Annotated in this window: 112 protein-coding genes and 1 tRNA gene (2 of these 113 running past the window's edge); 50 read left to right on the top strand and 63 right to left on the bottom strand. The window is 56.8% G+C overall.

Translation table 11 applies throughout. The features are described 5' to 3' along the window. Nucleotides 1–1,854: the 5' portion of a methylmalonyl-CoA mutase family protein gene (locus AC0J4F_RS07195; protein ID WP_473025835.1), read on the bottom strand. Its footprint begins 144 nt before the window's first position; only the first 1,854 of its 1,998 coding nucleotides appear in the window; it begins with the start codon at nt 1,852–1,854; its stop codon lies beyond the left edge, outside the window. 285 nt (nt 1,855–2,139) lie between these two features. Between AC0J4F_RS07195 and ccrA the strand changes: the two genes are divergently transcribed. After that, a complete protein-coding gene (ccrA, locus tag AC0J4F_RS07190) occupies nt 2,140–3,435 on the top strand; it encodes a crotonyl-CoA carboxylase/reductase (RefSeq protein ID WP_133952301.1) in 1,296 nt (431 codons plus the stop codon). Between the two features lie 223 nt (nt 3,436–3,658). Next, entirely contained in the window at nt 3,659–4,198 is a 540-nt protein-coding gene (locus AC0J4F_RS07185; RefSeq protein WP_473025834.1) for a CAP domain-containing protein, read from the top strand. A gap of 6 nt (nt 4,199–4,204) precedes the next feature. Here the strand turns inward: AC0J4F_RS07185 and AC0J4F_RS07180 are convergent, their stop codons facing one another. Both AC0J4F_RS07180 and AC0J4F_RS07175 read right to left on the bottom strand, forming a co-directional pair. Further along, entirely contained in the window at nt 4,205–4,735 is a 531-nt protein-coding gene (locus tag AC0J4F_RS07180; RefSeq protein ID WP_473025833.1) for an SH3 domain-containing protein, read from the bottom strand. 299 nt (nt 4,736–5,034) lie between these two features. Then, nucleotides 5,035–5,436, bottom strand: coding sequence for an SH3 domain-containing protein (locus tag AC0J4F_RS07175; protein WP_473025832.1), 402 nt, complete (start codon nt 5,434–5,436; stop codon nt 5,035–5,037). A 233-nt stretch (nt 5,437–5,669) separates the two neighbouring features. On the opposite strand from AC0J4F_RS07175, the gene AC0J4F_RS07170 reads away from it, so the two are divergent. After that, entirely contained in the window at nt 5,670–6,110 is a 441-nt protein-coding gene (locus tag AC0J4F_RS07170; protein ID WP_286190148.1) for a hypothetical protein, read from the top strand. Nucleotides 6,111–6,130: 20 nt separating this feature from the next. Here the strand turns inward: AC0J4F_RS07170 and AC0J4F_RS07165 are convergent, their stop codons facing one another. After that, on the bottom strand, nt 6,131–6,853 hold the full coding sequence (locus tag AC0J4F_RS07165) for a glycoside hydrolase family 25 protein (protein ID WP_473025831.1): 723 nt from the start codon (nt 6,851–6,853) through the stop codon (nt 6,131–6,133). A gap of 194 nt (nt 6,854–7,047) precedes the next feature. Between AC0J4F_RS07165 and AC0J4F_RS07160 the strand changes: the two genes are divergently transcribed. Continuing rightward, on the top strand, nt 7,048–8,217 hold the full coding sequence (locus AC0J4F_RS07160) for a cation:proton antiporter domain-containing protein (RefSeq protein WP_133952309.1): 1,170 nt from the start codon (nt 7,048–7,050) through the stop codon (nt 8,215–8,217). A 93-nt stretch (nt 8,218–8,310) separates the two neighbouring features. After that, nucleotides 8,311–9,120 carry an exodeoxyribonuclease III gene (xth, locus tag AC0J4F_RS07155; RefSeq protein WP_473025830.1) on the top strand — a complete coding sequence of 270 codons (810 nt, stop codon included), beginning with the start codon at nt 8,311–8,313 and terminating at the stop codon, nt 9,118–9,120. Here the strand turns inward: xth and AC0J4F_RS07150 are convergent. Next, nucleotides 9,117–10,052, bottom strand: coding sequence for an aminotransferase class IV (locus tag AC0J4F_RS07150; RefSeq protein WP_473025829.1), 936 nt, complete (start codon nt 10,050–10,052; stop codon nt 9,117–9,119). The two genes, xth and AC0J4F_RS07150, sit on opposite strands and share 4 nt — an antisense overlap. Nucleotides 10,053–10,093: 41 nt before the next feature. Continuing rightward, nucleotides 10,094–11,068 carry an NADPH:quinone oxidoreductase family protein gene (locus AC0J4F_RS07145; RefSeq protein ID WP_473025828.1) on the bottom strand — a complete coding sequence of 325 codons (975 nt, stop codon included), beginning with the start codon at nt 11,066–11,068 and terminating at the stop codon, nt 10,094–10,096. 192 nt (nt 11,069–11,260) lie between these two features. Here AC0J4F_RS07145 and AC0J4F_RS07140 point away from each other — a divergent pair, with 192 nt between their 5' ends. Continuing rightward, entirely contained in the window at nt 11,261–11,806 is a 546-nt protein-coding gene (locus tag AC0J4F_RS07140) for an RNA methyltransferase (protein ID WP_040452598.1), read from the top strand. On the opposite strand, the gene AC0J4F_RS07135 is transcribed toward AC0J4F_RS07140, so the two are convergent. Continuing rightward, nucleotides 11,807–12,373 (bottom strand): sigma-70 family RNA polymerase sigma factor, encoded by a 567-nt coding sequence (locus AC0J4F_RS07135; protein ID WP_040451072.1) that lies wholly within the window; start codon nt 12,371–12,373, stop codon nt 11,807–11,809. It lies immediately after the preceding gene. Nucleotides 12,374–12,653: 280 nt separating this feature from the next. On the opposite strand from AC0J4F_RS07135, the gene AC0J4F_RS07130 reads away from it, so the two are divergent. Together AC0J4F_RS07130 and rlmN are read left to right on the top strand one after the other, a co-directional pair. Further along, the gene (locus AC0J4F_RS07130) at nt 12,654–13,160 is read left to right on the top strand and encodes an invasion associated locus B family protein (RefSeq protein WP_133952321.1); all 507 of its coding nucleotides are present in this window, start codon (nt 12,654–12,656) and stop codon (nt 13,158–13,160) included. A gap of 183 nt (nt 13,161–13,343) precedes the next feature. Further along, complete coding sequence (gene rlmN / locus AC0J4F_RS07125) at nt 13,344–14,582, top strand: dual-specificity RNA methyltransferase RlmN (RefSeq protein ID WP_133952323.1); 1,239 nt, start codon at nt 13,344–13,346, stop codon at nt 14,580–14,582. Here rlmN and AC0J4F_RS07120 read toward each other — a convergent pair. After that, a complete protein-coding gene (locus AC0J4F_RS07120) occupies nt 14,576–15,739 on the bottom strand; it encodes an amidohydrolase (protein WP_473025826.1) in 1,164 nt (387 codons plus the stop codon). The genes rlmN and AC0J4F_RS07120 overlap by 7 nt on opposite strands. 531 nt (nt 15,740–16,270) lie before the next feature. On the opposite strand from AC0J4F_RS07120, the gene AC0J4F_RS07115 reads away from it, so the two are divergent. Further along, nucleotides 16,271–16,894 carry a substrate-binding periplasmic protein gene (locus AC0J4F_RS07115; RefSeq protein WP_473025825.1) on the top strand — a complete coding sequence of 208 codons (624 nt, stop codon included), beginning with the start codon at nt 16,271–16,273 and terminating at the stop codon, nt 16,892–16,894. Between the two features lie 153 nt (nt 16,895–17,047). Continuing rightward, on the top strand, nt 17,048–17,554 hold the full coding sequence (locus tag AC0J4F_RS07110; RefSeq protein WP_473025824.1) for a hypothetical protein: 507 nt from the start codon (nt 17,048–17,050) through the stop codon (nt 17,552–17,554). Nucleotides 17,555–17,626: 72 nt separating this feature from the next. On the opposite strand, the gene AC0J4F_RS07105 is transcribed toward AC0J4F_RS07110, so the two are convergent. Further along, a complete protein-coding gene (locus AC0J4F_RS07105; protein WP_473025823.1) occupies nt 17,627–19,816 on the bottom strand; it encodes a xanthine dehydrogenase family protein molybdopterin-binding subunit in 2,190 nt (729 codons plus the stop codon). Nucleotides 19,817–19,819: 3 nt separating this feature from the next. Then, a complete protein-coding gene (locus AC0J4F_RS07100; protein ID WP_040451073.1) occupies nt 19,820–20,281 on the bottom strand; it encodes a (2Fe-2S)-binding protein in 462 nt (153 codons plus the stop codon). Between the two features lie 151 nt (nt 20,282–20,432). On the opposite strand from AC0J4F_RS07100, the gene AC0J4F_RS07095 reads away from it, so the two are divergent. Then, nucleotides 20,433–21,053 carry a TetR/AcrR family transcriptional regulator gene (locus AC0J4F_RS07095; protein WP_133952335.1) on the top strand — a complete coding sequence of 207 codons (621 nt, stop codon included), beginning with the start codon at nt 20,433–20,435 and terminating at the stop codon, nt 21,051–21,053. Nucleotides 21,054–21,074: 21 nt separating this feature from the next. On the opposite strand, the gene AC0J4F_RS07090 is transcribed toward AC0J4F_RS07095, so the two are convergent. Genes AC0J4F_RS07090 through AC0J4F_RS07080 form a run of 3 tightly spaced genes read right to left on the bottom strand, consistent with a single transcriptional unit; the run spans nt 21,075 to nt 24,202 of the window. Next, on the bottom strand, nt 21,075–22,634 hold the full coding sequence (locus AC0J4F_RS07090) for an efflux transporter outer membrane subunit (protein WP_473025822.1): 1,560 nt from the start codon (nt 22,632–22,634) through the stop codon (nt 21,075–21,077). A gap of 9 nt (nt 22,635–22,643) precedes the next feature. Further along, the gene (locus tag AC0J4F_RS07085; RefSeq protein WP_473025821.1) at nt 22,644–23,795 is read right to left on the bottom strand and encodes an HlyD family secretion protein; all 1,152 of its coding nucleotides are present in this window, start codon (nt 23,793–23,795) and stop codon (nt 22,644–22,646) included. Further along, on the bottom strand, nt 23,792–24,202 hold the full coding sequence (locus AC0J4F_RS07080; RefSeq protein WP_473025820.1) for a DUF3302 domain-containing protein: 411 nt from the start codon (nt 24,200–24,202) through the stop codon (nt 23,792–23,794). The genes AC0J4F_RS07085 and AC0J4F_RS07080 overlap by 4 nt, the downstream gene beginning before the upstream one ends. A 240-nt stretch (nt 24,203–24,442) precedes the next feature. On the opposite strand from AC0J4F_RS07080, the gene AC0J4F_RS07075 reads away from it, so the two are divergent. Further along, nucleotides 24,443–25,663 carry an argininosuccinate synthase gene (locus AC0J4F_RS07075; RefSeq protein ID WP_209176187.1) on the top strand — a complete coding sequence of 407 codons (1,221 nt, stop codon included), beginning with the start codon at nt 24,443–24,445 and terminating at the stop codon, nt 25,661–25,663. A 3-nt stretch (nt 25,664–25,666) separates the two neighbouring features. Continuing rightward, on the top strand, nt 25,667–26,353 hold the full coding sequence (locus tag AC0J4F_RS07070; protein ID WP_473025819.1) for a hypothetical protein: 687 nt from the start codon (nt 25,667–25,669) through the stop codon (nt 26,351–26,353). A 193-nt stretch (nt 26,354–26,546) separates the two neighbouring features. Here the strand turns inward: AC0J4F_RS07070 and AC0J4F_RS07065 are convergent, their stop codons facing one another. The 5 genes from AC0J4F_RS07065 to AC0J4F_RS07045 all read right to left on the bottom strand — a co-directional run bounded on the left by AC0J4F_RS07065 (nt 26,547) and on the right by AC0J4F_RS07045 (nt 31,410). Continuing rightward, nucleotides 26,547–27,962 (bottom strand): sulfatase-like hydrolase/transferase, encoded by a 1,416-nt coding sequence (locus AC0J4F_RS07065; protein ID WP_473025817.1) that lies wholly within the window; start codon nt 27,960–27,962, stop codon nt 26,547–26,549. Nucleotides 27,963–28,277: 315 nt separating this feature from the next. Further along, complete coding sequence (gene folK / locus AC0J4F_RS07060; RefSeq protein ID WP_133952349.1) at nt 28,278–28,808, bottom strand: 2-amino-4-hydroxy-6-hydroxymethyldihydropteridine diphosphokinase; 531 nt, start codon at nt 28,806–28,808, stop codon at nt 28,278–28,280. Continuing rightward, nucleotides 28,809–29,627 (bottom strand): dihydropteroate synthase, encoded by an 819-nt coding sequence (gene folP, locus AC0J4F_RS07055; protein ID WP_473025816.1) that lies wholly within the window; start codon nt 29,625–29,627, stop codon nt 28,809–28,811. Nucleotides 29,628–29,737: 110 nt separating this feature from the next. Then, nucleotides 29,738–30,952 (bottom strand): multidrug effflux MFS transporter, encoded by a 1,215-nt coding sequence (locus AC0J4F_RS07050; RefSeq protein ID WP_473025815.1) that lies wholly within the window; start codon nt 30,950–30,952, stop codon nt 29,738–29,740. Beyond that, nucleotides 30,949–31,410: a MarR family winged helix-turn-helix transcriptional regulator gene (locus tag AC0J4F_RS07045; RefSeq protein ID WP_133952355.1), complete on the bottom strand. Its 462-nt coding sequence runs from the start codon at nt 31,408–31,410 to the stop codon at nt 30,949–30,951. Before AC0J4F_RS07045 ends, AC0J4F_RS07050 begins: the two co-directional genes overlap by 4 nt. A gap of 218 nt (nt 31,411–31,628) precedes the next feature. Between AC0J4F_RS07045 and typA the strand changes: the two genes are divergently transcribed. Continuing rightward, on the top strand, nt 31,629–33,452 hold the full coding sequence (gene typA / locus AC0J4F_RS07040; protein ID WP_473025813.1) for a translational GTPase TypA: 1,824 nt from the start codon (nt 31,629–31,631) through the stop codon (nt 33,450–33,452). A gap of 371 nt (nt 33,453–33,823) precedes the next feature. Here the strand turns inward: typA and AC0J4F_RS07035 are convergent, their stop codons facing one another. The 3 genes from AC0J4F_RS07035 to AC0J4F_RS07025 form a co-directional block, all read right to left on the bottom strand. Next, the gene (locus AC0J4F_RS07035; protein WP_473025812.1) at nt 33,824–34,117 is read right to left on the bottom strand and encodes a GIY-YIG nuclease family protein; all 294 of its coding nucleotides are present in this window, start codon (nt 34,115–34,117) and stop codon (nt 33,824–33,826) included. Between the two features lie 675 nt (nt 34,118–34,792). Beyond that, a complete protein-coding gene (locus tag AC0J4F_RS07030) occupies nt 34,793–35,218 on the bottom strand; it encodes a DUF4345 domain-containing protein (RefSeq protein WP_422020724.1) in 426 nt (141 codons plus the stop codon). 24 nt (nt 35,219–35,242) lie between these two features. Further along, on the bottom strand, nt 35,243–36,070 hold the full coding sequence (locus AC0J4F_RS07025; protein WP_473025811.1) for an NAD(P)H-binding protein: 828 nt from the start codon (nt 36,068–36,070) through the stop codon (nt 35,243–35,245). 140 nt (nt 36,071–36,210) lie between these two features. Here AC0J4F_RS07025 and AC0J4F_RS07020 point away from each other — a divergent pair, with 140 nt between their 5' ends. The 3 genes from AC0J4F_RS07020 (at nt 36,211) to AC0J4F_RS07010 (ending at nt 39,028) form a co-directional block, all read left to right on the top strand. Next, nucleotides 36,211–37,200, top strand: a complete 990-nt coding sequence (locus tag AC0J4F_RS07020; protein WP_473025810.1) for an AraC family transcriptional regulator — start codon at nt 36,211–36,213, stop codon at nt 37,198–37,200. Nucleotides 37,201–37,304: 104 nt separating this feature from the next. After that, nucleotides 37,305–38,357, top strand: coding sequence for a MaoC family dehydratase (locus tag AC0J4F_RS07015; protein ID WP_133952365.1), 1,053 nt, complete (start codon nt 37,305–37,307; stop codon nt 38,355–38,357). A 65-nt stretch (nt 38,358–38,422) separates the two neighbouring features. Continuing rightward, on the top strand, nt 38,423–39,028 hold the full coding sequence (locus AC0J4F_RS07010; RefSeq protein WP_473025809.1) for an HD domain-containing protein: 606 nt from the start codon (nt 38,423–38,425) through the stop codon (nt 39,026–39,028). A 9-nt stretch (nt 39,029–39,037) separates the two neighbouring features. Here AC0J4F_RS07010 and AC0J4F_RS07005 read toward each other — a convergent pair whose 3' ends face one another. From AC0J4F_RS07005 to AC0J4F_RS06995, 3 genes are all read right to left on the bottom strand, one after another. Further along, nucleotides 39,038–40,270, bottom strand: coding sequence for a L,D-transpeptidase family protein (locus AC0J4F_RS07005; protein WP_473025808.1), 1,233 nt, complete (start codon nt 40,268–40,270; stop codon nt 39,038–39,040). A gap of 274 nt (nt 40,271–40,544) precedes the next feature. Beyond that, entirely contained in the window at nt 40,545–41,504 is a 960-nt protein-coding gene (locus AC0J4F_RS07000; protein WP_133952638.1) for an acetyl-CoA carboxylase carboxyltransferase subunit alpha, read from the bottom strand. A gap of 235 nt (nt 41,505–41,739) precedes the next feature. Continuing rightward, a complete protein-coding gene (locus AC0J4F_RS06995) occupies nt 41,740–42,648 on the bottom strand; it encodes a DUF3108 domain-containing protein (protein ID WP_209002571.1) in 909 nt (302 codons plus the stop codon). A gap of 263 nt (nt 42,649–42,911) precedes the next feature. Between AC0J4F_RS06995 and rpmB the strand changes: the two genes are divergently transcribed. Together rpmB and AC0J4F_RS06985 are read left to right on the top strand one after the other, a co-directional pair. Next, on the top strand, nt 42,912–43,208 hold the full coding sequence (rpmB, locus tag AC0J4F_RS06990) for a 50S ribosomal protein L28 (protein WP_055671930.1): 297 nt from the start codon (nt 42,912–42,914) through the stop codon (nt 43,206–43,208). A gap of 17 nt (nt 43,209–43,225) precedes the next feature. Next, nucleotides 43,226–43,912, top strand: a complete 687-nt coding sequence (locus tag AC0J4F_RS06985; RefSeq protein ID WP_133952369.1) for a queuosine precursor transporter — start codon at nt 43,226–43,228, stop codon at nt 43,910–43,912. A gap of 48 nt (nt 43,913–43,960) precedes the next feature. On the opposite strand, the gene AC0J4F_RS06980 is transcribed toward AC0J4F_RS06985, so the two are convergent. The 4 genes from AC0J4F_RS06980 to AC0J4F_RS06965 all read right to left on the bottom strand — a co-directional run bounded on the left by AC0J4F_RS06980 (nt 43,961) and on the right by AC0J4F_RS06965 (nt 48,587). Then, complete coding sequence (locus tag AC0J4F_RS06980) at nt 43,961–44,995, bottom strand: esterase-like activity of phytase family protein (protein WP_133952371.1); 1,035 nt, start codon at nt 44,993–44,995, stop codon at nt 43,961–43,963. A gap of 15 nt (nt 44,996–45,010) precedes the next feature. Continuing rightward, nucleotides 45,011–46,927, bottom strand: a complete 1,917-nt coding sequence (cobT, locus tag AC0J4F_RS06975) for a cobaltochelatase subunit CobT (protein ID WP_473025806.1) — start codon at nt 46,925–46,927, stop codon at nt 45,011–45,013. Nucleotides 46,928–46,934: 7 nt separating this feature from the next. After that, complete coding sequence (gene cobS / locus AC0J4F_RS06970) at nt 46,935–47,921, bottom strand: cobaltochelatase subunit CobS (RefSeq protein WP_473025805.1); 987 nt, start codon at nt 47,919–47,921, stop codon at nt 46,935–46,937. A gap of 66 nt (nt 47,922–47,987) precedes the next feature. Continuing rightward, on the bottom strand, nt 47,988–48,587 hold the full coding sequence (locus AC0J4F_RS06965) for a DnaJ domain-containing protein (RefSeq protein WP_133952375.1): 600 nt from the start codon (nt 48,585–48,587) through the stop codon (nt 47,988–47,990). Nucleotides 48,588–48,767: 180 nt separating this feature from the next. Here AC0J4F_RS06965 and AC0J4F_RS06960 point away from each other — a divergent pair, with 180 nt between their 5' ends. Beyond that, entirely contained in the window at nt 48,768–49,031 is a 264-nt protein-coding gene (locus AC0J4F_RS06960; RefSeq protein ID WP_473025804.1) for a BolA family protein, read from the top strand. 21 nt (nt 49,032–49,052) lie between these two features. Here AC0J4F_RS06960 and AC0J4F_RS06955 read toward each other — a convergent pair whose 3' ends face one another. From AC0J4F_RS06955 to AC0J4F_RS06945, 3 genes are read right to left on the bottom strand one after another with little or no spacing between them, the layout of a single operon-like run. Next, on the bottom strand, nt 49,053–50,345 hold the full coding sequence (locus AC0J4F_RS06955; RefSeq protein ID WP_133952379.1) for an HlyC/CorC family transporter: 1,293 nt from the start codon (nt 50,343–50,345) through the stop codon (nt 49,053–49,055). After that, nucleotides 50,342–51,490, bottom strand: coding sequence for a 3-dehydroquinate synthase (gene aroB / locus AC0J4F_RS06950; protein ID WP_473025803.1), 1,149 nt, complete (start codon nt 51,488–51,490; stop codon nt 50,342–50,344). The genes AC0J4F_RS06955 and aroB overlap by 4 nt, the downstream gene beginning before the upstream one ends. A 43-nt stretch (nt 51,491–51,533) precedes the next feature. Continuing rightward, nucleotides 51,534–52,151: a shikimate kinase gene (locus tag AC0J4F_RS06945; RefSeq protein ID WP_473025802.1), complete on the bottom strand. Its 618-nt coding sequence runs from the start codon at nt 52,149–52,151 to the stop codon at nt 51,534–51,536. A gap of 143 nt (nt 52,152–52,294) precedes the next feature. On the opposite strand from AC0J4F_RS06945, the gene AC0J4F_RS06940 reads away from it, so the two are divergent. From AC0J4F_RS06940 to AC0J4F_RS06930, 3 genes are all read left to right on the top strand, one after another. Next, nucleotides 52,295–52,438 carry a hypothetical protein gene (locus tag AC0J4F_RS06940; protein WP_008192774.1) on the top strand — a complete coding sequence of 48 codons (144 nt, stop codon included), beginning with the start codon at nt 52,295–52,297 and terminating at the stop codon, nt 52,436–52,438. Next, nucleotides 52,438–53,361, top strand: a complete 924-nt coding sequence (xerD, locus tag AC0J4F_RS06935) for a site-specific tyrosine recombinase XerD (RefSeq protein WP_473025801.1) — start codon at nt 52,438–52,440, stop codon at nt 53,359–53,361. Before AC0J4F_RS06940 ends, xerD begins: the two co-directional genes overlap by 1 nt. Nucleotides 53,362–53,440: 79 nt before the next feature. Continuing rightward, nucleotides 53,441–55,072 carry an AMP-binding protein gene (locus tag AC0J4F_RS06930; RefSeq protein WP_473025800.1) on the top strand — a complete coding sequence of 544 codons (1,632 nt, stop codon included), beginning with the start codon at nt 53,441–53,443 and terminating at the stop codon, nt 55,070–55,072. 22 nt (nt 55,073–55,094) lie between these two features. On the opposite strand, the gene AC0J4F_RS06925 is transcribed toward AC0J4F_RS06930, so the two are convergent. The 9 genes from AC0J4F_RS06925 to ccmA all read right to left on the bottom strand — a co-directional run bounded on the left by AC0J4F_RS06925 (nt 55,095) and on the right by ccmA (nt 61,792). Then, nucleotides 55,095–55,763 carry an HAD family hydrolase gene (locus tag AC0J4F_RS06925; protein ID WP_133952390.1) on the bottom strand — a complete coding sequence of 223 codons (669 nt, stop codon included), beginning with the start codon at nt 55,761–55,763 and terminating at the stop codon, nt 55,095–55,097. Nucleotides 55,764–55,778: 15 nt separating this feature from the next. Beyond that, a complete protein-coding gene (locus AC0J4F_RS06920; protein WP_133952392.1) occupies nt 55,779–56,606 on the bottom strand; it encodes an ABC transporter permease subunit in 828 nt (275 codons plus the stop codon). Nucleotides 56,607–56,672: 66 nt separating this feature from the next. Then, the gene (locus AC0J4F_RS06915; RefSeq protein ID WP_133952394.1) at nt 56,673–57,566 is read right to left on the bottom strand and encodes a cation diffusion facilitator family transporter; all 894 of its coding nucleotides are present in this window, start codon (nt 57,564–57,566) and stop codon (nt 56,673–56,675) included. A gap of 344 nt (nt 57,567–57,910) precedes the next feature. Next, a complete protein-coding gene (locus tag AC0J4F_RS06910; protein WP_209002572.1) occupies nt 57,911–58,597 on the bottom strand; it encodes a DUF1223 domain-containing protein in 687 nt (228 codons plus the stop codon). 230 nt (nt 58,598–58,827) lie between these two features. Beyond that, nucleotides 58,828–59,433, bottom strand: coding sequence for a DsbE family thiol:disulfide interchange protein (locus tag AC0J4F_RS06905; protein ID WP_133952396.1), 606 nt, complete (start codon nt 59,431–59,433; stop codon nt 58,828–58,830). After that, nucleotides 59,430–59,612 carry a heme exporter protein CcmD gene (gene ccmD / locus AC0J4F_RS06900; RefSeq protein WP_133952398.1) on the bottom strand — a complete coding sequence of 61 codons (183 nt, stop codon included), beginning with the start codon at nt 59,610–59,612 and terminating at the stop codon, nt 59,430–59,432. Before ccmD ends, AC0J4F_RS06905 begins: the two co-directional genes overlap by 4 nt. Nucleotides 59,613–59,616: 4 nt before the next feature. After that, entirely contained in the window at nt 59,617–60,381 is a 765-nt protein-coding gene (locus AC0J4F_RS06895; RefSeq protein WP_133952400.1) for a heme ABC transporter permease, read from the bottom strand. Nucleotides 60,382–60,461: 80 nt separating this feature from the next. After that, nucleotides 60,462–61,133 (bottom strand): heme exporter protein CcmB, encoded by a 672-nt coding sequence (ccmB, locus tag AC0J4F_RS06890; RefSeq protein ID WP_081450514.1) that lies wholly within the window; start codon nt 61,131–61,133, stop codon nt 60,462–60,464. Further along, complete coding sequence (gene ccmA / locus AC0J4F_RS06885; protein WP_133952402.1) at nt 61,130–61,792, bottom strand: heme ABC exporter ATP-binding protein CcmA; 663 nt, start codon at nt 61,790–61,792, stop codon at nt 61,130–61,132. Before ccmA ends, ccmB begins: the two co-directional genes overlap by 4 nt. Before the next feature lie 198 nt (nt 61,793–61,990). Here ccmA and AC0J4F_RS06880 point away from each other — a divergent pair, with 198 nt between their 5' ends. Then, nucleotides 61,991–63,409 (top strand): lipopolysaccharide biosynthesis protein, encoded by a 1,419-nt coding sequence (locus AC0J4F_RS06880; RefSeq protein ID WP_133952404.1) that lies wholly within the window; start codon nt 61,991–61,993, stop codon nt 63,407–63,409. Beyond that, nucleotides 63,406–64,533 carry a GNAT family N-acetyltransferase gene (locus AC0J4F_RS06875; protein WP_473025799.1) on the top strand — a complete coding sequence of 376 codons (1,128 nt, stop codon included), beginning with the start codon at nt 63,406–63,408 and terminating at the stop codon, nt 64,531–64,533. The genes AC0J4F_RS06880 and AC0J4F_RS06875 overlap by 4 nt, the downstream gene beginning before the upstream one ends. 237 nt (nt 64,534–64,770) lie before the next feature. Here AC0J4F_RS06875 and AC0J4F_RS06870 read toward each other — a convergent pair whose 3' ends face one another. The 3 genes from AC0J4F_RS06870 to AC0J4F_RS06860 all read right to left on the bottom strand — a co-directional run bounded on the left by AC0J4F_RS06870 (nt 64,771) and on the right by AC0J4F_RS06860 (nt 67,417). Next, nucleotides 64,771–66,099 carry an ammonium transporter gene (locus AC0J4F_RS06870; RefSeq protein WP_133952408.1) on the bottom strand — a complete coding sequence of 443 codons (1,329 nt, stop codon included), beginning with the start codon at nt 66,097–66,099 and terminating at the stop codon, nt 64,771–64,773. Between the two features lie 23 nt (nt 66,100–66,122). Next, entirely contained in the window at nt 66,123–66,461 is a 339-nt protein-coding gene (locus AC0J4F_RS06865; protein ID WP_040452614.1) for a P-II family nitrogen regulator, read from the bottom strand. A 404-nt stretch (nt 66,462–66,865) separates the two neighbouring features. After that, entirely contained in the window at nt 66,866–67,417 is a 552-nt protein-coding gene (locus AC0J4F_RS06860; RefSeq protein ID WP_473025798.1) for a DUF924 family protein, read from the bottom strand. A gap of 61 nt (nt 67,418–67,478) precedes the next feature. Here AC0J4F_RS06860 and AC0J4F_RS06855 point away from each other — a divergent pair, with 61 nt between their 5' ends. Continuing rightward, nucleotides 67,479–67,742, top strand: a complete 264-nt coding sequence (locus AC0J4F_RS06855) for a sulfurtransferase TusA family protein (protein WP_133952411.1) — start codon at nt 67,479–67,481, stop codon at nt 67,740–67,742. A gap of 91 nt (nt 67,743–67,833) precedes the next feature. Here the strand turns inward: AC0J4F_RS06855 and AC0J4F_RS06850 are convergent, their stop codons facing one another. Both AC0J4F_RS06850 and AC0J4F_RS06845 read right to left on the bottom strand, forming a co-directional pair. Beyond that, entirely contained in the window at nt 67,834–68,127 is a 294-nt protein-coding gene (locus AC0J4F_RS06850; protein WP_473025797.1) for a 4a-hydroxytetrahydrobiopterin dehydratase, read from the bottom strand. Next, entirely contained in the window at nt 68,120–69,394 is a 1,275-nt protein-coding gene (locus AC0J4F_RS06845) for an adenylate/guanylate cyclase domain-containing protein (protein WP_473025796.1), read from the bottom strand. Before AC0J4F_RS06845 ends, AC0J4F_RS06850 begins: the two co-directional genes overlap by 8 nt. A gap of 147 nt (nt 69,395–69,541) precedes the next feature. On the opposite strand from AC0J4F_RS06845, the gene AC0J4F_RS06840 reads away from it, so the two are divergent. Together AC0J4F_RS06840 and AC0J4F_RS06835 are read left to right on the top strand one after the other, a co-directional pair. Further along, entirely contained in the window at nt 69,542–69,997 is a 456-nt protein-coding gene (locus AC0J4F_RS06840) for a low molecular weight protein-tyrosine-phosphatase (protein WP_473025795.1), read from the top strand. An 80-nt stretch (nt 69,998–70,077) separates the two neighbouring features. Continuing rightward, nucleotides 70,078–70,338: a hypothetical protein gene (locus AC0J4F_RS06835; RefSeq protein ID WP_133952419.1), complete on the top strand. Its 261-nt coding sequence runs from the start codon at nt 70,078–70,080 to the stop codon at nt 70,336–70,338. A 13-nt stretch (nt 70,339–70,351) separates the two neighbouring features. On the opposite strand, the gene AC0J4F_RS06830 is transcribed toward AC0J4F_RS06835, so the two are convergent. Then, on the bottom strand, nt 70,352–71,209 hold the full coding sequence (locus AC0J4F_RS06830) for a phosphatase PAP2 family protein (protein ID WP_133952421.1): 858 nt from the start codon (nt 71,207–71,209) through the stop codon (nt 70,352–70,354). Between the two features lie 86 nt (nt 71,210–71,295). Between AC0J4F_RS06830 and AC0J4F_RS06825 the strand changes: the two genes are divergently transcribed. After that, nucleotides 71,296–71,955 carry a 2-hydroxychromene-2-carboxylate isomerase gene (locus tag AC0J4F_RS06825; RefSeq protein ID WP_133952423.1) on the top strand — a complete coding sequence of 220 codons (660 nt, stop codon included), beginning with the start codon at nt 71,296–71,298 and terminating at the stop codon, nt 71,953–71,955. 31 nt (nt 71,956–71,986) lie between these two features. On the opposite strand, the gene AC0J4F_RS06820 is transcribed toward AC0J4F_RS06825, so the two are convergent. Next, nucleotides 71,987–73,300 (bottom strand): ATP-binding protein, encoded by a 1,314-nt coding sequence (locus tag AC0J4F_RS06820; protein WP_209002573.1) that lies wholly within the window; start codon nt 73,298–73,300, stop codon nt 71,987–71,989. Here AC0J4F_RS06820 and AC0J4F_RS06815 point away from each other — a divergent pair. Then, nucleotides 73,299–74,264: an AEC family transporter gene (locus tag AC0J4F_RS06815; RefSeq protein WP_133952425.1), complete on the top strand. Its 966-nt coding sequence runs from the start codon at nt 73,299–73,301 to the stop codon at nt 74,262–74,264. The two genes, AC0J4F_RS06820 and AC0J4F_RS06815, sit on opposite strands and share 2 nt — an antisense overlap. A 16-nt stretch (nt 74,265–74,280) precedes the next feature. On the opposite strand, the gene gluQRS is transcribed toward AC0J4F_RS06815, so the two are convergent. Beyond that, nucleotides 74,281–75,165 (bottom strand): tRNA glutamyl-Q(34) synthetase GluQRS, encoded by an 885-nt coding sequence (gluQRS, locus tag AC0J4F_RS06810; RefSeq protein WP_133952642.1) that lies wholly within the window; start codon nt 75,163–75,165, stop codon nt 74,281–74,283. A gap of 103 nt (nt 75,166–75,268) precedes the next feature. Here gluQRS and AC0J4F_RS06805 point away from each other — a divergent pair, with 103 nt between their 5' ends. Both AC0J4F_RS06805 and AC0J4F_RS06800 read left to right on the top strand, forming a co-directional pair. Then, nucleotides 75,269–75,910, top strand: coding sequence for a DNA glycosylase family protein (locus AC0J4F_RS06805; RefSeq protein ID WP_133952427.1), 642 nt, complete (start codon nt 75,269–75,271; stop codon nt 75,908–75,910). Between the two features lie 192 nt (nt 75,911–76,102). After that, nucleotides 76,103–76,528, top strand: a complete 426-nt coding sequence (locus AC0J4F_RS06800) for a hypothetical protein (protein ID WP_473025794.1) — start codon at nt 76,103–76,105, stop codon at nt 76,526–76,528. Nucleotides 76,529–76,570: 42 nt separating this feature from the next. On the opposite strand, the gene AC0J4F_RS06795 is transcribed toward AC0J4F_RS06800, so the two are convergent. Beyond that, complete coding sequence (locus AC0J4F_RS06795) at nt 76,571–77,410, bottom strand: alpha/beta hydrolase (protein WP_473025793.1); 840 nt, start codon at nt 77,408–77,410, stop codon at nt 76,571–76,573. A gap of 26 nt (nt 77,411–77,436) precedes the next feature. On the opposite strand from AC0J4F_RS06795, the gene AC0J4F_RS06790 reads away from it, so the two are divergent. Then, entirely contained in the window at nt 77,437–78,609 is a 1,173-nt protein-coding gene (locus tag AC0J4F_RS06790) for a glycosyltransferase family 4 protein (RefSeq protein WP_209002574.1), read from the top strand. A gap of 9 nt (nt 78,610–78,618) precedes the next feature. On the opposite strand, the gene AC0J4F_RS06785 is transcribed toward AC0J4F_RS06790, so the two are convergent. The 4 genes from AC0J4F_RS06785 to AC0J4F_RS06770 all read right to left on the bottom strand — a co-directional run bounded on the left by AC0J4F_RS06785 (nt 78,619) and on the right by AC0J4F_RS06770 (nt 83,386). Continuing rightward, nucleotides 78,619–80,583: a methyl-accepting chemotaxis protein gene (locus AC0J4F_RS06785; RefSeq protein WP_133952433.1), complete on the bottom strand. Its 1,965-nt coding sequence runs from the start codon at nt 80,581–80,583 to the stop codon at nt 78,619–78,621. A 364-nt stretch (nt 80,584–80,947) separates the two neighbouring features. Continuing rightward, the gene (gene thpR / locus AC0J4F_RS06780) at nt 80,948–81,484 is read right to left on the bottom strand and encodes an RNA 2',3'-cyclic phosphodiesterase (protein WP_133952435.1); all 537 of its coding nucleotides are present in this window, start codon (nt 81,482–81,484) and stop codon (nt 80,948–80,950) included. Nucleotides 81,485–81,669: 185 nt separating this feature from the next. Further along, nucleotides 81,670–82,722 (bottom strand): aldo/keto reductase, encoded by a 1,053-nt coding sequence (locus AC0J4F_RS06775; protein ID WP_473025791.1) that lies wholly within the window; start codon nt 82,720–82,722, stop codon nt 81,670–81,672. Nucleotides 82,723–82,780: 58 nt separating this feature from the next. Beyond that, a complete protein-coding gene (locus tag AC0J4F_RS06770; protein WP_209002623.1) occupies nt 82,781–83,386 on the bottom strand; it encodes an arylesterase in 606 nt (201 codons plus the stop codon). Between the two features lie 147 nt (nt 83,387–83,533). Between AC0J4F_RS06770 and AC0J4F_RS06765 the strand changes: the two genes are divergently transcribed. The 4 genes from AC0J4F_RS06765 to AC0J4F_RS06750 all read left to right on the top strand — a co-directional run bounded on the left by AC0J4F_RS06765 (nt 83,534) and on the right by AC0J4F_RS06750 (nt 88,681). Next, nucleotides 83,534–84,250, top strand: coding sequence for an ABC transporter ATP-binding protein (locus tag AC0J4F_RS06765; RefSeq protein WP_473025790.1), 717 nt, complete (start codon nt 83,534–83,536; stop codon nt 84,248–84,250). Beyond that, nucleotides 84,247–86,829 carry an ABC transporter permease gene (locus tag AC0J4F_RS06760; protein ID WP_473025789.1) on the top strand — a complete coding sequence of 861 codons (2,583 nt, stop codon included), beginning with the start codon at nt 84,247–84,249 and terminating at the stop codon, nt 86,827–86,829. Before AC0J4F_RS06765 ends, AC0J4F_RS06760 begins: the two co-directional genes overlap by 4 nt. A gap of 99 nt (nt 86,830–86,928) precedes the next feature. After that, nucleotides 86,929–87,747: a hypothetical protein gene (locus AC0J4F_RS06755; protein WP_473025788.1), complete on the top strand. Its 819-nt coding sequence runs from the start codon at nt 86,929–86,931 to the stop codon at nt 87,745–87,747. Between the two features lie 169 nt (nt 87,748–87,916). After that, nucleotides 87,917–88,681: a Bax inhibitor-1/YccA family protein gene (locus tag AC0J4F_RS06750; RefSeq protein ID WP_473025787.1), complete on the top strand. Its 765-nt coding sequence runs from the start codon at nt 87,917–87,919 to the stop codon at nt 88,679–88,681. 172 nt (nt 88,682–88,853) lie between these two features. On the opposite strand, the gene AC0J4F_RS06745 is transcribed toward AC0J4F_RS06750, so the two are convergent. Beyond that, entirely contained in the window at nt 88,854–89,243 is a 390-nt protein-coding gene (locus AC0J4F_RS06745) for a DUF2794 domain-containing protein (RefSeq protein ID WP_133952445.1), read from the bottom strand. Between the two features lie 517 nt (nt 89,244–89,760). On the opposite strand from AC0J4F_RS06745, the gene AC0J4F_RS06740 reads away from it, so the two are divergent. Next, on the top strand, nt 89,761–90,279 hold the full coding sequence (locus tag AC0J4F_RS06740; RefSeq protein ID WP_133952447.1) for a GNAT family N-acetyltransferase: 519 nt from the start codon (nt 89,761–89,763) through the stop codon (nt 90,277–90,279). Nucleotides 90,280–90,431: 152 nt separating this feature from the next. Next, the gene (gene ppa, locus AC0J4F_RS06735) at nt 90,432–90,971 is read left to right on the top strand and encodes an inorganic diphosphatase (protein WP_133952449.1); all 540 of its coding nucleotides are present in this window, start codon (nt 90,432–90,434) and stop codon (nt 90,969–90,971) included. 37 nt (nt 90,972–91,008) lie between these two features. Here the strand turns inward: ppa and AC0J4F_RS06730 are convergent, their stop codons facing one another. The 5 genes from AC0J4F_RS06730 to AC0J4F_RS06710 form a co-directional block, all read right to left on the bottom strand. Next, entirely contained in the window at nt 91,009–91,443 is a 435-nt protein-coding gene (locus tag AC0J4F_RS06730; protein ID WP_133952452.1) for a metallopeptidase family protein, read from the bottom strand. A 71-nt stretch (nt 91,444–91,514) separates the two neighbouring features. Continuing rightward, nucleotides 91,515–91,772: a hypothetical protein gene (locus AC0J4F_RS06725; protein ID WP_133952454.1), complete on the bottom strand. Its 258-nt coding sequence runs from the start codon at nt 91,770–91,772 to the stop codon at nt 91,515–91,517. Then, a complete protein-coding gene (locus AC0J4F_RS06720) occupies nt 91,769–92,293 on the bottom strand; it encodes a disulfide bond formation protein B (RefSeq protein ID WP_473025786.1) in 525 nt (174 codons plus the stop codon). Before AC0J4F_RS06720 ends, AC0J4F_RS06725 begins: the two co-directional genes overlap by 4 nt. 14 nt (nt 92,294–92,307) lie before the next feature. Next, entirely contained in the window at nt 92,308–92,886 is a 579-nt protein-coding gene (locus tag AC0J4F_RS06715) for a YqaA family protein (RefSeq protein WP_133952459.1), read from the bottom strand. Nucleotides 92,887–93,037: 151 nt separating this feature from the next. After that, nucleotides 93,038–94,558: a M10 family metallopeptidase C-terminal domain-containing protein gene (locus tag AC0J4F_RS06710; RefSeq protein WP_473025785.1), complete on the bottom strand. Its 1,521-nt coding sequence runs from the start codon at nt 94,556–94,558 to the stop codon at nt 93,038–93,040. 817 nt (nt 94,559–95,375) lie between these two features. Between AC0J4F_RS06710 and AC0J4F_RS06705 the strand changes: the two genes are divergently transcribed. Next, nucleotides 95,376–100,010 (top strand): hypothetical protein, encoded by a 4,635-nt coding sequence (locus AC0J4F_RS06705; RefSeq protein ID WP_473025784.1) that lies wholly within the window; start codon nt 95,376–95,378, stop codon nt 100,008–100,010. Nucleotides 100,011–100,268: 258 nt separating this feature from the next. Here AC0J4F_RS06705 and AC0J4F_RS06700 read toward each other — a convergent pair. Beyond that, nucleotides 100,269–100,353, bottom strand: a tRNA-Leu gene (locus AC0J4F_RS06700). Nucleotides 100,354–100,745: 392 nt separating this feature from the next. Between AC0J4F_RS06700 and AC0J4F_RS06695 the strand changes: the two genes are divergently transcribed. Together AC0J4F_RS06695 and AC0J4F_RS06690 are read left to right on the top strand one after the other, a co-directional pair. Next, complete coding sequence (locus AC0J4F_RS06695; RefSeq protein WP_133952464.1) at nt 100,746–102,311, top strand: CYTH and CHAD domain-containing protein; 1,566 nt, start codon at nt 100,746–100,748, stop codon at nt 102,309–102,311. A 125-nt stretch (nt 102,312–102,436) separates the two neighbouring features. Continuing rightward, a complete protein-coding gene (locus AC0J4F_RS06690) occupies nt 102,437–102,964 on the top strand; it encodes a cytochrome b (protein ID WP_473025783.1) in 528 nt (175 codons plus the stop codon). On the opposite strand, the gene AC0J4F_RS06685 is transcribed toward AC0J4F_RS06690, so the two are convergent. Next, complete coding sequence (locus AC0J4F_RS06685; RefSeq protein WP_473025782.1) at nt 102,957–103,592, bottom strand: ferric reductase-like transmembrane domain-containing protein; 636 nt, start codon at nt 103,590–103,592, stop codon at nt 102,957–102,959. The two genes, AC0J4F_RS06690 and AC0J4F_RS06685, sit on opposite strands and share 8 nt — an antisense overlap. A gap of 16 nt (nt 103,593–103,608) precedes the next feature. Continuing rightward, a complete protein-coding gene (locus AC0J4F_RS06680; protein WP_473025781.1) occupies nt 103,609–104,094 on the bottom strand; it encodes a peptidase associated/transthyretin-like domain-containing protein in 486 nt (161 codons plus the stop codon). Between the two features lie 242 nt (nt 104,095–104,336). Here AC0J4F_RS06680 and AC0J4F_RS06675 point away from each other — a divergent pair, with 242 nt between their 5' ends. Then, nucleotides 104,337–104,867: a YdcF family protein gene (locus AC0J4F_RS06675; RefSeq protein ID WP_473025780.1), complete on the top strand. Its 531-nt coding sequence runs from the start codon at nt 104,337–104,339 to the stop codon at nt 104,865–104,867. Between the two features lie 18 nt (nt 104,868–104,885). Here the strand turns inward: AC0J4F_RS06675 and phnF are convergent, their stop codons facing one another. After that, nucleotides 104,886–105,623, bottom strand: coding sequence for a phosphonate metabolism transcriptional regulator PhnF (phnF, locus tag AC0J4F_RS06670; protein WP_473025779.1), 738 nt, complete (start codon nt 105,621–105,623; stop codon nt 104,886–104,888). A 135-nt stretch (nt 105,624–105,758) separates the two neighbouring features. Here phnF and phnG point away from each other — a divergent pair, with 135 nt between their 5' ends. The 7 genes in view from phnG to phnL are tightly spaced (at most 4 nt apart) and all read left to right on the top strand, a layout consistent with a single transcriptional unit that may run on beyond the window. Next, nucleotides 105,759–106,232, top strand: a complete 474-nt coding sequence (gene phnG, locus AC0J4F_RS06665; RefSeq protein ID WP_473025778.1) for a phosphonate C-P lyase system protein PhnG — start codon at nt 105,759–105,761, stop codon at nt 106,230–106,232. Continuing rightward, the gene (gene phnH, locus AC0J4F_RS06660; RefSeq protein ID WP_473025777.1) at nt 106,232–106,843 is read left to right on the top strand and encodes a phosphonate C-P lyase system protein PhnH; all 612 of its coding nucleotides are present in this window, start codon (nt 106,232–106,234) and stop codon (nt 106,841–106,843) included. The genes phnG and phnH overlap by 1 nt, the downstream gene beginning before the upstream one ends. Before the next feature lie 4 nt (nt 106,844–106,847). Then, nucleotides 106,848–107,969 (top strand): carbon-phosphorus lyase complex subunit, encoded by a 1,122-nt coding sequence (locus AC0J4F_RS06655; protein WP_473025776.1) that lies wholly within the window; start codon nt 106,848–106,850, stop codon nt 107,967–107,969. Next, a complete protein-coding gene (fosX, locus tag AC0J4F_RS06650) occupies nt 107,966–108,394 on the top strand; it encodes a FosX/FosE/FosI family fosfomycin resistance hydrolase (protein WP_473025775.1) in 429 nt (142 codons plus the stop codon). Before AC0J4F_RS06655 ends, fosX begins: the two co-directional genes overlap by 4 nt. Next, the gene (locus AC0J4F_RS06645) at nt 108,391–109,326 is read left to right on the top strand and encodes an alpha-D-ribose 1-methylphosphonate 5-phosphate C-P-lyase PhnJ (protein ID WP_133952477.1); all 936 of its coding nucleotides are present in this window, start codon (nt 108,391–108,393) and stop codon (nt 109,324–109,326) included. Before fosX ends, AC0J4F_RS06645 begins: the two co-directional genes overlap by 4 nt. Further along, complete coding sequence (gene phnK / locus AC0J4F_RS06640) at nt 109,323–110,111, top strand: phosphonate C-P lyase system protein PhnK (protein WP_133952478.1); 789 nt, start codon at nt 109,323–109,325, stop codon at nt 110,109–110,111. Before AC0J4F_RS06645 ends, phnK begins: the two co-directional genes overlap by 4 nt. Nucleotides 110,112–110,113: 2 nt before the next feature. Further along, a protein-coding gene (gene phnL / locus AC0J4F_RS06635) for a phosphonate C-P lyase system protein PhnL (protein WP_473025774.1) crosses the window boundary here: on the top strand, nt 110,114–110,262 show its start. 565 nt of this gene lie beyond the right edge of the window; 149 of the gene's 714 nt are visible here — the first part of the coding sequence; it begins with the start codon at nt 110,114–110,116; its stop codon lies beyond the right edge, outside the window.

Below are 110,262 nucleotides of genomic sequence, written 5' to 3'. Positions count from 1 at the left end.
GACGACAACAGGAATGTCATCTGCGCCCGAACTTCTCAAAAGATCCATCACATCGCGCACCAGCGCCAAATGGGATCCGGAGAGAATGGACAGGCCAATGACGTGAACGTCTTCTTCGACCGCAGCATTGACGATCTGGGCCGGGGTCAGGCGAATGCCCTCGTAAACGACCTCCATGCCGCAATCTCGCGCCCGCACGGCAATCTGTTCCGCGCCGTTGGAATGTCCGTCCAGCCCAGGCTTTCCAACAAGGAACTTGAGACGCCGGCCGAGTTTTTCTGACGCAGCTTCCACATCCGCGCGCACTGCGGCCAGATCACCGGCATCGTCGCTGACGGATTGACCAACACCCGTTGGAGCCCGGTACTCACCGAAGACCTCCCGCAAGGTGCGGCCCCATTCCCCGGTCGTCACACCAGCTTTAGCCGCAGCAATAGATGGCTCCATGATGTTCCGGCCTTCCTGGGCTGCCGCACGCAGTTCGGAAATGGCCGCATCAACAGCCGCCTGATCCCGTGCCTCACGCCAAGCCTTGACCTTCTCAATGGCCTCGCCCTCGACATGCTCGGGCACTGTGAGAATGCCGCCGTCTTCGCCAGCGGCCAGCGGGGACGGCTCGGTCTCGGTCCATTTGTTGACACCGACCACAACCTGATCACCGCTTTCGATCCCGGCAAGGCGCGCCGAATTGGCTTCCACCAGCTTGCGTTTCATGTAGCTGGACTCAACAGCCGCAACCGCCCCACCCATCGCATCAATGCGCGCGAGCTCCTCACGAGCTTCGTCTTTCAGCTCTTCAACCTTGCGGGTGATTTCCGCAGACCCGTCGAAGATGTCCGCATACTCCAGGAGGTCGGTCTCGTAGGCGAGGATCTGCTGCATTCTGAGCGACCATTGCTGATCGAACGGACGCGGCAGGCCCAGCGCCTCGTTCCAAGCTGGCAGCTGAACCGCACGTGCCCTTGCGTTTTTGGACAGAACGACGGCCAGCATTTCAACAAGAATGCGGTAGACGTTGTTTTCCGGCTGCGGCTCGGTCAGGCCGAGCGAGTTGACCTGAACGCCATACCGGAAACGGCGGTAGCGCTCGTCTTCAACACCGTAGCGCTCGCGGCAAATCTCGTCCCAAAGCTCTGTAAAGGCGCGCATCTTGCACATCTCAGTGACAAAGCGCATGCCTGCATTCACGAAGAACGAGATCCGGCCAACCGCCTTCGGGAAATCTTCCTCCGGGATCGCTCCACTTGCCTTCATGCTGTCGAGAATGGCCACCGCGGTCGCAAGTGCAAAGGACAATTCCTGGACCGGCGTCGCGCCTGCTTCCTGCAAATGGTAGGAGCAGACGTTCATCGGGTTCCACTTCGGCATGTTGGAATAAGTCCACGAAATGACATCCGTCGTCAGACTGAGCGAGGGCGCCGGCGGGAACACATAAGTGCCGCGGGAAAGGTATTCCTTGATGATGTCGTTCTGTGTGGTGCCGGAGAGCAGTTTGCGGTCCGCGCCCTGCTCATCAGCCGCAGCGATATAAAGTGACAACAGCCACGGCGCGGTCGCGTTGATCGTCATGGACGTATTCATGCGCTCCAGCGGGATCTCGTGAAAGAGTGTCCGCATATCGCTGAGATGGGCCACCGGCACACCGACCTTGCCAACTTCACCGCGCGCCAGAAGATCATCCGGATCATAACCGGTTTGTGTGGGCAAATCGAAAGCCACGGACAGTCCCGTCTGCCCCTTGGCCAAATTGCCCCGGTACAACTTGTTGGATTCGGCGGCTGTGGAATGCCCCGCATAGGTGCGAAAGATCCAAGGACGGTCCCGCTCTACCTTGCCATAGCCTGCTGCGCTCATGCCGCTTCTCCTCCTAAGGCCTTATTTTGCCAGTCTTCTTTTCCCTGTAGCACCCGATTTACCGGTCTATCTCCCAAGACCAACAGTGTGCCGGAGTTTGCGCGCACGCGAAACCCTTCTCTTGCAATGCAAAATACGACTGGCCAAAAAACGCAAGTTAAGCAATAGTCGTATAGATACGTATCTATTTTTGAACAATAGTTGCGCAAATTGGGGTTTTGCCCCGATAGAGCCTTTTGCACATGCGAAAGAAAATCGCGCCAAAGACAGCCCTGGGAGGGGAGAGTGACAGCAACAGCGCAAGCCAATGACAACCAAACGCGGGGAGACGCTCCGTTGAAAGATCTCTACGAAATCGGTGAAATCCCGCCGCTCGGTCACGTTCCTAAAAACATGTATGCATGGGCGATCCGCCGGGAACGTCACGGCGCTCCGGAAGACGCGATGAAGCTTGAGGTCGTGCCGACCTGGGAACTGGACAGCCATGAGGTTCTGGTTCTCGTGATGGCCGCCGGTGTCAACTACAACGGCATTTGGGCCGGCCTTGGCGAGCCGATCAGCCCATTCGACGGCCACGGCGCGCCGTTCCACATCGCCGGTTCAGATGCATCCGGGATCGTTTGGGCCGTTGGTGACAAGGTCAAGCGCTGGAAAGTCGGCGATGAGGTCGTCATCCACTGTAATCAGGACGACGGCGACGACGAAGATTGCAACGGTGGCGACCCGATGTACTCCAATTCCCAGCGCATTTGGGGCTACGAGACCCCGGATGGGTCCTTCTCCCAGTTCACACGGGTTCAGGCGCAGCAGCTGATGCCGCGTCCGAAGCACCAGACTTGGGAAGAAAGCGCCTGTTACACGCTGACCCTTGCAACGGCTTACCGGATGCTCTTCGGTCACCACCCGCACGAGCTGAAGCCGGGCCAGAACGTTCTGGTTTGGGGCGCATCCGGCGGTCTTGGATCCTATGCGATCCAGCTGATCACGGCAGCGGGCGCCAACGCCATCGGTGTTATTTCAGACGAAGACAAGCGTGACTTCGTCATGGATCTGGGCGCAAAGGGTGTCCTGAACCGCAAGGACTTCAATTGTTGGGGCCAGCTGCCGAAGGTCGGTTCCCCGGAATATGCCGACTGGTTCAAGGAAGTGCGCAAGTTCGGCAAGGCGATTTGGGACATCACCGGAAAAGGCAACAACGTCGATATCGTGTTTGAGCACCCGGGCGAAGCGACGTTCCCTGTCTCGACGTTCGTCTGTAAAAAAGGCGGCATGGTTGTGATCTGCGCCGGCACATCGGGCTTTAACTGCACCTTTGACGTCCGCTACATGTGGATGCACCAAAAGCGCCTGCAAGGCTCGCACTTTGCGCATCTGAAGCAGGCGTCGGCCGCCAACAAGCTCATGATTGAACGCCGGATCGATCCGTACATGTCTGAAGTGTTCCCGTGGGATCAGATCCCGCAAGCGCACACCAAGATGTGGAAGAACGAACACGCACCAGGCAACATGTCCGTTCTTGTTTGTGCGCCGACGACGGGTCTGCGGACCTTGGAAGACGTGATTGAAGCGGGAAAACGCTAGATCAACCATTCTCCCCGAAGGCTTAGAGCCTAATGCAGCCTGCCAGCCCGATGTTCGGGCTGGCTTTTTTGTTGGCCGGCACCGTTAGACTTTCGCCATCTGTGGGCAGCCCTCTCAGCATTCCTGACATGGCTTGTGGACCCAGTCCCAATTCTGCTGCTATTCGCCGACACAGTTCCTGCATCGAATCACGATGCACTCCAGACACAGGCGCTTATTGAACATGCGTGCGACAGCCCGGCGATCCCTCTCCAGACTTTTGTTGATGCCCATCGGGCTTGCGGCCTTGGGGCTGTCCGCCTGCATGGGCGATCGCCTGCAGACGCCGCCGTTTTATCAGGATCTGGCAAAAACGGATGGTCAGGTTGATCCGGCAACGGCCGCCCAGATGATCTCGCAATACCGGATCAACAACGGTTTGCCGGCCGTCACGCCCGACCCACGACTGACCTCCATTGCGCAGACCCAAGCCAACGCCATGGCATCCGCCGGAACGGTTCAGGCATCACTCGCGTCCAATCTGCAATTGGAAACCCGCATGGCCGCAATCGGGGAGCCAAAAACCGCGGCATCTGAAAATGTGAGTGCAGGATACCGCACTTTTGCCGAAGCCTTTTCCGGATGGCGGGAATCTCCGAAACACAACGAGGTGCTTCTCGCAAACTCCGCCACCCGCCTTGGCATCGCGACAGCCTACTCCGCCAATGCGAAGCACAAGGTCTTCTGGTCGCTTGTCCTGGCAGCTCCGGCGCCAACTCAATAAACCCAATCAGGAACGCCTTGGACCCCGCGGTGGCTGCATAGGTTGGTGCGGCCGGGGCGGTCTGACCTGGGCCTGCGGCGTGCGATCCGGAAGTATTGGTGCGACAGCACGCGGCGGTCTCGGCTGATAATAAGGACCACGCGGGCCGCGGGGCGGCGGGGCATAAACGCGCGGGCGCACCGGCCGATTATAGATGGTCACGTTTCGGTTTATGATCGGCACGCCGATATAAACGCCCGCACTTGGAATAGGCTGGCGGTAGTAGCTGCCACGCGTTCCGTAGACCAGATAGTTTCCGGAAACCCATCCGGACATGTTCCCGTAGCTCGCATCACACCAGCCATATCCAGCAGTACATCCCGAAATCTGGACTGCCGCGCCTTGCGGCAGGGTTGTTATGACAGGATAGCTGGTGCCGGGCCCAGCCCGCATATTCAGCCCACTTGTGGTGTAGGCGACTGATGCATTCGCTTGGGACATGGCAGGCTGTGCAAGAAAGCCTGCGGCCATCATCACCAATGCGGCTTGCTTCAACATGATCTTCTCTCCAAAAACGGCCCATGACACGGCGGTGATGTGGAGATTCAAGATGGCCCAATTGCAACAGAACCATTCATCTACGGTTCATGTCGCAAATCCAGCGCAGTTTTCTGAAGAGCCGACAAGTACTTAATGAAGTTATTAAATATAATACAGGCAGTAATGAAACGATATCTTCGATATACCATTAGAACTGCTCAAAAGAACGGCTTGGCGCGGGATGATGACAGCCGCTGCCAAACGAAAGCGCCCGCCAAAGTACGGGCGCCCCTTCCTTTGCCGGATCGATCGTCGGTTCAGTACCGGCGGTAGCCGGGCAGGGGCTGAACCCTTACCGGACCACGCCCATAGACCGGATAGTTCCGTTGATAGCGCGGCACACCCACATAGATCCCGGATCGCGGAATCGGCTGGCCGTAATACCGGCCCTGAACGCCATAGCTGAGATATTTCCCCGAGACCCAGCCTTTGACTGTCGTGAAGGCCGCATCGCACCACTGAAAGTCGGCGGTACAGCCGAACACGGTGACCCCGGCGCCTTGCGGCAAGGTTGTCAGCACCGGATAGTTGGTTCCGGGCCCAGCGCGCATGTTCAAATTGGCCGTGGTGTAGGCGATTGCCGGGCCGCCGGACTGGGCGAGAGCCGGTGTTATTGTCAGGACCGCAGCGGCCAGAGCCATCGCAAGGCGGTTCAACATTCTCAGAACTCCTGTTTATCTGCCCAGACATCAACCATGTGAGCCGATAACGTGGCGAAAGTATAGCCCCCTCAAGCGTTTCCGCCCTCAGACGGTATCATGTTCGCCCTTGATTTCGGTCAGAAGACCAGACTTCATAGAGCCTTATCTTCAGGGGGGCTCAAAACGTGATCGATTGTATTTTAAAGGCCTGCGCACGCCGGGCATTTCAGGGCGCATGTATAGCGGCGGTTTTGGCGGCGGGCACGCTGCCGTCCAGTGCCTTCGATTCGCATGCGGGCTACTATTATCCAGCTCCTCAGACAAGTGAGCCCTACATTTCAAACGTCGAAACAGCCCTTGATGCAAACAAGCGTTCAAGAGCAGCCTTTGTCATCGGGCTTGCCGCTCAACAGTCGAAGCAAGCTTATGCCCCCGGCTACCACCTGTTCGCCAAGGGTGCGGAGCTGGAAAAACTGATCATCGTCGCCACAGGCGACGGTCAGTACGACACGCTCTACCGGATGCGCGCCCTTTTGGCGTCGCTGACCTCCATGGCAAGGGGCACCGAGCTATTCGCCCGCACCGACCAGCCGCAGGAATTGAACTTCCTCGATTTCTGCAAACTGATCGGCTTCAAGCAAGTCACCGTCAGCAACGGCAAGGATATCACCCACCAGATCAAGGTGAACTGATCTAGCCAACAGGGATGACGCTAGCGCTTCAGTTCACCGTTGAGCCAGTCCCGGAATTGCGACTTCGTGCCGAAGAAAGCATTGCGGTCGACATCACCCTTGATGCCCGGGATCCGGCCTTCTGCAGTGTATTGCCAGAAGACCCAGTCGTCCCGCTGTTCGTAGATGTTGTTCGGATAGGTCGCCACTGACCGCAGCCAGAAGTGTTCGTCCGGGAAAGCCCCCACAAGGCGATCCCGGTGAAAATCCACGGACGAATAGATCACCGGCCGCTTACCGTAGTGACGCTCCATCTCGTCCAGAAAGCGCTTCATGTCCGGAAGGATCCGCTCCCTTGGCGGACGCGTGGTGCATGTTTTGGAATGCGCGTTCCACTCCATATCCAGCACCAGAGGCAAGGCCTGCGGATCGACCGGAACAATTTCCTTGACCCAGGAGATCTGCTCCTCGACCGGCCGGCAGAAATAGTAGAAGTGATAAGCTCCGCGCCGTACGCCGGCTTTCCGGGCGCCAATCCAGTTGTCGACAAACCGAGGATCGACATGATCCCCGCCTTCGGTGGCCTTGATCCAGGCAAAGGCGACGCCGGACTGCCGGACTCGATCCCAGTCGATATCGCCCTGCCATCTTGAGATATCAATCCCGTGAACCGCGAAGTCCTCTGGCGTCGGATCCGGAAAATCATAGGCAGAACACGCGCTCAAAAACGCGAAACCGACCAAAGAACAAAACGTTTTGATCATTGCGAGCACAGCAACCTCGGCAGGGTTAAGAAAAGGTTTTTCCGACCGCTAAAATGCAATGGAGTTCCTAACGGAACGTGGACGAAACTCGAAAATCCAAGCAAAATTACGTAGCAATGATCACGATCACCTGACTGCGGCCGAAATGCGACAGATCAAAGACGAGGAGAGGTAATACGCGCAACGCTTAGCGCATGGAAACAGCGGTCACCTTCATCGCGCTTGGCGCGCTTCTTCTCATTGGCATGCTGGCCGATGAAGTCGGCCACCGAACGCGTTTTCCAAGGGTTACGTTATTGATCCTCTGCGGGCTGGTCGTTGGACCAGCCACTCTCGATCTTTTGCCGCATGTGCTAACGCAGCTGTACGAGCCGTTGTCGATACTTGCGCTGTCCATGGTGGCGTTCCTGCTCGGCGGCAAATTGTCGAAACTTCATTTTGAGAACAGCGGCGGTACCGTCGCGACGGTCTCAATCACGGCTGTTGCGGCAACGGCTGTGCTGGTCGGAGGTGGGCTGGTGTTGTTTGGCTATCCCCCAGCCTTGGCATTGATCCTCGCCGCCCTTGCCACTGCGACTGATCCGGCTGCAACCAACGACGTCGTCCGCCAGTACAATGCAAAAGGCCCATTTTCAGATACGCTGGCAGGCATCGTTGCCCTGGATGACGTATGGGGGATCGTTGTCTTTGCCCTTTGTTTGATGGCGGCGCAGGCATTGGTCGGCACTGGCAACCTGGATGCACTTTATCACGCGGCGTGGGATATCGGCGGCGCGATTGCTCTGGGAATTACGATCGGAATACCGGCGGGCTACTTGTCGGGGCGGCTGCGCTCCGGAGACCCGACACTTTCAGAAGCGCTCGGAATTGTTTTTCTAACGGCAGGGTCCGCACTGTGGCTCGATGTGTCATTCTTGCTGGCAGGCGTTGCCTGCGGCGCGACTGTGATCAATTCCGGACGTCACCATTCAAAGCCATTTCATGAAATCGAGCACATCGAATGGCCCTTCATGATATTCTTCTTCGTCCTTGCAGGTGCGTCGCTGGAACCCGCAAATCTGTGGCAGCTTGGCGGACTGGGTCTCGTCTATGTTGCCCTTCGAACACTGGGACGGCTGGCAGGCGGATGGCTCGGCGGTAAATTGCATCCGGATACGGCTTTCCCCAAGAGCTACCTGTTTGGCCTTGCGCTTCTGCCCCAGGCCGGGATCGCGGTCGGCATGGCATTGGTCGCCGCGGAAGCCTTGCCCCATCTACGCTTGGAGATCCTGACGATTGCCATTGGCTCCACCATCGTATTTGAGCTGATCGGTCCAATGCTGACGGCCCACGCTCTGCGAAAGGCGAACGAGATCGGGCACTGATCACCAAACAAGCCGGCCTCGCCTTTCGGATTGCACCAAATCCAAAAACACTTAAGAAGGAGGTCCCGCCACTCCGTATCAGACAAGGCTCTCATGACAAACCGGCTCAAACTCGTCACCTGGAACATCAATTCCGTGCGTCTGCGCATGCCGATTGTCGAGCAATTGATCGAGGAAACCGCGCCGGACATGATTTGCCTGCAGGAAACCAAATGCCCGGACGCAAATTTTCCGGAAAAGGCCTTCCGCGCGGCCGGCTATGAGCACATGGCGATCAATGGCCAGAAGGGCTATCACGGAGTTGCAACGCTCTCCAAGCTGCCATTGAGTAATGTTGAAAAGCGGAATTTCTGCAATGTCGGCGACAGCCGGCATGTGGCTGTCGACGTGCCGTTCAACGGGTCTGCCTTAAGGGTTCACAACTTCTATGTGCCGGCGGGCGGTGATGAACCCGACCGGGAAAAAAACGACAAATTCGGCCACAAGCTGGATTTCCTCGGCGAGATGCAAGAGTGGCTGCAAGGCGCCGAAACCGCCAAACCCGCCGTTCTGGTCGGTGACTTGAACGTCGCACCTTATGAACACGATGTCTGGTCTCACAAGAAACTGTTGAAGGTCGTCTCACACACACCAATCGAAACCGAGCTTTTCGAAACCGTCCGGGAAACCGGCGGCTGGCTGGACGCCATGCGCCAGTTCACACCGATGGAGGAAAAGCTCTACACATGGTGGAGCTACCGGGCAAAAGACTGGTCGGCAGCCGACAAGGGCCGCCGTCTGGACCATGTCTGGGTGTCCGAACCGGCATCAAGCCACATCAAAAGCACGGAAGTGCTGCGCGATGCCCGCGGCTGGGAAAAACCATCCGATCACGCGCCTGTTGTTGCGGTGTTTGAGGCTTAATCCCGATAAGAAATCTCTGTCCGGTTTTCCGGACGGGCGGCCCATTCAAAATAGGCCTTGTGCAGCGCTGCCGTGATCGGGCCCGGCGCATCATTTGAAAAGATCCGGTCATCCACCCGGGTGACCGGTGCGACGCCGCCACCGGACGTGGTGATGAAAACCTCGTCGCTCTCGAACAACTCGCTGAGCGGCAAGGCCCGGATCTCGATCTCAAGCCCCTGTTCTGCCGCGATATCCAGCACCGTCTGACGGCTGATGCCTTCCAAAACACCGCTTTCGGCCGTCACCAGCGTTCGACCTTTCACGGCAAACACATTGAAACCCGGTCCTTCGGTCACGTTGCCATTATCATCCAGCAAAATGACAGTCTCCGCGCCGTTGTCCTTGGCCTCAAACAGCCCCTTGGTGAAATCCCCCCAGTGGTAGTTTTTGACCTTCGGATTGACGCTGCCGGGCGAAATACGGTGCACTGTCTTGGCAACATGAACATGGGCCCCTCTTTCCGCAATCTCCGGCCGGATGACGTGAATGTAGGGCACACACCAGGCAAAGAAGTGGTTCTCGCAGTCCCTCGGGTCTCGCGAACCCGGCACCTGGTTCACGCCCCGGGAGGTGACCATTGCCACATAGGCCTTTCGCAGTCCCGTCGCCGCCACGAGTGATTGAAGGGCGTCTTCTATCTCCTCATCGCTTAGCTTCGGGTCCAGCCGCAGTTCGTCCATCGAGCGGCGGAAACGGGCCAGATAATGGGGCAAGCGAAAGAATGCACCGTCCAGTACCGGAACCACATCATAAGTGATGTCTGAATGGATCAGCCCCCAATCGGTGACCGGCAATGCAGCCTCGGAGACCGGCATGAGCCTGCCACCCATCCACGCGGCACCGTTGGAGAGATCTGCGACAGTAACGCGAACATCGACAGTGGAAGACATGGAGGGCAGCTTTCGGAGTAATGGACGGTAATTCCGCCAGACTACGGCACGAGAATAACCTTGCCAAACACCTTGCGTGCCGCGATTTCATCCAACGCCGTTCCAATCTTCTCAAATGGATAAACGGCGTGAATATGCGGCTTGAGCTTGCCCTCACTCACCCAGGCCAGCAGCTGGCGCATATTGGCTTTGTGGCCGTCCGGATCTTTCTTGATCGCCGCGCCCCAGAACACGCCCCGGATGTCGCAGCCTTTCAAAAGGGTGAGGTTAAGCGGGATTTTCGGAATATCCCCCGAAGCAAAACCGATTACCAGGAAGCGGCCCTCCCAAGCAGTCGCCCGAAGCGCTTGTTCGGCGAGATCTCCACCAACCGGATCATAGACGACATCAACACCAGCGCCGCCAGTGAGCCCCTTCAAGGTGTCCTTGAGCGACGCCTTCGAGTAATCGACCAACTCATCAGCGCCGAGTGATTTTGCAAAAGCGAGTTTTTCTTCTGACGAGGCACAGGCGATCACCTTGGCGCCCATGATCGATGCGATCTCGACGGCGGCCTGACCAACGCCGCCGGATGCCCCGAGAACCGCGACAGTTTCCCCTGCCTTGAGGTCGGCCCGGTCGCGGAATGCGTGAAGGGTCGTGCCATAGGTGACTGTGAGACCGGCAGCGGTCTCGAACGAAATGTCGTCAGGCATTTTGACAAGCGAATCCGGCGTGATGACCACTTTTTCCCGCGCTGCTCCAAAAACCATGTAGCCCATCACCCGGTCACCGACGGCAAATTCCGTGACACCATCGCCGACCTGTTCGACAATCCCGGCGAATTCCGCGCTCGGAGAAAATGGCGGCTCAGCCTTGAACTGATATTTGCCCTGAATGATCAGGGTGTCGAAGAAGTTGAGCGCACAGGCCTTTACGGCGACAACAACTTCGCCAGCTGCGGCGACCGGATCTGCGAGTTCCTCGATAACGAGATTTGATGGCGGGCCGTAGGACGGGCAAATACAAGCTTTCACGGGGCACTCTCTCAATCTGGAACTCTGAAACGTTGTCTATGCTTATCAAGCCGCGAGGAGCAGGGAAACTGGCTCAAAAGTCGTAACGGCTGGCAAGGTCGGCGATTGATCCTGCCGGCAAAGGTTCAAACTGCGACGGCTTTCGGGTATGAGACCGGAAATCCATCATAATGAACGAAGAACGGAAGAAAAATGCGCGGATATTTCGCGGTCGGAGCCGAAGGCCTGTCAAAACGGATGAACCTTGGAACGCTGATGCGGTCCGCCCATGCCTTTGGTGCGAGCTTCTTCTTCACCGTGGACGCCGAACAAAAGATCCGCAGGGCGCCAAAATCGGATACCTCCAAAAGCCCGGGGCATTTGCCGACGTTTGACTGGGACAGCGTGGACACCATGGATCTTCCGCGCGGCTGCCAGCTAGTCGGGATCGAACTGACGGACGAGTCCATCGACCTGCCAAGCTTTGGCCATCCCTTGCAGGCCGCCTATGTGCTCGGCCCGGAACGCGGGTCATTGTCGCCGCAAATGCTTGAACGCTGCGATCACGTGGTGAAAATTCCAACGAAGTTCTGCATCAATGTCGCCATGGCAGGCGCTATCGTGATGTATGACCGGCACAGGGCAATGGGCCGTTATGCAGACAGGGCCGTATCGTCTGGTGCACCAACCGTTGAACGCTCAAAGCATGTCAGCGGCGGCCCGATCAGCCGGACCGGGCGGATTGTTCCTGGGAACTGATCAGTTCACGTCGACAGCTTCGTCAGTCTCAATCAGCTGACGGAGCCGGCCAAAGGCGAGACGAATACGGGATTTGACCGTTCCAAGCGGCAGGCCTGTCTGGTCGGAAATCTCGCTGTGCGACAGCCCGATGAAAAACGCCAGGCGCACGACTTCTTTTTGCTCTTCAGGAAGCGAGGCCATGGCGGCTCTGACGCGCTCTTCGCGGAGCCGTGCATCCATCTCGTCGGCAACATCTGGCAGCGGCGTCGGCTGCAACGCGGGCTCTTCCGGATCCAGCTCTGCGGTTTTTTGCCGCCGCAACCGGTCAATCCGGCGGTTCCGGGCAATACGAAACAACCAGGTGCTTGCAGACGACTTGCGTGGGTCAAACAGGTCAGCCTTGCGCCACAGGGTCACCATGACGTCTTGTGCGACTTCTTCGGCCACGGCGTCATCGGCGCCCTGTTTCATCAGGTAGCCTTTCAGACGCGGTGCGAAATGATCGAACAGCTCGACAAAAGCCGCTTTATCCCGGCTTGTCGCGACCTTAACAATCAGATCGGAAAAATATTGCGTTTGTGCCAAAGGCCAATCAACTCCACTTCAGTCCCCTCTGTTTAGCAGGTTCGGCGCAATTCGGAAGAGGGAACAGCAACATCGCCACACTGTCGCCCTGTTTTCTCGCGAGAGGCAATACTGAACAATCGCGAGGGCGCGCCTTTGCATTTTAAAGAAAGGAATTGTCGGCTTTGGGGCTTCAACCCTTTCGTAACCCGCTTTAAGTTATCATTAAAGCAACGTTTATATGTGTGTCGGCAATTGAATTAAATTTGACCGGAACCCCAAACCAAACGGTGTGGAGATCATGAAAGCAAAAACGCTGGTACTGGCCCTGGCAGGTTTCGCCGCCTCAACTGCGGTAGCGTTCGCACAGACCCCGACGCTGTTGAAACAGCACAGGGATTGGGCGGCCTACGCGTTGACGAGTGGCAGCGGCAAAGTTTGTTACGCTTTGACCAAACCAACGACGATGCTTCCCGGCGACAGAAACCACGGCGATGTCTTCTTCTTCGTGACGTCCCGTCCGGCCGAGGGTGTCAGTTCTGAGCCGAGCCTGCTGGTCGGCTATCCGTTCAAGGACAAGTCGTCTGTCAGTGTGGATGTGGACGGACAAGGCTTTACCTTGTTCACCAACAATGACGGCGCCTGGGTCGAAAATGCAGCCACGGAGGCCCAGTTGGTTGCAGCGATGAAGGCTGGCCGTGAGATGTCCGTAAATGGTGAATCCAGCCGGGGGACACGGACAACCTACAAGTTTTCGCTCTCCGGCGTGACTGCCGCCATCGACACAGCCAGTCAGGCCTGCCGCTAACGGTAGGCATCGTCTCCCGGACGGCTTCACGCATAGCTCCGTTGCGCTCGGAAAACTTGATTTTCCGGGCGCTTTGTGGTTTTGAGACCGTCAGCATTTCCCTGACAATAACAGGTGAACCGGCATCAGCGCCGCCGCGGCAGGTGGCACGCTTTCGTGGCCGGACAAAAAACGGATCACAAAATGGCGGTTACGCTCGACATCGCGCGGGAAAATCCCAACGCGCAAACAGTTACAGGCATTGCAGCAACTCCGGGCGCAGATGAAGACAAGCCGACTCTGATCGGCCTGTCGCGCGAGGAACTTGGCGACGCTCTGGGAACGATCGGCGTGCCGCAAAAGCAATGGCGTATGCGGTCGTCGCAGCTGTGGCATTGGCTTTATGTGCGCGGCGTTTCCGACTTCGCGGAGATGACGAACATCGCCAAGGATCTGCGCGCCAAGCTGGATGAGGCGTTCACGATCGCCCGCCCGAAGATCGTGTCGGAACAGATCTCCGTCGATGGCACCCGCAAGTGGCTGTTCCAGTTTCCGCCGCGCGGCGCCGGAAACCCTGTCGAAGTCGAAACCGTTTACATCCCGGAAGAAGGCCGTGGCACGCTTTGTGTGTCGTCCCAGGTCGGCTGCACCCTCACCTGCACCTTCTGCCATACCGGCACGCAAAAGTTGGTCCGCAATCTGACATCTGAAGAGATCCTGTCCCAGATCCTGATTGCCCGCGACCGCCTTGGAGATTTTCCGGATGCACACACGCCGCAAGGCGCGATTGTGCCGTCCGAAGGCCGTCTGGTCACCAACATCGTCATGATGGGCATGGGCGAGCCGCTCTATAATTTCGAGAATGTCAAAAAGGCCCTGCTCATCGCTTCGGACGGCGACGGACTGTCACTCTCCAAACGGCGGATTACCCTGTCGACATCCGGCGTTGTCCCGGAAATTTTCCGCACAGGTGATGAGATCGGCTGCATGCTGGCAATTTCCCTCCACGCTGTTCGAGACGAGGATCGCGACATCCTGGTGCCGATCAACAAGAAGTGGAACATCAAGGAACTCCTGGATGCCTGCCGCAACTATCCAGGCCTGTCGAACGCCAAGCGCATCACCTTTGAATATGTGATGCTGAAAGACATCAACGACAGCAACGAAGACGCGCTGGAGCTGGTCCGGCTGCTCAAGGGCATTCCGGCGAAAATCAATCTGATCCCGTTCAACCCATGGCCGGGCTCCCAATATGCCTGTTCCGACTGGGAGCGGATCGAGGAATTCGCCGACATCGTCAACCGGGCCGGTTATGCCTCTCCGATCCGCACCCCGCGCGGCCGCGATATCTTTGCCGCCTGCGGGCAGCTGAAGTCAGCCTCTGAGCGCATGCGCAAGAAGGACCGGGATGCATTAGCGGCAAAAAAGGCTGCGGTTTATTGATTTGCAGCGTTGAACTGTTCGGTCAGCGCCAAGCGGATCAGATTTGAGAACAGGGCCACTCCAGGCTCGATCAAGTCATCCGGGAAATCATAGTCCGGGTTGTGGAGGTCCGGTTGGTTTTCGCCTGCACCAAGCCCGAACATGCCGCCCTCGTAACGCTGGGTGATCTCGCCAAAATCCTCTCCCCAGCGGAACGGCCGGTCGATCAAGACGAACTCTGCATTCGCGCCCGTAGCCGCCTGCTTGATCATATCGAACGCCAGCTGACTGTTGGAATTCGCCGCAAATTCTTCCCTGGTTTCGAACTCGAATGTGAGACCATAGGTCTCAGCAAGTTCCTCCGCAGCCGCTGACAATTCTTGCCACATACGCTCGACCACATCGCTCCCCGCAGCCCTCAAAGTATAGTGTGTCTCGCCACTCCCGGGGCAAACTCCCGAGGATTGCACACCCATTTCGGTGTAGATCGGCACAATCAGCGCATAGGTATCAGCTTTGTCGTAGCGTGCTTCAATCTCGCGGGCCTTGAGGGTCAGTTCCGCCATTGCAAAAGACGGACTTGCTCCTGTTTCTGGCTGCGCGCTATGCGCCTCCTTGCCAGCGTATTTTATGGCAACATACCTAACTGAGGAGGCAAACGTCCCTGTCTTGCAAACCACCGCCCCTTTCGCGAACCCTGGAAGATTGTGCAAGGCAAACGCAAAGTCTGGCCGGATGGATTCAAAAAATGGATGCACACAACAGGTCCGGGCGCCGGTTCCAGTCTCTTCGTCCGGCTGAAACAGCAGAACAACACGGCCACTGTCCGGCCGCTCCTCCAGGGTTTGGGCAACACCGGCCATGATCGTCATATGTCCATCATGTCCACACTTGTGCCCCACGCCGTCGTAAACAGATCTGTAGGGCAGATCCTGATTCACCTCATGTATTGGCAAGGCATCCAACTCGGTCCTGAGCATCACCGTTTTGCCGGAGTTTGCGCCGTTATAGACGGCGGCAAAACCAGCTCCGGCAAGCGGAACAAAAGCGTCAGGTGTTGCATGATCGGCCAGAAACTGGCGCATGTATTTGGCTGTCTCCACCTCCTGCCGGGAGACTTCCGGGTGCGCATGCAGCCAATGCCGCAAATCGATTAACTGTTTGGTTTTAATGTTCAATTTAAGACCCGAGTGAGGCTGGTTGAATATCTGGAACGAAGAGCTGTATCAGACAGGACATCAAGCCCAAGACGAGTAGCACGTGCAACTTGTTGAAACAAACCGGCAGCCAGACGGTTTTGACGGCGTAACTGCCCTGCTTTCCAAACTTCCATATTGTTGTCATGTACGGCCAACATGAAACCAACCCGTTTCTAACTCGACTGCTTGTTCAGCAAGGCCAGGATATTTGGATCCGACGCGTATCTAGCTTGCTGATGTCACCAATATTTAATTAGACGGTGTTTGACGCATAGATCTGAGGTTTCGAGCTGAGATGAGACCCCTGTAAACTTACACCTTGCCAGCAAACGCCCGTGCACCAACTACAATCAATATAGGGTTGCTGGGTGACAGAATATGGCCGGAAGGCGAGTTACACGCAGACATATTGTATTCGGGATTTGTTCAAGCTTCGGCTTTGGTCCGCTGACGACGTCTACAGCCGCCCAACGATATTTATTTGTTACCGCGGAAGTGCCGCCCTACTCCTTGCCATCTGATGAAGGCCGAACCGGGTTTGTTATCGACGTGGTTCGCGAACTTTTGTCGCGTCTGGACGCTCCTTTGGAAATCGTCTCGCTGCCCTGGCGCAGAGCCATGGAGACCCTGAAACAAGGCGAAAACGTCCTGATGGCCCCATTGGCCCGTACGCCGGACCGCGAGACGCGATACAAATGGGTCGTCCCGATCCTCACTGAAGAAGTCCGGCTTTACACCATTGATGACGGTCCCATCCTGACACTCGACGCTGCGCGCAAACTCCCGAGTATTACAGTACAGGGCGGGTCTGCTATGGAAGAACTCGGGATCCGGCTGGGGCTTCAAAATCTGGACGTCGCGCCAGACAATTTTTCCATGGTGAAAATGTTGGCGTATGGCAACTCGAACGCAATGATCAGTTTCAGAATGCTGGCACTCTGGTCGATGGAACGAGAGGGGCTCGATCCAGAGCGATTGGTTCCGGGCGAAGTTCTGGACCGGTTCGACGTTTCCATAGCTGCAACTCTCGAAACGCCTGAAGAAATACTCCAGCCGATTCGGGAGGCGTTTGACGTGATGCGGTCCGATGGCTCTCTTCAAATGATACTTGAGCGGTACAGTTTGGGATCATGACAGGAAGAGCTGCGTCGGACGCATAAGTGCTTTGCAAAACCGATCAGTTCCTAACTCATCTGTGAGTTGAACGTGACGCTTTCAATCCCCATTTCACGGGATGCCGGGGTTGGTCCCGGCTTTTCTGCCGAACAGAAACTCCCGGAGATCGTCATGACAAGTATTGATTACAGCGGCTCCCGCCGCCGCGAGCCAAGTGCGCCGCACCTCCTGCCTCCTCTTACCCCAGCCACAGCCATCACTCTGCTTCTCGCCGGTTTGGTTGCCACCGGTGTCTGGGAAGTTTGGGCGCGGGGTGTAACACCTCTTTTGATCGGAGGACCCTTGGAGCCTGCGGGCCTTATCAAATCCAGTTTCGGGATATCCTCCAGTTTTCTAGCCGAGACGATCCACATAGCAACCGGTCTCATCATCTATCCACTCGGATACCTTTTTGTCGCGCAACCCATTGCCCGGCTTCTGCCGGTCGAGTTTCCCTGGTCACTGACAGGCGCTGGTTTCGGCATCGGCCTTTGGATCTTTGCCATGTATGTGATGGCGCACCTGGTGGCCGGCTTTCCAGCGTTTCTGGGTTTTGGGGATCTGGCATTTGCCTCGTTCTTTGGGCACTTGCTGTACGGCCTTGCCGTTGCCGGGATCGTTGCTCTGCGCAGGGCATAACAGCGCTCTGATCCCATAACAGCAAAAAGGCCGCCTCCAGGGCGGCCTTTCGCATTCTTTGTCTGATCCGGCCTAGACCAGACCGGCTTTCGTGAACGGCAGACTTGTGATCCACTCGTCCTTTGCAGCCGCAATTGCATTGGCCACAGCCGGGCCAATTGGCGGTGTTCCCGGCTCACCGATCCCGGTCGGAGATTCGGTCGAGGCAACGATGTGCACGTCGATTTCAGGCATGTCGGAAATGCGCAGCGACTCATAAGTGTCGAAGTTTGTCTCTTCGACATACCCGTCGGAGAGCGTCACCTGGTTGCGCAGGATTGCACCGAGACCATATCCAATTCCGCCTTCAACCTGTGCACGGATGTTGTCCGGGTTAACCGGCACTCCGCAGTCGACAGCTGCTGTGACCTTTTCCACCTTGACCGTTCCATCCTCGCGGAAGGAAATCTCGACGACTTCCGCCACATAAGACCCGAAGGACTTGTGAACGGCAACGCCGCGATGACGGCCCTCCGGCAACGGCGTGTCCCAACCGGCCTTTTCGGCAGCCAGCTTCAACACATTCGTCTTGCGCGGATCGTCCTTGAGAAGCTCAAGGCGCAGAGCCACCGGGTCTTTGCCGGTTTCCTTTGCAATCCGGTCGATCATCGTTTCCATGACATAGGCTGTGTGGGTGTGCCCCACGGACCGCCACCATAGAACCGGCACCGGCGTTTCCTGGAATGCCTGATCCATGTTCATCATCGGGAACGAATAGGTCGTGTCGGATGCCCCTTCGGTCATGTTGTGATCCACACCATTCGGCATCAGCATCGGCTCAAAGGCAGTGCCCTTGATGATGGACTTCGCCGCGATGTTGTATTTCACCGCCGTGACGTTGCCGTCGCCGTCGAGACCAACCTTGATCTTGTGGGCTGACATTGGGCGGTAGTAACCGCCAGCCATGTCGTCTTCACGGGTCCAAACGATCTTCACCGGACGCGGCTCCATGCCGGCTTCCCGCATCGCCTTCAACAGGAAGGAAATCTCCGAGACTGGGTGCGCATCCCCTTGCGCCCGGCGTCCAAAGGATCCACCGGCCCACAATGTGTTGATGCTGACCTTCTCGAACGGAATGCCGAGGATGGTGGAGGCAACGTTATGATCGATGGTCGGAATTTGCGAGCCAAACCAGAACTGTGCTGTTTCACCATCGAATTCACCGACAATATCCAGCGGCTCCATGGCGCCATGGGCAAGGAATGGGAAATCGTAGTCGATTTCCATGACCTTCGCCGACGCGTCCAAGGCGGCATCGACATCGCCATCTTCGCGAACCTTGAGGCCCGGCTTGGTTGTCATATTCTTGAGTTCGGTCATCATTGCGTCAGTGGAGCGGGTCTCAGCTGCACTGTCGTCCCACTCGATCTCCAGAAGGTCGCGTGCCTTGATGGCCGGCCAGGTGCTTTCTGCAACCACGGCAACGCCATTCGGTATCTGGAAGATGTCGACGACACCTGCGACCTTCTTGGCTTCAGTCGCATCGAAGGACTTGACCGTGCCGCCAAACCGCGGTGAACGGGCAACCGTTGCGGTCAGCATTCCCTCACGGTTGAAGTCGATGGTGTAGGTGTTCGGCGCGCCAACCGTTTTGTTCTTGACGTCCTTGCGCGGGAAAGACTTGCCGATATAGACCCACTGGTCCGGTGTTTTCAGTGCCGGGTCCGCAGGAACATCTTCGTTTGCTGCCAAACCTGCAAGCTCACCGAGCGTTGCCGATTTACCCGAAGAGTGGGACACAACTCCGCCGGAAACGGTGATTTCACCGGCCGGCACACCCCATTCCTTGGCAGCCGCGGAGATAACCATTGCCTTGGCAGCGGCACCCGCCTGGCGGTACTGCATGAAAGCGTTCGGCATGGCGGTGGAGCCACCTGTGCCCTGAACGCCGAACAGGCTGTTGGCATAAAGCTGCGGGTTGGACGGGGCCAGCTCCAGCACAATTTGCTCGTGAGATGCGTCGAGTTCATCAGCAACCAATGTTGCCAGACCGTTTGCCGTGCCCTGACCCTTGTCGAGGTGTTTGGACAGGACCACGACCGTGTTGTCCGGCCGGATGTGCACAAACGGCTGAACGAATTCACCCGCATCAGCAGCGGCTTTCGCCGTGTTGGGCATCTTGGCGGCGATGATCAGACCACCAACTGCACCGGCCGACATTTTCAGAAATGTCCGGCGGCTCGGCTTGGGAGACTCAAGGGGTTTTTGAAGGAGATGCAACATGACTTAGGCCTCCATCTTGTCGGCTGCGGCATGGATCGCCTTGCGGATCCGGGCGTAGGTCGCGCAGCGGCAGACGTTTCCGTCCATGGCGGCGTCGATGTCTTCATCGGTCGGCTTAGGAGTATCGGTCAGAAGCGCCGTGGCTGCCATGATCTGACCGGACTGGCAGTACCCGCATTGCGGCACGTCCAGCTCGTTCCAGGCTTCCTGAACGGCCTTGGCAGCTTTTCCGTTCACGCCTTCGATTGTGGTAATTTCGGCGCCCTCAAGGTCACCGACCATGGTTTGGCAAGAACGGATCGGCATACCGTCCCAGTGGACCGTGCAAGCACCGCATGATGCGATGCCGCACCCGAATTTGGTGCCGGTCATTCCGAGCTCGTCGCGCAGAGCCCACAGCAGAGGGCTCTCGGGATCCGCATCAAGCGTGCGCGTTTCCCCGTTAATTTTCAAAGTTACAGACATGAGGAGGCGTCTCCCTTGGCTGGCCTAGACTGGCTGAAGGATGTAAACTACACTGTGCAGTGTAATCTCTAGATCCGCATCTGTAAACGCCCTAGTTTACATAGGGCTCAAATTTTGGGATTAAAGAGCGATAAGAAGCGCTGGGTAAACAATGTCGGTATCCGACCAGAAAAAGAAACAAATCGTCGAAGCGGCCATCGCCGAGTTCCAGGAAAAAGGTTTTGCCGGTGCAAGCATGGACCGGATTTCGGAACGGGCGCAGGTTTCCAAACGCACCGTCTACAATCACTTTGAAAGCAAGGAAACGCTTTTCAAAGCGATCAACCAATGCCTGGCAGACCAGGTCAATTCAGCGCTTGAAGTCCCTTATGACCGGGACAAACCGATCCGCGATGCCTTGATCGAACTCGGCTGGGCCGAGGGCGAGCTCATGGTTTCTCCGTGCTTCATGAACCTTGCCCGCATGGTCATGAGTGAAACGATCCGGGACCCGGAACTGGCGGCGGACATGAACGCCCGCATGACCAAGCTCAGCATTTTCGCAGAGTTCATGGAACGGGCGACATCCGATGGGCGCCTTTCAGTTCAAGATCCGGCTGTCGCGGCAGAACAGTTCCTCGGCCTCATCAAGTCGCGCAGCTTTTTTCCGAACATCTATGCCAACCGGGTCGCCGAACGCGACGAGATGGACAAGATCATCAACGAGAGTGTTGATCTGTTCCTGGCGCAATATGCTGCACCGGAAACTGAAGCCGCAAAAAAGTCCGCTTGATCAGCCCATCGGGTCCTGATCCTAACTTTTCCCCGAAGGCCCCACAGGGTTATCCAAAAGCTGTCCCCAGCGTGTCCGGTCCGCCATTTGGGCTCGGGTTTCATCGGATATGAGACCGCGGACGTTCTCTGGCGCCCAGCCACCACCGAGCCCCTTGTAAACCGCAACGAGGTTGGTGAGCACGTTCGCTTCCGCAGCAATCAGCCGCTCCTCGGCCACAAGCAGGCTCTTTTGCGCATCAACCACGCGATTGTAGGACGCCGTGCCGTCTTCATATTGGGCTTCCACCTCGCCGACAGAGCTGCGAGCCGCCCTCAAACTCCGCCGAAGGTAAAGCGCCTGCTGCTTGGATCGCAAAAACCCGGTCAGCGCATTTTCCACTTCCGCATAAGCGGACAACACCGTGTTTTCATAGTTCAACAAGGCTTCCTGAAACTTGGCATCCTGCACCCGGACATTGTTCTGGATCCGGCCGTAATTCAGGAAATTCCAGGAAAAACCGGGATTGAAGAGGGCTGCTGTCGCCCCGCCAGTAAAGAGATTTGAAAAATCATCTGCCCGTACACCGATCGCCCCGGCAATGGTGAATGCCGGGAAGAGATCTGCCTTGGCTACACCGATTTGTGCCGATTGGGCAGCTGCGATGTACTCGGCTTGGCGAATGTCGGGGCGGCGGCGCAACATGTCCGCCGGAACGCCGATCGCGACTTCCGCTGGTACCCGGGGAAAGCCTGACCGGCCGGAAAATCGGGCTTTCATTTTACCCGGCGGCTCGCTCAACAGCACACTCATGGCGTTGTAGGCCTGCGCAAGCTCCGCCTCGTAGCCCGGAATGGCCGCAAGCGTGTTGTTGTAAAGAACGGTCGCTTCATGAACATCCAACTGGGATGCAACGCCGTTTTCCAGCCGGAGCTGAGTAAGGTTCAGAGACTTTTTCTGAAGCGCCGCATTCTTCCGGCTCGAGGCGACGAGTTGCTGCAGCTCCCGGATGGTGACGTATGTCGCCGCAATATCCCCGGTGAGCGTCACCAGCGCATCGTCGTAGGATGCCAGGTTGGCGTTCAAATTCGCTTTGGCAGATTGAACGTCCCGGCGGATCTTGCCCCAGATGTCAATTTCCCACGCCGCGTCAAACCCTGCAGAAACACGCGAGATGTGACTGTCCACCAGACCTGCCCGCTCAAGATCACGGATGATCGGATCCTGCGTGCTGAACCGGATGTTCTCCGAGTTCCCTTTCAACTGCTGGACCTGGGGAAACAGCTCGCCGCGCGCGATGCCGAGCTGGGCGCGCGCCTGGTAAACCCGGACACCGGCTGCCTGCAGCTCAACGTTCTGGCGGTAGGCCTCCGCGATCAGGCCATTCAGCGTTTCATCCTTGAAAACATGCCACCACGGCACGGAGGCAGCGCTGCGGGTGGTAAAGCCGGTGCGGTGATCGACGGTGAGGTTTGCGCCCTTGCCCCAACTGTCGAGCACCGGCGCCTCTGGGCGCTCGAAATCCGGACCGACCATACATCCGGACAAGAAAGCGGCGCCTGCAACGCTGGCAAACAAACCCAATTGTCGAAACACGCTCACCGTCATCACCTACACATCAAACGGGATGATGAAATTCACCCAGGCATACAACCGCATATTGACCCGGCGCAGCACGGACACCCATTCTCCGCCGCCGCCCGTATAGATCGCCGCAGCTCCATGAGCACCGCCCGGGAACCTTTTGAGAGCCGGATCTTCATCCATGACGATCTCAACCGCAAATCGCCCCTGCGGATGCATGAACAGGAAGTTCGGCACATTTCCGCTCGGCTTGATCTGACCTTGCCCGGTCCCTTCCCAAATCGCCTTCACTTTTCCGGTAAACACCTGCCCGGGATAAATATCGAGGGCAACCTCAACCGGCTGGCCGGGCTCCACGAATTTCAGGTGTTCCTGATAAAAGGTTCCAAGAAAATAAGGATTTGCGTCTGCAACAAAGGCGGCGATGGACGCGATCCGGAAGCCGCCAACAACAAGTCCAGGCCGCGCCTGCTGACTGATGATCCGGCCGTCCTCCGGCGCATAGATGGTGGTCTGATCAAAATAATACTGCGCCTGGTCGACTTGGGCCTGCGCCGCCGCCACCTGGGCATTCACACCATCGATTTGCGCCGCGACAGCGAGCTGCGCTTTCGTCACATTCGCTTCGGCCTCGGCCACTTGCGCTTTAGCCCCTGCCAATTGTGCCGTCCATTGATCAAGCGTTTCCTGGCGGGCACCGCCTTTCGGAACAAGATCCGTGTAGCGCTTGACCTGCTCAGCGGCAAAAGTTTCATTGGCCTCAGCCTGAGCCAGCTGGTCCTGCGCGAGAACGACATCTTCTTGTAGGATCAGCGCATTTTGCTGCGCCTCGACAAGGTTGGCCTGCGCTTCTGCAAGCTGGGCGTCATACAGCGTTGATTCAAACTGATAGAGTTTGTCGCCCTTCTTCACCGGCTGGTTCTGAGTGACGAACACCTCTTGCAACAAGGTCGGATGCGGCAGCCGGGGTGCGATCTGGATTGTCTGGCGGATCACATGTCCGTCAATCGTGTAAGGCGCGAAGAAACGCAGGAAGACAACCAACAGAAACAGGACGTGAAAGCCAACCCAGAAGGTCACCACACCCCAGGCAACGTTAAACTTCAGAAGTTTGAACTTGTAGAAAACCAGCCAGGCAAAGATGCCATAGGCCCCAAGGATCAGAAGGGCAATCGTCATGCCGCGCCCCCGGACTTGGGCAACTCTTCCGATTGCGCGCTGACCTGAGCCTCGGCTTCACCGATGGCACTGGACAGGACCGGCGTCGCTGACAACTGATCCGCCCCTCCATCCCCGGCGTCTTCGTTTGCCTTGATTTCACTCCCCTTCGGAAGCTTGCGAATGTCGATCGTCAGGGAATCGTGGTAGGACCACATCAACGCGTGAATCCAGGGAAAGACCGTAAACAGGCCAATCCAACCGCCCAGTTTCACGGATTCAGCATGCGGGTGCTTGCGCTTTTCCGCGAGTTTGCCTGGAAGACCGCCCAGCGTGATCATGACATAAAAGAATGCGACAACCGCCAGAACACCGATCAAGAAGGTCAGGTAATCATAGCCGTCGAGCTTGAAGTCAATCAGGTTCATGGGTCCTCCGCGCCAGCCCCCACATGGTTAAGGTTCGCCCTTCCGACACCCTCAGACGCCCGGCTGGCAATTGCAACCCTTCTTGCGGCCCGCTCCACGCGTGTTTCAAGTGAAGGATCATTGAAACGGCGGTCTTTTGCACACTTCTGGGGCTTGCGCGGCGAATAGAACCGGCTAAATTGCCGCAAATTTCAACGAAGCGGACCCCTCCGCACAACTCACGAACTGGATCCTCCCTCAATGGCGTATGGTGACATCAAGAAAGTCGTGCTGGCCTATTCCGGCGGCCTCGACACGTCCATCATCCTGAAATGGCTGCAAACCGAACTCGGCTGCGAAGTTGTAACCTTCACGGCAGATCTCGGTCAGGGAGAAGAGCTGGAGCCGGCGCGCAAAAAAGCCGAGATGATGGGCATCAAGGAAATCTACATTGATGACCTGCGCGAAGAATTCATTCGCGACTTCGTCTTCCCGATGTTCCGAGCCAATGCCGTTTATGAAGGTGTCTACCTGCTCGGTACCTCGATTGCCCGTCCGCTGATCTCCAAGCGGTTGATCGAGATCGCCGAAGAAACCGGCGCCGATGCAGTTGCCCATGGCGCGACCGGCAAGGGCAATGACCAGGTTCGCTTTGAGCTCTCAGCGTATGCCCTCAACCCGGACATCAAGGTAATCGCGCCGTGGCGGGATTGGACCTTCAAATCCCGGACCGATCTCTTGGACTTCGCCGAGAAGAACCAGATCCCGGTTCCGAAAGACAAGCGCGGCGAAGCCCCGTTCTCAGTGGACGCCAACATGCTGCACTCGTCTTCCGAAGGAAAGGTTCTGGAAGACCCGAACGAGGAAGCGCCGAACTATGTGTTCCAGCGCACCGTTGACCCGACCGAGGCCCCGGACGTTGTCACGGAAATCGAGATCGGCTTCGAAAAGGGCGATGCAGTTTCTCTGAACGGCGAAAAAATGTCTCCGGCAACACTGTTCGCAAAGCTCAACGATTATGGCCGCGACAACGGCATTGGCCGCCTGGACATGGTTGAAAACCGGTTTGTCGGCATGAAGAGCCGCGGCATCTATGAGACCCCGGGCGGCACGATCCTGCTGCAGGCGCACCGCGCCATGGAGTCGATCACGCTCGATCGCGGCGCAGGCCATCTCAAAGACGAGTTAATGCCACGCTACGCCGAGCTGATTTACAACGGCTTCTGGTTCTCACCTGAGCGGGAAATGCTGCAGGCTCTGATCGACAAGAGCCAGGAGCACGTGACTGGCACCGTTCGCCTGAAACTCTACAAGGGCAACGTGATCGTTGTCGGCCGTGCGTCGCCCTATTCGCTCTATGCAGAAGAGCTGGTAACCTTTGAAGACGACCACGGCGCCTACGATCAAAAAGACGCTGCCGGCTTCATCAAGCTGAACGCTCTGCGCCTGCGCACGCTTGCCAAGCGCAACCGGCTCGGCTGAGCCATGAACACACCCGCCGCAACCCGCTTTTCCGAAAAGCTTGTTGCGGCGGGTTTTCTTTTGTTCGGCGGTTTTAAACCGGAGGACACAGACTTGGCGCCGGCGACAGGCGGGGGCTCTGCGCCCAAAACCCTGCTGATCATTGGCAGCACCGGCCCTGGATTGTGGCCCACCTTCAAGGCGGCGCCGGAAGCTCAAGATGGACAGCCTGATCCGATGGATCGGTATACACGGCGGGTTTTGAGCAAACTTGCCGCTGACTTCGGCTTCAAGCCACTCTTTCCGTTTGACGGCCCGCCTTACCATCCGTTTCAGAAATGGGCTTTGAAGTGCGGGGGGTTCTCCCAGAGCCCGTTTGGACTTCTCGCGCACACAACCTACGGGCCTTGGGCCGGGCTCAGAGCAGCCTTTCTGTCCACCGATGAGCTAGACACTTCAACTGGCGAAGACACTCCTGGTCCTTGCCTCACGTGCCAGGAAAAACCCTGCCTGACGGCCTGCCCGGTCGACGCCATTCAATTGGACACAGGCTATGACGTCGCGCGTTGCCTGGAGTATCTGGGCTGCACACCAGATGCCGGATGCTGGAGCGGGTGCCAGGCCCGAAAAGCCTGCCCAGTCGGCCAGCACTACGCGCCGGACGCTACAAACGGCCGCTTTCATATGAAGAGTTTTGTAGGCTTAGCCTGAGATCTGAAACGCACAGTGACTGCGCTTTGGTTAACAGCTGGCACCAGCCCGAAACACCAATGCGCGCGCCTGCGTCGGTCGGTCTGACATTATCATGCTCGGTTCTAAGCGATTCCGTCGCAATGGCAGGGGCATACGCGCTCTGAGCTATTCGGCCATCAAATGTGAGCGTCGAACCAATTGCCGCCAGTGTTCAATGGATGAAGAAAGCTGCATTAATTGTCGCAAGGTCAAAGTGATTTTCGCTCGAGTTCCTCGGACTAAGGTGCAACCAAGCGACGCGTTCATCTTGAAATTGGCGCCTGCCATGACGCGTAAACAACGGCGGCTGGTGATCTCCGACCAGCAGAATTTCTGTGTCACGCAACAAAGGGTTCATCGCAATATCAGAAACGAGATGGGATATGTTCAACCAGTGCTCTGCCATCCGGCACAGCTCTTGATCGTCAAATACACCGCCATCCCAGCAATTCAGGCGATCTGGCACTTCATGACGGCCCACAGGTTTATGAGAATTCAAAGTCAGCCAATAGGCGAACTTGGCACCGGAGCTTTCAGATAACAGAAAAGCTTCTACCGAACCTGCAACGTCATCATCACACATGCCACGAAACGTGGTGCCGCAATGGGAGATCGGCACGTGCTCATTCAAACCAGCACGGTTTTCCAAAAAGAAAATGTTTTCAAAACCAATTTTTGGATACCAGTGTACACGCTCGAAGAATTCGCCGGTAAACGCATGAAATGCGGCTGTTTCATAGCCCACTTCTTTGGCCCGGTTAGGTAAACAATCAAGATGCTCGATATCCCGCAGATCCCGATAGTCTGCAAACAAGTTGCAAAGCTCTCGTATTTCGGCCGTTGACGTTGATCCGGAATACAAAACGTTGCCGGTATATACATCATATCTGGACGACACCTTTTTTCCCAACAAAGGACCCCAGACCAATTCCTGGCTCTCACTGTTAGAAAAGGCACCCAAACCTTCCACTATGACAACTAACAGATTGGGTTGTTCCGAAGACGTTACGACAACTCCCAGATCAGCATAAGTTGTTGCGGTGTCATCGACAGCGGAAAACGGCTCGACAGCAACACTTATGACTTCCTGCATCTTCTGGGGCGTAGTGTTCGCTATTGTATCAGCGAAGACCATGAGCATTACACAAAAGGCAAAAGGATAGAGGCTCATTTCACTACGGCGTCGTTTTGCTCTTTGAACAACAACATTTGTCGCAAAGAAGCACATGATAACTGCGCCAAATACCATGACGTACATCGCTGAGTGCTGCACTTGCAGCGTCGACACAAACTTTGTTGCGTCGAAAAACATGGCTACAGGCATCTGAAAGTAGACTGAGGCGACTAATAACGCGTCCAATGACATCGCAAAAATCATGACAAAATAGAACGACCATCTGCCTAATATAGTTCCGAGAAGAACCAACATTGCAAGCAGGCCGATTTGAAAATTCCTTATCGGGCAAAAGTAAATCATCATTGCAAGATAAAGGGCGTTTGGAAGAAAGACCGAAAGAATCGCGAACTCCCAGGAAGCGGCACTCCAATGGCGATTTTCCGGCAAAAAGGCACGAACGCTGAATCTCATTAAACAACCTATAGATGCAAACTCAATACCAACGGCATAAGGAGTGAGGTTTAAAAACTCCTTACCAATGGTTGTAAATTTGCAATCTACGGTCTGGCTTTAATTACAATGCCCAATTTATCCACGACGTCTTAGTGCCGCTCCGTGACGGGAAGTCTACTAAAATTCAGTTTTGTTCGTGTGAGACTCGGACGCTAGCGACAAACGCGCGTCAAACCAGGACCACCTAATCACACAGCATCGGCGTATGCCCAACTAACCTTAAATAAAAAATAAGTCAGATTGGTCGGCGCCACACACGCCCCAGGCACCAGTTCACCCTGATATCTTCACCACGCCGTCCTGATCGGGGCAGGTTGTCAGGGCCTCTGCGGCTGTCTGCCCGTCCGCGAGCGGCGCATCCGGCCAGATTTCGGCAAGCGGGATCAGAACAAAGGCGCGGTCTCCCATGCGTGGGTGCGGCAACTCCAGATCGGGCTCATTCACGGTCCGGGTCCCGTAAATCAGGACATCAATATCAATGATCCGCGGTCCCCAGCGAACATCGCGGACCCGGCCCAGCTCGGTTTCAATGGCAAGACACCGCGCCAACAGGTCCTGAGGCGATAAGGTGGTATCGACGACGGCACAAATGTTCCGATAGTCGTCCTGTGGAACCGGCCCCCAGGGCGGTGTGCGGTAATCGGACGATCTGGCGACAACGGTAATTCCCTCGCTGGCGTCCAGATGCTCCAGCGCTTTTTTCAAATGCGCGGCCGTGTCGCCGATGTTCGACCCGAGGCCGAGGGCACATCGGGTCGGTGCTGCCACTTCGGCCGTGACAAGGTTCGTTTGATGGAGGGTCATTTATACGGGGTTCCGTTCCAGTCGTGTTGCCTCCGATATACGCACACAATCGGCATGTGGACGTACGTCATGGGCTCTTATTATTGATGCACCCTTCATCACAGCCGTCATATGCACCGCGATGGAGCCAAAAAGCCGTTCCTCGGTTTCAACACCCAAAACCGCACCGATCATGCGTTTCCGCGATGCTCCGGCAAGAATAGGCAAGCCGTGCTTCTGCAGAGTCTCCAGCCGGTTCAAAATGAGAAAATTCTGATCAATGGTTTTGCCAAAACCAAATCCCGGGTCGAGGATCTGCTTGTTTTCCGCGATGCCAGCCCGCTCAGCCAACGACATGGACCTCTCAAAGAACCGGTCCATGTCAGCAAGGATATCAATACCGGCGTCCGCGGCCTCCCTGTTGTGCATCATCACGACCGGCACACCGAGCTCGGCAGCCGTGTCAGCCATCGCAGGATCCTTTTGCAGGCCCCAGACATCGTTGACGATCGCGGCACCCGCAGCGCCAGCCCGGCGCGCAATCTCCGCCTTGTAGGTGTCGATCGAGACCGGACACCCAAGCTCACAAACAGGTTCTAAAATCGGTGCAAGCCGGGACCATTCGTCCTCCAGCGCAACCGGTTCAGATCCGGGCCGTGTGCTTTCCGCGCCAATGTCCAAAATGTCGGCCCCATCGGCGATCATGGACCGGGCATGCTCAAGCGCCTTGTCCGTCGCATCGAACCGGCCGCCATCGGAAAAGGAATCCGGTGTCACGTTCAAAATGCCCATCACGTGGGCGCGGCTCTCCGGCAAGGTGTAGGCAGCAGCTTTGGCCATCAGTCGTCCTTCATCGTCCACCAATTGGACCAGAAGTCTCGTCTGATGCCCCGCTCTTAACGGCAGGTCAAGCAAATGAATCCCGCGGACACGGGATAATCAAGACGTAGTTATTCGGCTGCGGCGTGCTGGGTGTCCTGGCCGCGGAGCAGCAGGTAACAGCCGACACCCACCACCGGCATTGCCGGAAGCACAAAAGCAAGCCCGAGAACAGGATCACCGGCAACGGCCACGATCAGGCTTGCAGCCACACCGCCGCCAAACTGAAGGAAGCCAAGCATGGACGAAGCTGCGCCTGCAATGTGCGGGAACGGGGCCATGGAATCTGTAAAACTTGCCGGAAGAACAAACGCCAAGGCGAATACAAACAAGCCAACGGGCGCCATGACGGACGCCACGGAGGGCGCTTGTGTCAGTGTCATGCCGCACATCAAGACAGAGGCAACAACCAGCATGACCAATCCGAAGGGCACCAGCTTGTGCGCGTCAGTCACTTTCAACAGCTGACCGGTGACCACTGTGCCGAGGATAAATGACCCGGACTGCAGGATCATGGTGAGGCCGAAGACAGAGGGCGACAGGCCGACTTCGTAGATCAGCACGAAGGGCAGCACGGTTGCGAGGGCATAGATGTTGCCGAGGCCACAGCCGATCAGGATTGCTGGCGCGAGAAACCGTGGATCTTTCAAAAGCGTGGTGTAATTGATGGCGAGCTGACGCGGGTTCAGGTGATGTTTGCCCGGCGATGGGTTCGTTTCCACTTGAAACACGGTCACGGCCGCCACCAGCGCCACGCCGTAGATCACCATGCACCAGAAGACTTCCCGCCAGCTGAACAGCTCGAGTACGAATCCGCCGATCGTTGGCGAAAGCGCCGGCCCAAGCGCCAGCATCATGGCAATGGTGTTCATAATCCGCGCGGACGCCTGACCGGTGAATTGATCCCGCACAATTGCGCGCGAGACAGAAATCCCGATCGCTGCGCCAACCCCTTGAAGGGCGCGGGCTGCCACCATGAACTCTACTGTGGGGCTGAATGTCGCCAGCACGCTGGAAATCAGATAGATGCCAAGAAAAAGGATTGTGATCGGCTTGCGGCCGAAAGCGTCGGTCAACGGCCCACACACCAGCTGCGTGGCGGCAAATCCAGCAAAATAGGACGTCAGAGTCAGCTTCACCGCACCGTCGGTCGTGCCGAAAAACTCAACCAGCGCCGGCATGGCCGGCGTGTAAAGCGCCATGGAAATGGGCCCGACGGCCACAAGACCGGCGCCGAGCAGTGCCGTTCTGCGGGCACTCATTAAAGTGGCGGGTATTGCTGTCATTTACCCTTCCCGTTCGGCGAAAGCAGCAAAAGACTATCCTTCATGTTTTGAAGAAGGGTTTCCAGCACCTTGCGGTCTTCCCCCATAACACCTTCCAGCGCTCGCGCCCGGACACCTTCCAGAGCAACGCTGATGCGCTCCAGCAGCGGGTCGGCGTCTTCGGTAAGCAGCACCAGTTTCGCGCGTTTGTCGGACGGATCGGGCTGGCGCTTGATAAGGCCAGACTTTTCGAGCGAGTCGAGATAGCCCACGAGGGTCATCGGTTCCACGTACATCGCATCGGCCAAAACCGCTTGCCGCTGACCCGGCATCCGCCAGACGTAAAACAGTGTCCGCGCCTCGCCAACGGTCAAGCCTGTTTCGACATCGGCAAGGGCCGCCTCGAACTGGCGGCGCAGCATGCGCGCCAGGTCAACAATCAGCATCGTCACACCGATATTGGGTGGAGGTAGTGTCATGAACAGCTCAAATTAATAAGGATACCTTACTAGTTAGGGCGGAGGTTCATTTCTGTCAATGCGCAGAACTACCACTGCATTGCACAATTCAAGGACTGCGCGTATAAAGGCGCCAAATTCGGCCCGGCAGAACCAGACTGCAGCCGATCCCGGAAATTCATATCCAGATGTGCTGCGGGTTCCCATGGGACCCGCTTCATGTCTTTTGGAGCCTACTAATGAAACTGCGTAACATTGCCATCATCGCGCACGTCGACCATGGCAAAACCACTCTGATCGACGTCCTCCTGAAACAATCCGGTGCGTTCCGCGACAACCAGCGCACCGAAGAACGCATGATGGACTCCAACGACATCGAGCGCGAGCGTGGCATTACCATCCTGGCGAAGGTGACCTCGCTGGTCTGGAAAGACACACGTATCAACATCGTCGACACCCCTGGCCACGCCGACTTCGGCGGCGAGGTGGAGCGCATCCTGCACATGGTCGACGGCGTGATCCTTCTGGTCGACGCTGCCGAAGGCCCGATGCCGCAAACGAAATTCGTTCTTGGCAAAGCACTGAAACTCGGCCTGAAGCCGATCGTTGCCATCAACAAGATCGACAAGCCGGAACAGCGCGCCGACGAAGTTCTGGACGAAGTGTTCGACTTGTTCGCTTCCCTCGATGCCAATGAGGACCAGCTCGACTTCCCGGTTCTTTACGGCTCTGCCAAGCAGGAATGGATGGCGCTGGAGCCGAATGGACCGCAGGACAACATGGATCCGCTGTTCGACATGGTGCTCGACAAGGTCGCCGAGCCGGAAGCCGAAGACGGCGAGTTCAAGCTGCTGGCGACAACAATCGAATCCGACCCGTTCCTCGGCCGTATCCTGACCGGCCGTGTCGTTTCCGGAACCGCCACGCCGAACATGGCCATCAAGGCCCTGTCGCGCGACGGCAAGCAGATCGAGACCGGCCGCGTCTCGAAAATCCTCGCCTTCCGTGGTCTGGAGCGTCAGCCGATCGAAAAGGGTGAAGCCGGCGACATCGTCGCAATTGCGGGCCTGACCAAGGCAACCGTTGCCGACACGCTCTGCGCGCCGGGTGTTGACGAGCCGATCCAGGCCCAGCCGATCGATCCGCCAACCCTCTCCATGACCTTCCGCGTCAACGACAGCCCGCTCGCAGGCACCGAAGGCTCCAAGGTTCAGTCCCGCGTTATCCGCGAGCGCCTGATGAAGGAAGCCGAAGGCAACGTCGCGCTGAAGGTTGAAGACACCGACGAACCGGATGCCTTCATCGTCTCCGGCCGCGGCGAACTACTGCTGGCGATCCTGATTGAGAACATGCGCCGTGAAGGCTTTGAGCTCGGCGTTGGCCGTCCGCGCGTCGTTTATCAGTTCGATGAGGCCGGCAATCGTCTGGAGCCAATCGAGGAAGTCATCATCGACGTCGATGAGGAATTCTCCGGCGCCGTCGTTCAAAAACTTCAGGAACGCAAAGCCGATCTTCTGGAAATGAAGCCGTCCGGCGGCGGCCGTACCCGTCTGGTGTTCCACGCCCCGACCCGCGGCCTCATCGGCTACCAGGCCGAATTGATGTCCGACACGCGCGGCTCTGCGATCTTCAACCGCCTGTTCCACGCCTATGAAGCCTACAAGGGCCCGATCACAGGCCGCCACACGGGCGTTCTTCTGTCCAACGGCACGGGCGAAGCAGTGGCTTACGCGCTGTTCAACCTGGAAGACCGCGGCCCGATGATGATCGATCCGGGCACCAAGGTGTATCCGGGCATGATCGTGGGCGAGCACACCCGCGGCAACGATCTGGAAGTCAACGTCCTGAAAGGCAAGCAGCTGACCAACATCCGCTCTGCAGGCAAGGACGATGCGGTAAAACTCACCACCCCGATCCGCCTGACGCTGGAAGCGGCGCTCTCCTACATCGCGGATGACGAGCTGGTCGAAGTCACCCCATCCAGCATCCGTCTGCGCAAGGCCGAACTCGACCCGCACGAGCGCAAGCGCCAGGAACGCGCCCTGAAAAAAGAAAGCGCCTGAGTTTCCTAATTTTCTAGGTGGTATGAGTTTGAAAAGCCTGGGTCGAAAGATCCGGGTTTTTTGTTTTTATCAAATTCTCCTGCCTTCATCCCATGCTTGACCATCATGGGCTCCCCTCCGTCTACGCCCCTTCCGGATAACTCCGGAGCCAATGGATCCCCGCACTAGGCGGGGATGACAACCGATGGGTCTGGTGCGGCTGTACCTTTTCCGCGGCGTTCTCGGAGCGAGAATCCCTGGATCAACTCCAGAACAACCGCAGCGGGCTTGGCAAACGCCATTCCCCGCACCCGGTCATCCCATGGCCTGACCATGGGATCCACTCCGTGACATCTCCCTGTGGTAAAGTCCTTGCAGGCAGGAAATAAACCTCACAAATTCAAGTGCCGGCCGAGATCAAACCAGTCCGGGTTCATAGCCTCGATCAGATTGGCTTTCCACGCTCTAGGCCAGCGTTTTATGGCCTTTTCCCGGGTGATTGCCTCAAGGGCGGTCGCATGCTCCTCATACCAGACCAGCCGTTTGAGTGCATAGCGGGCGGTGAATCGCCCCCCGATGCCCGAAGTATGTTCATGGAGCCGTCTGCACAGATCGTTCGTCACACCGGTGTAAAGCGTGCCGCCCTTGCGCGTTGTCAGGATGTAGACCCAATAGCGCTTCTGCATGTGCTATAGGAAACGGTATGGATCCCATGGTCAAGCCATGGGATGACGGCGGAGTGTCGAAAAAGACTGTTCCTTCTCCGCGCCGTCCCGGCCTCCGAGCCGGGACCCAAACCGGACAAACAGATTCCGGATCAAGTCCGGGACGGCAATGCCGATAAAGCACGGTAAAAATATTATCCACGCCCCTGACCCCTGCCCGTATACTTCTCCCGTGCCTGTTCAACGGGCTTTCCGGGGGACCGTCCCTTGGGAAGGAACAGGCCGGGCGGGGCTGGGGGAAAGAGGTAACGGTTCTTTCCTGGCAGGTCCGGTGGTTAATGATCCCGGGGACCGTAGACCCGGGTGGAGCGGTGCGGCTGCGGAGGGCGCGGTGCGGGGGTGGCAACACCCAAGCGTCTGTTCGTGAGGCGGATCCACCATTGCCATGAGAAACAGCCCGGGCGGGGCGTGACAGCTTTTGCCGAAGAAACAATTTAAACAAGTAGCGCAAGGCAAAGCCTGGCGCGCCCCGCCACTCCTGTCTCAAACGGGCGGCGAAACAGCAAAAACGCCGGAGGAGATCCTCGCGGCGCTTTTGGTTCTAGCGCAGTCTGTTTGCGCCGTGTCTGTTTGCCCGTGTCTGTTTGTGCCGTCCCGGCCTCCGAGCCGGGATCAACCCGCGGGATAAGTTCCCGGTCAGGCGGCCCTTTGCTTGAGCGTTGAAAAACGCACCGCATTGGTCTGCCGCACGAAACTCAAGAGGCAAAGCCCGCCAACCACCAGCTCAACCACCAGCGCCGTTACCAGTCCGCTGTGCGGTGCGCCGTCCAGACCCATGCTGACAAACCGGCCAAGCGCATAGGCGAGAAATACGGTGGCACCGAGCGCTGCGGAAAGTCGGCTCACACCAGACAGGAACGCTCCGGCCAGAATGAGACCCCCAAGCGCTGCAAGGTTGGCACCCGGGGCGCGCAGTTCATTCAAAAGGCTCGGATTGCTGCCAAGGACGATGTCATAGGCAGCGTAAAAACCTGCCGGTACGGCGGTGATGGCAAGGCCGATGCCGAGCGCCGTGACACCGGCTACGCCAAGGATTGCTCTGTCAAACCACGGGATATGCATGATGGATCTCCTTCTTCACACACGTCAGGCAGCTGCCGACCAGGCACCGGAGCGCGCGGCATCCCGGGCATAGTCCGCAAACTCTTTCGGCGGGCGGCCAAGAGCGCGCTGCACCCCATCGGCAAGATGGGCGTTGCGGCCATCCAGTGTTTCGCGGGCAATCTCGGTAATGACACCGGCGATCATCTCGCCGCTGGAGCGGGCAACTTCTGCATGGAACTCTTCGAAGGAGATCGGCAGATGCTGAACAGGGCGTCCGATCGCAGTAGAAAGTTCCTGCGCCATATCGGCAAAGCTCAAAAGGCGAGGGCCAGTGACCACGTAGAGTTCGCCGTCATGCCCGTCCTCGGTCAGCGCGGCGACCGCCACCGCTGCAATGTCATCGACATCGACGATCGGTTCGCGGATATCGCCGCCCGGCATCGGCAGCACACCGGCCATAACGGGCTCAAACAATGCGCCTTCGGAGTAATTCTGCGCAAACCAGGCCGCACGGACGATGGTGAAGGCAAGTCCGGACGTGCGGACAACTTCTTCGGCGCGTTCCGCGTGATGCTCGCCGCGGCCGGTCAAAAGCACCAGTTTTTCAACACCGGCCTCCTTGGCCACCTTGGCGAAAGCCTCGACCTGCTCCACAGCGCCGGGCACGGCAATGTCAGGAAAGTAAGACACATAAGCAGCCGAGATCCCCTGAAGCGCCGGACCCCAGGTTTGCGGCTGCTCCCAATCAAATGGCACCTGCGCGCTACGCGATCCGCGGCGAACGGAAATGCCTTTGTCTTCAAGCGATTTGGCGATGCGGGAGCCGGTCTTGCCGGTCGCGCCGATTACGAGAATGGTCTTGTCTTGCATGGGTCCTCTCCGGATCAACTGTTGCGATGACCCAAAGATATGGATTTCGAAGAGACGAACAATTCTCGAACGTCTTCATTTCTTATCCGATCGTCCGCAGAAAGTGGACGAACAGAAAACTTCGTGGCACAGTCTTGCCCATGATGATGACCGCAACCCCACATGTTCCGAACCCGAATGCCATTGCCCAGCCGCTTGGCGACCCTCTTGGTGAAATCCTGCACCTTCTAAAACTCACCGGCACATTTTATTGCCAATCCCGGCTTACCGCCCCCTGGGGCGTTGCAATCCCGGGTTTTGACAATGTGATGAGTTTCGCCGTGATCATCGGCGGGCGCTGCTGGATGACGGTCGGCGGCACTGACCCGTTTCAGGTTGAAAAGGGCAACCTGGTGCTGATGACCAAGGGGCAGAAGCTTAACTTCCGAAGCGATTTGGATACCCCTCTTCTGACACTTGATGAATTGCCAATCCGGAAGGTCACTGAGCTCTATGAAACACTAGAGTTTGGCGGCGGCGGTGAGGAAACCAGCATCATGTACGGCATCGTCCGCCTTGATCATGCTGCAAGCGGGCTGTTGATGCAGCTCTTGCCTGAAGTCTTGAAGATCGACACCTGGACCGAAGATGCCGGCAGCTGGTTGCAGGGCACGCTGCAATTCATCGCAAGAGAAGCGCGGGAGCTGAGACCGGGCGGCGAAACCGTCATCACGCGGCTTGCCGATGTTGTGGTGATCGAGGCGATCCGCCGCTGGATCAACACGGCACCGGAAGCCAACAGAGGCTGGCTGAAAGCCGCCCGCGATCCGCAAATCGGCCGGGCCGTGCTGGCAATCCACCGCGCTCCGGCCGACAGCTGGACGCTGGAAACGCTGGCCGACGTTGCCGGCATGTCGCGCTCAGCGTTCTCTGCCCGCTTCACCGAACTCGTTGGGATGCCGGCAATCGAATACCTGACCGTCTGGCGGATGCATCTTGCCCGTGCACGGCTCCTGGAGACGAGCCAGCCCATCACCGCCATATCGGCCAGTCTCGGCTACCAGTCGGAACCAGCCTTTAACCGCGCCTTCAAACGGGTGTTTCACATGCCCCCGGGACAGGTCCGGAAAACTCATGCCGCCAACAGTTGACGGGCAGTCGCTGATAGTCGGCGCCCTTTCGCCTTTTGGGGGCCTTTTCTTGTGCGGCGCAAACAGGTTTAATCCGGCCAACGCAAATCTTAAGGGAGGCACGGGTGAGCAAGACGAACGCGGGTAATTTTTTCGAGGACTTTCAAATCGGTCAGGTGATCAAACACGCCACGCCGCGCACGATCACATCCGGCGACCAGGCGCTGTACACTGCGCTTTACGGCTCTCGTTTCGCGGTCCAGTCCTCCGATGCTTTCGCCCGCGCGCTCGGCTATGCCCACGCTCCGGTGGACGATCTCCTGACGTTTCACGTGGTCTTCGGCAAGACCGTTCCCGACATCTCGCTAAATGCCGTTGCCAATCTCGGCTATGCCGGTGGCCGGTTTCTTGCGCCGGTTTACCCGGGTGACACGCTGTCCACCGTCTCCGAAGTCATCGGCAAGAAGGAAAACTCCAACGGCAAGACCGGCGTCGTTTACGTGCGCTCCACCGGCTATTCGGACGACGGCACGGAAGTGCTTGATTATGTGCGTTGGGTCATGGTGAAGAAGCGCGATGTGACCAGCCCGCCGCCCGATGCTGTTGTGCCGGATCTGCCCGCCGCCATCGACCCGCAGGCCCTCGGCAACGCCGTGCCGCTGCTTGATACCGTACACTGGGAAAATGACCTCTCCGGCTCGCCCTTCCGCTGGGCCGACTACGAAGTCGGCGAAAAAATCGACCATGTCGACGGCATGACCGTGGAAGAGGCCGAACATCAGATGGCGACCCGGCTTTATCAGAACACGGCCAAGGTGCATTTCAACCTGCACACGGAAGCAGAAAGCCGCTTCGGCAAACGCCTGATCTATGGCGGCCATGTGATTTCGCTGGCCCGGGCGCTGTCCTTCAATGGCCTTGCCAATGCCTTCCATGTTGCCGGAATCAATGGCGGCCGGCATGTGGCCCCGCTCTTTGCCGGCGACACCGTTTATGCCTGGTCGGAAGTTTTGGAAAAGGCAGAGATCGATGGCCGGTCGGACGTTGCCGCCCTACGGCTGCGGCTCGTCGCCACGAAAAACCGCGCCTGCGCCGATTACCCGCTGAAGGATGCCGACGGCAAATACGAAGACGGGGTCATTCTCGATTTCGATTACTGGGCGTTGATGCCGAAATAACGGGATAGACTTTCCAAACCAAATCGGCGAGCGTTCCGGTTCGAAAACCAACTGGAGGCGAGCTGATGAAAACGGTCTCTTTCACACAGATGAAGGACGGCACCAAGGAGGATTACGATCTTCTGGCGGAGGCCGAAAAGCCGTTTCATGCTGCGACCGCAGAGCGGATCCTCGCAGAGCTAAAACGGCAGGGCGAGGACACCATGACCGGTTACAAGATCACCCGGATGGAGCATGGCCTGCAATCGGCAACCCGTGCGCTCCGGGAAGGCGCCGACATCGACTGGGTGGTCGGCGCGCTCTTGCATGACATCGGTGATGGCTTGGCACCGCAGAACCACGACCGGTTTTCTGCCGAAGTTATCCGCCCGTTCGTGCGCGACGAGGTTGCCTGGGTGGTCGAACATCATGGCATCTTCCAGATGCTTTATTACGCAAAGCATTACAACTGGGATGAAAACGCCCGCGACCAGTTCAAGGATCACCCGCATTTTCAGGCGTGCGCGGATTTCTGCGAGCGTTGGGATCAGGCGTCCTTCGATCCGGGCTACAATAGCGAACCGCTGGAGACTTTCGAGCCGATGGTGCGCGAGGTCTTTGACCGCAAGGCCTATGATCCTGCCGTCATCCGAGAGGGTGTTTCTACCGGGCTGCCCAAGGTCATTAGATAGAAGCGGATTTTAAGGTTTTTGAGCCGGCACCACATCGGTCGCGATCGGACCAACACCAGCTTCTGCAGCCTTGGGTCCGAAGGGCACCCAGCGCTTGAAGAAGTTGGCTGTGGAGTTCGTCCGGCTTTCATTGTTGGCCGCAAAGGCGGCTTCCACCGGTTGATTTTCCGCCGGAGACTCGGCGTTTGCGACGGCCGTTGGTGGCGTCTCTGCCGGTGCAGCTTCTGATGCGGCGGCGACAGGCTCTTCTGTACCCTCGTCACCGAAGCTCAGGACTTCGGCAATCTGGCTTTGCCGGTCTTCCCACCGCTGCTTGCGCTCTTCGCGGGCATCAAGCCGGGCCACGATGGTCTCAAACTTTTCGCTGTCGCGGTTCTGCTTGGCCGCAACCGCCATGGCAATACGCGGGCTAACTTCATAAGCCGGACATTTTGCACTGGCACGGAACGGCACCCCATCGACCAACGGTGTTGCGTCGAAGACGTATTTCTTTTCGCAGACAGAGATTGCCGGAGGCGTGTTGGTTACTTCGAAATGATCATATCCGGTCTTAAGCATCTTCCAGAATGCCAAGTGCTCACTGTCGTGATGCTTTGCCAGGTTTTCTGGCGTCATCCGGAACGGGAACGCCTGTACCTGGAAAGACCGTGCCCCGCCCTTGAAGCTGTCGCGGGCCAGCGCGTAGATATCCTGCACCTGTTCATCGGTCATGGCGTAACAGCCGCGCGAAGAACACGCGCCGTGAACCATCAGATGCGAGCCGGTTCTCCCATGGGCTTGGTCATACCGGTTTGGAAACCCAAGGTTGAACGCCAGATGGTAACTGGAGTTCGGGTTCATCAAGGCCGGCGTCACCTCGTAAAAGCCTTCCGGGGCCTGACGGTCGCCTTCCTTGAATTTCGGTCCAAGTTTGCCGGACCACTTGCAGATCTCGAACTCTTCCAGGAGCTTGAATTTGCCCGTCCGCGTCTGCTTCCAGACCTCCAGTTCGGATTCTTCCTTGAAAATCCGGATCATGATCGGTGACGTGGACGGCATGTTGAGGTCGGCCATCTTGCGCTTGATGGACGCGCTCACAGGAGCTTTGTGCTTGTTGGGACCAGAAGCGAAGTCGTCGGCCTGGCATCCGACCAACACGCCGGCCAAAAGTACGGCCGCAACGCGGGTGTACGCACGTTTATGCATGCGTTGATGGTCCGCCTGCCGGTTTTCCGCTGAAGACGAGAAACGCCCGAAGATCATGTACCTGTCCCAAACTGATCGGATCTTGTTCAACCGTTTGCGTATCGGCTGGCCAAAACTCCCATCTCGCCCCCAAAGACCAAGCTAGGCAAGGATGGTTGATGATACGTTACTGTATCTGCAGAAAGGCAGCGAACCACAATCCGGTGATAAACACAGCTATCCCGCTGGCTCTTTTCGCAGTTCTGCCTCAGTGACGGCAGAATCTGGCCACACAATGGCGAAAAGCCGCCAAGTGGCGGCCTTTCATCAAAATCTCGTCAGAAAAGACGGATCAGGAGAGCGTCCGGCCAATAGCGATGAACTTCTCCCGCCGCTGCTTGCGCAGCTGATCGGCGCTCAGCCCGGCCAGTTGCTTCAACTCTTCCTCGATCGCCGATCCGGCGGTGTCGATGACAATCTCGCGAGCACGATGCGCGCCGCCGACCGGTTCATCGACAATGCTGTCGATGACACCCAGCTGTTTCAAATCCTGAGCTGTGATCTTGAGAGCTGTTGCTGCGTCCTGAGCCTTTGCGCTGTCGCGCCACAAGATGGATGCCGCCCCTTCCGGCGAAATCACCGAATAGATGGCATGTTCCATCATCAAGACCTTGTTGGCCGTGGCAACTGCGATCGCGCCACCTGAGCCGCCCTCACCGATCACCACGGCGACAGACGGCGTTCCAAGCCCAAGGCCGGCATCCGTCGACCGGGCGATAGCCTCGGATTGACCACGCTCTTCGGCACCGCGGCCTGGATAAGCACCGGATGTGTCCACGAAAGAAATTAGCGGCAAACCGAAACGCTCAGCCATTTCCATGACGCGCACAGCCTTGCGGTAGCCTTCCGGGCGAACCATGCCGAAGTTGTGTTTCAGCCGGGTTTCAGTATCGTGCCCTTTTTCCTGGCCAAGCACGGCAACGGACTGGCCACGAAACCGGCCGATACCGGCCACAAGCGCATGGTCTTCAGCGAAATTCCGATCACCTGCGAGCGGCGTAAAATCCTCGATCAGTCCGGTGATGTATTCAATCGCATGCGGCCGGTCCGGATGACGGGCCACGAGTGTTTTCTGCCAGGGTGTCAGCTTCGCGTAGATGTCTTTCAGCGTCTGCGCGGACTTCGTTTTCAGCCGGTCGATCTCGCTTTCAACATGAACAGCTTCACCATCTTCTGCGGCCAATGCCCGCAATTCCTGGATCTTGCCTTCGATGTCGGCGACGGGCTTTTCGAATTCCAAATAGCTGTGCATGTACTCGCTAACCTGAAACATGTTGGACCCGCGGCTTTTTACGGGGCCGAAAATCAAGAGCCGGCAGCACAGGTGTCCCACCGGCATGGTTATGAGGGCTGTATCAAGAGACGGGAAGTGGTGCAAGCTTTCCCGGCAACTCAGATCCCGCCAGCCTGATCAACTTCTGCAACAGACTGACTTGGCATTCAATAGAAGACCATCGGACGCAGGAGGTTGGATCCCGGAAATGAAGCTATCGTGCGGCCCGGTCACTGCCATTGCCATCAATGTTGAGTTTTGAAGCCTCAACCAGCAATCGACCATTCTTCGTTGCTATCGAAATCCGGTATGGCACCAGAACATTGTCCCGGCCCATCGGCGCCAGCCAAATCTCCATGGGCGCCTTTGCCATGTATTTCACCGACTCTTTGGATGGACGGTGACCTGCAACCGGAACCCATTTGGCTTTGCAAACCACGACCAAACCGTCATAACCGCGGCCGGAAACTTCCTTGGTGCCCTGGTAGGACAGCTTGATGTCGAACCGGGTCCAACCGTCAAAAATCGGCAATTTGCGCGAACAGGCTTTCGGACCGAGGCTGTCCTTTGCCCGCCGGACCGGCATCAACGCAGCGCTTAGGGGATCCATCGCGTTACGCCGATGGCGGTTTGTCACTTTGATGCGTTCCGCATTCGGCTTGAATTTCGGTGTGACCTCCATGGACCGGATGTTGCCCGACCCCTGGTTCAGGTTGACATAGAAATCCAGATTGGCCGCATGTGATGCCATGCGGTACTTGGACGGAACCACCTTGGAACCGACAAGCCAGCCGGATGCCTCAGCGCCGCCCTTTCCGGTCGAAAAGAGTGTTCCGATCCCAGCCGGCGCCATCGCGACCTTTGCCGAATAGGCGTTGCCTTGCATCACCAGAGAGAGCGTCCCTCGAGCAACCTTGAACCCGGCAATCGATATGGAATAGACACCCCCGACGGTGCTCTTCTTAGCGTGCGCCGGAGTAATCAGGAGAGCTCCTGCCAGAAACGGCAGAACTGCCATCCGTCCAATTGACTTTATACCAATCACTTCAAAACCTCCGCGCCGCACTGCCGGCGGCGTTCGCGCCCCCGCGCCAAGGATGTTCCGCAAGGTCAACAATAGCATGAAATCACCCTTGCGAACCGTGTCAATTCTTCTAAATCTTGGTAACTCACTGGTTAACACATTGCCGAATGCGGAATAAAAGTAAGGAATCGCATCAAAGGCGCGCAGATGTCTTGACGTTCGCGCACACTCCCTTTATAGCGGGGCAACTTTTTTCCGAGAATTGCCGGAGACGATGTCGCCGGACCTCAGGTCCGCGCCGCTTCCGGTTGGTCTTGCTGGGTTCCTGTAACGGCCCAGCCACAAAAACAAAAGGTGATATGATGGCTCGCCGTTGCGAACTCTCTGGCAAAGACGTGATGACAGGCAACAACGTCTCTCACGCAAACAACAAATCCCGTCGCCGGTTCCTGCCGAACCTGTGCAACGTGTCCCTGATGAGCGACACGCTCGGCGAAACATTCAAGCTGAAAGTCAGCGCCCACGCTCTGCGTTCTGTTGAGCACCGTGGCGGCCTTGACGCGTACCTGATGAAAGCTTCTGACGCTGAGCTTTCCGACAACGCACGCAAGATCAAAGTCAGCATCAAGCGTAAGCAGGAAGAAGCTGCTGCTGCTTAACCCTTAAGGGGTCAAAAATGGAAAAAACCCGGAGTTTCTCCGTGGCCGATCTCGCCATCGCGGTCTTCGCGATGGCGATTGTCGTTGTGGCCTCGAATTTTCTGGTCCAGTTCCCGGTCGAGCACACGCTGGCCGGAGTTAATCTAGCGGACCTCTTGACCTGGGGCGCCTTCACCTATCCGATCGCGTTTCTGGTCACCGACCTGACGAACCGGCGCTTCGGCCCGTCCGCAGCCCGGAAAGTCGTTCTCACCGGTTTTGTGATTGCGATTGTTGTCCCGATGATTTTCTGGACGTTTGATGAAGCCTTCACGACCCCCCGGATCCTCGTCGCCTCTGGAACAGCGTTTCTTGTTGCCCAACTGCTCGACGTGACGATTTTCGATCGACTCCGCCGCTTGACCTGGTGGAAAGCACCGATCGCTTCGTCACTGATCGGCTCCATGATCGACACCCTGCTGTTCTTCGGGATTGCCTTTGCTGCGGCCTTCGCCTTCATCGATGTCAGCTTTGGCATGGAAGACGGCTCACTTGCGTTCCCGGTTCCGTTCCTCGGGATTGCCGATGCCTTCCAGGTTCCGCTGTGGGCTTCGCTGGCCGTTGGTGACTTCATGGTGAAAATACTGGTCGCTGTCGCGCTGCTTGCACCGTACCGGATCGTGCTGAACATGGTCCAGCCGCAGCCAAACGGATCAGCCGCCTGAGGCAACCCTCAACAAAAATTTCATAAGGCGCCCATTGCGGCGCCTTTTTTATTGTTCATTCAAACGGAAGCGCAAAAGCAGCGTGCGTTGCAGCAGCGAGCGGTTGTTGTCGGACAAAAGTGTCAGGATGGTTTCACCGGCTGTATTCTGGTGAACGGCCAGGGCTTCCATGTTATCGATCTGGTAATTGAAGTCCGCCTCCAGAAGGATTTCCCCGTCCAAGACAGCCCCGGCCTTGAGATCGCTGCCTATAAGCCGCCGCAACCTGAGGCCAATCAGGTCTTTCATGTTGAAGCGCCGCTCCATCAGGAGAAGGTCTCCATTGGGCAAGAACGCAGCATCTGTCACATCAAAGCGGTCATGGCGTTTAATTGAAAACTCTTCAGCACCGTCCGGACCAAGGACAAACCCGAGGAAATCGTGCTCATCGCTGGGTGTTGTTTCGCTGATCGCAATCAGCTTGCTATCAAGATCACCACCTTCCGGTCCTGCGGCCAACGCTTCTATGCCCGTGTTGCCCGGCAATCTGTCCAGCGCCTTCGGCAAGGCCAACTGACCAAGCATTCTTTCATCCCCGGTTAGGAGCGGCCACTCATAGTGATACACTGCGTGATTGCGCTCTGCGGACACGTAAAGGCCAGTGGCATTGACGGTCAGCGCCTCGGTGTCATGTCCCCAGCGGGCTCTGAGTGACTTTCCATCCGCACCCAACAGGACCGCGTAGCGCAGATCCGACAGCCCGGTTGGAGCACCTTCGTCCGTTTGCTCGACCGTCGCGGCAACCCAGTGGCCATTGTCGGTCACTGCAAGCAAGCGATTGCCGTCATCAAGACTGATCACCCCGGACAATCCGCCGGTCTTGCGATCGGACGCCAAGATCTCAAATCCGCCTAGAAACGTCAGCTTCCCGAACTCGGTGTTGGAATGACCTATATGGAAGGTCTCAATCGGCCGTGTCTTCACCCGAACCTGTTTTGCCTCATCCAGGAGACCTTCGGCCGATACGGGCGCAGAAAACGACAGAACCGCTGCAGCCAGTCCGGCTCCAGCGGTTCCGATAATCCTGGAGAAGAAAGCGCTCATGCCCTCATCCCTCACTCATCGGCGCCCAGCCCGGCGCTGGCGGCCTCTACCGAATTGCGCCGCCATCTGGACCTCATCATCAAAGAGGTCGGCGAGCTGGTCGGTCATGGCGCCTGCAAGCTCTTCTGCGTCGACGATGGTGACAGCCCGGCGATAGTAGCGTGTCACGTCGTGGCCGATACCGATAGCAATCAGCTCCACCGGCGAGCGCGTTTCGATGTCCTCGATCACATGGCGCAGGTGACGCTCCAGATAGTTGCCCGGATTGACCGACAAGGTCGTGTCATCAACCGGTGCACCGTCTGAAATCATCATCAGGATGCGGCGTTGTTCCGGCCGGGCCATCAACCGGTCATGCGCCCAGAGCAGCGCCTCTCCGTCAATGTTCTCTTTCAAGAGGCCTTCGCGCATCATCAAGCCGAGATTGCGGCGGGCACGCCGCCAAGGCGCATCTGCGGACTTGTAGATGATATGGCGCAGATCATTCAGCCGGCCGGGTGTCGGGGGTTTGCCAGCACCTATCCAGCTTTCTCGTGACTGACCGCCCTTCCAGGCTTTCGTCGTGAAGCCAAGAATTTCGACTTTCACGCCACACCGTTCCAGCGTCCGTGCAAGAATGTCGGCACAGGTGGCCGCCACCGTGATCGGACGTCCGCGCATGGATCCTGAATTGTCCAGAAGAAGCGTGACGACGGTATCCCGGAAGTTGGTGTCCCGCTCTTGCTTGAAGGCCAGAGGCGCCATCGGGTCGGTCACAGCCCGGGTCAGGCGCGCTGTATCCAAAAGACCCTCTTCAAGGTCAAAATCCCAGGCCCGGTTCTGCTGGGCCATCAACTTGCGCTGCAACCGGTTGGCAAGGCGGGCCACGGCCCCTTGCAGATGGGTCAGCTGCTTGTCGAGGAACCCGCGCAAGCGATCCAGCTCAGCGGTGTCGCACAGCTCTTCAGCCGTGATCGTTTCATCGAACTGGGTCGTGAACACCCGGTAATCGGATTCCGGCGGCTTGTTGGAGAACGGGTGATCCTGACGGTCACTTTCGCCAGCTTCTTCAGAATCGTCGGCCATGTCCTGGTCGACCATTTGGTCGAAGTCGGCTTCAGAGGCTTCCGTATCACCAGAATCTTGCTCTTCACCGGAAAGTTCCATTTCCTGAGGCGCGGCTTCCTGCTCGCCGCTGTCCTCCTCGGTGTCGTCCCCGGTTTCCGCTTCGTCGTTGTTGCCGGCGTCTTCGTTCTGATCGGGATCAAGGTCCTCGTCCTGCTCACCCAATTCATCCGCCATATCGAGGGACTTCAGGACGTCGCGCAAACGCGAGGCAAATCCGTTTTGGTCCTCGACCTCGGCTTCGAGACCGTCAAGCTCCGCGCCGGCCTTGCTTTCCACCCAGTCGCGCCACATGTCGACCAGCTTGGCGGCACTTTCCGGCGGCTTGGCACCGGTCAGGCGTTCCCGAACGATCAGCGACAGAGCATCTTGAAGGGGGGCTTCTTCCCGGCTCGCAATGTCCGGCGCGCCGGACTTGCGATACTTGTCGTTGAGCATCACAGCCAGGTTGTCGGCCACGCCCTGCATCCGGCGGGCACCGACCGCTTCACAACGCGCTTGCTCAACAGCCTCGAAGATCGCCCGTGCATCCATGCCTTGGGGCATGTTCTTGGCGTGAACAGCCTTGTTGTGACAGGCAATCTTCAGCGCCATGGAATCCGAGAGGCCGCGTGTGACCGCGACTTCATGCGCATTCAGCTTACGGGACGGTTCAGGCAAGCGGGCGGACAGGCCCGACAAGCCCGGCCGGTCGCCGGAAAATGTGACTTCCAGCTCCGCCTCGCCCGATATCGCCCGCATGGTTCCGGCGACGGACTGTTTCAGCGGTTCCGTCGTCGGGGCGGGCTTGTTGCCCGGAAGAGAGTTGCTACCTGGCCGCGGCGCCATAGGGACCTCAGCTCATTACAACGTTAACGGCGGATTCCGGCAGATCTTCACCGAAGCAGCGTTGATAGAACTCTGCCACAAGCGACTGTTCCATGTCGTCGCACTTGTTCAGGAAGGTCAAGCGGAAGGAGAAGCCGACATCACCAAAGATTTCAGCGTTTTCCGCCCATGTGATCACCGTACGAGGGCTCATCACAGTGGAGAGATCCCCATTGATAAACGCGTTCCGCGTCATGTCCGCAAGACGAACCATCTTGGACACCGTGTTCCGGCCTTCCTCGTTCTGGAAGTGCTTGGCCTTCGACAGAACAATATCGACTTCGTTGTCGTGCGGAAGATAGTTCAGCGTGGTGACGATCGACCAGCGGTCCATCTGTGCCTGGTTGATCTGCTGCGTGCCGTGATAAAGACCGGACGTATCGCCAAGACCGACCGTATTCGCTGTTGCGAACAGCCGGAAGGCGGCATGCGGACGGATGACCCGGCTTTGATCGAGAAGCGTCAAGCGGCCCGAAGACTCCAGGATCCGCTGGATTACGAACATCACGTCAGGACGGCCGGCGTCGTATTCGTCGAACACCAGCGCAACATTGTGCTGATAGGCCCAAGGCAGAATGCCGTCCTTGAATTCGGTGACTTGCTGACCGTCCTTCAGAACGATCGCGTCTTTGCCGACCAGGTCGATACGCGAGATGTGACTGTCGAGGTTGACCCGGATACACGGCCAATTCAGACGCGAGGCAACCTGTTCGATGTGCGTCGATTTGCCCGTCCCGTGGTAGCCGGTCACCATCACACGGCGGTTATGCGCAAAACCCGCCAGAATTGCCAGGGTCGTTGCCCGGTCGAAAAGATAATCGGGATCCGGTTCCGGCACATGCTCTGACGGCGTGGAAAAGGCCGGCACCTTCAGGTCCGACTTGAAGCCAAACACCTCTTCGACGGAAATTTCAGTGTCCGGCATCGCCATGGCCGCAGTCGTCGTCTCAGTCATCAGTCCTCCGCAGTCCCGGAGCGCCGGGATGGGTCGTTTGGGAAAAGCGAGCAGGGGCCTGCAAGCTTAGAGGAAACCGGCCTTTTTCAGAACGTTGTACGCCTGAATGATTTCCCGCAGGCGGTCTTCCGAAGAGCGATCCCCGCCATTGGCATCCGGATGGTTTAATTTCACAAGTTCTTTATAGCGCGCTTTGATTTCGCTTCCACGTGCTGTGTACGGCAGATTGAGCACATCAAGCGACCGTTTTTCAAGCGTCAAAAGCTTTCTTTCGCGCGGGCGGCGCACTTGTTCGGCCCGGCGTTGCGCATTGCCGCGCATCGATGCCCTTGCGTCAAACCCGTCAGGTCCATCGGCCGCCTGGCGGTTGACGCCCATTTTCCAGGTCGGACGATGGCCGGTCAGACTGTCCTTCTGGTAACTGCGGACATCATCGTCGCCCATGCCGGTAAAATAGTTATACGTCTTATTATATTCGCGAACGTGGTCCACGCAGAAGTGAAAGTATTGGCCTTCGCGGTCACGACCTTTTGGCGCCTTGTGTGTACCCGGGCGTTTGCACCCCGGGTGTTCACAAACGGGATGCCGGTCTTCGGTCATCCGCTCCTTGCGCTCTTTGTCCGGCTTCACCCGGATGCTGTCGAATATTTTTGAATCGAGTTTCATTGGGTCGATTATGGGATCTTGTATCCACCGGGCAAGCCGGTGACGGTGGTATTTGGCGGTCTTCCAGAGTCTTTTCGACGTTGAAACGGGCTCAGGAAATCAAACAGCCTGAGACAATATCAGCCTGTGCAGCACACGCCTAGACTTGAACTTTTCATCCATGCTCCCCAAAGTCCGGAAATGAGCATGAAACAGAACATTACCGACAAGCTGACGGCTGCTTTTGCGCCGTCCCACCTCAATGTGATTGACGAATCGGAAAACCATCGCGGGCATGGTGGCTGGCGCGAGGGCGGCGAGACCCATTTCCGGGTTCAGATTGCCGCTGACGCCTTTCAGTCGATGTCCCGCGTCGGGCAGCACCGCGCGATCAATGAGGTTCTGGCCGACGAACTTGCCAGCAGCGTTCACGCCTTGGCCATCGAAGTCAAAAAGCCCGCGTAATTCCCGAACCAACTGATTGGATCAAGCGGAAGCCGCCGCCCGGATTTTGCTTAGCGGCATGATTCTCAGACGTGTGATCCGGTTTTTCTCTCGCCGCAATACCGTGAAGCGGAACCCGTGGAAGGTGAAGATCTGACGCTCTTCCGGGATCATCCGCGCCTCATGGATAACAAGACCGGCAATGGTCGTTGCCTCGTCATCCGGCAAGTGCCAATCCGCTGCACGATTGAGATCCCGGATCGGCACGGAGCCATCGACAATCACGGACCCGTCCGCTTGCGGGCGCAAGCCTTCAAGCTCCAGATCATGTTCGTCTGCAATCTCGCCGACGATCTCTTCCAGAATGTCTTCAAGGGTTACGAGGCCCATGACCTCACCATACTCATCCACCACAAGGGCGAAGTGGGTTTTCTTGCGCAGGAACGCATTCAGCTGATCTTGCAAACTGGTCGTGTCCGGTATGAACCAGGCAGGTCCGGCAATTTCGAGGATGTTGATTTTCGCGGCGTCACCGTTCGCCTGGTTAAGAGCGCGCAGCAGGTCCTTTGCGTGGAGAACCCCTACAAAATTATCGCTTTCTCCACGCCAGAGCGGCAAACGCGTGTGAGGGGAGGCAAGCGCTGCCTCAACCAGATTGGCCGGGTCATCATCTGCGTTGAGCGCCACCATGTTTGTGCGATGGACCATCACATCGGAGACTTCCAGCTCAGCCAAGTCCAACAGACCACCGATGCGATCGCGCTCACCTTTTTCCAGACCGCCTTCCATGTGCTGAAGATCAACGGCACCGCGCAGTTCCTCATGCGCGGACAGAATTGACGCATCATCTCCGATGTTCACACCGAGCATTTTCAGGAGCATGCGCACGATCCATTCGACCCCAATCACGACGGGGCCGAACACCGCGACAACAACCCGCACGATCGGCGACACGGTCAACGCGAACCGTTCGGGATTGGAAATCGCCCAAGTTTTTGGAAGAACTTCCGCAAATACCAGGACAAGTGCGGTCATGACCAGGGTCGCAATCGCCACGCCGGCTTCGCCAAACAACGCCAGAAACACAGTCGTCGCTAGAGCTGACGCGAGAATGTTGACCAGATTGTTGCCCAGCAAGAGCGCACCGATCAGGCGTTCCCTCGACGCAATCAAACGCCCCGCAACCCGGGCCCGCCAGTCTCCGGTTTTCTCAAGCTGATGCACCCTTGCGCGGGACGCAGCAGTCAACGCTGTTTCGGAACCGGAAAAGAAGCCGGACAAAAACAGAAGAAAAAAGATGGCGGCAATTGAGAGCCAAAGTGCGGTCTCGGTCATGGGTTCAGTTTTTCCTTCAAGAACTCTGACACCAGATAGGGATCAACACCCTTTTCGACAAAGGCTTCCCCGATTCCCCTCGTCAAAACAAAGGTCAGAGCGCCCCGGCTCACCTTTTTGTCCTGTGCAATCAGATCCATGAACACCTCGACACCGGGCAGTTGCCCTGGAATGTCGGCAATGCGGATCGGCAGCCCCACATCTGTTAGGTGCTTTTCAACCCGGCCAACGGTGTCTGCTCCAATCAGGCCGAGTTTCTCGGAAAACTCATGCGCCAGCATCATGCCAATCGCAACGCCTTCACCGTGCACGAGACGCTCGGTCTCATAGGACACTGCGCCCTCCAGCGCATGACCGAATGTATGACCGAGATTCAGAAGTGCCCTGCGGCCTGATTCCAGCTCATCGGCGGCAACAACATCGGCCTTTGCCTGGCAGGACCGCGCAACGGCTTCGTCCCGCTCTTGTCCACCTGAAAAGATGCCATGCCAGTTGGTTTCCAGCCACGCAAAGAAATTGGCATCCCCGAGAAGACCATACTTCGCGACTTCAGCGTATCCGGCCCGGAAATCGCGCGGGGTGAGCGTGTCCAGAATCGCGGTATCGGCCAATACGAGCGCCGGCTGATGAAACGCGCCAATCAGGTTCTTGCCATGGCGCGAGTTGATCCCGGTTTTTCCGCCAACGGAACTGTCGACCTGCGCCAACAAGGACGTTGGCACCTGGATGAAGGCCATCCCCCGGCGCACCGCAGACGCCACAAATCCGGTCAAGTCACCAACCACACCGCCGCCCAGAGCAACGATTGCGTCGTTGCGTTCAAGCCGTGCGGTCAGGACTTCATCGCACAAACGCTCAAACTGCGAAAAGCACTTGGTGCTCTCCCCGGCCGGCACCGTGATCGGCGTGAAGTCAATCCCGGCCTTCTCCAGACTGGCTCCAAAAGCTTCAAGGTGAAGTCTTGCGACATTTTCATCCACAATCACCGCCAGCCGGGCGCCCGGCAGAACCGCGGCAATTTCCGCGCCCGCAGTTTCCAGAACATTCCGTCCGATGCGGATATCGTAACTGCGCGCCTCGAGGTCGACGCGAACGGTTTGCATTGCTTGCGACGAGATGGCGTCAGCGGCATACAGATTTGCCATTTGCTTGGGTTCCAAACTGCAATGGTTGTCAGGAAAGGCTCAGTCAGCCTTGTCCATAAAGGTGGTTTGCGAGGGTCAGGACAATCTGGTCAACCACGGCCTCGTGGGGCACGTCTTTCGAGGTTACCGTCAGCTGAGCCCGCGCATAGACCGGTTCGCGTTCGGCCATCAGCTTGCGCATGGTGCCTTCCGGATCCGGATTGCGCAGAAGCGGACGTGTTGAACGGCGGCGCACCCGCGCCATGACAGTCTCAAAATCAACCTTCAGCCAAATCGACAAGCCATTCGACTCAATTTCCGAGCGGGTCGCGTCGCTCATGAAAGCACCGCCTCCGGTGGCCAGCACTTGCGGGCCCTCCTGCAGAAGTCGGGCAATCACACGCTCTTCACCACTGCGAAAATAAGGTTCGCCGTGTTCCGCAAAGATTTCCGAAACGGTCATATTCGCAGCGCGTTCAATCTCGCTGTCAGCGTCCACAAACTCCAGGCCGAGCCTTTGAGCAAGGCGCTTGCCCACCGTTGATTTGCCGCATCCCATGATACCGACCAATACAATCGACCGTTTGCCAAGCGCAGCAACAAGGTGCTTCAGATCAACCGTGTCTGCCCCCCTGCCATCGGCAGGATTTGGCGACATCTGGGTGTTTTCGTGTTTCTTCATGGCGGCGTTTTACCATATTCGCGGCAAAACGCACGAGGGCACAGCCGGAAACATCAACGCTTGCACTGTGCAGCGAACTTGCAACAGACAACAGCTTGGGGAACCATTCAAAGAAGTCTGATTCGACACCAACGGAGACCATCGTGCCAACGCTCACACGCCTCTTGATCGTGCTTCTCATCTTGGGCGCACTCGGCTACGGCGCGGTCTATTCACTCGCGACATTCGTGGAGCCACGCGAACGCGAAATTACTGTGCGGGTCAAGAAAGATGGATTTGGCCGCTGATGGCAACCGGGTTTGATCTGGAAAACTTCCTGGAAATGCTCGCCGCAGAACGCGGCGCGGCGGAAAACACGTTGGCAGGCTATCGGCGGGACCTGGAAGATTATTCCGATTTTTTAGGCCGGACAAAACTGGCTGAGGCGAACTCGGACCACATCTCGGGATATATGAGTGACCTCACCCGCCGCGGATACGCTGAAACGTCCCAGGCACGGCGGCTGTCGGCCCTCAAGCAGTTCTACAAGTTTCTTTATTCGGAGGGCAGCCGCCAGGACGATCCAACCCGAACCTTATCGGCACCAAAGAAACGCAGCAGCCTGCCAAAAGTGCTCTCCATGGACGATGTTGGCTGCTTGATCGAAACAGCACGTCTGCAAACAGAAGCGTCTCACAAATCAGCCGCAGCCGCCTTGCGCGCGCAGCGCATGTACACGCTCATCGAGGTGCTTTATGCGACCGGGCTCCGGGTCTCCGAGCTGGTATCTTTACCGGTTACCGCCGCCTTGAGAGACGCACGGCTGATTGAGATCAAGGGCAAGGGCGGCAAGGAGCGCCTCGTTCCTTTGTCTCATGCCGCACAGTCTGCCATGAAGATGTATGTCGGGCTGCGTTCGGCGGAAAGCGCTTATGAAAACAGTCCGTGGCTGTTCCCCTCTCATGGTGGAAGCGGGCATTTGACGCGTCAACACTTCGGTCGGGACCTCAAAGACCTCGCGGCCGCGGCAGGATTGGATTCGTCGAAAGTCTCCCCGCACGTCTTGCGGCATGCCTTTGCATCGCATCTCTTGCAAAACGGAGCAGACCTGCGCGTGGTCCAGCAACTGCTTGGACACGCGGACATTTCCACCACACAAATCTATACCCATGTGCTGGATGAGCGGCTGCGGGAACTGGTGGAAACGGCCCATCCGCTTGCCCGGAAATAGGCCGCAAATCCTCTGTTGCGCCGCAGCAAAGCAACACCTACACTCCGCTGCCTAAAATTTTAGCACCGGACCTAGAAATATGCTGCAGCCCGCCAGCACTTACGACACGCTCACACAGAGTTTTGCATGGCCTCAGCCGGCGACGTACAACATGGCGGCGATTGTCAGCGATCAATGGGCAGCTGCAACGCCGGACCGGCTGGCGATCCGGCGTGTGTTTGACGACGGGCAGACCGAAGACTGGAGCCACCTGGAGCTTAACCGGGCTGCGAACCGGTTTGCGAACGCCTTACAGGCACTCGGAGTAAAGCCCGGAGACCGGGTCGCCCTGCTCCTGCCTCAAATCCCGCAAACCGCCATTGCGCATCTTGCCACGTATAAAATCGGCGCGATCGCGGTTCCACTGGCCGCCCTGTTCGGCTTGGAAGCCCTCAGCTACCGGCTGTCTGATTCCGGCGCGAAAGCTTTGGTGACAGACACCGCAGGCCTTGCCAAGCTGAGCGAGGTCCGGGACCAACTTCCAGGTCTGGAGTTGGTCATCTCCGTTGATGGAACCGAGCAAGGCGTTGAAGCATTTTCTGATTTGCAAGAGCGCGCTTCAGACGCATTTCAAACAGTTCAGACCAGCCCGAATGACCCGGCTTTGATGATCTACACATCCGGCACTACGGGCCAGCCCAAGGGCGTACTTCATGGTCACCGTGTGCTGATGGGACACATGCCGGGGATCGAACTCTCGCAAAACTTCCTTGGACAACCGGACGACCATTTCTGGACACCAGCCGATTGGGCTTGGGCGGGCGGTCTGCTGAACGCCCTTTTCCCAGCTTTGTCGCTCGGGGTTCCGGTCGTCTGCCACGCTTCACGGAAGTTCGATCCGGAATTCGCATTCCGGCTCTTGGAGCAACAGAAGATCCGCAATGCGTTCATTCCACCAACCGCATTGCGCATGCTGCGGGCCGTCGAGAACCCGACCAGCCGGTTCAAGTTGAACTGGCGCAGTGTCGGATCAGCCGGAGAATCGCTCGGCAAGGAAACCTACGACTGGTTCGCGGATGAATTCGGCTTCAAGGTCAACGAGTTCTATGGCCAGACCGAATGCAACGCAGTCCTCGGCTCCAGCGCGGCCCTTGGCATTACCCGGTCCGGCGCGATCGGCAAGGCAACGCCCGGCCATGACGTTGCGATCATTGACGAAGCCGGAAATCCTGTGCCTGCAGAAACGCTCGGTCAGATCGCCGTAAAGCGTCCAGATCCCGTAATGTTCCTTGAATACTGGAACAAACCGGAGGCGACGAAGGACAAGTTTATCGGCGACTGGATGATCACTGGGGATCAAGGAGTGATGGATGAGGACGGGTATGTCCATTTCGTCGGCCGTGACGATGACCTCATCACCTCTGCCAGTTACCGGATCGGTCCGGGGGAAATTGAAGACTGCCTGATCAAACATCCGGCCGTTGCGCTGGCCGCAGCGGTTGGAAAACCGGACCCGCTGCGCACCGAAATCGTCAAAGCCTATGTGGTTCTGAAAACCGGGGAACAGCCGACACCCGCCCTGGAAGACAGCATCCGCTCGTTCGTTCGGGATCGCTTGTCCGCACACGAATACCCGCGTGAAATTGGGTTTGTCGACTCCCTGCCCATGACCACGACAGGCAAGGTCATCCGCAGAATTCTGCGCAATCAGGCCCGCGAAGAAGTCGCCTGAGTCGCTACCTCAGTCCGGACGGTCAGGCAGCCAGCAAGGCGGAGAGATCCGCATGGCTGTCCACCACCTTGTGCGCGCCCGCACTTTTAAGCTGCTCCGCGTGACCATCATGACTGTGGCCACCACCGACAAATCCCCAGACGGTCATCCCGGCGGCAAGGCCGGCCAGAACACCATTGGAACTGTCCTCAATCACCAGACAGTTTGCCGGTGCAAAACCCAGTTTTTCAGCCGCGAACACAAACAAGTCCGGTGCCGGTTTGCCGTTGGTCACTTGTTCACCGGAGTAGATATGCGGCGCAAAATAGTCGTGGAGGCCGGTGTGCTGAAGCTTATGAATCAGGCGGTGGAGACGGGACGACGAGGCAACCGCTCGCGGACCGTCATGCGCTTCGAGCAAGGCCTTGATCCCGGCGATTTCTGCGAGTTCGGAGTTGATCCGCTCCAAAGTCGCGGCATCGAGTTCCGGGCCAAACGTTTCGGGCAGAGGCCCTTTGCCTAATGCTTGGTGATCATCATCCAGCCTGGCCCAGAAATCGGCACTCCCAAGCCCCTGAAAACGGTTCATGTAGTCTTCCAGGCTATAATTCAGGCCAATCCGGGCGAGATGTTCACGCTCCACCTCAACATAGATTTTCTCAGAATCGACCAGAACGCCGTCGCAGTCGAAGAGGATCGCCTCAAAAGTCATGTCATTCCGTATTTGTTAGTGTGAGCCGTCGAAGAGACCTTTAACCACCTGTCTTTGAAACAAGATGACAAGGATGGCTGGAGGCAAAACGGCGACGACCGCGAGCATGACCCCGGACAGGCTGTTCTGTCCGAAAAACTGCATTCCCCTGACAACTGTGTAGGACGCTTCATCGGATGTGATCATGACCGGCCAGAGGTACTGGTTCCAGCCTGTGACGAAAAGCACCAGAAACAACGCAGATGCTGTGGGCAGGCACAAGGGCGCCAGGATATCGGCCAGGAACCGCAATGGCCCGGCCCCGTCCAGCCGTGCGGATTCCTGGAGCGTGTCGGGAACCGTCATCAGGAATTGCCGGAAAAACAGCGTGCCAAGTCCGGACGCAGCGAGCGGTAGGATCAGTCCAGCGTGCGTGTTGACGAGCCCAAGATCGGCGGCAACGGCGTAGGTTGCAAGAAACCGGGATTCCAGCGGAAGCATCAAGGTCAAGAGCAGCAGCCAGAAGATAAACGTCGCAAACCGGACCCTGAAATAGAGAAGCGCAAAGGCAGCCAGAAGCGAGACCACGGTTTTCAACGCAGCAAATCCAGCCCCGAAAACAAAGGAGTTCCAGAGCATAAGCGCAGCAGTCACATCACCGGAAAAGCCAGCACTTGTTGTGAAAAACGAGGTGTAGTTCTCAAGACCATGCGCCCCGATATCCAGGCGCGGTGAGATCCGCGTGCCAGGCGGATGCGTGGTTGCTGCAAACAAGGCGTAAACCGGCAAGCTCATGAACAAAGCACCGGCAATCAGAATGACATGGTCAACAAATTGAGCGCGAAAACGCCGCCAGGATGGCATCAGGAGTGTTCCGGAAAACAAGAAAGAGCGCGGAGAGTAGACCCATTCGCAGCGAATTGAAAAGGCTTAGAGCACAACAATACCCGAATGCTTCGCCTTGTGTTCCGGCTCCACGTGGATGGTAATCCGGGCGCCCGGCACATCTTCACTGATGGCTGCCTCGATCCGGTCGCAGATCTCATGGGCTGCTTCAACGGTCATGGAGCCGGAAACCACGAGATGAAAATCAATGAAGGTTGTCTTTCCGGCGATTCGCGTTCGTAGGTCATGCGCTTCCAGCGCGCCTTCGCCTTGCTCGGAAATCTGCAGCCGGATCTTTTCGAGAACATCGGCTGAAGCTGCCTCGTCCATAAGGCCACCGACAGATTCTTTGACCAGTCCCCAACCGGACCACAAGACCGTGAGGCCAACCAAAATCGCCAAGACCGAGTCCAAGATCGTCCAACCGGTCAGAAGGACGAGAACCACGCCAATCAGAACACCAAGGGAACTGACAACATCAGTGAAAAGGTGCTTGCCATCGGCGACAAGCGCCGGCGATCGGACCTTCCGGCCGACCCGCATCAGATAAGCCGCCCAGAGCCCATTGATCAGTGCGGCCAGAACATTCAACCCGATGCCGAGCGGTGAAAAATCGGGACTGTCGCCGTGTACAAGGCCCATCCAGGCAGCCCTGAAGATCGACAAGGCGGCCAGCACAATCATCACGCCAACAAGAACAGCGGCGAAATACTCTGCCTTGTCATGGCCATAAGGATGATTGCTGTCGGCAGGTTTGGAAGCGAACCAGACTGCTATGAGCGCTGCAAAGGACGAGGCTACATTGACGATTGTTTCCAAAGCGTCGGAGTAGAGCGCAACAGACCCGGTCAGCCAGTAGGCACCGAATTTCAGGCCAAGGACCACAAGACCGATTGCAATACTGAAAAAGGCAATACGGAGCTGCAAGCCAACCGCCATTAAGACCCCCTAAGGCCTCGGCGGCCCGCTGGTTTTCTAAGCGCTGCAAGGGGTAACAGGTTTTGCCCTCAAGACAACCGGCAATCGGGACTATCAAGTGAAAACCGGGAACCTATGGCGTGTCATGTTTGATTGAATTCAGGCTGCTTCAGGTTTCGCGTACGAGACAAAGCCGCGTGGCAGCGGCACCTGAACCCGTTTGAACGCGACGTGCTCTAAAACCGATCAATGCTCAAACAGCAGTTGGCCTGATAGCCTTTCAAAAAGAACCCCGGTAGTTGGCCGGGGTGTTTTGGCGGGTTGGCGATTTCTCAGAACTTGTGCGGACCGGCTGGACGCAGCACCTAAAAACCCTTCTTCCAATCCATCGCCGCAGCGCCAATGATCTGGCCGGGTCCCTCATTATCCTCAACCTGGATCAAAATGATGCACCGGGCGTCGCTGATAAGGTTCAGCTTCGTCTTTGCCATGCGGAACGTCTCTTCGCCGCCCGACCACATGCCCATCGGCATAAGATCCCGAACTACGTTCACATAGGTGATTTCGCGGCCCGCATTTTCCCCGCGGCCAATGTCCACTGTCGCTTCATCCTGCACGCGCAGGAAATAGACGGTTGCCATTTTTGCACCCGCAGGCAACTCGCCGCTGACCTTAGCCTCGACGGCCATATCCGAGATTTTGAGTGTCACGTCAGTAGCCAGCGGTTCGGCACGCTTCAAGGCAGCACGGACATCCGCTTCGCGGCTTCCGACAACATGTTCTTCACCGTTGATCACCATCTGCGGAGTATAAACCGACCGGTCGCCGCGCTTTTGCGCATAGGCACGCTGGCGCTGCGAATGAACCGGGCTCGCCAGCGTGTCTTTCCATCCAAGGTAATCCCAGTAATCGACCGGCAAAACCAGCGTCAGGATATCCCCCTCTTCCTGTACAAGCTGCTCAGCGAGCCGGTCAGCCGGCGGGCAGGAAGAGCAGCCTTGGCTGGTGAAAAGCTCGACGACTTTCTGCGGCCCCGCGTTCGCTGCATTCAAGGAAATGCCCGCCGCAAATAATCCGCAAACAAAAATGAAACACGCTCGGACAGCGTGTCTTGCTGTCCGGGTATGGATGCCCACCATTGGCTCTTGTCCCGTAACTGTTTTCCGTAAGATAGGCAGGCACCGTGTAAAGAGCGAGTCACGTGGCGGTGATAGCGCGCGCACCGCTGGTTTTTCGCACGTTTGTGAAAATTGTAAGACAGCCCGTGATCAGCGCAAGGGTTTCACCCCTCGGCCATAATCTTCCTCAGTTCCGGAAGGAAACCGGTCTCATAGCTTTGCGGATCGAGCGGGCCGATGAACTTGTAGCGGATAGTGCCGGTCTTATCGACAATGAAGGTTTCCGGAACGCCGTAGACACCCCAGTTGATGGCTGTCCGTCCGCTGTCATCGACGCCGATGCGGTCATAAGGGTTGCCGAGACTTCCAAGGAACCGGCGCGCGTTCGCGGCTTTGTCCTTGTAGTTGATCCCCAGGAGCTGGAACCCATCAAGCTTCGCCAATTCTTCCAGGAGCGGGTGCTCTTGCCGGCACGGGCCGCACCAGGACGCAAAGATGTTCACAACGGAAACCTGACCGATCAGGTCTTCACGCGAAAATCCGGGCATTGGAGCGCCGTTTTCAGACAAGCCCTCAAGCGGCTCCAAGGAAAACTCCGGCGCAGGTTTATTAATCAGCGCGGATGGGATCTTGCTCGGATCGTCTCCGAGCGTCAGCTGAAACAGGAACAGCCCGGCAAGCGCTGCAAAAACAATCAAGGGCAGCAGGACGAGGACCGGAAAGCCACGTTTTTTGGGCTCAGATCCCGAACCATTTTCAAGTGTGCTCATGAGACCTGAGTGCTCCTGTCTTCCGGCCTTGCGCGTTTGATGCCTTGGTCAGCGAGGTCGTTCAGAGCTTTTTCCTGCGCGGCCTTGTCCAATCGCACCCATGCGATCAGGACCAGGACCGTTAATAGGCACAGGCCATAAGAGGCGAGGATAAATCCGGCGTGTGGTCCAAGATCCATGACGTCACTCCGCAGGTTGGGCGGCCCCGGCAGGACCTGGCTGTGCGGCACTGGCTGCGCGCATCCGCAGAGCGCGGACACGCCGCCGCAGGATTTCATTGCGCATGGCCATCAAGTGAAGAACAAAGAACAACAGTGTGAAGGCAACGGCCATCACCAACAGCGGCCACAAGATATCCGGGTGAATGGTCGGGCCATCAAACCGCATCACACTCGCCGGCTGATGAAGTGTGTTCCACCAATCGACGGAAAATTTGATGATCGGCAGGTTGAGGGCACCGACGAGGGTCAGAACAGCCGCAGCTTTCCCGGCCTTGATCGGGTCTTCCATCGTGCGCCACAGTGTCATCAGGCCCAGATACATGATGAAAAGGACGAGGACGGACGTCAGGCGGGCATCCCAGACCCAGTAGGTGCCCCACATGGGCTTGCCCCACAAGGAGCCGGTCACGAGCGCCATAAAGGTGAAAGCGGCACCGATGGGGGCAGCGCTTTTCGCCGAAACGTCCGCCAGCGGATGCTTCCAGACCAAGGTTCCGATCGACGACAGGGTCATGACCGAGTAGCACATCATGCACAGCCAGGCGGCAGGAACATGGATGTACATGATCCGCACCGTGTCCCCTTGCTGATAATCCTCCGGCGCGACGAAGAAGCTCATGTAAAGCCCGACCGCGAACAACAGGAGACACAGCCCTGTCAACCAGGGGAGGACCACCTGCACGAACCTCAAAAACCGCGTCGGATTTGCGTAATCCCAGAATGCCATGGAACCGTTCTAATCTAGAGCTTTGCCCGCTTCAATGGACAAGTCTGCCGCAGGAGGCATTGAGGGCGATCAATATGGCGTTAGTCTGACGCAAATCGCAGTGCTGTGGCAGATGCTATCGGGCCAACAACGGCCGCAATGAGAGACAGCGCACAGAGGATCAGAAACGGCGTCAGGAAAGGCACAGGATCACGGATCGCGGCGTCAGCCGAACTGACTCCGAAAATCAGAACAGGGATCGCGAGCGGCACAACCAGAACGGCCAGCAGGAGGCCACCACGGCGCAGAGAGACAGTCAGCGACGCCCCGATTGCGCCAATTAATGTGAGCGCCGGGGTTCCGACCAAAAGCGTTGCGGTGACCGCCGCCATAGAGACCGGATCGAGGTTCAAGAAGATACCGAGCACGGGCGCGGCGACCACCAGGGGCAAACCTGTCGCGGTCCAATGCGCCAAACATTTGATCAGGACAACCAGCTCCAGCGGTCGTCCCGCCATCAGCATCAGATCAAGTGTTCCATCATCCCGGTCCGCTTGAAACAGGCGATCCAGTCCGAGCAGCGTTGCCAGCAGGGCCCCGATCCAGAGGATTGCGGGACCGATCCGTGCCAGCAGATTGAGATCCGGACCAACACCGAAAGGAATGACCGTTACAACGGCGAGGAAAAACAAAACGCCGACCAAGGCACTGCCGCCCACCCGGACCGACAGCCTCAAGTCCCGTTGAAACAACGCCATAGCCCAGCCTGTCATAGGAAGCCCTCCTCAAGGGCCTGCTCAGCAGGTTGTGCAGCTTCCAGATGCAGTGTTTGAATTTTGGTCAACGCCAACTCGGTATGGGTCGCCGTCACGATCAAGCCACCGGCTTCCAGGTGGCCATTCATCAAACTCAGGAGCAGGGCTTCGGAACTCTTGTCCAGTGCAGAGGTCGGCTCGTCCATCAGCCAGATCGGCCGCGCAGTTACCAACAGCCGGGACAACGACAACCGCCTTTTTTGACCCGCAGACAGATAGGCAGCGGGCAAGTGTGCGGTATGACCAATCCCGAGCAGTTCCAAAGCCTCCATCGGCTTACGCGCCTCGCCGGCAAAAACAGCTGCAGCCGTAGATGCTGTAAAACTTTGCCAAAACTCAAGATTTTCGAGCACCGACAATGCTGGCTTCACCGAGTCTTGATGGCCGAAATAATGAGCGTGTTCATGCGCTGGCCTGTCGTCTTCACCGCTCTCGTAACGGATCATGCCACCCGCCAGAGCAACCAGGCCCGCCAGGGTGCGCAACAATGAAGACTTGCCGATACCATTCGCGCCGGTCACCACAAGGGCGGTGCCTTGGCTGAGAGTGAAAGAGAGGTTTTGAAACACCCGGCGCCCGCCGCGATCAATGGTCAGGTTCTCAGCAATAAGGGTCAGGACACCGCTCCGGAAAATCGTACAGTTCGTTTGCCTTGTTAGTGCGATCTTGAGGGAAATGGCAAGCGCACTCTCTCATGCAAACTGCTCTGCAATGCGATCTGTACGTTGTCGTCTTGGCCTTGCCGTCGCTGCAAGCCACGGAATGTTAATGTCCCCATGTCATAAATACGGAAGAATACGCAAAAGGAATTTTTCGTGCAGTCTCCGGACAATTCGACGCCCAATACCGGTCAGGACGCGACCCTTGCTGCGCAGTTGAAACAACTGGCCACGCGGGCGTTCGGCCTATTGGGGGCGGGTGGAACGGACAATCAAGCCGCACAGCGGATGGCCATTGCAACTTTCGGAATTCGTGTAGGCGGCGCAGCACTTGCCTATCTGTCCCAGGTTGTCCTCGCACGAATGCTTGGTGCCTATGATTACGGCGTCTTCGCCGTCGCCTGGACGTTTGTGATTATCCTTGGCGTTATGGCCTGTGGCGGATTTTCCTCCTCCGCCAGCAAATTCATTCCTAAGTACCGCGAGGCCGGAGATCCGGACAGCCTTCGGGGTTTCATCAGCACGAGCCGCCGTTCGGTGTTCCTGATCGGATCGACGATTGCCGGTGCCGGGATTGGGGGCATCGCATTGCTGCAGCCGGTGATCGATCCGAGTTACGTTGTTCCGTTGTCCGTTGCCTTGCTCGCCTTGCCATTTTTCTCCTACGCCATGGCACAAGACGGTATCGCTCGCAGTTACGACTGGCCGTTCCTGGCAATGCTGCCAACCTATATCTGGCGCCCAGCGGCACTCCTGATGATCATTCTGATTTTTCTGGTCTTTGCCGGAAAGGCAACCGCAACCACTGCGGCGATGGCAGCTGTCTTGTCGGCGTTTCTGGTCGCCGCCTACCAGCACGTTCACCTCAACCAGCGTTTAAAGCCGGTTTTGCCGAAAGGGCCAAAAAAGACTGATGTTCGGCTCTGGATTTTGATTTCCCTGCCGATGCTGGTTGTCGACGGTTTTCTCCAGCTGATCACCAGTGCTGATGTCATAATGGTGAGCTTCTTTGAAGAACCGGATCAGGTCGCAATCTACTTCGCAGCCTCCAAGACACTGGCTCTGGTGCATTTTGTTTATTTTGCCGTACGCGCCGCCTCGGCGCATAGGTTTTCCCGCTACCTGCACAGCGATGACATGACCGGCCTGGCAGCTTATGTGCGTCAGGCAGTGCATTGGACCTTCTGGCCGTCCGTGGGAGCCGGTATTGGTTTGCTGATCATTGCCCCGTGGCTTCTTCAATTGTTTGGATCCGGATTCGCAGATGGGTATCTGCTCATTGCCGTGCTGATGATTGGCGTGCTTGCACGTGCTTCTATCGGTCCAGCCGACGCACTGTTGACCATGACCGGACTGCAGAAAACCTGCGCGGTCATTTATGGAAGCACGTTTGTCTTGAACGTCGTTCTCAATCTCATTTTCATCCCATGGCTCGGATTGATGGGCGCTGCTGTTGCCACGAGTTGCGCAATTTTATTTGAAACCACCGCTCTTGCTTTTGCCGCCAAACGAAAGCTCAATATCACAACGTTCATTTTGCCATTGATGTTTCAAGCTAGGAACGCCGCCGCTTGACCGATCCATCGGATAGGAAGGATCAGCTGGAAGTTCTCTGGCTTGACCCGCTCGCGCCCGAAACGCCGTTAGACCAATGGCAGGATCTGGCAGACAACTCCGTTGATCCAAATCCTTTCTTTAAACCGGAGTTTCTTCAACCTTTTCTGCAGGCATTTCCGGCAGCAACGGTCCGCCTTCTGGTGATACGGGCAAAGAGTTCCCAAGACTGGCGAATGGCAGCACCTATCGGGCGTCGCCGGGCAGGGCTTGCTGTTCCGATCAAGACGACATGGACTTCTTACTACGCGCCGCTCGGAACGCCGCTTTTGCGTGACACGGGCGGACCTGACGATGTCGCTGCATTTGTCCAGGCTGGGGCCGGATCGGCAAACCTCATGGTCATGCCTTTTCTGCCCTGCAAGAGCCGGGTTGCGTCGCTGGCTGCGGAAATAACCGGCTGGGAAAGCCGCTGGGCAGAGAAGCTTTCCCGCGCAGGCCACAGCTCCGGAGACCTTGGAGAAATCCAATACAAAACAGCGATGTCCGGAAAGCGCCGCAAAGAAATGCGCAGACAACTGCGCCGGCTGGAGGATCACGGCCCAATTCGGATCGCCCATCTAGTGGGTGAAGAGGCAATCGAAGGCTTCGAAGAGTTTTTAAAGCTCGAAGCCGAAGGCTGGAAAGGGCGCGCTGGCACTGCGCTCTCAAGCAACCCGGAGACAGCGCTCTTTTCCAAAAACGTGATCAAGAACCGCTCTTTCAACAATGGCGTTCGCATTGATCAGCTTTGGGCTGGAGACACCTTGATCGCCGCGCTCATCCTTTTCATTGAGGGGGCTCACGTCTTTTCCTGGAAGATCGCGTTCAATGAGAGATTTGCGCGAATGTCACCGGGTGCTCAGATTGCAGCCATCTCCATGAAACAAAACCTGCAAAGCCCAGGCATTCTTGAAGCGGACTCTCTGGCTATCCCCGGTCACACCATGATCGAACCGCTTTGGCGCGGCCGGGTCGATATTGGAACATTGGTCCTGTCAAAAGGTCCTTTGGGGTCTTCGCTCGCAAGTCTCGCTGCTGCGGATCTCAAATTGGAGCGCTCACTGCGGAGCAAAGCGAAGGCCTTGAAGGCCGTTTTCGGCTAGCGGCCCGCAAATCAGGCTTTCGAAAAGTAGCCAACTGCTTCTCTCACCTTCGCCCGACGGCATTATGCCCCGATCTTCATAAAAAAAGCCCCGGGGAAGATCCCCGGGGGTCCAAGTTTGCGGTCCGAGCCAATAGACCGCCTGGGAGATTTCGGTTGGCCGGCTGGGGAAAGATGTTGAGCCAAACCCCACCAGGCCGGATAGCCGCCATTTCTGGCGGCCATCCAAAAGTGCGATTTACATGCGCTGAGAGCCGGTTCCGAATTCCGGATAGGCTTCGACACCGATCTCGACCTTGTCGAGACCCAGAGCCTCTTCCTCTTCGGAGACCCGGATGCCCATGGCAGCTTTCAGGATGAACCAGACGATGCCGGATGCAACCAGTGTGAACACGCCGTAGGAGACAATACCGACGATCTGGGTGCCGTAGGATGCACCGTCGTTGGACAGCGGTACAATCAGCGTGCCCCAGATACCTGCAATCAGGTGGACCGGGATTGCGCCAACAACATCGTCGATTTTCAGCTTGTCGAGCAGCGGCACAGTGAAGACAACGATAACACCACCGATGGCACCGATGAAGACGGCTTGCCATACGCTCGGAGCCAGCGGCTCAGCTGTGATGGAAACAAGACCTGCCAGAGCACCGTTCAGAGCCATTGTGACATCGACTTTTTTGTACATGACCTGGGTCAGGATGACCGCAGCAACAACACCGGCAGCAGCAGCCATGTTGGTGTTTGCAAAGATGCGGGAGATGTCGGTCACGTCACCGATGGAGCCCATTGCGAGCTGGGATGCACCGTTGAAGCCGAACCAGCCGAGCCACAGGATGAAGGTACCCAGTGTTGCAAGCGGCATGGAAGAACCCGGCATCGGGTGAACGGCACCGTCCGTACCATATTTGCCTTTACGGGCACCGAGGATGATCGCGCCAGCAAGAGCTGCCCAGCCACCAACGGAGTGAACCAGCGTGGAACCGGCGAAGTCGGAGAAGCCCATTTCAGAGAGCCAACCTGCGCCCCACTGCCAAGAACCGGCGATCGGGTAGATGAAGCCGGTCAGGACAACGGTGAAGATCAGGAACGGCCACAGCTTGATGCGCTCAGCCAGAGTACCAGAGACGATAGATGCTGCAGTTGCCACAAACACCATCTGGAAGAACCAGTCAGATGCAGTGGAGTAACCGGTGTCCAGCGCATCGCCGCCGACCGGATCGAAGGAATACGGTCCGAAGGAACCCATGAACCCACCGTCAACGCCGGTGTACATCAGGTTGTAGCCAGTGATCCAGAACATCAAACCTGCGATGGAGTACAGGGAAATGTTCTTCAGGCACTGCATGGAGACGTTTTTGGAGCGGACAAGGCCGGCTTCGAGCATGGCGAAACCAGCAGCCATCCACATGACCAGGAAACCACCGATCAGGAACAACAGGGTGTTGAAGATGTAGGCGACTTCCGGTGTGACGGCCGGAGCTGCTTCAGCGTCCTGAGCCAATACCGGCAAGGCGGAGAGGCTCAAAAGAGCCAGCGATGCCGCGCCCTTAGCGACAAGTTTTTTCATGAGTACGTTTCCTTACCTGAATGTCAAAGAGCTTCGGCGTCGGTTTCGCCGGTGCGGATGCGAACAACTTGATCGATGGAGTAGACAAAGATCTTGCCGTCCCCGATTTGACCGGTCTTGGCGGCACCGGAGATGACCTCGACGACTTTGTCGACAGATCCGCCGTCTACGGCGACTTCGATCTTCAGCTTCGGAAGAAAGCTGACCGCATATTCGGTCCCGCGGTAGATTTCGGTATGACCCTTTTGGCGGCCGTAGCCCTTCACTTCTGTAACCGTGAGCCCCTGGATGCCGATGCCGGTCAAGGCATCACGCACTTCGTCGAGCTTGAACGGCTTGATGATGGCCATCACTATTTTCATTGCTCGTTCCATTCCCCTCTTTAGCGCCCCTTCCCGGCGAAGAAGCTCCGCAACCGATCCGCCTCTATGTCCGTTGTTCCCCTCTGGATGGGCCTTGGATCTTGGTGGCGCCGACAGTCGGCACACGAACCGGTGTTGCGCTCTCCTTTACAAAGACCGTGCCAACTTGAAGATTTGATTCAATAAACGGCTGTTTTCCGGCGTTTACCGGGCAAGATTTTCAACGGCGAGCAGATTTCCGGGTAAGGTCGTGATAGTTTTTCAGGCAACAAGAATGCACAACAATTATACAACTACCCGCATTTTGTCGAAAAAATAGGCAGGTTTTTTGTGCAGCGCACACACGCATAAAAAAACGGCAGATCCGAAGATCTGCCGCAAACGCAACCTTGAAGGCCGTAAGGTTAGGCGGAGAATCCACCGCCCTTTAAGAAGGCGATCTCGGCTTCGGTAGACGCCCGGCCCAAAATGTCGTTTCGGTGCGGAAATCGGCCGAAGCGGCGGATGACATCCATGTGGATCAATGCGTAGTGGTAAAACTCCATGTTTCCGAGCGGCTGGCAAAAATCCACCGCACGCTCTTGAAGCTGCATATCTTCAGCATGCTCAAACGGCAGATAAAAGAATACCCGAACCGCCTTCGGGAAGGCCTTGTCATATCCACGTGCGACAGCCGCCTCTGCTATCGCAACCGCTTTTGGATCGGCGGCAAATGCTTCTGCTGATCCTCGGAAGACGTTCCGGGTGAACTGGTCCAGCAGAAGAATCAAAGCTAGGGCACCACTCGGCGTTTCAGCCCATTCATCCAGGTCGCCCTGCTGAGCCGCCTTGATCGTAGCAAGGAACGTGTCCCGGCAGCGCGCATCAAAACCATCATCGCTTGCGAACCATTTCTCTGCGCCCGCTTCCCACCAAAAGTCCAGGACGTCTATCGGACTTACCAGACCATCGCTCATCAAAGGATCCTCTTTTCACGGCACCACCAGGGTATTCTCGGCGCCCGTTTCCAGGATATATATGCAAGTTAAGCAAGGTGCTGTGAATGGAGTTCTGCGCGTGACCGAAAACACCCTGGATTTGATGGGCCTGAAATGCCCACTTCCGGTTCTGAAAACAAAAAAAGCACTTTCAAGACTGAATGCCGGAGCAGAACTCACTGTTCAAACAACGGATCCGATGGCGGAGATTGACATCCCGCACTTCTGTCAGGAACAGGGCCATACATTGGTCGACAAAGAAAAGACCGAAACAGGGCACAGCTTCGTGATCCGGAAGGGCTAAGCCGTTTTACTGGATGAACGGAAACGAACCGCATAGTTCGGAGCCTGCTCTTTGGATGCACCCAAACGCCGGAACATGCGTCACGGCGCGATTATTTTCCCGCGAACTGATCGATCTTTTTCGCAAGCTTCAAATCCAAGGCACTCAGTCCACCGACGTCGTGTGTTGCCAAGGTGATCTCGACAGTGTTGTAAACGTTAAACCACTCAGGGTGATGGTTCATCTTCTCTGCGGCCAGGGCAACTTGTGTCATGAACCCAAAGGCTTCCAAAAAATCACTGAATTTGAAAGTTGCGGTGATTGCATCCCGGCCATTGACGAGTTGCCAATTCCCTAGGCTCTCCAAACCAGCAGAGCGCTCCTCCGGCGTCAGCTTTTCAACCATGTTTTACTCCCTTTAAGAAGGCTGTCTGCATCTTGCCGACACCCTTGATTTCAACAGCGCCTCGCTCTTGAAAGTCAAAATTAGGCCCGACCGTTTTACGAAATGCGTCCGTCACCTGGATCTCTCCGGCCACGGAATGCGATTCCATGCGGCTCGCAACGTTCACGGCATCTCCCCAGACATCGTAGGAAAACCGCCGTTTTCCGATTACACCGGCAATGGCAGGCCCAGTATGAATACCAATCCGCAGGTTCAGATGCACGCCGCTGAGCGGTTCACTGGACTGGATCACACTCATCATCTTGAGCGCCAGATGACCAACCGCAACCGCAGCCTCGTGGGGCGGACCCTGCAGGCCACCAACAACCATGTACGCATCCCCAATCGTCTTGATTTTTTCAACGCCAAACTCTTCGACCAGATGATCGAAATCCCGAAACAGGCCATCAAGAAACCCGACAACCTCATCCGGCTGAAGGTTCCGTGCTGCCGGAGTGAAGCCAACGAGATCTGCGAAGAGCACGGTCACAGCGTCATGCCGGTCAGCGATCCGTGTTTCTGGGGCCTTTTTTAGGCGGTCCGCGATCGCCCGGGGCATGATGGTCTCTATCAAGGTTTCGGCCCGCTCGTGTTCGGCTGCCAAAGCAGCTTCAGCGCGATGCAACGCCGTCAAGGCATATACAGTCAAGACACTGGAGATGATCAGAACATTGACCATGACCTGCGCTGCCAATTGCTTTCGAAAGGCAAGGTCATGAGGCATCACAGGTCCGACGTTTGGCGCAAAGACATACGCAGAAACCAGAAGAACCAGAGCAAGACAGAAACAGCCGGCAAAAAGGCGCCAATGTCCCACCCCAAAAAAGATGAAGGCCGCACCACCGAGGGCAAAATAGGCCTGCGTCCCGCTTTCCAAACCCAGCGACCAGACTACGAATGTGTTTCCGGTCGCGATCACCATCACGAAATAGATCGCCGCAACGTTGTCGCCAAAGCGATGCAATCGCGAAGTCGCGGCAAACAGGCAGATCATGATGAGCCCATAAATGCTGAGCGGCATAAGTTCATGAAATGCATAGGTCAGGTTCTGCACCGTGTGAAACAGGTTGTCGGCAATGCCAACCAGCGCCGAAACGTTCACGACCATCTGCCGGCGCCGGACATAGGGATCCGTTGACGTGATGCCAGCGGATGCCAGCCCCTTCAGCCAAACGGGCCACCTGACCTTGCTGAGTCTTTCAATCACCGCCAAACCCGACGCCTTCATTTTTCCCTCATCGACTTCTGTGCCAGTGACTCACAACTCGGCGCCCGGTACTCAGAGGGATGTTCTTCAATACGTGTTCCCGCCAGCAAATGTCAGGACTGCAGCCGATCCGCTTGACAGCGGCGTCAGTGCCCGGTTGATAGGCTTATGACTTCAGTACTTTTCGTCTGCCTTGGCAACATCTGCCGTTCACCGCTCGCCGAAGGGGTTTTTCGCGCCACAGTGGAAAATGCCGGATTGAGCGATCGCTTTCTAATTGATTCAGCTGGAACGGGCGCTTGGCACGCAGGAGACCCGCCGGATCCCAGATCGATTGAGGTCGCCACACGGCACGGAATTGACTTGACCGCACAACGGGCCCGCCAGGTGACGGATCGCGATTTCACGCAGTTCGATTTCATTTTGGCGATGGACTCAAACAACCTGAGCACACTGAAATCACGCACCAGGAAAGACTATCCGGGCCTGCGTTTGTTCCTGAACTCACCGCCAACAGATGTGCCGGATCCATACTATGGCGGCGAGGATGGTTTCGAACGGGTCTACCAAATGATTGATGGTGGCAGCCGATCCTTGCTGACCGCTTTGAAGGCGCATTTGTGACGTTCGAACCAAGAGGGTCATAAATCCGTCTCAGTCGCTGCGCTATTCAGAAATTGATCGTTTCAATTTCTGGCGCTGAAATGAAAATCCTGTGGTGGTCACTGGCCACTGTTCTCATCCTGCTCGGCCTGGCGACCGTATGGTTGCCGATCCCGACTGGCGTCCCGCTCTTGGCGCTCGGCAGTGTGGTCATCATCGGCACAAGCCGGAGCGCAGCCCGCCACCTGCGCAAACGCCGCAAGTCAGCACCGCACCTGAATGGCATGATCACCTGGGTGGAAGACCGGTCGCCATTGCGATTTGCCCGGATCCTCAAACGCACACGGCCGAGAAAAAAGTGACCCGTCAGGTTCTTTAGCTCTCTGACTGTGCGCTCCCTGAACCACGAAGGGCTTGACGCAGCCGGACAAGAAGACGTTTTGCCAGACGATGCAGCCGACGGCCGTTTCGGGTGAACCATTCATCCAGCCCCTGATCCGTCATGAGGGGCGGTTTCTTCAAATAAAGCAGCCAATAAACGCTCAGGATCACAAGAAACGTCAGCCCCCAGGACAACATGGTGTCGGAGAAGAAATGCCCGCCGAAGGCGACCCGGTTGATTGACAGGATCAGACACAGCGGGAGCACAAACGCAAGAACAGCCTTCCGCCAAGAAGCTGGAACCAGAAACGCCATCGTCACGAGCCAGATACCCGCAGCCCCTTCGCCGGACGTAAACGAGCAATTCCGTTCGCAGTAATCGGTCATTTTCCAGACCGGTTGAAACGGCAACTCCCCGCCAAACTCCTCGATCGAGCGCGGCCGTGGGCGACCCCAGTTGTCCTTCAGGATCGAGTTGACCAGGATGCCCGGTCCCAGGATCAATGTGGAGATGAGAAACACCGGCTTTCGCAGCGGCACGATTGGAGGCCGGCCCGGCAGCAACAACTTGATCACCAAAATGGCCACCGAACAGATGGCGATCGTTTGAACCAGATACGGTCCAAGATGCCGGACTTTTTGCAGGAACGGATTGTGTTGCGCCCAAAAGCCATCCGTCTGACTGTAGAAAAGACCGCTTACCCACAAATCGGTTCGGGGAAAGGCCAGAAAAAACGCAGACACCAGCGCGACATAGGCGATGGTGGCCAAGAACGGATGTGCGATGCACCAGGCAACAGCTTTGCTTGAGGCAATGTTCTGGATATGCTTTGTCAAACGCGTGTCGATCATGGCCGCTGTTTAGCGCATCCCTGTTGCCCATCCAATCCTTTCCTGCCGTTTTCTCCGGCGTGCTTCATGAAAAACTCGATCGCTCCATGACCACTGACCCGAAACTCCAGTCCAACGTTGTTCAACTGCATGCGTCAAAGCAGCCAACGATCGAGTTCTGGTACGAATTCGGCTCTACTTACAGTTACTTGTCTGCAATGCGGATTGAAACGCAGGCGCGGGATGCCGGGGTGAACGTATCCTGGAGACCATTCTTGCTTGGCCCGATTTTCAAGAAGAGCGGCTGGGACACGTCGCCGTTCAACCTTTATCCGTCCAAAGGCCGTTACATGTGGCGGGATATGGAGCGCCAATGCGCCCGGTATGGCCTGCCGCTGACTATCCCGGATCCATTTCCTCAGGCCGGATTGCTGGCCGCGCGGATTGCTCAGGCAGGGCGGACACAGCCTTGGATCGGCGACTTCACGCGCGCCGTTTTTATTGCCGAGTTCGGCAGCGGTGAGGACATTTCCGATGAAGCCTTTTTGGCGCACCTCCTCCTGGAGGCAGGCGCTCCTGCCAAGGACGTTCTTGAGTCTGCTAAATCACCAGAAGTAAAGGACGCGTTGCGCGCATCTGTCGGCGAGGCGGAAGACAAAGGTATTTTCGGTGCACCCAGTTTCGTGCTTCAAAATGGCGAACTGTTCTGGGGCGATGATCGCCTCGCCGATGCGCTCGAAATGGCAACAGAGATCGCAAAAGCCTAGAGACCACACCGCTGCCCGTCTCGACGACTGGTTAGATCCAGTGAACACTCTTGAGTTGCTGCGCTCTTACGAGGACATCGTAAAGAGCAGACGGTGCCAGCGGCTTGCCCAACCCCTCCATAAATCCAGCCTTGCGCAGTAAGTCATCGCCGAAGGCTTCCAGAGCTGCAGTAACCGCTATGAGCGGCAACTCCTCTGCCGGCCGGTTTCGGCGCAGCTCCTGGGCAACTTCAAGACCACCCATGCCGGGCATGTGAAGATCCAGGAGAACGGCCCCGTATTCCTTCTCCAGAGCCAGTCTAATCGCATTTTCGCCCGAATGAGCAATGTCGGAGGTCACGCCAAAGGACTCCAACAAGGCGGCCAAGAGGCGGCAATTGGTTTCATTGTCGTCCACGATCAGGACATGGTCAGGAAGTTCATTGTCTTCCGCGCCCGCCTTTGAAGCAATCTTGGCAACTTTAAACCCGGGCGCGGCCGGCCTTACAGGAATTTGCACTTCGAAGCGGCTGCCGCCCGCCTCCGGGGAGGAGTGGTTCAAGACGCCGCCCATTTGCCGGACCGTTTGGGCAATTCCCCAAAGTCCAAGACCGCTGCCCGGTGTGTATTTTCGAGCTCTGCGCCCTCGCACAAAAGGACGGAACAGATCATCCCGTTCCGTTGGATCAATACCAGGTCCTGTGTCTGTGATGGAGAGGCTCACCCAGTAGGCGTCTGCAGTGCTCGCATTCGATTGCTCGGAGGATCCAAGCTGCTTTTCAGGAAACGGACAGGAAATCACCTCAAGACTGATCCCGCCTCTCTCCGTGTACTTGATCGCATTGTCAAGCAAGGCAGAGACAGCCCGTCGGAGCTGGCCAGCAGCACCAGTCTGGCACGCGCCAGCCGTGTCCTGAAGCCGGACCGTGAGTTTCAGACCTTTTTTCTCCGCAGCGACACGGAACAAATCTGCACAATCGCGAACAAGTGATGATATTGAAACGGCTGCATCTTCGCCCGTATCCCCAGGAGCTGCATCCGCAATCAATTCCGATGTCATCTGCTCGAGAGAGTCGATGGCCCTCATGAGCACGGACAGTTGCTCTGATTGGGCGTCGTTCAAAGGACCTGTTTCAATCAGTTCAGCTGTCAGCCGCATGGCGCCCAAGGGCGTGCGCAAATCATGCGCCAGAAGCGCAAGATTGACACTGTCCTCATCGTATTCAGCCATGCGGCGCGACCCCAATTCAAAACGGATGGCATCAGGGGCTTGCGTCCCGATCTCCAGCGAACCAGTATGACAGACTTGCTTACCTTCCCCGCTGGCCGGTGTCCACCAGCCATGCTCAAGCCCCGTCAAAGGCATGTTTGTTCAAACACTCACAATCGTCGCCCCTGTCTTTCTGCTGATCGGCTTTGGATACGGCCTGGCCCGAACCAAAATCCTCAGCATGAAGGTAAGCGAAGCGCTCGGCGAATTTGTTTATGTTGTCGCCATTCCGATCCTGATTTTCCGGACGCTTGTGACAGCAGATCTGTCGGCAGGACTGCCATGGGCGCTTTGGGCGAGTTATTTTCTCGGGATCGCGTGCGCTTGGACACTTGGAACTCTCGTCATTCGCAAAGGCTTCGGGCGCGATGCCCGTGCCGGTGCGATCGGAGCGATCTCGGCGGCCTTTGCAAATACAATTCTGGTCGGCCTGCCGCTGGTCGCAGCGGTTTACGGGGATGACGGCCTGGTCCCCTTGCTGCTCATCGTTTCCATCCACCTGGCTTTCATGACCGTTTTGATGGCGATTGTTATGGAGCGGGCCGCTGCCCATGACAGCGGCAGGGAAAGCCCACCGGTACTGACCTTGATTAAAAGCGCCGCGAAGAGCCTGATCCGCAATCCGCTTGTGATCACCATAATCGCCGCGTTCTGCTGGCGCATGACCGGGTTTGACCTGCCGTCTTTGGCAAGTGATCTGCTGAACCGGATCGGCGCAACCGCACTGCCTCTCGCCCTGATTTCTCTGGGTATGAGCCTTGTTCAATACGGCATGCGCGGCAACATACTGCCCGGGCTGGTTCTGTCAGCGATCAAGATCGTCATCATGCCGGCAGCCGTGTTCTCGTTGGGGTATTTCGTTTTCAACTTGCCACCGCTCTGGGTGGCGGTCTCCACTTTGACGGCTGCCTGCCCAACCGGCATCAACGCCTATGTTTTCGCGAACAAATACGGCACCGGTCACGCCATGTCAGCGAACGCGATCACCGTAACAACAGCGCTCGCCGTTTTGACGACAAGTCTCTGGATCTGGTTCCTGGAGTATGTCCTCGGGATGTAGTAAATGGGGCGAAGCGTTAGAGCCCAATACGCTTGCGAAGATCCGCATGGGTCACGCCGGTTTCCCGCAAGGATCGCAGGCTTGTATCCTGGTTTGACTTGGACAGCTTACGGCCATCGTCTCCAAGGATCAGCCGGTGGTGGCGGTAGCGCGGCTCCGGCAGGTCCAGCAAATGTTGCAGAACGCGGTGGACGCTTGTTGCAGCATAAAGATCCTGGCCGCGCAGCACATCCGTGATTCCCTGGCGCGCGTCATCGACGACAACGGAGAGGTGATAGCTGGTCGGCGTGTCTTTCCGGGCCAGAACCACATCGCCCCAGGCAGCGGCATCAACGGCGATGGATTTCGCTGGTTCGAACAACGCTGGACCTTCCGCCCCAAACTCCTGCCAGGTGAGCGGTTCTCCGATCCGGCTCAGAGCCGCCTTCATATCAAGCCGGAGGGCAAACGATGCGTCGCTCTGAGACCGTTCTTGTCTTTCCGCTTCGCTCAGAAACGCATCGTCTCCGGGATAAAGCGGCGCGCCATCCGGATCCCGTGGCCAAAGGCCGCCCTTTTCTTCGTGATCCTTGACGAAGCGTTTGATCTCGGCCCGCGTCAGGTAGGCCGGATAGACCAGCCCGAGATCCTGAAGCTTTTCCAGCGCCGACCGGTAGTGCGGAAAGGCTTCCGACTGACGCAGCACCGGCTCATCAAGCGGCACACCAAGCCATGCCAGATCCTCAAACATATCCCGTTCCAGCTCAGGCGTGCACCGGGTCTGGTCGATGTCTTCAACGCGCACCAGGAACCGGCCATGCAACGCCACAGCCGCCCGGGCATTCAGCAAGGCCGACAAGGCATGGCCAAGATGCAGATGTCCATTCGGAGAAGGCGCGAAACGAAAGACGGGCTCTGTCATGAAGCTTGAGAACGGTTGATTGGAGGCTGCGGGTCTTTTACGGCTAACCGTTCCTATCATTCCAAAGCCCTTGCGCAAGCTTGGAGATCGTCGAAGTCCCGTGATGAAGCCAATTCACACAGAAGATGACTTGAACCGGGGGCTTTCGGAGCTTCTCACTGCAAATCCACGCTTGCAGAGCATTTCTGAGATGGCAGGGCCTTTGCCCCTGCGCCGCCGGCCAGCTGACTTTGAAGGATTGGCGCACATCATCACCGGCCAGCAGGTCTCCGTTGCCAGCGCGAGCGCAATCTTCGCCCGCTTGCAGACCTTGGTCACGCCATTGACCGCTGAGAACCTGTCCTGCTGTAGCGATGAGGATCTGGCCGCAGTTGGCTTGTCCAAACCCAAAATCAGAACTCTGCGCGCCGTAACAACAGCGTGCCAGAACGGCCTCGATTTGGCGGGGCTGGCAACTGCCCCAGCCGAATACGCGCATACCCAATTGTGTGAGATCAAAGGGATCGGGCGATGGACTGCCGACATATTTCTTCTCTTTTGCGCAGGTCACCCGGACATTTTTCCAAGCGGAGACCTTGCCCTTCAAATCGCCGTTCGCGATGCCTTCGAACTCGGTGAAAAGCCGGATTTAAAAACACTTGACCGGATTGCCTTGGATTGGGCACCGAACAGAGGCGTGGCAGCACGGCTGTTCTGGGCCTGGTATCGTGTTCAGAAGCAGGGCAAGGAAAGCCTCCCTGTCTAATCGAAAACCATCGATCTGAGATACATCGCCCGTAAAGACTTCTGCGCTAAGGCTTCAGGACAAGAACTCTAGAGCGATTTCGGTGGTGCAATGAGAACTGTTGTCTGTTTCTTCGCGATTCTATTTGGGTTTGTCCTGACACCCGCTTTTGCCAGCGAACCGCTCTCAGCGACTGAAAACAGATGGGCACGAATGTCGAACGCCTGCCAGACTGAGCTGGGCCTCTCGGCAGACCAATGCGGCTGCATTTTCACCAAGTCACTGGACACAAATCTTTCCAACGTCGATCTCTCATTTTACTACGCCAACGAACCGGGCCGCCTGTCTGCGCAGGCACGCGCCAAGTTGGATGAACTACGTCAAATCTGCACAACAGACGGGACGGCCGGCGGCTCAGGTCAGCCAAGTGAACACACCGCCTTGTGTGAGAGTAAAAGCAATATGGACGGGCCCCGTTGCAGCTGTTTCTTGCGAAAAACCACCGCGGCCAACTACGCGTCCAATGATGTTGAAATGTTCCTGCGCGGGCGTGCATCGAAGGTGAGCGAGTTCAGCCTCTACACAGAGATGACCATTCACCTTCTGGATTGCGAGAAGGAAGTCATTCAAGGCCGTTAAGGCGCCGCCAATCGCAATCCGCAAGCCGCTTGCCAAGGGCCTTTAGGAGGACACGGACCCACTCATGGAGGCGGCAGACCGGATTAGCAACTCGATATCTTCTGGCCGCGACAAACGGTGATCACCGTCCGGCACGACTGTAAACGTGACATCATCCTGCGGCAGAGCCTGCACCAGTCGTTCCGCATGACCAAGTGGAACATCCGGATCCCGTGCACCTTGCAGGATCGTCACCGGCACCCCGATCTGAAGAGAGCTGCCGAACAGCAAATGAGACCGCCCGTCCTCGATCAACTTGCGGGTGATGACATAGGGATCATCGCTGTAGTCGGACGGCTGCTCCCAACGCCCATCCTGCAGGATCGCCGCGCGTATATCGTCCGAGAACCGCTCTTTCCACATCAGCTCTTCTGTGAAGTCAGTCGCTGGCGCGATCAATATCAAACCCTTGATCCGGTTTGTTTCCTTGCGTGAGAGGGCCAGGAGAAGAGCAATCCAGCCGCCCATGGACGAGCCAACAACGATGGTTTCGCCGCCCGTGCAGGTGTCGAACACCGCCTCGGCTTCCTCCAGCCAATCGGACACGCACGCCTCTTCAAATGCGCCTTCTGAAAGTCCGTGCCCGGAATAGTCAAAGCGAACCGCTTCCTGCCTTCGCTCCCGAGCAAATGCAGACAGGGCCTCGGCTTTGGTTCCGCTCATGTCAGACTTGAAACCCGACAGCCACATGAGACCGGGCGATCTTCCTGGATCTTTCCGGACAGCGATTTTCCGCCTCTGACCGTTTTTTCCGACCTCAATGAATTGCGGTTCCGCCGCGCCCATACTATGGCTCTCTTTCAGTTTCTTCTGCTGATGTCCTTTGGCACAGCCATCCGTCATTTAAAAGACCGCCCGGAGCCCTGCTGGTGTCCCTCCCCACCGCCCCAACCGTACTGCAAGTGATCCCTGACCTGAACTCCGGAGGCGCGGAACGCACCACTGTTGACATTGCCCGCGCTCTGATCGCTGCAGGTGGAACAGCGCTTGTCGCCAGTCAGGGCGGGCAGATGGTGCGCGAGCTGGAAGATATCGGTGCCCAGCATTTCACATTGCCGGTCAAATCGAAAAATCCGGTCACTCTTTGGAAAAATGCGGGCCTGTTGAGCGAACTGATCCGCGCGCAGAACGTTGACATCATTCACGCCCGAAGCCGGGCTCCGGCCTGGTCTTCTCTCTTTGCCGCCCGGCGGACACACATTCCGTTCGTCACCACCTATCACGGCAGCTACAGCCAATCGAATGCGGTCAAAGGGCTTTACAATTCAATCATGGCCCGCGGCGACACCGTCATTGCGAACTCAAAATACATCGCCGATCTCATTTCCGACCGGCACCCCTTTGCGAAAGACAGCATCACCGTGATCCATCGCGGCTCTGATTTGAAAGGTCTCGCGCCGGAAAATGTCAGTGCCTTGCGCCGGCAGGCCCTGAAAGACAGTTGGGGCGTTCCCACTGGCCGCCCGATCATCATGAACATGGCCCGCCTGACGAGCTGGAAAGGCCAGAAGGTGTTGATCGAAGCCATGGGCGCGCTGAAGGCCTCGGGGGTAACGGCACCGATTGCCATCCTTGCCGGCGATGCTCAAGGCCGAGACGGTTATGTGGCAGAGTTGAAGCAGTTGATTGCCGATTGGAACCTGCAGGATCAGGTCCGGCTGGTCGGCCATTGCGCGGACGTGCCGGCGGCCATGGCGCTGTCCGATTTGGCTGTTGTTGCCTCGATCGAACCGGAAGCCTTCGGCCGAGCCGCTGTTGAAGCACAAGCTGCCCGTGTTCCAGTCATCGTTTCTGACCTTGGCGCGGTGCCCGAAACCGTGCTGGCACCGCCCGATGCTGCAGAAAAAGACCGCACCGGATGGCGCGTTCCGCCTGGTGACAGCGATGCGCTGGCCTCGGCGATCAAGACTGCGCTTGCACTATCAGCAGAAGACCGGCTCGCACTGACAGGCCGAGGCCTGACCCATGCGAGCCGGAATTTTACCGTTGAAACAATGTGCGCCAAGACGCTCGACGTTTATGGCAAGCTGCTGGATCGCTGACCGTTCCGTTTAAGCCGCCCGGATCTGGCCGAGGAAGCGGTTCACTTCATCGCGCAGCAAATTAGACTGTTCGGTCAGATCATTGATGCTGGACTGAACCGCATGCGTGGCATGGCTGGATTCCACTGATGCGTCTTTCACAACCGCGATGCTGTCCGAGACGTCCCGAGTACCGTTCGCAGCCTGAGCAACGTTCTCCGCAACGCTTTGGGTCGTCGCGCCTTGCTCTTCCATTGCGGACGCAATCGCGGTCGAAGACTGTTCCAGATCGCGCATGACATCGCCGATTTTTGCGATAGAGCCAACCGCGGTCTTGGTTTCCGCCTGAATTTCCGTCACCAGCTCCGAAATGTTTTCCGTTGCCTTGGCCGTTTCGTTTGCGAGTGCCTTCACTTCACTGGCAACAACCGCGAACCCCTTCCCGGCCTCACCGGCGCGGGCCGACTCGATGGTCGCGTTCAGTGCGAGGAGATTGGTCTGCTCGGCAATATCGGAAATCATCGACACAACTTCACCGATACGGTCGGCCATGTTGGCAAGTGTTTCCATCTGGGTCGCGGTGCCGGTCACATCCTGTGCCGCGCTCTTGGAAGCAGCGGACGCACGGATGATTTGCTCATTGATCTCGCTGATTGACGCGGTCATTTCCTCAGCAGCGGACGCAACGACGGAGACATTTTCTGTCGTCTGCGCAGAGGCCGACGCTGCCACTTCAGCGCGTTCGCTGGTGTTTTCCGATACACGTGCCATGGTCTGTGCGCTCTGATCCAGATTGGCAGCGGTGCTGGAAACACGCTCCACGATTGCACCCACGGAAGCTTCGAACTGGCTTGCCAGGTTCTCCATTAATGCGCGTTTTTCTTCTTCGGCCCGCGCCGTGCGATCCTGTTGCTCCTGTTCAAGCTCCAAGGTCCGGATGGCGTTTGCACGGAAGACTTCTACGGCACGCGCGATGCTGCCAATTTCATTGCCGCGGTCAGCATAGCCGACGGTCACATCGTTGTTGCCGCCCGCCAATTCGTTCATCACTCCGGTGAGGTCGTTGATCGGGCGTGTGATGCTACGTCCGATCAGCCAACCAAGCCCAATCGCCAGGATCAAACTGATCGACCCGATCACAAGGAAGAGGTTGTTCGAGAAACTGCGCGCAGATTCGAGGCCGGCACTGGCAGCCTGCTTGCCAAGATAAGCGGCTTCGGACAGCTTTGACCAATCCGGCATGATCTTCGCGAATGTCTCGTCCGCGGCCGCAACCTGCGCATCAATGAACTGGGCCTTCTCGGCAAATTTTTTGAAAGCCGCCTGGTATGTATCGAGAAGGGCGCTGATTTCTTTTTGCTCTGCGTCCGGCAAACCGCTGTTGGGAAGCATATCTGCAAATTCATTGCGCCGGTCATCAATCCGGCCAATGTATTTGTCGGCGCCGCGCAGCATGAAGTCCTTTTCGTGGCGGCGCATCATCAACATCTTGACGGTCAGTGCATCGAGGTTCGCTGCTTTTAGGCGCTCTTCAACTTTTTGCACGGCAGACCGCAGTTCGCCTTTTAAACCGAGCGTTTCGTCCAAGCCCATTTCTGTCGAATGAGCAACGATCCCGTCGAATTCCGCCTTATGCAGTGCCAATGTGTTTTTCAGGCCTTCAATCAATGGCATCTGATCGGCAGCTTCCGGTTTTTCTGCGGTGAGCTTCAGGAATTCAACAGCTTCGCCGTACCGCTCATCATAGGTGGCTATAAACGTTTCATCCTTCGTCAGCAGGAAGTCCTTTTCCAACCGCCGCATGTCCTGCGCCTTCGCCAGCACCTGGGACACGTAATAGTCCATCTGGGAGTATTCAGCGAGGCGATCATTTTCGCTGCTGACAAGCTCCTGGCTATGCCGTGCGACAAAGAACAGCAGAACGATTGCAACAACGGTGATGGCCGACAGACTGCCCACACGAGCGGCGATCGACAGATTGGTGATTGACTTCATGATTGCACAGACTCTTTTTTATTACCGTAAGATGCATTACACAACTCACGAAAGGTAAGTACAGAAGAAGCAAAACGAATTAATTTTCCTTTACGACCGATCTCTGAAAACTGGAAATTTGAAGGTATTTCGATTGAATCCCCTTGAGAAATACAACCAAGAGATGATAAATACGGCTAAATACTAAGCCAGCAAACAAAATTTCAAATTATCAATCAGAAACTCAGCGGAAAATGTCTGACGGTCACAATTCGCGTCCACTGAAGCTTCGTCACTGATACGACCTCATAGGGTCGAGGTAGAATCTCGCGCGTCCGCTGGTCATGAGATCCGCAAACCCGCAGATCGGACCTTCGCGAAACACTCAAGCTGCCAGTGGGTAAGCTTCTTCCACCAAGTATGGCCCGCCACCAACACTTGATTTTGCAGAGAACAAGACGAACCGGCCTGCAATAAATGGCGGAGCCTGGAAGTTACCGCGCTCGCACAACCACTTGGCAACATCTTCATTATTGGATGTTTTACAGCGGGCGAGAGTAACATGAGGCACGTACTTGCGCCTCTCTGCCGGCAAGTGAAGCCGTTGCAGGATGCGCTCTTGCTCGCTTTGAAGCTCAGACAAAGCCGATGTCAGCTGCACACCGGCCCAGACCGCGTGTGGCTTGCCGTTGCCGAAGGACCCAAGGCCATCAAGTCTGATCTCAATGGGATCGCGGCGGATCCGGTCGAGTGCATCAACCACTTCATCCGCCGTGCGATCATCGATATCGCCAATGAAGCGCAGAGTGATGTGATAGTTTTCCGGATCGATCCAGCGGGCGCCCCGAAGGCCTCCCCGGAGCATGGACAACATGAGGGCCGTCTCAGACGGAATCTCAAGGCCTGTAAAAAGCCGCGGCATAGGTGTTCCCTCCGCCAAACGCTGATATCCCCATCAGGAATCAACTTGATGAAATTGGCAAGACAAAAAACCAACACTTTGAAGACAATGCAGTTTTTGTGTGGAGAGAGATTTCGAACCGGGCAATTCCTTGCCCGGCTCGAGGGGGAGACTGTAGTTTGATTCTTTTGAAAACGTGACGTCAGTTACGGCGCGGTGTTGCCGAATTCCTGATGAATTGCGTCGATCTTCTCAAGGACGTCGCTGCTTAACGTTACATCGGCGGCAGCAATGTCATTCTCCAGCTGATCCATGCGCGTTGCCCCAAGAATGACGGACGTCATGAAGTCACGGGACTTGGCAAAGGCAATCGCCATTTGTGCCGGATCGAGACCGGCTTCATCTGCCAGATTGAAATAAGCGTCATAGGCTTCGATCGACCGCGGGTGCTCATAGCGTTGCAGGCGGTCAAACAGCACTTTGCGGGAGCCGGCCGGCATTGCACCATTCCTGTACTTGCCCGTCAGATAGCCTTGCGCGAGCGCGGAGTATCCAAGCAAACCAACGTTTTCGCGTTGCGCGATCTCTGCCAATCCGGTTTCGAAAGTGCGGTTGACCAGATTATAGGTGTTCTGGATCGAGGCGACCCGCGGCAAACCAAGGTGCTCGGAGGCCGCAACATAGCGCATGGTGCCCCAGGAGCTCTCATTGGAGATCCCGATGTGGCGGACCTTGCCGCTTTTCACCAGGTCCGCCATCACTTCCAGCGTGCTTTCGATGCTGTTCTCGTCTTCATGCAACTCCGGCGGAGCCCAGCGCGCCGGATTGGCGCCGAAGTTGCTCATGTTCCGATCCGGCCAGTGGATCTGGTAAAGGTCGATGTAGTCGGTCTGAAGGTTTTTCAGGCTCCGATCGACCGCAAATTCGATTTCCGCACGTGTCAGGCTGGCGCCTTTGCCGTGCTCGCGGAACCAATCCATGCCGGTCCGGCCGACAACCTTGGTCGCCAAAACGACCTTGTCCCGGTTTCCGGTTTTTCGAAACCATGTGCCGATGATGCGTTCCGTCCGCCCCTGCGTTTCCTTCTTTGGCGGGATTGCATAGAGCTCGGCGGTGTCGAAAAAATTGATCCCCTTTTCCAGGGCATAATCCATTTGAGCATGACCTTCGGCTTCCGTGTTTTGTTCGCCATAGGTCATTGTGCCAAGGCACAATGCGCTGACCTTTATATCCGTGCGGCCAAGCGTGCGCAGTTCCATGAGGGATATCCTTGTTTACAGGTAATTTGTGTTCGGCAGGATCAGAGATGCCTGAATGCTACTTTTTGGAGGCTTGTACCAGCAACTCTTCGACTGTCGGCAGAATGTTTTCAACAATAACGCCAACGCCTTCCGCATTCGGGTGAATGCCATCGGCGAGATTGAGATCCGGGTTCAGCGCAACACCTTCCAGAAAGAAGGGATAGAGCAATGCGCCATGCGCCTCGGCGATGTCTTTGTAGATCGGGTCGAAGGAGGCAGCATAGTCCTCGCCAAGATTGCGTGGGGCGAGCATACCCGCAACAAGCACCGCAATATCCTTGTCGGTCAGGCGTTTCACGATTTGTGTGAGGTTGTTGCGTGTCAGGTCCGGCTGAATGCCGCGCAAGGCATCATTGGCTCCGAGCTCAACGATGACAGCGTCAGCGTCAGTTCCTACCGACCAGTCGAGCCGTGACAGTCCACCGGAGGAGGTGTCACCGGAAACACCGGCATTGACGACCTCCACAGAATGCCCGCGTGCATCCAGCGCTTTTTGCAGCTGTTCCGGAAAGCCTTCCCCGGCCTGCAGCTGATAACCGGCGGACAAACTGTCTCCCAGCACAACGAGCTTTATATCAGCGGCATTTGCAGTGCTGGTTCCCAACCACAACAGAGGCAGCATGAAAAACAGAAAGAAACGATACACTCTAATACACTTTCCTGACTGGAAGACTTGGCACAACAGGCCCATATGGTCGCAAAGTGACCACTTGTCGAGGGCATGTGATGGCCAGAACGGCCAACATATGACCGTTATAAAGGCCCAAAGATGACGACGACACCAGCCATTGCCCTGAAAAATGTCCACTTGACCCTTGGAGAAGGGGCCGGACAGGTTCACATCCTGAAGGGTATTGATCTGGAGATCGGTAAGAGCACATCCGTTGGCCTGGTCGGACCATCCGGCTCGGGTAAATCGACCCTCCTCATGGTGATGGCCGGACTGGAACGCGCCGATGAGGGATCCGTTGTCGTTGCCGGATCAGAACTCGGCGGACTTTCAGAAGACCAGCTAGCGCTGTTTAGAGGCCGCAATGTCGGCATCATCTTTCAGTCGTTTCACCTTGTCCCGAATATGACGGCGCTGGAAAACGTCGCAGTGCCGCTTGAACTTGCAGGCGATGCGGACGCCTTCAAAAAAGCCCAGGCGGAGCTTGAGGCCGTTGGTCTTGGAAAACGCATGCACCACTATCCGGCACAGATGTCCGGCGGAGAGCAACAACGGGTCGCCGTTGCGCGCGCGCTCGTCGTGGAGCCGGAAATCCTGATCGCAGATGAGCCGACAGGGAACCTGGACGAAAGCACCGGCGCACAGATCGTCGACCTGATGTTCTTAGCGCAGCGCGACCGCAAAACCACGCTGGTTCTTGTTACGCACGATCCGGCCCTTGCCGAAAAATGTGACCGGGTCATCCGCGTCCGCTCGGGCGAAATAGAAGAAACCACCCAAAATCTGGCCGCAACACAAGAACAGGTGTCCGCATGAGCGGATTTGTGTCCGGCGAGCTTGGCCGCAACAACCAGACCTTCCGCCTCGCCCTCCGGTTTGCCCTGCGCGAACTGCGCGGTGGCTTGAAGGGCTTTTACATTTTCATTGCCTGTATCGCGCTTGGGGTTGCCGCGATTTCCGGTGTGACCTCGGTTTCCAGAGCCTTGACCGAAGGGATCTCCCAGGAAGGCCAAGCCATTTTGGGCGGCGATCTGTCCTTCCGTCTGGTTCATCGTCAAGTGAATGAGGACGAGCGGAGCTACATCGACAGTCTCGGTGCAGTTTCGGAAGTCGCGACATTGCGCGCAATGGCCCGGCGCGCAGACACGGCAGACCAGGCGCTTGTAGAGCTTAAGGCGGTCGATGATGTTTATCCGCTCTATGGCGCACTCGAGCTGCAATCAGGGCAAAGCCTTGTGGACGCACTGGAACAGCGTAACGGTCGCTGGGGAGCTGTGACCGAACTAGCCCTGCTGGCCCGTCTTGATGTTGAAGTTGGTGACACACTTGAGCTTGGCCGCACGAGTGTTGAAATCACAGACGTCATTGAAACTGAGCCCGATAAACTCGCAGGCGGGATGGAGTTCGGCCCCCGGCTGATGATCTCCACCGAGGCCATCGGCGCAACTGGTCTCGTTCAGCCGGGCAGTTTGGTCCGCTGGCATTACCGGGTGCGTATGGATCCCGCGCCGAGCATCGGCGAGCTCAAACAGATCGAGGAAGAAGCGGAACAAACCGAAGCTGATGCCGGTTGGCGGGTGCGCTCCAGAGCCAACGCATCTCCCGGCCTTCAGCGCAGCATCGACCGGTTTGCACAATTTCTGACGCTTGTTGGTCTCACAGCTCTTGTTGTGGGCGGCGTTGGCGTTGCCAATGCGGTCCGGGCCTTCCTGGAAACGAAGCGGGAAGTCATTGCAAGCTTCAAGTGCCTGGGCGCAACTGGCGGTTTCGTCTTCCAGATTTATCTGGTTCAGATGCTGGCGCTTGCCCTGATCGGGATTGGCATCGGGCTGGTCATAGGAGCAATGATCCCGTTTGCCGCTGGTGCTGCGCTTTCCAATGTTCTTCCGGTCAAACTTGCGGTCGGCATCTATCCAAGCGAACTGGGCCTGGGCCTCGTCTATGGTCTTTTGACCGCGCTGGCTTTCGCGCTTTGGCCGCTTGGCCGGGCTCATGACGTTCCACCCACCGCCCTGTTCCGAGATATTGTTGCGGCGGGCTCCAAATGGCCCCGCAAACGCTATTTGTTCGCCACGGCTCTCACCGTGGTCGTCCTTGCGTCCATCGCCATACTGCTGGCCTATGACAAGCGGATCGCCACGATCTATATCGCAGCGTCCGCCGGGGCTTTTGTGCTTTTGGTGGTTGTGGCGCGGATCATCATGTGGCTCGCCAAACGCCTGCCTCCGGTCCGCTCCACCGAGCTGCGGCTGGCAATCGCCAACATTCACCGCCCTGGTGCCCTGACGCCGTCCGTCGTTCTGTCTCTCGGTCTCGGTCTCTCTCTGCTTGTCGCACTGACCCTGATCGACGGAAACCTTCGCCGGGAGCTCACCGCGACCATCGCAGGTGAAGCGCCAAGCTTCTTCTTTGTCGACATTCAAAGCCAGGAGCGGGACGCGTTTGAAACCCTTTTACACGAAGAAGCGCCGAACGCGGACCTTCAAAGTGTGCCGATGTTGCGTGGCCGGATTGTTAGCCTCAACGGCATCAGCAGCGATGATTTCGTGCCCGCCCAAGAAGGGTCCGACTGGGTTCTGCGCGGCGACCGCGGCATCACTTATGAAGCTACGCTCCCGCCGAACTCGGAACTGGCGACCGGTGAATGGTGGCCGCAGGACTATTCCGGGCCTCCACTGGTCTCCTTTGACGCGGAGGCTGCAACAGACCTCGGCCTCAAGATTGGCGACACCGTTTCTGTGAACGTTCTTGGCCGCGAAATCTCCGCAGAGATTGCGAATACGCGGGACGTGGAATGGCAGTCGCTTGGCATCAACTTTGTCATGGTGTTCTCGCCAAACACATTTGCCGGGGCGCCGCATGCGCATCTGATGACCCTTGGCTGGGATGATAACGTCCAGACAGACACCGAGTTGGCCTTGTTGAAGACCGTCTCCAGCAGCTTTCCGACCGTCACCAGCGTCCGCGTGAAAGATGCGATCTCCCAGGTGAACAACATCGTGGCTCAGCTCGCATGGGCGATCCGCGGCGCCTCCTCCATCACGCTGATTGCCAGCATTCTTGTCTTGGCAGGCGCACTCGCCGCCGGGCATCGGAGCCGGATCTATGACGCCGTCATCTTGAAGACCATTGGCGCCACACGAACGCGGCTGATTCTGGCCTATGGCCTCGAATATGCGATCCTTGGCCTTGTCACAGCCGTGTTTGCCGTTTTGGCGGGAGGCATTGCAGCCTGGTATGTCATCACTGCGATCATGGGTGGAACCTTTACGCTGCTGCCGGTCACGGCGTTCAGTGCTGCCCTAATCGCGCTTGTCCTGACTGTCGGGTTCGGCCTGATCGGAACCTGGCGCGTTCTTGGCGAAAAACCTGCACCGGTTCTTAGAAACCTCTGATACGGCCAAAGACGGTGTTAACCGTCAGAAAAATTTCATCAAACTGACCGCAAATGTGCGCCGGTTCATGACCGGTGCGCCTTGCGTCATGCGATTATCTTGGATATCGGAAGAGAGATTTATCTCTTAAAGGGGCACTCCGAAATGCCGGGCTATCGTTTGAAATCCATGTTTAAGACCACCCTAGCGGCTTCGATCACAGCTTTGACCATGCTGTCTGCCGTGCCGGCCGCTCAAGCTGAAAGCCCGTTTCACACAGGCGTTTGGCAGCTGAATGATCCTGCTGGCAAGCGCGGCCTCGTTGTCAGCGACTGGCTGGTTTGGGAAGACGGCCTGCCTAAGCGCTGGCTTTACCGCCGCGCGGGAACCAATGACGCCAACCAGTTTGATTTCTTCACCCGCTCAATCGGCGACAGCGGTTTCACGCCGGTCGGCATCCGCGTTTATCGGACCGGTGAGCATGAGATGAAATACACCATCTCCGAAAAGGGCAAAGATCCGATCGAGGTTTCCGCAAACCGCTTGTCGATCCCGAACTATAAGAATTCTTGCCTCTCGGTTGAAAACAAGGGCAGCCGGCTGACCGGCGGCACCTGGACCGGCACACCGCAATCTGCCGGTAAAAAGCTCCGCCTCACCAAATCCAAGCTGACCATTGATGGAAACGCGCGCAATGTGACCGTCGAAGATGTTCGCGTGGGCCGTGTCGGGATCATGGAGGACGGCAAACCCTTGGCGTTTTTCACGGATGCTGGCGGCGATTATGGCGTTCTTCAGTGGTTCAAGCCGGGCGTAACGCCGGAAGTCATGCGCGACACCACAAAAGAAGTTATGGATTTCAAGGCAGAAGAAATCTTCCGCTGGCCACAAGGCACTTGCGATCGGCAGATCGAAAGCCGTCTTAAAGCCATGAAATAAGAACTCTTCTTAATCATAAGGGCCGGAAATACGGGCCGTAGCAGAAAGATTGCGATTTTTTCAGGAAAGTCATCTTGTGCTAGGGTCCGTATTCTCCCATATGTTGAGGGAGCTGTGCTGCAGGACTCCCTGCGCGCACAAGTTTTGAACGAAGGGGAATCTTAAGACCATGTCGACCTTTGACCGCCAATCTCAAGGCGCTTACTCGGTTGCCGGCGCTCGTGCCGAGGCCGGCATCGATCAGGGCCTGCGCGCCTACATGCTGGGCGTATACAACTACATGACGTTCGGCCTCGCGCTGACCGGTTTCTTTGCCATCGGTACCTACATGATGTCCGTCGTAACCAACGACGCTGGCTCGATCGTAGGTTTGACACCGCTCGGCAACGCCATCTTCGCCTCACCGCTCAAATGGGTGGTTATGCTGGCGCCGCTCGGCATGGTGCTTTGGCTCTCGTTCCGGATCCAGTCCATGAGCGCGTCAACCGCTCGGACGATGTTCCTCGTCTACTCCGCCCTGATGGGTGTATCCCTGTCCTCGATCTTCATGGTCTATACCGGCGGATCGATCGCGCGCGTGTTCTTCATTACAGCTGCGTCCTTCGGTGCGCTGAGCGTCTTCGGCTACACCACGAAGAAGGACTTGTCCGCTTGGGGTTCGTTCCTGTTCATGGGCCTGATCGGTATCGTGATCGCCTCCCTGGTGAACATCTTCCTCGGATCTTCCGCGCTTCAGTTCGCGATTTCCGTGATTGGTGTCCTCGTGTTCGCTGGCTTGACTGCCTACGACACACAGCAGATCAAGGAAATGTACTACGAGGGCGACTCCGGTGAAGTTGCCACCAAGAAGTCCGTGATGGGCGCTCTGCGTCTCTACCTCGACTTCATCAACATGTTCCTGATGCTGCTGCAGCTGTTCGGCAACCGCGAATAATCCGCAAGTCATCATAAATGTAGAAAGCCCGGCCATTGCGCCGGGCTTTTTGTTGTCTTCCGACAAAAGATGTCGCTTCCAAATCTCAGATGGTCAGGACGTGAAAAACTGCTCAGCGGCGACCTCGAGTTCAGTGAAGACCGCTCCGGGTTTCGATCCGTGCGCCCCTGTGTCAGGCGTCGACGACCCGAAGATGCTTTTTCTTTTCCAGAACCCTCAGAACCTGCGCCAAATCGTGGCCACGTTTCAGGATCATGCCACCAGTCGCGACGACCGAATATACACCCTGCCGCCGCGCAAGTTTAGGATCCTTTTCTATACGATAGAGAGGCATTTCAGAGGCGCGGCGGAAGATTGAGAAAACAGCCCTGTCATTCAGAATATCAATTGCATAGTCCCGCCACTCACCATCGGCGACCATGCGGCCATAGAGCCTGAGGATGACATCGAGTTCCCGGCGGTTGAAGGACACCACTGGTAAGGAGGGAGGAGCTTTATGCCCAGGTCCGTTGAGGCTCAAGCTCCGGCTGTGCTGAGATGCGCTATCATCGGCTTCGCTCATTCCGCCTCCCTCTTGAACCGCCTTGCACCTTGCGCTGCCGTCAGCATTTGCTTGGCGCATGTCATCCGGATGTCATGATGGTCGTGGTTCGCCGCGAATTGCAAGTGCAGGCCGGTAGAAAGCTGAGAAACTGTTGCTTTCATTCATCAATCGTGACCGAAAAACATCAAAAACTGACGCATGGGCAACTTTTCAAGAAAGAATACCAAAATTTTCATGTTTTCGCCGCATTCCAGCCCTTGGCCAGCCAAAAAGCACACCCATATTAGCATCATACCTTGATGGGAACGGTCTACGGGCACCGCGGTATGCAATAGCCCCCCAGCCCCCCGTGGTGAATGTAGAGCGACCAGATTTTTTGAGTCAAACATCAGGGCAACTGAAGGGCCGGCAACACGCCGGCCCTTTTCATTACCGGACACCTTTGGCGGCAAGGCTCAAGAATTCCGGCAGTTTTCCCGAACCGAAAACGTTTCAAGCTTCCCCTGCGGACGCCTTGTAGTATTCTTTTCCCAAGATGACTCTTGACCTGATTGATCTTCGTGCGGCGAGACCGGCAGACTGCGAAGCGCTCGCCAGCATCCATAGCGAAGCCTGGCTCGGCGCTTATCGCGGCGTGTTACATGGCCTTGACCTTCAGCGAATGGTCTCAAGGCGGGGTGAAAACTGGTGGCGCGGAGCTCTGGCGCGCGGCGTCAACATCAAGATCCTATCCGTTGCTGATGTTCCGGCCGGATATGCCACCTTTGGCCCGTGCCGGCTAACGAATACCAGCATGGATGGCGAGATATACGAACTTTATCTCAAACCGGAGTATCAGGGCCTGGGATTCGGCCGCAGGCTTTTTGAAGACATCCGGGCATCATTCCTCGAGCAACATGGCTCAGGGCTTGCCGTCCAGGTGCTCAGCGACAACACGCCTGCCCGGGAGTTCTATCGTGCGGTGGGAGGCCAAATCGCCGGGAAATCATGGCACCGGATCGGCGGTAGACGACTCGAATTGCTCATCTACATCTGGCCGAGGCGAACGCTCTGACAACTTCACCGTAATACTTTCCAAGTTGAGGATCTGGTACGCCCGCGCCACTTCCGGGCCATTAATCAATTAGGTGCAATGCAAAACTAAAGACTTGAACTTCTGCCTTCGGATTGCGATAGACGGCGCAACGATCCAACAGGAGTTCACAGATGCGTATTGACGCCGTGCCGATTGGCAAAAACCCGCCGGAAGACATCAACGTAATTGTTGAGGTCCCCGTTGGCGGTGAACCGATCAAGTATGAGATGGATAAAGAAGCAGGCGCGATGTATGTCGACCGCTTCCTCTACACGCCCATGCGCTATCCGGGGAACTACGGCTTCGTCCCGCACACACTTTGCGGCGATGGCGATCCGATCGACGTGGTTGTCGTCAACCAGCGCCCTGTTGTACCTGGCGCCATCATGACCTGCCGTCCGATTGGCGTTCTCCTGATGGAAGACGAGTCCGGCCAGGATGAGAAGATCATTGCAGTTCCGAGCCACAAGATCACCAAGCGCTACGATAATGTTTCGGACATTACCGACCTGCCGCAAATCACGATCGATCAGGTCAAGCACTTTTTCGAGCACTACAAGGATCTGGAACCCGGCAAATGGGTGAAAGTGACGGGTGTTGAAGGCGCAGAAGCTGCAAAACGCATGATTGTGGAATCAATCGAGCGCGCCAAGACGGAAGCTGCCGAATAAACGCAGCTTGACTATCCTTGAGGCTGCCGCCGCTGCATCACCTGTCGGCAGCGGCCTCGAGACGCTCCATGTCCTGATCGCTCAAACCGAAATGGTGACCGATCTCATGGATAAGCACATGGGCGACCACATCTCCGAGCGTTTCGTCCATTGCAGCCCAATAATCCAGAATGGGCCGACGGAAGAGCCAAATACGATTTGGCATTTGCCCGGTATGGGACAGCTCTTCGCCCTCGTCCAAGCCGACACCTTCAAACAATCCAAGCAGATCGTGCGGATCTTCGATCGACAGTGCATCGAGAACATCATCAGGTGCGTATTCGGCAAGCGTGATCTGCAAATTACCGCAGCGAAGCAACAGATCATCCGGCATGGTGGCCAGTGTTTCGCTGGCCATTGCCTCAAAGTCTTTCAGGTCCGGCGCTTTGAGGTCGGTCCAGTGGCTTCGGCTGATTGGATGAATTGACGCCATATTTTGTTCCAGGCTCCAGTGAGCGCTGTATTTCCTTTTTCGCGAGCCTCCCAACTCAGTTGGAAGATTACTTACAGGTAGGTAACGGCAAGGTAAATCACCAGACCAATTGCAAACATCAACCCAAGCGACCGGCCGATGCGCGTGCCCCAGACTTCGATGTGGTCATCGGCATCCTTATCGGCCGCGCTCATATGGTCCCGCGCACGATCGGCCATGCGAACAAAGGTCGAGCCAACAACCGTTTCGCTTTCCGCTTGCGCGCGATCGATCGCTCTCAGCGCCTCGTCGCGCCTCTCCTGATCGGCCTTGTGTTTTGACGTGCTCATGCCGGTGACTTTGCCATGGGAACCCGAAATTTCAAAATTCCGGCAGCAAAAAGCCCAAGTCCGGCCAACCCGGCAGATGCAACAGCATTCCAACCGGCAAAAGACAGGCCCAGCATCCGCCAGCTGGCTTCCGTGCAGCTGACAACCCGGGTCGATTGCAAGGCTTGCAGCATGTTGGAAGCGGATGCCGGAGCAGCAGCGCCCCCGCCGCAATCATTCGGGCCATCCCAGAACTGCCACTCCGCTCCGGCCTGATAAATCCCGAGGCCAGCTCCATAGGCGAACACGGCCGCGACTGCCAGCAACAGGATCGCGGCAATCCCTTTGCGACCGGACACCAAGGCAGCCAATGCAACAAGGGCCATCGGCAACCCGACATAATAAGGAATTCGCTGCTCCAAACACAGCTTGCAGGGGACATAACCGCCAATCAGCTGATAGCCCCAAGCCGTTCCAATCACAAAAAGGCCACCGGCCAATAGCAGGAGTGTCAACGACTGCGCCAGTTTTTCAGCGGACATCGGATCCTCTTTGCTTAGATTAACTTCAGCGCGGCGAAACCGCCGACCAGAAGCACGACGAACACGGTGAACATAAGACCGAGGCGTTTTTCGATAAAGTCCTTGATCGGCGGGCCAAAGAAATACAAGAGCCCAGCGACGATGAAGAACCGGATCCCCCGGGAGACAATGCTTGCAAGGATAAAGATTGGCAGGCTTAGGCCTGCAGCCCCGGAGGCAACTGTAATCACCTTGTAGGGAAACGGGGTCACACCGGCGATAAACACGAACCACCAGCCCCACTCGGCGAAGATATGGCGGAATTCCTCGACGTAGTGGAGTTTGCCATAGAATGCGAGCACCGGCTGTGCAACCTGTTCGAACAGGAACATTCCGATGAAATAGCCGAATACACCACCGGCCACAGAGGTCAGCGTGCACAGCAGCGCATACCACCAGGCCTTTTCGCGCCGGGCGATGACCATCGGGATCAACAAGATGTCCGGCGGGATCGGAAAGAACGAGCTTTCGACAAACGAAACCGACCCGAGCGCTGTAGGTGCGCGCGGTCCGGCAGCAAGGGACAAGGTCCAGTCATAGAGGCGTCTGATCATGACGCCTCCATACCTGCTGCAACGCAAAAAGTCACCTAACGAAATTCGGCCCGCGAAGGGTTCGAAACCAAGGGTAAACAAACCAGCACCGACATAGTGCAAGCTGCGTTTCGGATCTCAACGAATACCAATCGCGGCACCCGTCTGGTGATTACAGCTCTATGAACATTTTCGCTGCATTGATCTCCTGTCCCTGAAGCGGAACCAACTCGGGGTTTGCCTCCAGGAACGCCGCGCTGTCAAAGGTGATTTCCCGGTTTTCAGCGCGGCCGAACTCAATGTAATGCCGGGCGCCCGCTTCAGCATCTGCCCCGAAGACCTCGATCAAATCCTCATGCGAGGCAATGTAATCAAGCGCGGAGAAATCGATCGTCCGGCCTTCGGTCAAACCGAACTCGACAAAGTGGTCAAAGAGTGCCTCTTCATCCGTGCCGAATGCCTCTTCGACATCCTCATAACTCGCTGCATACTCTAGGATAGACACCTGCGTTTGCGCGATGACATCGAGTTCAGCGTCGGCATAAAAAATGATTTCGACATTGGTCAGCCGGTCTGTGCCGTGATCGCTAAAGACAATCGTCTCGCCATTGTCAAAGACGTAGGTGTCTGCTGACGAACGACTTTGGTTAAGGACGAACACGTCACTTCCAGCGCCGGCGTCGACCAGATTGTCCCACTGATTGCCGATAACGACATCATCTCCCGCGCCACCGATTGCGTTTTCAATGACAGCGCCATAGGCGATCGAGATGTTGTTTGTGAGGCCGGCAGCGCTTGAGAAACCACCTTCATTCAGATTGATGACCGTATCGACGAAATAGCCAGAGAAATCGATCGTATCTATTCCACCTGCGTCCCAGATCGAAAAGACCGGCGCTGTGTTCTGACTGAAATCATAGATCGGTGACTCTGTGTTGGAGTTAAACCCGTAAACCGTGTCATCAGTCCGCGTCGACATGTTCACGCCGTACTTTGCCTGGATAGCCAGAATATCGTGAAGCATCGGGGTCTGGGCAAAAGCATCTCCGAAATCAGCACCGGTATGGCTCTCATCCCAATATGACATGATCGAATATTGAGCACTGTCTTCGGCATAGGCGGCGTTGTTTTGATAGCTCAGCTTTCCGCCGCTGGCGTTGTAGTCACCCGGGTGTGGCTGGCCGATCGCGTGGCCGATCTCGTGAACCAGGACTTTGTAGCCATAATTCCCGATTTCCGGAGCCGTATTATAAGCGTAGTCACTGTTCACCCAGACATCACCGGCCCAAGAGGAAAATCCCGGAAGGTAGGCATGGGCCGCCGAATAGTCCGCCAACGTATCGGAGTTGGCAAACCGGATCGGCGCGAAATACGAATTGCTTTCCTGAAAGGTTATGTCGGCAACATCAGACCATGCCTTCAGGGCTAGCCGCGCCATGTCCATCTGCTGGCTGTTGAAACTATTGAACCCGTCGTACTCGTCCAGGCCCTTCGCATAACTTGGAAGTACCTTGGCGAAAGAATAGGTCACAACAGCAATACCGCCCCAGCTGTAATCGCCGCGGTTCAACTGCCCGATGATATAGTTGAGGGAAGTGGTGCCACCGGGACCCGATGCTGCAGCGGCGGCAAATGTACCGTCTTGGGCATGCTCAATCCCGTCACAAAGAGCACTGTGACAAAGTCCGCACATAGGTTTTCATTCGGTGAAATGAATACACCGCCCCTGTTTATTTGATTGTTTGACGCATTAGTTTGTTATTTGCTTGTGAGGGCAGTATGCGCGGCACTTGGTAAAAATTATTGAATCGAATTCTTAGTATTTTTTGTTTGTTGGAACGTCATTAATATTTTTTGAACATGCAATTAACTTGAAATTAATACTAAAATTTCGTTATTTACATTAACAATTGCTTAGGCATAAGCACAACCCTGACCGCCAAACTCCAGTGGCGGCCAGCGCGAGCGTGATGGGATATTTACTGGTAGACGGGATGGTTGGGTTCGACAGGGCCCGGTTGCTACATCAAACAAAAAAACAAAGCTTTTTTCTTCAACGGGACATTCGCATCACAGGGGCCAAGGATTTCAGTGCTTGGCACTTTGTCCAATCTTTCGAAATCAATGAGATGATTGCCGGCAGCCAGTTCCGACAACCAAGGATGGCTACTTATTCTCCGGCTAATAAACTACAGAAGAAAACTTAGTATTTTGATGAACACTTCAAGCAGCGCGCGATTATTGTCACTAGTGACATAATCGGGCTTATTTCTTTCTGATTTGCGCGTAAAAGTTGCTTGCTGTTAACCTTTACAGTAAATTAATTTACGTGAAGACAGTAATTTTTGTCAATAATTTCAGATATTTATTTTCTTACATCAAATTAACAATAATTACCGTGTTAATAAATATATTGATAATTTTAATAAAAAATTTATTTTCAGGCGACCGCAACCATCACGCATTGACGAAAAGTTTTACGAGTAAGCGAAAGCTAGTAAGGGGTTATCATGGCTTTTTCTGTTAACACTTCTTTTGATTCCGCATATTATCTGTCTCAAAATCCAGACGTTGCAGCTGCAATTGAAGCAGGTTTGATTGGGAGCGCGGAAGAGCACTACAATCTATTTGGCTTTTCTGAGGGACGGGATCCAAACCCGTACTTCGATACATCGTTTTATTTGGAACAAAACCCCGACGTTGCTGCGGCAGGCATTAACCCGTTTGACCACTTTACTCAGTTTGGCGAAGCGGAAGGCCGCGCTCCGAACGCGATTTTCGACCCGGCTTACTATCTGGCGCAAAATCCGGATGTTGCCGCTTCGGGCATCAGCCCATTCCTGCACTTCATCAACAATGGCGCTGCTGAAGGCCGTGCTCCGAACGCATCTGTCGCTTCCCAAATTGGCGAAGGCTTTGATGAATCCGCGTATCTCGGCGCAAACCCAGATGTTGCCGCAGCGATTGGCAACGGAGACCTCTCAAGCGGCTATCAGCACTGGTTGCTTTTCGGCTTTGATGAGGGCCGGGAAGGTGCTCAAAATCTGGCTGGCGAGACGCTCGATCAGCCCGGCAATGACGGCACGCCGGCCGACAACCCGGACGACTCCCCTGCAGACCCGGATGCGCCAGGCGCTCCAGGTGGTGGCGGCGGCGGCGGAGGCGGCGGAGGCGGCGGCGCTCCTGTAGACACGACCGATCCCGTTTTCACGTCTGATGATACATTTAGCGTCGATGAAAACACAACAACTGTCGCCACTGTTGTGGCAACGGACAACGCAGCTGTCACGTACACGATCACCGGCGGCGAAGACGCGGCCGCCTTTACCATTGACGACACGACAGGCGTACTGAGCTTTAACACTGCACCTGACTTTGAGAATCCGACCGATGTGGGCGGTGCTTCCAATGAGTATCTGGTCCAGGTAACTGCCACAGACGTCTCCGGCAACACTGCAACACAGGACATCGAAGTCACCGTAGAAGATGTGGCAGTGAAAAATGTCCGGACTGGGGAAAAATACACCTCCATCCAGGACGCTATCGATGCCGCGGTTGATGGTGACGAACTCTTGCTGGACGGAGAAACGTTTGTTCTTCCTTCGACACTCAACGTGAACAAGCAAGTTACCATTACCGGCGCTGGCGAAGGCCAAACGGTTATTGATGCGAGTGCACTTGAGAGTTACGGCGTTCTTGTTGAAGCCGATAATGTCACTATTCAAGATCTGACCATCAACGGGCCCGGGGTAGCCGGCGCTGGCGGAGCTGGCGATAACTATGGCATCAAGGTCCAGCCGGACACCGGGGACGCAAGCGATCGCCTTCTCAACTTCACCCTTGAAGATGTCACGGTGCAAGGTTCACTGCGCACCGAAATCGACTTTAACGGTGTTGACGGTGCAACGCTGAAGAACGTGACTGCCGATGGACAGAGCACCGGCGGCAACGGAATTTCGTTGACCGACTCTGCCAATATCGTTTTGGAAGACATCACGACCACAGGCAACACCTGGGGGTCTGTCGCGATCTACAGCTATCAGAACTTCTACGATCAGACCCCAAACAACATCACTTTCCAGGGCACTTATACTGCGGCGGAAGACACGAAGATCTATTCGCAAACCGGCCCGACAGGTGCTGAAATTGGAACGATCAACTTCAATGCGGTCAACACTGGAAATTGGCAGGTTCTAAACTCTGACTTCCGGGCGGGCGGGGAAGCGTTTGTCTTCTATTTCGCCACTGATGCCGAGGCTCTTGCTTTCGGGATTGCGCTAAATGAAGCCACAGATCCGGACAATTCTGCGTCGGCAGTCAAGGGTCCCGACGGCAAGTTCTATGTCTTTAACGGCCTTTCCGTGCAGGCGGCCATCGATGCGGCCGAAGCTGGAGATACGATTGTTCTCGCAGCCGGCGTGACCTGGAACGAAGACCTCAACATCAACAAGTCCGTTACCATTGAAGGTGCCAATGTCGGCATCGCAGCTGACGGTGTTCGTGGAGCGGAAAGCAACGTAACAGGACGTATCGAAGTCAGTGCCGACAATGTAACGATCGATGGCGTTCAATTCGCACCGGCCGGTGCTGTTTCTGGCCCAGAAGACAACCTCATCACAGTGACAGGCGCCAACGCGACACTGCAGAACCTGGATGTGGACCTCGGCCGGAATACGGCAGGCGAATACTTGTTCGGTATCGTTCTGCAGGGCGAAGATGCGACTGTACAAAACAGCTCCATTGACCGGACCGACGACGGGATCGACACAACCGGCCTAGACCGGTCTCTGATCCGGATCTCCGGCCTGGACGATGTCACCATCGATGGAAACGAGCTCATCAACGGCAATATCGGTGCGTCGCTGGGTGGTGCGCCGACGGATGTCGACATTACCAACAATACGATCACACCAAGCTCCACCAACGTCGAGGCTATTTGGGTTGTGAATGCTGGTACTCTACCTGCAGCCGGCCTGGATTTGTCTGGCAACACCTTCACTGGTGATGAAGGCATTCAGGTCCAAGGTTCGGATCAAGGCGACACCTTCTCCAGCTATGCCACGGACAAGAACGATCTGTTGATCGGCAAGGATGGCAGCGACTTCTTCGTTGGCGGCGGCGGAGATGATGATCTTCGCGGCGACGGCGGTACTGATACCGCTTCTTATTCTGGCAACCAGGCGGATTACAGAGTCACAAAGAATCTAGATGGCAGCTATACGGTTGAACATCTGAACGGCGGTTCCGATGGCACAGATACTTTGACCGGTATCGAATTCCTACGGTTTGCAGACACTGCGGTTCCAGTGGCGATTGATGTAACGGTGGTGATTACGGTCGCCCCGACAGGCGCAGACTACGATAACATTCAGGCTGCAATCGACGCCGCCCCGGAAGGTGCAACTATCGAAGTCGCAGCGGGGACGTTTGTTCTTCCTTCGACACTCAACGTGAACAAGCAAGTTACCATTACCGGCGCTGGCGAAGGCCAAACGGTTATTGATGCGAGTGCACTTGAGAGTTACGGCGTTCTTGTTGAAGCCGATAATGTCACTATTCAAGATCTGACCATCAACGGGCCCGGGGTAGCCGGCGCTGGCGGAGCTGGCGATAACTATGGCATCAAGGTCCAGCCGGACACCGGGGACGCAAGCGATCGCCTTCTCAACTTCACCCTTGAAGATGTCACGGTGCAAGGTTCACTGCGCACCGAAATCGACTTTAACGGTGTTGACGGTGCAACGCTGAAGAACGTGACTGCCGATGGACAGAGCACCGGCGGCAACGGAATTTCGTTGACCGACTCTGCCAATATCGTTTTGGAAGACATCACGACCACAGGCAACACCTGGGGGTCTGTCGCGATCTACAGCTATCAGAACTTCTACGATCAGACCCCAAACAACATCACTTTCCAGGGCACTTATACTGCGGCGGAAGACACGAAGATCTATTCGCAAACCGGCCCGACAGGTGCTGAAATTGGAACGATCAACTTCAATGCGGTCAACACTGGAAATTGGCAGGTTCTAAACTCTGACTTCCGGGCGGGCGGGGAAGCGTTTGTCTTCTATTTCGCCACTGATGCCGAGGCTCTTGCTTTCGGGATTGCGCTAAATGAAGCCACAGATCCGGACAATTCTGCATCGGCAGTCAAGGGTCCCGACGGCAAGTTCTATGTCTTTAACGGCCTTTCCGTGCAGGCGGCCATCGATGCGGCCGAAGCTGGAGATACGATTGTTCTCGCAGCCGGCGTGACCTGGAACGAAGACCTCAACATCAACAAGTCCGTTACCATTGAAGGTGCCAATGTCGGCATCGCAGCTGACGGTGTTCGTGGAGCGGAAAGCAACGTAACAGGACGTATCGAAGTCAGTGCCGACAATGTAACGATCGATGGCGTTCAATTCGCACCGGCCGGTGCTGTTTCTGGCCCAGAAGACAACCTCATCACAGTGACAGGCGCCAACGCGACACTGCAGAACCTGGATGTGGACCTCGGCCGGAATACGGCAGGCGAATACTTGTTCGGTATCGTTCTGCAGGGCGAAGATGCGACTGTACAAAACAGCTCCATTGACCGGACCGACGACGGGATCGACACAACCGGCCTAGACCGGTCTCTGATCCGGATCTCCGGCCTGGACGATGTTACCATCGATGGAAACGAGCTCATCAACGGCAATATCGGCGGACAAACTGGCGATGGTAGCAACGTATCAACCGGTATTGAAATTGCTAACAATACTATAACTGGCAGCTCGACCAATACGGACTCCATCTGGATCACCGGCCCTGGTTTTGGTGCACTGCCCGACACCATCGATTTCTCGAAGCTCAACCTATCTGGCAATACGTTCAATACCGATGCCGGCTTACAGCTCCGCGGAACGGAAACTGCCGATGACTTCACAGCGTTTGCGACTGATCAGAATGATCTGTTCTTTGGCAACGGTGGCAATGACATCATTGTTGGCGGCGCAGGAACAGACACAGCGGTTTACTCCGGTGCTGAAGCAAATTACCTGGTCCTGAACAACGGCGATGGAAGTTTCACCATCACGGACACAGTAGGTGATGAAGGCAGCGATACACTTATCGGTATCGAACAACTGAGGTTCAGTGATGGAACATCTATCCTCTGATAGATCGCTGGCACCGCGAACAGGAAAGGCCGGGCACAGCCCGGCCTTTTCTCGTTTGTTGGAAAATTGGCAAAAACGAAGGACACCTTGAGAGCTCGAAAAAGCACCCGCAGGCGATGAGCGTTGTTTCAGGGGATAGTCAGCTAGCCGGTGTAAAAGATTTGAGCAAAGATCGAGGTTGGCTAGGCCCTTTATGTGCCAAACGATCCCATGTGCCTGAAGGCAGCAGCCGAATAAAGGAAAGAAAGCAAGAAAAAGTGGTGCCCCCCGCCGGAATCGAACCGGCACTCCCGAAGGAACGGGATTTTGAATCCCGCGCGTCTACCAGTTCCGCCAGAGGGGCAACTGACACCGAGGTGCGTGAATATCACCGCCCCCGTGCCGATGCAAGCAGAGATACGCCTCAAATCCGCAAACTATCCACGATCATTTCGAAGGGCCGTCTTAAGTCACGAATGTCCTGACCAGCCGCGGCATCATTGCACCGTTTGAACTGCAAATCTAAAGCACAAAAGTGCTGGATCAGCTTGGGCGGAGATCCTAAACGGAGGCAGACACAAGCACAGGCTCTGACGCCAACACTGCAATCTTGGACCGCAAGGTGATCCAACAGTGCGCAGGTCACTGCGCTGATTGGATGCGCTTGACCAACTTTAAGAAATTTTGCCGGCGAAGAAAGGCGCAAATTGTGCGCTTTTTCTAGACAAGCTTTTTGGCTTTGGCTACATCTTCACCATGACCAAATCAGCACGTGAAATCGAGCTCAAACTCGAACTGGACCCGGCAGCGCAGGACGAAATCAAACGGTCTGGCGCGCTCAAGGATTTTGCCGCCTCCCGACCGGTCACCAAGACCCTGCAGTCCATTTATTTCGATACGCCGGACCAGGCCCTGCGCCAGGCCAAGATCTCCTTGCGTGTGCGCAAATCCGGCCGCAGCTGGGTGCAAACCGCAAAGCTTGGAACAGGTGTCATGGGTGGCCTGTCCTCCCCAGTAGAAGCCGAACATGCCGTTTCCGGACGTGCGCTCGATTTTTCTGTGATTGAAGATGCTGACGTGCGCGCAAAACTTGTCGAGACGATCGGCGACGCCAGTGTCTCTGAGTGCTTTGAAACGGTCATGAAGCGCACAACGCGCCAGCTGACCCGGGAGACCGATGGCACACATATCGAACTTGCTTTCGACACCGGCAACATCCTGGCCGGGCCGGAAAGCCATCCGCTGGTCGAGCTGGAGATGGAACTAAAGGCTGGACCAAGCGCCGCGCTTTTTGATGTTGCCAAGCAGCTGTTGAATGATGTGCCGTTCCGCTTTTCACCTTACAGCAAGGCTGAACGCGGCTACCGGTTCGCCGAAGGCCAACCGGACGGAAAAGCCGTTCCCTTCTTTGCTGATAACGTGGTGTTTGAGCAAGGCATTACCGTGGAACATGCCTTCCGAGATGTGCTGCGCTCTTGTCTCACTCAGATTGCAGAAAACCGCCTGGCAGTTCTCGCCAGTGAAGACCCGGAAGGGCCGCATCAGCTGAGGGTTGGCCTGCGCCGGCTCCGCAGTGCATTCCGGCTGTTCAAGCCAGCCCTTAATCCGGCGACCATGACGCCGCTGGACAAACTGGCCAGAACCATCGCGGCCGAAGCCGGTGCCTTGCGCGATTTCGATGTTCTGATTGACGAGATCGTCGAACCGGTCGTGGACAAAGCACCGGAAAGCATTTCCTTCGACGCCCTGCTCGCCGATCTTCATGCGTCCCGCGGCAAGGACACCCGCACCGCACTGGTCACCCATCTAAAATCCGCAGAGGTGAACGCGTTCCTGCTCGATCTGGCGGCATACACGGAAGGCCGGGGATGGCTCGACCCGGAGAACTTTGACCAGAGCAGCCTTCTGGCGCAGCCAATTGAGGATTTTGCAGCTCAAGCCCTCGCCAAACAGTGGAAGAAGGTCAACAAATACGGAAAGCGTCTGGACGAATTGACCATCCCGGAGCGTCACGAGATGCGCAAGGGCATGAAGAAGCTGCGCTATGGCATTGAGTTTTTCGGGAGCCTTTACCCGAAAGATGCCGTCAAACCGCTGCTCAAGCGGATGAAACGCCTGCAGGATATCTTCGGCTATCTCAATGATGTCGCCATGGCAGAACGCCTTCCCGAAATGAGCAATGTGACCGGCAAGAACGCGTTGACCGCCGGACAAGCCATCGGATTCACGATCGGCTGGCATGAAGCTCAGAGCCAAGCCATGTGGCAGCACGCACGGGGTTATTGGGATGCCACCAAGGATGTGCCGAAGTTCTGGTCGTAAGGCATCATCCGCAAATCGGTAGGCATGTCCCGTGAACGTGTTGTCTATCACATTTGTGTTGCACCCGGCTTGATATGCAAACACCAGACTTGATAGGCACTATCAAAACACGGGATTGATGAAACATGGCAGCCATTGGCACCCAAAACCGCTATGCGGCTCCCTCCAGATTGTTGCATTGGGCAATTGCGCTGCTTGTACTGTTAACCTGGCCGTTGGGGCTGATGATTGGGTTTGCCAAGAAAGATGTCGTGCTCGATTTCTATCTCTTGCACGAGAGCATCGGGTTTCTTGTTTTGTGGCTCATGCTGATCCGGGTCGGGAACCGCTGGCTGAACAGACCGCCGCGCCACGAAGCTCCCCCGCTTGAGCGGTATGCCGCAGAAGCGGTCCACGGTCTCTTGTATCTGTTTTTGATCCTCATGCCGGTCTCGGGTTTTCTTGCCACCAATGCTCATGGTTTTCCGCTGAAGTGGTTCGGAATTGTTGAGGTGTGGAACCCGATTGGCAAAAGCCCGGATATCGCACCAATCTTTTCAGCAGTTCACGAATGGAGCGCCTGGATTCTGCTTGGATTGTTCGCCGTCCATATTGGCGCAGTGCTGGTGCATCATGTCATCCGCAAGGACGACACGCTTTACCGGATCATCTGACGCGCCCGGTCTGCCTATTGGGATTGGCAACCGCACGACCAGACCAGATCCTGAGATCCCGGATTGCCTTGAGGGTGGCGACAACCGCGGCAACACAGAGGATTGCCTTGGTGACGGGCTCCATGGTCCCTTCAATCAGAAACGCGTGAGCCGAGCCGCCCACCACAACACCCAATGCAAGGGTAGAATGGATCTTCTGCCAGGTTTTCGGACGCCAACGAAGGCCCCGCCGCAGCACCGCAACGAGCGCGGCTGCAAAGATGCACCACATGGCGACGACACCCCATGCGGAAAAGGGAGTTGGGGACCTGAATAAAAGCGCATCGACGACATCCGGCGGGCTGGTGACCCACAATCCGCCAACGTGAAGGACCACCATCAAGACCAGCAGTCCGCCAACCCAGCGATGGACGGACCTGCTCTTTGCAAGAGACACCCCTGGCAACGATCCGCTTGCCAGGAGCGGCTGCAAAACCATCAAGGCCATTGCCAGGATGCCGGCGAAACCGGAAGCAATGTAAATCGGGTCCCGCCATGCTAGCAAAGGGCTTAACGCGGCCGCCAACAGCGGAGCAATCACAACTGCGCCGATGAGACCCCAAAGAATGGCCTTTTGGGATGGTTTCATTCCAAACGCGGCCTGCTTATGCCGGATTCAAAACAAAATGTGCTTCAAGGCTCTTGTCTTGAGAACTCGGCATCACGGGGCGCAGGAACACGGCTTCAAAGTCACCGCTGTCATAGGCAAGGTGCCCGTGCGGCTGGCCAAAGGCTGGCACAATTTGAGGCATTTCAAGCCGGAACACGCCATTCTCATCGGTTAGAGTAGCGCCGTGACTCTCCGGATCCCGTTCATGTCCTTCCGTCGTATGTGCCCAAATCTGGATCCGTTGTCCCGCCAATGGCGCGCCGTCACCCGCCCGGCGCACAGTTCCCGTCATCCAGAAGCCGCCGCCGCCAATTCGGTCTACGATCGGCGCTCCAGGCCGGTAGTTGTTGGCGCCGCCGCGCATCGACGGTGTAGGGGCAACACCTTTTGCTTGCGCAGGAACAATCAGTCCGGAAGCGCCGGTCACGATTGCCGCACTGCCAGCTGCAAGAATGGTCCGGCGGGAGAAATCGACTGCCATGAATATCCTCCTATCGGTCGGAAAAAGTCGGATGCTGCACATTGTTGCAGCGCATTACCGAAGGATATAATGCAGATCGGGACATTTCCGAGGCCACGGCCAAGACTTGAGCCATTTGTGAGCCTCACGGTTTCGTGAGCCAAAGTCGAACAGCCCCTTCAGCTCAGGGAAACGAAAGAGCGTGAGCGGACTGACCTCGCAAATAATTGCCCATAGTTTGCGAGCAAGGTAAGCAAACAAAGATGCAACCAAGACAACATCCACAGGCGCCAGCCGACGCAATTGTCCTGCTGGGAGCTGCGGTCTGGACAGGCGGGCGACCCAGCCCGACACTCCTCCGGCGGATCAAACACGCAGCCGCGCTTTATCACGCCTGCGCGGCGCCGATTATTGTTGGATGTGGCGGGCTTGGAAACCATCCCCCGGCAGAAGCTGACGTCATGAAACGCGAGCTGATCGCTTTGGGTGTCCCGGAAAGCGCGATCCGCACCGAGACCCGGTCACGCAACACCATGGAGAATGCCGTCTTTTCCGCGCGTATCTTGCGACGGGAGAAACTCAAAAATATTCTGATCGTGTCCGACCGGTATCATCTGCCTCGGGCGGCTTTGTGTTTCAAAACACTCGGATTTTCAGCTGAGGGATCAGGACCAGGTCGGTCCGTTTCAAAGACACCACTCAACAGATGGCTCTATGCCTGTCTTCGAGAAACAGCAGCTTATCCGCTTTATCTGGCCAAGATGCGTGCGATACGAAAACGGTCTCGCTTTTGATCGGGCCAGCCGCTTGCATCATTCCCCATTCACAACGAGCTGGATCCTGTCAGCAGCGGCGCGTGTGCGGGTGTATTGCAGCGGACGGCCATCAGGATCAACATTAACGCTTTCAATGACCACAACCGGCTGCCCCAAGGCGATGCCAAGCTGCTGAGCATCTTCAGTATCGACCAGTTCCGCAGAAATCCGGCTTTCCCGCCGGCTGTAGTCCTTGATGCCGCCCCGGCGCAAAGCTTCGGTAATGGTGCCGCATTCCGCGTAGTCGGCCACCAAATTCGGAACCCGGGCCTGCTCAAGCCAGCTGGTTCCCACCATCATTGGCACACTGTCGGCAACACGTAAGGTCTTGAGACGGATCAACGGTGTTCCCAGCGGAACCTCCAAGTGCTGCGCCAACAAGGCATCCGCATCTTCGATTTCTGATCCAATCAAGCGGCCGCTTGGCGAGCGGTCCTGGCCGGAGACAATCTCCGAAAACCGTGTCCGGGCATTGATCGGGTAGCTCAGCGGAGCGCTCGCCACAAACGTTCCACGGCCTTGATCGGCGCGCAAAAGCCCCTCTGCCGTCAATGCAGCAATAGCCCGGCGGACCGTATGTCGGTTCACACCAAACCGGGACGCTATCTCGGATTCCGGCGGAAGGCGGCTGCCTTTTTCGTAGCCACCGGCGGCGATTTCACCCTTCAGCATTTCCATGATCTGGCGCCAAACGGCAATGCCTGCAGCCCGGGCCAGTTTGCTTTGTCCTGTCATGCGCCCGTCATCAAATTTCGCTACTCAAGAGTCAATAAGTTTATTTGTCTATACAAATAGACAAATTGAGTCTACAACCCGCTCACGCACCGGCCTCAAACTCTCAAAGCGGCCAACAAACACAAAGGCGTGTTCATGACCGAGACCACACCGTCTTCCACAATTGCCGGCGACCAAGCCGCCCGGCAAAAGAACCTTGCCATTCTCGCCCAGGCTCCAGCCGAAATCCTGGACCAGAAGTTCAATAGCCTGACGCCACCATCTTACGAACTTGTGCGCCAGCCGGAGACGGGCCTGGTGATGGTCCGTGGCCGGATGGGCGGAACCGGAAGCCCCTTCAACCTTGGAGAAGTGACCGTGACCCGCTGCGTTGTGCGCCTCGACAGCGGAGAAACCGGCAGCGCCTACGCACTTGGCCGCAACAAAACCAAGGCTCTGCAATCGGCCGTCATTGATGCCCTATGGCAGCGCGGTGAGACCCGGTCACAAATCGAGGCAGACATCCTCGCCCCGCTATCAAACAGCCAAACAGAGCGCAAAACCACGGTGCGCGAGGAAACCGAGGCAACACGGGTCAATTTCTTCACGATGGTACGGGGAGACAACTGATGACCGCAACCGCTGCACTTGCCGCCGGATTTGCAGATCCTGTTCACGACGCACAAGGGTGTTTCCGGACCATTATGAACGCTATGGCGCGACCGGGAACGCTTCAGGTCCTTGGTCAAACCCATCTCACACCACCAGCACCGCTGACACCAGCAGCCGCAGCCATCGCGCTCACCCTGTTCGACTATGACACGCCTGTCTGGCTCGACAAACAGCTTGCACAGTCCGAGAGCGTAAAGGCCTTCCTTCGCTTTCACACGGGCGCACCAATCGTAAGCGAACCTGTCGAGGCAGCCTTTGCCCTGATCGCAGATCCGGCCAACATGCTGCCGCTTGCAAGCTTCAATCAGGGCTCGGCGGAATACCCGGACACGTCCACGACACTCATCCTGACAGGCCAAAACCTGAACAACGCAGACGGTGTTGTGCTCGAAGGGCCCGGCATCAAGGACACGCAAACGTTTGAAACAGCCCCAGTGCCGCAGGTGTTCTGGGATCAGGTCATTTCAAACAACGCCCAATTCCCACGCGGTGTCGACCTGATCTTCGCAGGCACTGACACCATAGCAGCACTCCCCCGCTCCACCTCAGTCACTCTAAAGGAGGCCTGAGCCCATGTATGTTGCTGTCAAGGGTGGCGAAAAGGCCATCCGCAATGCCCACAAGCTAACCGCCAAGCGGCGCCGCGGTGACACCTCCGTTCCCGCACTTACATTGGAGCAAATCGCCGAACAGCTGTCACACGCGGTGGCGCGGGTGATGGGGGAAGGTTCGCTCTACGATGAAACGCTCGCTGCTCTTGCAATCAAGCAATCGCGCGGCGACCTGATCGAGGCCGCTTTCCTGATGCGCGCCTACCGGACAACGCTGCCGCGGTTCGGCTACAGCCAGCCTGTCGATACGGCCAAGATGCTTGTCGAACGCCGGATCTCGGCCACTTACAAGGACTTGCCGGGCGGCCAGATGCTTGGCCCGACATTCGACTACAGCCACCGGCTTCTGGATTTTGCGCTCGCCGCTGAAGGGGAAGGCGGGGACCTTGATGCGGAAACGGCTCCGGTCGAAGACGAACCGATGCCGCGCGTCACCGATCTCCTTGGGGATGAAGGCCTAATCGAGCCGGATCCCGCCGCCGACGAGAACGCGCCAGTGGGCGATCTCACCCGCGACCCGTTGTCTTTCCCGGCAGATCGGGATCTACGCCTACAAAATCTGGCCAGGGGCGACGAGGGCTTCTTGCTCGCGCTCGCGTACTCCACGCAGCGCGGTTACGGCCGCACGCACCCTTTTGCCGGTGAAATTCGGTACGGTGAGGTCGAAGTGGAGTTTTTCGCGGAAGAACTCGGCTTTGCCGTCAACCTTGGCACAATCAAGGTGACCGAGTGCCAGATGATCAACCAGTTTGCTGGATCGGCGAAGGCTCCGCCCGCCTTTACACGCGGCTACGGCCTCGTCTTCGGACAGGTTGAACGCAAGGCCATGTCCATGGCCATGGTTGATCGGTCTCTGCGCTGGGAAGAACTCGGCGAAGAACAGGTTGCCCCGGCCCAGGACGGTGAATTCGTTCTCTCCCATTCCGACAACATTCAGGCAACCGGTTTCGTCGAACACCTGAAACTCCCACACTATGTCGACTTCCAGGCCGAACTCGATCTGGTGCGCCGCATGCGCGGCGAGTGGTTCGAAAAACGGGCGCGCGAAGAAGCCGAAACCGCTGCCAAAGAGGCTGCGGAATGAGCAGTGGCCTCAGCCATATGACCTTCATCGTCAGTGATCTGGACAAGATGACCAGCATCCTGACGGATGTCTTGAAAGCAGAAGAAGTCTACGACAGCGGCCAGGAAACCTTCTCCTTGTCGGAGGAAAAATTCTTCCTGGTCGGCGATGTCTGGATCGCAATCATGAAAGGCACGGCACTTTCCGAGCGCACCTACAATCACATTGCCTTCAAGATCGAAGAACAGGATTTCGAGGCCCGGCTCGCTGCGATCCAATCGCTCGGCCTTGAGTTCAAGCCGCCGCGCGACCGCGTCGAAGGTGAAGGCAGGTCCATCTACTTCTACGACGCCGACAATCATTTGTTCGAGCTGCACACCGGCACACTGGAAATGCGGCTCGAAAGTTATCGCAAAATTCTCGATGAACGGAGGGCCGCACAATGAACGCCACGGCTCAGATTTTCGATCAGGGTGAATACAATTTCGCCTATCTCGATGAACAAACCAAACGTATGATCCGCCGCGCGATCCTGAAGGGCATCGCGATCCCGGGATACCAGGTGCCGTTTGCCTCGCGCGAAATGCCGATGCCCTACGGCTGGGGCACCGGCGGGGTTCAGGTCACAGCCTCGATCCTTGGCAAGGATGATTGCCTGAAGATGATCGACCAAGGCTCGGACGACACGACCAACGCGGTCTCCTTGCGCGGGTTCTTTGAAAAGACCGCGAATGTGCGCACGACTTACGAAACGTCTGAGGCAACCGTCATCCAGACCCGCCACAGGATCCCGGAAAAGGAACTGCGCGAGGACCAGGTCTTGGTGTTCCAGGTTCCTATCCCTGAACCGCTCCGGTTTCTGGAGCCGCGGGAAACGGAAACCCGCAAGATGCATGCCCTCGAAGACTACGGTCTCATGCACGTGAAACTCTACGAGGACATCGCCAAGAACGGCCACATCGCCACCACATACGCTTATCCGGTAATGGTCAATGACCGGTATGTGATGGACCCCTCACCAACGCCGAAATTCGACAATCCGAAGATCGACGAAATGGCCGCGCTGCAGCTTTATGGCGCGGGCCGGGAAAAACGCATCTACGCAATCCCGCCCTACACCAAGGTGAAAAGCCTCGACTTTGAGGACTATCCGTTCGAGGTCCAGAAGTTCGACAAGCCGTGCGGCCTTTGCGGCGCAGAGCATGTTTATCTCGACGAGGTCATTCTCGATGACAAGGGCGGGCGCATGTTCGTTTGCTCAGACAGCGACTATTGCGAAGAACGGCGCGCCGCAGGGCATGTCGGACCGATGGCTGCAAACCCGGCGGCCCAGCAAATCGGCGGACACGGCACAAACGCAGAGGAGGCGTCCCGATGAACGTCTTTCAAGCTGACGACCCGCTGCTGCAGGTCCATAACGTAACCCGCTATTACGGAGACCGGATCGGCTGTACCGACGTCTCCTTCGATCTTTGGCCCGGCGAAGTACTGGCCATTGTCGGCGAAAGCGGTTCAGGCAAAACAACCCTCTTGAACTGCCTGTCGACACGCCTTGCCCCGACTGCTGGCGCTATCGAATACCGCATGCGCGATGGATCGATGCGCAACCTCTATCAGCTGTCAGAAGCCGAACGCCGCTTGCTGATGCGCACCGACTGGGGGTTTGTGCATCAGAATGCCGCCGACGGCCTGCGCATGAACGTCTCGGCCGGTGCCAATGTCGGCGAACGGCTCATGGCGGTCGGCGATCGGCACTATGGCAAGATCCGCGAGACGGCAGATGATTGGCTGGGCCGGGTTGAGATCGCAAGTGACCGGATCGATGATGATCCGCGCTCGTTCTCCGGCGGCATGCGCCAGCGTCTGCAAATTGCCCGAAATCTTGTAACCCATCCGCGGCTGGTCTTCATGGACGAACCGACCGGCGGCCTCGATGTTTCCGTCCAGGCACGGCTGCTCGATCTTCTGCGCCGCCTTGTGGCTGATCTCGGCTTGTCAGTTGTGATCGTGACCCACGATCTGGCGGTCGCCCGTCTGCTGTCGCATCGGATCATGGTGATGCGCCACGGCCGGGTGATTGAAGCGGGGTTGACCGATCAGGTTCTGGACGACCCGCGTGAGCCTTACACCCAGTTGCTTGTCTCCTCCATTTTGCAGGTCTGATCATGCCAGTGCGTCTTTATCTGAACAGTGTCGGCAAGTCCTTCACCATGCACCTTCAGGGCGGCACGGTGATCCCGGTTGTCGAAAACGTTGAATTCTCTGTCGAGGCCGGCGAATGCGTAGTCCTTGGCGGCCCCTCCGGAGCGGGCAA

It is taken from the genome of Roseibium sp. R5 (assembly GCF_055755305.1).
Note: the sequence above shows the minus strand (reverse complement) of the source record. Positions and strands in the feature narration are given on the sequence as shown.

What these genes read in the sequence shown, in the direction of transcription:
- AC0J4F_RS07185 (WP_473025834.1), top strand. Translation starts at nt 3,659, where the DNA reads ATGCGTGCGACAGCCCGGCGATCCCTCTCCAGACTTTTGTTGATGCCC.
- AC0J4F_RS07180 (WP_473025833.1), bottom strand. Translation starts at nt 4,735, where the DNA reads ATGTTGAAGCAAGCCGCATTGGTGATGATGGCCGCAGGCTTTCTTGCA.
- AC0J4F_RS07175 (WP_473025832.1), bottom strand. Translation starts at nt 5,436, where the DNA reads ATGTTGAACCGCCTTGCGATGGCTCTGGCCGCTGCGGTCCTGACAATA.
- AC0J4F_RS07165 (WP_473025831.1), bottom strand. Translation starts at nt 6,853, where the DNA reads ATGATCAAAACGTTTTGTTCTTTGGTCGGTTTCGCGTTTTTGAGCGCG.
- AC0J4F_RS07160 (WP_133952309.1), top strand. Translation starts at nt 7,048, where the DNA reads ATGGAAACAGCGGTCACCTTCATCGCGCTTGGCGCGCTTCTTCTCATT.
- xth (WP_473025830.1), top strand. Translation starts at nt 8,311, where the DNA reads ATGACAAACCGGCTCAAACTCGTCACCTGGAACATCAATTCCGTGCGT.
- AC0J4F_RS07150 (WP_473025829.1), bottom strand. Translation starts at nt 10,052, where the DNA reads ATGTCTTCCACTGTCGATGTTCGCGTTACTGTCGCAGATCTCTCCAAC.
- AC0J4F_RS07140 (WP_040452598.1), top strand. Translation starts at nt 11,261, where the DNA reads ATGCGCGGATATTTCGCGGTCGGAGCCGAAGGCCTGTCAAAACGGATG.
- AC0J4F_RS07130 (WP_133952321.1), top strand. Translation starts at nt 12,654, where the DNA reads ATGAAAGCAAAAACGCTGGTACTGGCCCTGGCAGGTTTCGCCGCCTCA.
- rlmN (WP_133952323.1), top strand. Translation starts at nt 13,344, where the DNA reads ATGGCGGTTACGCTCGACATCGCGCGGGAAAATCCCAACGCGCAAACA.
- AC0J4F_RS07110 (WP_473025824.1), top strand. Translation starts at nt 17,048, where the DNA reads ATGACAAGTATTGATTACAGCGGCTCCCGCCGCCGCGAGCCAAGTGCG.
- AC0J4F_RS07105 (WP_473025823.1), bottom strand. Translation starts at nt 19,816, where the DNA reads ATGTTGCATCTCCTTCAAAAACCCCTTGAGTCTCCCAAGCCGAGCCGC.
- AC0J4F_RS07100 (WP_040451073.1), bottom strand. Translation starts at nt 20,281, where the DNA reads ATGTCTGTAACTTTGAAAATTAACGGGGAAACGCGCACGCTTGATGCG.
- AC0J4F_RS07095 (WP_133952335.1), top strand. Translation starts at nt 20,433, where the DNA reads ATGTCGGTATCCGACCAGAAAAAGAAACAAATCGTCGAAGCGGCCATC.
- AC0J4F_RS07085 (WP_473025821.1), bottom strand. Translation starts at nt 23,795, where the DNA reads ATGACGATTGCCCTTCTGATCCTTGGGGCCTATGGCATCTTTGCCTGG.
- AC0J4F_RS07080 (WP_473025820.1), bottom strand. Translation starts at nt 24,202, where the DNA reads ATGAACCTGATTGACTTCAAGCTCGACGGCTATGATTACCTGACCTTC.
- AC0J4F_RS07075 (WP_209176187.1), top strand. Translation starts at nt 24,443, where the DNA reads ATGGCGTATGGTGACATCAAGAAAGTCGTGCTGGCCTATTCCGGCGGC.
- AC0J4F_RS07070 (WP_473025819.1), top strand. Translation starts at nt 25,667, where the DNA reads ATGAACACACCCGCCGCAACCCGCTTTTCCGAAAAGCTTGTTGCGGCG.
- AC0J4F_RS07065 (WP_473025817.1), bottom strand. Translation starts at nt 27,962, where the DNA reads ATGAGATTCAGCGTTCGTGCCTTTTTGCCGGAAAATCGCCATTGGAGT.
- folK (WP_133952349.1), bottom strand. Translation starts at nt 28,808, where the DNA reads ATGACCCTCCATCAAACGAACCTTGTCACGGCCGAAGTGGCAGCACCG.
- folP (WP_473025816.1), bottom strand. Translation starts at nt 29,627, where the DNA reads ATGGCCAAAGCTGCTGCCTACACCTTGCCGGAGAGCCGCGCCCACGTG.
- AC0J4F_RS07050 (WP_473025815.1), bottom strand. Translation starts at nt 30,952, where the DNA reads ATGACAGCAATACCCGCCACTTTAATGAGTGCCCGCAGAACGGCACTG.
- AC0J4F_RS07045 (WP_133952355.1), bottom strand. Translation starts at nt 31,410, where the DNA reads ATGACACTACCTCCACCCAATATCGGTGTGACGATGCTGATTGTTGAC.
- typA (WP_473025813.1), top strand. Translation starts at nt 31,629, where the DNA reads ATGAAACTGCGTAACATTGCCATCATCGCGCACGTCGACCATGGCAAA.
- AC0J4F_RS07035 (WP_473025812.1), bottom strand. Translation starts at nt 34,117, where the DNA reads ATGCAGAAGCGCTATTGGGTCTACATCCTGACAACGCGCAAGGGCGGC.
- AC0J4F_RS07030 (WP_422020724.1), bottom strand. Translation starts at nt 35,218, where the DNA reads ATGCATATCCCGTGGTTTGACAGAGCAATCCTTGGCGTAGCCGGTGTC.
- AC0J4F_RS07025 (WP_473025811.1), bottom strand. Translation starts at nt 36,070, where the DNA reads ATGCAAGACAAGACCATTCTCGTAATCGGCGCGACCGGCAAGACCGGC.
- AC0J4F_RS07020 (WP_473025810.1), top strand. Translation starts at nt 36,211, where the DNA reads ATGATGATGACCGCAACCCCACATGTTCCGAACCCGAATGCCATTGCC.
- AC0J4F_RS07010 (WP_473025809.1), top strand. Translation starts at nt 38,423, where the DNA reads ATGAAAACGGTCTCTTTCACACAGATGAAGGACGGCACCAAGGAGGAT.
- AC0J4F_RS07005 (WP_473025808.1), bottom strand. Translation starts at nt 40,270, where the DNA reads ATGATCTTCGGGCGTTTCTCGTCTTCAGCGGAAAACCGGCAGGCGGAC.
- AC0J4F_RS07000 (WP_133952638.1), bottom strand. Translation starts at nt 41,504, where the DNA reads ATGCACAGCTATTTGGAATTCGAAAAGCCCGTCGCCGACATCGAAGGC.
- AC0J4F_RS06995 (WP_209002571.1), bottom strand. Translation starts at nt 42,648, where the DNA reads ATGCTATTGTTGACCTTGCGGAACATCCTTGGCGCGGGGGCGCGAACG.
- rpmB (WP_055671930.1), top strand. Translation starts at nt 42,912, where the DNA reads ATGGCTCGCCGTTGCGAACTCTCTGGCAAAGACGTGATGACAGGCAAC.
- AC0J4F_RS06985 (WP_133952369.1), top strand. Translation starts at nt 43,226, where the DNA reads ATGGAAAAAACCCGGAGTTTCTCCGTGGCCGATCTCGCCATCGCGGTC.
- AC0J4F_RS06980 (WP_133952371.1), bottom strand. Translation starts at nt 44,995, where the DNA reads ATGAGCGCTTTCTTCTCCAGGATTATCGGAACCGCTGGAGCCGGACTG.
- cobT (WP_473025806.1), bottom strand. Translation starts at nt 46,927, where the DNA reads ATGGCGCCGCGGCCAGGTAGCAACTCTCTTCCGGGCAACAAGCCCGCC.
- cobS (WP_473025805.1), bottom strand. Translation starts at nt 47,921, where the DNA reads ATGACTGAGACGACGACTGCGGCCATGGCGATGCCGGACACTGAAATT.
- AC0J4F_RS06965 (WP_133952375.1), bottom strand. Translation starts at nt 48,587, where the DNA reads ATGAAACTCGATTCAAAAATATTCGACAGCATCCGGGTGAAGCCGGAC.
- AC0J4F_RS06960 (WP_473025804.1), top strand. Translation starts at nt 48,768, where the DNA reads ATGAGCATGAAACAGAACATTACCGACAAGCTGACGGCTGCTTTTGCG.
- AC0J4F_RS06955 (WP_133952379.1), bottom strand. Translation starts at nt 50,345, where the DNA reads ATGACCGAGACCGCACTTTGGCTCTCAATTGCCGCCATCTTTTTTCTT.
- aroB (WP_473025803.1), bottom strand. Translation starts at nt 51,490, where the DNA reads ATGGCAAATCTGTATGCCGCTGACGCCATCTCGTCGCAAGCAATGCAA.
- AC0J4F_RS06945 (WP_473025802.1), bottom strand. Translation starts at nt 52,151, where the DNA reads ATGAAGAAACACGAAAACACCCAGATGTCGCCAAATCCTGCCGATGGC.
- xerD (WP_473025801.1), top strand. Translation starts at nt 52,438, where the DNA reads ATGGCAACCGGGTTTGATCTGGAAAACTTCCTGGAAATGCTCGCCGCA.
- AC0J4F_RS06930 (WP_473025800.1), top strand. Translation starts at nt 53,441, where the DNA reads ATGCTGCAGCCCGCCAGCACTTACGACACGCTCACACAGAGTTTTGCA.
- AC0J4F_RS06925 (WP_133952390.1), bottom strand. Translation starts at nt 55,763, where the DNA reads ATGACTTTTGAGGCGATCCTCTTCGACTGCGACGGCGTTCTGGTCGAT.
- AC0J4F_RS06920 (WP_133952392.1), bottom strand. Translation starts at nt 56,606, where the DNA reads ATGCCATCCTGGCGGCGTTTTCGCGCTCAATTTGTTGACCATGTCATT.
- AC0J4F_RS06915 (WP_133952394.1), bottom strand. Translation starts at nt 57,566, where the DNA reads ATGGCGGTTGGCTTGCAGCTCCGTATTGCCTTTTTCAGTATTGCAATC.
- AC0J4F_RS06905 (WP_133952396.1), bottom strand. Translation starts at nt 59,433, where the DNA reads ATGAGCACACTTGAAAATGGTTCGGGATCTGAGCCCAAAAAACGTGGC.
- ccmD (WP_133952398.1), bottom strand. Translation starts at nt 59,612, where the DNA reads ATGGATCTTGGACCACACGCCGGATTTATCCTCGCCTCTTATGGCCTG.
- AC0J4F_RS06895 (WP_133952400.1), bottom strand. Translation starts at nt 60,381, where the DNA reads ATGGCATTCTGGGATTACGCAAATCCGACGCGGTTTTTGAGGTTCGTG.
- ccmB (WP_081450514.1), bottom strand. Translation starts at nt 61,133, where the DNA reads ATGACAGGCTGGGCTATGGCGTTGTTTCAACGGGACTTGAGGCTGTCG.
- AC0J4F_RS06870 (WP_133952408.1), bottom strand. Translation starts at nt 66,099, where the DNA reads ATGAAAAAACTTGTCGCTAAGGGCGCGGCATCGCTGGCTCTTTTGAGC.
- AC0J4F_RS06865 (WP_040452614.1), bottom strand. Translation starts at nt 66,461, where the DNA reads ATGAAAATAGTGATGGCCATCATCAAGCCGTTCAAGCTCGACGAAGTG.
- AC0J4F_RS06860 (WP_473025798.1), bottom strand. Translation starts at nt 67,417, where the DNA reads ATGAGCGATGGTCTGGTAAGTCCGATAGACGTCCTGGACTTTTGGTGG.
- AC0J4F_RS06855 (WP_133952411.1), top strand. Translation starts at nt 67,479, where the DNA reads ATGCAAGTTAAGCAAGGTGCTGTGAATGGAGTTCTGCGCGTGACCGAA.
- AC0J4F_RS06850 (WP_473025797.1), bottom strand. Translation starts at nt 68,127, where the DNA reads ATGGTTGAAAAGCTGACGCCGGAGGAGCGCTCTGCTGGTTTGGAGAGC.
- AC0J4F_RS06845 (WP_473025796.1), bottom strand. Translation starts at nt 69,394, where the DNA reads ATGAAGGCGTCGGGTTTGGCGGTGATTGAAAGACTCAGCAAGGTCAGG.
- AC0J4F_RS06840 (WP_473025795.1), top strand. Translation starts at nt 69,542, where the DNA reads ATGACTTCAGTACTTTTCGTCTGCCTTGGCAACATCTGCCGTTCACCG.
- AC0J4F_RS06835 (WP_133952419.1), top strand. Translation starts at nt 70,078, where the DNA reads ATGAAAATCCTGTGGTGGTCACTGGCCACTGTTCTCATCCTGCTCGGC.
- AC0J4F_RS06830 (WP_133952421.1), bottom strand. Translation starts at nt 71,209, where the DNA reads ATGATCGACACGCGTTTGACAAAGCATATCCAGAACATTGCCTCAAGC.
- AC0J4F_RS06825 (WP_133952423.1), top strand. Translation starts at nt 71,296, where the DNA reads ATGACCACTGACCCGAAACTCCAGTCCAACGTTGTTCAACTGCATGCG.
- AC0J4F_RS06815 (WP_133952425.1), top strand. Translation starts at nt 73,299, where the DNA reads ATGTTTGTTCAAACACTCACAATCGTCGCCCCTGTCTTTCTGCTGATC.
- AC0J4F_RS06820 (WP_209002573.1), bottom strand. Translation starts at nt 73,300, where the DNA reads ATGCCTTTGACGGGGCTTGAGCATGGCTGGTGGACACCGGCCAGCGGG.
- gluQRS (WP_133952642.1), bottom strand. Translation starts at nt 75,165, where the DNA reads ATGACAGAGCCCGTCTTTCGTTTCGCGCCTTCTCCGAATGGACATCTG.
- AC0J4F_RS06805 (WP_133952427.1), top strand. Translation starts at nt 75,269, where the DNA reads ATGAAGCCAATTCACACAGAAGATGACTTGAACCGGGGGCTTTCGGAG.
- AC0J4F_RS06800 (WP_473025794.1), top strand. Translation starts at nt 76,103, where the DNA reads ATGTCGAACGCCTGCCAGACTGAGCTGGGCCTCTCGGCAGACCAATGC.
- AC0J4F_RS06795 (WP_473025793.1), bottom strand. Translation starts at nt 77,410, where the DNA reads ATGACGGATGGCTGTGCCAAAGGACATCAGCAGAAGAAACTGAAAGAG.
- AC0J4F_RS06785 (WP_133952433.1), bottom strand. Translation starts at nt 80,583, where the DNA reads ATGAAGTCAATCACCAATCTGTCGATCGCCGCTCGTGTGGGCAGTCTG.
- thpR (WP_133952435.1), bottom strand. Translation starts at nt 81,484, where the DNA reads ATGCCGCGGCTTTTTACAGGCCTTGAGATTCCGTCTGAGACGGCCCTC.
- AC0J4F_RS06775 (WP_473025791.1), bottom strand. Translation starts at nt 82,722, where the DNA reads ATGGAACTGCGCACGCTTGGCCGCACGGATATAAAGGTCAGCGCATTG.
- AC0J4F_RS06770 (WP_209002623.1), bottom strand. Translation starts at nt 83,386, where the DNA reads ATGCTGCCTCTGTTGTGGTTGGGAACCAGCACTGCAAATGCCGCTGAT.
- AC0J4F_RS06765 (WP_473025790.1), top strand. Translation starts at nt 83,534, where the DNA reads ATGACGACGACACCAGCCATTGCCCTGAAAAATGTCCACTTGACCCTT.
- AC0J4F_RS06760 (WP_473025789.1), top strand. Translation starts at nt 84,247, where the DNA reads ATGAGCGGATTTGTGTCCGGCGAGCTTGGCCGCAACAACCAGACCTTC.
- AC0J4F_RS06750 (WP_473025787.1), top strand. Translation starts at nt 87,917, where the DNA reads ATGTCGACCTTTGACCGCCAATCTCAAGGCGCTTACTCGGTTGCCGGC.
- AC0J4F_RS06745 (WP_133952445.1), bottom strand. Translation starts at nt 89,243, where the DNA reads ATGAGCGAAGCCGATGATAGCGCATCTCAGCACAGCCGGAGCTTGAGC.
- AC0J4F_RS06740 (WP_133952447.1), top strand. Translation starts at nt 89,761, where the DNA reads ATGACTCTTGACCTGATTGATCTTCGTGCGGCGAGACCGGCAGACTGC.
- ppa (WP_133952449.1), top strand. Translation starts at nt 90,432, where the DNA reads ATGCGTATTGACGCCGTGCCGATTGGCAAAAACCCGCCGGAAGACATC.
- AC0J4F_RS06730 (WP_133952452.1), bottom strand. Translation starts at nt 91,443, where the DNA reads ATGGCGTCAATTCATCCAATCAGCCGAAGCCACTGGACCGACCTCAAA.
- AC0J4F_RS06725 (WP_133952454.1), bottom strand. Translation starts at nt 91,772, where the DNA reads ATGAGCACGTCAAAACACAAGGCCGATCAGGAGAGGCGCGACGAGGCG.
- AC0J4F_RS06720 (WP_473025786.1), bottom strand. Translation starts at nt 92,293, where the DNA reads ATGTCCGCTGAAAAACTGGCGCAGTCGTTGACACTCCTGCTATTGGCC.
- AC0J4F_RS06715 (WP_133952459.1), bottom strand. Translation starts at nt 92,886, where the DNA reads ATGATCAGACGCCTCTATGACTGGACCTTGTCCCTTGCTGCCGGACCG.
- AC0J4F_RS06710 (WP_473025785.1), bottom strand. Translation starts at nt 94,558, where the DNA reads ATGTGCGGACTTTGTCACAGTGCTCTTTGTGACGGGATTGAGCATGCC.
- AC0J4F_RS06705 (WP_473025784.1), top strand. Translation starts at nt 95,376, where the DNA reads ATGGCTTTTTCTGTTAACACTTCTTTTGATTCCGCATATTATCTGTCT.
- AC0J4F_RS06695 (WP_133952464.1), top strand. Translation starts at nt 100,746, where the DNA reads ATGACCAAATCAGCACGTGAAATCGAGCTCAAACTCGAACTGGACCCG.
- AC0J4F_RS06690 (WP_473025783.1), top strand. Translation starts at nt 102,437, where the DNA reads ATGGCAGCCATTGGCACCCAAAACCGCTATGCGGCTCCCTCCAGATTG.
- AC0J4F_RS06685 (WP_473025782.1), bottom strand. Translation starts at nt 103,592, where the DNA reads ATGAAACCATCCCAAAAGGCCATTCTTTGGGGTCTCATCGGCGCAGTT.
- AC0J4F_RS06680 (WP_473025781.1), bottom strand. Translation starts at nt 104,094, where the DNA reads ATGGCAGTCGATTTCTCCCGCCGGACCATTCTTGCAGCTGGCAGTGCG.
- AC0J4F_RS06675 (WP_473025780.1), top strand. Translation starts at nt 104,337, where the DNA reads ATGCAACCAAGACAACATCCACAGGCGCCAGCCGACGCAATTGTCCTG.
- phnF (WP_473025779.1), bottom strand. Translation starts at nt 105,623, where the DNA reads ATGACAGGACAAAGCAAACTGGCCCGGGCTGCAGGCATTGCCGTTTGG.
- phnG (WP_473025778.1), top strand. Translation starts at nt 105,759, where the DNA reads ATGACCGAGACCACACCGTCTTCCACAATTGCCGGCGACCAAGCCGCC.
- phnH (WP_473025777.1), top strand. Translation starts at nt 106,232, where the DNA reads ATGACCGCAACCGCTGCACTTGCCGCCGGATTTGCAGATCCTGTTCAC.
- AC0J4F_RS06655 (WP_473025776.1), top strand. Translation starts at nt 106,848, where the DNA reads ATGTATGTTGCTGTCAAGGGTGGCGAAAAGGCCATCCGCAATGCCCAC.
- fosX (WP_473025775.1), top strand. Translation starts at nt 107,966, where the DNA reads ATGAGCAGTGGCCTCAGCCATATGACCTTCATCGTCAGTGATCTGGAC.
- AC0J4F_RS06645 (WP_133952477.1), top strand. Translation starts at nt 108,391, where the DNA reads ATGAACGCCACGGCTCAGATTTTCGATCAGGGTGAATACAATTTCGCC.
- phnK (WP_133952478.1), top strand. Translation starts at nt 109,323, where the DNA reads ATGAACGTCTTTCAAGCTGACGACCCGCTGCTGCAGGTCCATAACGTA.